The following is a 114,962-nucleotide window of genomic DNA, read 5'->3' as shown; positions in this document are numbered from 1 at the left end:
CCCTCGGGCGAGGTGGGCACCGAACGGCAGGAGGAGAAGGAGCGCTTCATGGCGGCCTTCCTGCCCTACCTCGTCTCCCTGCGCGAACGCGCCGCCGCCGGTGGCCGCGAGGTCCTGGTCTGCGGCGACTGGAACATCGCCCACCAAGAGGCGGACCTGAAGAACTGGCGGGCCAACCGGAAGAACTCCGGCTTCCTGCCCGAGGAGCGCGCCTGGCTCGGCCGCGTCTTCGACGAGGCGGGCTACGCCGACGTCGTCCGCCGTCTCCACCCGGACCGGGAGGGGCCGTACAGCTGGTGGTCCTACCGCGGCCGGGCCTTCGACAACGACGCGGGCTGGCGCATCGACTACCACGTGGCCACCGAACCGCTGGCGGCCCGCGCGGTGAAGGCGTACGTGGAGCGCGCGGCGGACCACGCGGGGCGGTGGAGCGACCACGCGCCCGTCACGGTCGTCTACGGGCCCTGACGCTTCCGGGGCGCGGCCCCGTCCCCGCCCCCGCCCCCGTCCCCCTTTCGCCCGCCGTCGGCGGGCAGGAGGGAGTTCGTGAGGCGGCGCGCCTCGGCCAGGAGCGTGCCGAACACCGCCACGCGCCCCGGATCGGCGCCGGCGTGCCGGGGGAGTTCGGCGCGGAGCCGGTCCTGCGTGGCGCGGGCCGCGTCGACGGCCTCGCGCAGCTCCCTCCGGGCCGCCTCGGGGGCGCCGTCGGCGACCACGCGGCCGTAGGCGTCCAGAGCGTCGGCGACCTGGCGGAGGAAGCCGGCGTAGGGGCGGGTGACGGCGTGGCTGGGGCGGGGGGTCTCGTCGTCGTCGGCGGCGGCCTCCACCAGGGTGCGGGTCAGTCCGATGAGGCGGTTGGAGATGTTCTCCAGGGTGGACAGGGTCTCGGCGTACGCCGCGTCCATCCGCGCCAACTCGGCACGGCGCCGGCGGTCGGGGTTGAGCCGCAGGCTCTCGCGGCTCCAGCCGAGCGCCGAGTGCACGCCGCGGATCAGCCTCGGGAGGCGGTAGGCCCGCTCGTACCAGCCGCGGACGCGGTCGTACTCCCAGGGCTCGTCCAGGCCGTCGGCGATCTCCGCCACGACCTCCCGGGCCTCGCGGACCACGCCGTCCACCGCCTCGTGGGTGCTGCGCAGGTAGACGGGCGGCAGGATCAGCGCGTTGACGGCGATGCCGACGGCCGTGCCCAGCAGCGCCGCCAGGACGCGGGAGACGGCGGAGTCGAGCGTCGTCTCGCCCGGGACCAGGGTGAACAGGGCGGCCGTGGAGGCGTAGACGCCCTGGTCGCCGAAGCGCGGCCAGTTGCTCATCAGGGTGGCGAGGGGCAGGACGACGGCCATCATCAGCACGGGGTGGCCGAAGGGGATGACCAGGGCCGCGGCGAGCGCGGTGCCCGCGGTGATCGCCAGCGTCTGGTGGAGCCCCTGCCGCACCGAGCGGTAGACGGTCGCCTGCACCAGGACCACGGCCACCCACGGCGCCATCAGGGCGAACGCGTCGGGCAGCAGCCAGGAGGCGGCGAGCCAGGCGAGGAGGGCGGCGAGCGCGGCCTTGCCGGACTGGAGGGCCAGGTCGCGCTCGCGGCCCGGCTCCCGCCAGGCGCGGCGCGCGGACCGGGCGATCCAGGACGCCTCCGCCCGCACGGCCTGCCACGGCGAGGCGATCCGGGCACGCGAGGGCACGGAACGTATGTGGAGCATGGAGGTACCCCTGCCACGTGGGCGGCCGGACATGCGTGGCGGACGGGCCCCGTACGGGGCGCCTCGCCCCGGGCGGCGCGGGCTCAGGCGTCGGCGGACGCCGCGTCGGTGCCCGTCCCGGATTCTGTCCCGGACTCCGCCCCGGACGCCTCGGGTGCCGTGCCGGCCCCCCGCCCGGAGTCCCGCTCGGTCTCGGAGTCGACGTGCGCGCGCGGCCACGACTCCAGCTCGGCGCGCAGCCGGCGGTCCATGGCCAGGGCCAGTTCGGCGTCGACGACCTGCTTGGCCGGAGAGCGCAGCCGGTCCATGATCTCGGTGAGGCGCCGGAGGTCGGCGGGGGACAGCTCGTCGACGCCGGCGAACAGCCGGTCGCGGACGAGACGGGTGAACAGGTCGGCGACGGCGTCGGCGTGTTCGCGCACCACGCGCCCGGCCTCCAGCACCGCCGCGAGCGGTATGCCCTCGCGCACCAGCGCGGTGGACGCGTCGAGCAGGCGGCGGCTGACGTGGACCACCTCGTCGCCGTCGACGGCGATGTAGCCCAGGTCCAGGGCGGTGGCGAGGTTGTCGGAGGTGACCTCGTCGGGGAAGTGCGCGGCCAGGTCCTCGGGGGTGAGGCGGACGGGGGTCTCCTCCGACCAGGGGGAGGCCAACGTGCTCTCCAGGCCGAGGAGTTCGGCGGCGCTCCCGCTGTCCCGGCCCTTCTCGAAGGCGTCGATCAGGTCGGCGATGCCGCCGAGGGTGTGGCCGCGGGCCAGCAGCACGGAGATCGTCCGCAGCCGGGCGAGGTGGTGCTCGTTGTACCAGGCGACCCGGCCCTCGCGGCGCGGCGGCGGAAGGAGCTTGCGCTCGCGGTAGAAGCGCAGGGTGCGCACGGTGATGCCCGCCGCCTCGGCCAGTTCGGCCGTGCGGTACTCGACGGGAGCGGGCTCTCCGTCGTGGTGTGCCGTGCCGTCCGCCGGCCGCGCGTCCGGTTCCGGAGCGCGTCCGGGGTCTCGTGCTGCGTCTCGTCCTGGGTCCGCCACATTCGGAAGCCTATGCGGGACGAGTGGGTCGCCGGGCCGCCGGAGCGGGGTGCAACCGTCGGTAACTTTCCTCGTCCCGACCCCTACCGATCAGTACGCTCCTGCCTTACCCTCCCACCATGCCAGTGATTACTGGCATGTTCCGTGAGTGCGACGCAGGAAGTCGGGAGGCGGCATGGCCGAGCACGAGCATGTACGGGTGGCGGTGATCGGATCGGGGTTCGGCGGCCTGGGCGCCGCCGTACGACTGCGCCGCGCGGGCATCACGGACTTCGTGGTGCTGGAGCGCCGCGACTCCGTGGGCGGCACCTGGCGCGACAACAGCTACCCGGGGTGCGCCTGCGACGTGCCCTCCCACCTCTACTCGTTCTCCTTCGCGCCCAACCCCGACTGGCCGCGGAACTTCTCCGGGCAGGAGCACATCCGCGCCTACCTGGAGCGGGTCGCCGACACGTTCGGGCTGCGCCCCCACATCCGGTTCGACTCCGAGGTGCTCCAAGCCCGTTGGGACGCCGAGGAGCTGCGCTGGGAGGTCGAGACCCGCTCGGGCACCCTCACCGCCGACATGCTCGTCTCGGCCACCGGCCCGCTCTCCGACCCCATGATCCCCGACATCCCCGGCCTGGACGGCTTCACCGGAAAGGTCTTCCACTCCGCGCAGTGGGACCACGACTACGACCTGCGCGGCAAGCGCGTCGCCGTGATCGGCACCGGAGCCTCCGCCATCCAGATCATCCCGGAGATCCAGCCGGTCGTCGGGAAGCTCACCGTCTTCCAGCGCACCCCGGCGTGGGTCATGCCGCGCATGGACCGGGAGATCAGCCGGTTCGAGCGCCGACTGCACGCCGCGGTGCCCCCCACGCGCGCCCTGCGCCGTCAACTGCTCTGGATCATCCGCGAGTTCCAGGTCGGCGCCTTCACCAAGCACCCCGCCCAGCTGGGCCTGGTGGAGAAGCTCGCCAAGCACCACATGACCAAGGTCGTCAAGGACCCGGTGCTGCGCGCCAAACTCACCCCGGACTACCGCATCGGCTGCAAGCGCATCCTGCTGTCCAACACCTACTATCCGGCCCTGGTCCGGCCCAACGTGGACGTCGTCGCCTCCGGTCTGAAGGAGGTCCGCGGCAACACCCTGGTGGCCGCCGACGGCACCGAGGCCGAGGTGGACGCGGTGATCTTCGGCACCGGCTTCCACGTCACCGACATGCCCATCGCCCAGCGGATCACGGGCGCCGACGGCACGACGCTGGCGGAGGCGTGGAAGGACGGGATGGAGGCCCTGCGCGGCTCCACCGCCGCGGGCTTCCCCAACTTCATGACGGTCATCGGGCCCAACACCGGGCTCGGCAACAGCTCGATGATCCTCATCATCGAGGCCCAGCTCAACTACCTGGTCGACTACCTGAGGCAGCTCGACACGCTCACCACCGCCGGCGCCGGCCGGGCCGCGCTCGACGCCCGTCCCGAGGCCGTCCGCGCCTGGAACGACCGCGTCCAGGAGCGCATGAAGCGCACCGTGTGGACCACCGGCGGCTGCCGGAGCTGGTACCTGGACGCCAACGGCCGCAACACCACCGTCTGGCCGGGCACCACCGGCGAGTTCCGCAGGGTGACCAGACGAGTCGACCTCGCCGAGTACCGGGTGCTGCGCGTACCGGACCGGACGCGGCGGCAGGCCGCGGACACGGCGGGGGCGGCCCGATGAGAACACCCCGGCCCGGACACGTCACCTCGGGGCCGTACGCCCCCTCGCCCGCCCACCGCGAGTTCACCGTGGTCTCCGCCGACGGCTCGGAACTCCACGTCGAGGAGCACGGACGCCAGGACGGCCCCACCGTCGTCCTGGCGCACGGCTGGACCTGCTCGACGGCCTTCTGGGCCCCGGTCGTCCGGCACCTGGCCGACGACCACCGGGTGATCGTCTACGACCAGCGCGGCCACGGCCGCTCCCCGGCCGTCGGCCCCGGCGGCTACACCACCACCGCCCTCGCCGACGACCTGTGCGCCGTGCTGGAGGCCGCCGGGTCCCGGGCGGTCGTCGCCGGCCACTCCATGGGCGGCATGACCATCATGGCCGCCGCCGGACGCCCGCAGATGCGCGAACGCGCCGCCGCCGCGCTGCTGTGCAACACCGGCAGCTCCCGGCTGCTGCACGAGTCCACGGTCGCGCCGCTGAGGGCCGGGAGACTGCGCTACCGCGTCCAGAAGGCGATCCTCGGCTCCAGCCTGCCGCTGGGCCCCGTGACACCGCTGGGCATGCGCGTCCTGCGGTACGCGACGATGGGGCCCGCCGCCGGCCCGGAGCAGATGGAGGCGTGCGCCCGCATCGTCCACGCCTGCCCGCGCAGGGTCCGGGCCTCCTGGGCGCGGGGCGTCCTGGCGGTGCTGGACCTGGACGCCGACCTCGCCGCCCTGGACGTGCCCACCGCCGTCATCGCCGGCGAGAAGGACCGGCTCACCCCGCCGGTGCACGCCCGCCGCCTGGCCGAGGCGCTGCCGAACTGCACCGGCCTGACCGAGCTGCCGGGCCTCGGGCACATGACCCCCATCGAGGCGCCGAAGACCGTCGCCGACGCCGTGGCCGCGCTGGTGCGCGACCATCTGACGGACCGTCCGGCACCGGACGCGCCCTTGCCCGCCCGCTCAGCCGAGAAGGAGATGTCGTAGATGGGACGCAGGAGCCTCCAGGGCCAGGTCGTGGTGGTGACGGGTGCCGCCCGGGGCGTGGGCGAGCTGCTCGCCCGCAAGCTCGCCGGACAGGGCGCGCGGCTCGCGCTGGTCGGCCTGGAGCCGGAGGAGTTGAAGAAGGTCGCCGCGACGCTGCCGACGGACTCCGCGCACTGGCACGCCGACGTCACCGACCACGCCGCGATGGCGCGGGTCGCGCGGGAGGTGCGGGAGCGCTTCGGATCGGTGGACGTCGTGGTCGCCAACGCCGGGGTGGCCACCGGCGGCCCGTTCACGGACTCCGACGAGGTCTCCTGGCGCCGGGTGATCGAGGTCAACCTGATCGGCAGCGCCACCACCGCCCGCGCCTTCCTGCCCGCCCTGATCGAGTCGCGCGGCTACCTGCTCCAGATCGCCTCGCTCGCGGCGATCACCCCCGCCCCGATGATGAGCGCGTACTGCGCCTCCAAGTCGGGGGTGGAGGCCTTCGCGCACAGCCTGCGCGCGGAGGTCGGCTACCAGGGGGTGCGGGTCGGCGTCGGCTACCTGAGCTGGACCGACACCGACATGGTGCGCGGCGCCGACCGGGACGAGGTGCTGCGCGAGCTGCGCGGGCGGCTGCCCTGGCCGGCCAACAAGACGTATCCGCTGGGCCCGGCCGTGGACCGGATCGTCGCGGGGATCGAGCGCCGCTCGTTCCACGTCTACGGGCAGTGGTGGCTGCGCGGCATGCAGTCGGTCCGCGGCTGCCTGCCCGGGATCATCGGCCGGGTCGGGCAGCGCGAGATGCGGCGCTTCGCGCCCCGCCTGGCCGCCGCGGACGCCGCCCGCCCCGGACTGGTGGGCGCGGGCGGCGCGGCGGACGAGAGGGAGCGCTCCGGGGACTGAGCGCGCCCCCGTACGCCTCGTCGTACGACGACGGGCCGGGCCCGGGGAGCGGATCGCTCCCCGGGCCCGGCCGTTCGTCCGTCAGGCGTCGGGTCGGTCCTCCTCGTCCCACTCCGGGGGACTGTCCTCGCGCGGGTGGATCTTCCAGTCGTCCTGTTCGCGGTCACGGCCGCGCCGCCGGGAGCGGTCGTCGTCCGGCTTGTTCCCGCCGCGCTGGCGCGCGGTGCGGCGCTCCTCGGGGAACTCGTCCGTGTTCCTGTCCCGTGTGCCCATGCGCAACTCCCGGAAGGTGTTCCAGGCGGTTTCTCCCCTTCAGGGTGACACGATCCGACAATCGGCGCACATCGGGCATTTCTCCGTGTCGTCCCCCCCTGTGCCCGGTCCGCTCCCCCCGTGCTCCCGCCGCGCGCGGTCACGGCCGGGGCGGCAGCGGCGGACGGCTGCGGTCGGGGACGTCCTCGTAGCCGGGCGGCGTGGCGGCCGGATGCCGTTCCAGCAGGTCCAAGGCGGTGCGCACGGCCGTCTCCAGCATCGGGTAGCGGTCCTCGGCCCAGTCTCGCGGCGTCCGCAGCACCTCGATGTCGGGCTCCACGCCGTGGTTCTCCACCGACCACTTGTACGCGTCGAACCACGCCGCGTTCATCGGCACCGTGATGACCGTGCCGTCGCCGAGCCGGTGCCGTCCGGTCATCCCGACCACCCCGCCCCAGGTGCGGACGCCGACCACCGGGCCGATCCCCAACAGCCGGAACGCCGCGGTGATCATGTCGCCGTCGGAGGCGGTGGCCTCGTCGGCCAGCGCCACGATGGGGCCGCGCGGCGCGTTGGAGGCGTAGCTGACCGGCTGGGCGTCGCGCACCAGGTCCCAGCCCAGGATCGTGCGGGTCAGCGCCTCGACCACCAGATCGCTGATGTGGCCGCCCGCGTTGCCGCGCACGTCCACGATCAGCGTGGGCCGGGACACCTCCACCCGCAGGTCGCGGTTGAACTGCGCCCAGCCGGAACCGCCCATGTCCGGGATGTGGAGGTAGCCGCACTTGCCGCCGCTCAACTCCCGCACCACCGCCCGGCGTCGGCTCACCCAGTCCTGGTAGCGCAGCGGACGCTCGTCGACGAGCGGCATGACGGCGACGCGGCGGGGACGCTGCGGCGGGGCGTCCTCCCCCTCGCCGCCCGGGCCCTGGAAGGTCAGCTCGACGGTGGTGCCGCCCGCCGCGGCCAGCAGCGGAGACGGTCCGGCGACCGGGTCCACGGGCCGCCCGTCGACGTGGGTGAGCACCGCGCCCTCGCGGATGCCGGAACCGGCCAGCGGCGAACGGGCCCGGGAGTCGGAGGAGTCGCCGGGCAGGATGCGCTCCACCCGCCACCGGCCGTCCTCGGTGCGGGCGAAGTCGGCGCCCAACAGCCCGATGGGCCGCTGGTAGTGGGCCGGCCCCTCGTTCCGCCGGGCGGACGTCACGTACGCGTGGGAGGTGCCGAGCTCGCCCACCGTCTCCCGGAGCAGGTCGGCGAACTCGTCCGGGGAGGCGACCCGTTCGACCAGCGGACGGTACTGGTCGAGGATCGCGTCCCAGTCGACGCCCGACATGCCCGGGTCCCAGAAGTACGACCGCATGATCCGGCCCGCCTCGTCGAACGACTGCCGCCACTCCGCGCAGGGGTCGACGTCGTGGAGGATGCGGCGCAGGTCGAGGTAGGTGGTGGAGTCGCCGTCGGCGGTCTCGGTGGCCGGGACCGCCCGCAGCTCGCCGTCGTCGTTGACCACCAGCCGGGTGCCGTCGCCGCTGACCGCGAACCAGTCGACGCTGCTGGTCAGTTCGGTCCGCTTGGCCTTGGCCAGGTCGAAGTGCTCCAGCGTGGGACGGCCGGAGGTGTCGGCGGGGTTGGCGAAGGTCTCGCCGAGCGCCCCGGAGATCGGCCAGCGCAGCCAGACCAGCCCGCCGCCGCCGACCGGATGGAGGGAGGAGTACTTCGAGGCCGACACCGGGAACGGCGTGACCCGGCTGGCCAGCCCCTCGGCCTCCACCAGCACCGTGCCCTCCTCGCCGGTCACCTCGCCGAGGGCGTCCGGGTCCAGCCCCCCGGCCGCCGGGCGGCCCTCGGGGGAGAGCGCGAAGGGCGAGGGCGTCGCCGAGGAGAGCGGCACCAGGTACGGGCGGCAGCCCAGCGGGAAGGACAGGTCCCCGGTGTGGACGTCGTAGACGGGGTCGAAGCCGCGCCAGGAGAGGAAGGCCAGGTAGCGGCCGTCGCGGGTGAAGACGGGCTCCTCGTCCTCGAAGCGGCCCTCGGTGACGTCCAGGATCGTCCGGTCGCTCAGGCGGGCGATCCGGATGCGGGTGAGCGCGCCGCCCGTGCCGGGGTGGGCCCAGGCCAGCCACTGGGAGTCCGGGGAGAAGGCGAGGTCGCGCACCGGCCCGTTGACGGACCGGACCAGCTCGACCACCTCTCCCTCCTCCTCGGCGACCTCTTCCTCGCCGGCGGCCCCGGCGGTCCCGGTCTCCGCGGTTCCGCCGCCCGTCTCCCCGGCGTCCTTCCCGGCCGACCCGCCGCCCTCGGCCTCCTCGGCGCCGGTGCGGACCAGCAGCAGCCGGCCGTCGTGGGAGGCGACGGCGAGCGTGGCGCCGTCCGGGGAGGAGATCAGCTCGTGCACCCGCCCCAGCCTGCCCGCGGCCAGCCGCCGCGGATCGCGTCCGCCGCTGACCCGCGGCAGGTGGGCGATCTCCACGGCGTCCTCGCCCTCGGCGTCGGTGACGTAGGCGATCTGCCCGGTGGAGCCGAGCATCTCCGGCAGCCGGACCCGCACGCCCGGGGTGTCGGCGATGACCCGCGCCGGGCCGTCGCGGTGGGTGAGCCAGTACAGGCTGCCGCGCACCCCCACCGCGCTGGCCCGCCCGGTGGTGTCCACGGCCAGGGAGTTGACGTGGCCGGCGGCCGACACCTGGTAGGAGCGCCGCCCGGCGCGCGGCCCGCCCAGCCGTACGGGCAGGCGGCGCGGTCGGGCGTGCGGGGAGAAGTCGTCCACCAGCCACAGCTCGCCCGCGCACTGGTAGACCACGCGTTCGCCGTCGGTGGAGGCGTGGCGGGCGTAGAAGTCGGCGTGGTCGGTGTGGCGGCGCAGGTCGCTGCCGTCGGGCAGGCAGGAGTAGAGGTTGCCGACGCCCTCGTGGTCGGAGAGGAACGCGATGCGGCCGGCGACGAACATCGGGCAGTCCAGGTGCCCGTACAGCTCGGGCATCAGGCGCTCGGAGTCCAGCCACAGCCGTCCCATCGCGCCGCCGCGGTAGCGCTTCCAGGCGGCGGGCTCGTGGAACGGTTTGCCGGTCAGCAGCAGCGTCCGCCGCTCGCCGTCCAGGTCGGCGACGTCGATGTGCGACACCGGCCCCCAGGGCAGCCGCTCGCCGGGGCTGCCGTCGGTGGGCAGCCGGTAGGCCCAGGTGAGGTGCGACAGCGGCTGGCCGTGCGAGGCCACGGCCAGGATCTCCCCGTCGGGGGTCCAGCCGCAGACCTGGGTGTCGACGGCGCCCCAGTACGTCAGCCGCCGCGCCGGGCCGCCCTCTATCGGGGCGAGGTGGACCTCGGGGTCCAGGCTGCGCCAGTTCGTGTACGCGATGTGCCGGCCGTCGGGGGAGAAGCGGGGGTGCCCGGTCCGGGTGCGGTCCACGGTCAGCCGCCAGGCACGCGGGGGCTCCGCGCCCTCGGGGGCGATCGGGGCGATCCACAGGTCGTCCTCGGCGACGAAGCAGATCAGTTCGCCGTGGATGTGGGGGAACCTGAGGTAGGCGCCCGGGGAGGGCGGTACGGACGGGCCCGAAGGGCCGGAGGAAACGGTCACCCCTCCCATGGTCGCCGGCCGGCCGGCTCGCGGCAACTCCTGCGCGGTGCGGGGCCGGAGAGTGACGTGGTCCTCACGTCCCGAGTGCGTTCGTCCGTCGAGCGGGAGACGGCGTTCCGACGCGGACCGTCACCGGAGTTCCGCTCCCTCGTTCCTTCCGCGCCCGCACGTCGGCCGCCGCGTCCGCGGGGCCGATCCGGAGACCGGGGTGCCGGTGGAGGTCGTCCGCGACCGGGCGGAGCGGTCCGTCGACGGGGCCGGGCCGCCGGCCTCCGCCGGGGCGGTGCGGTCCCCGGCGCGTCCGCGCGCCCGCGTGCGCGTCGGGGTGTCACACACCCCGGAGGAGGGCGGTCAGGGCGCGGTCGAGGTCCATCTCCAGGTGCTCCGTCCCGCTGCGCACCAGCTTGTACGTGCCGCGCAGGAAGTTCCGCAGCCCGGCGGTGTCGAACTCGATCACCGCCACCCCCTCCGGGGCGCGCAGCTCGACGACGGTCCGCGTCTCGCCGTTCGGCCGGACGCGCACGTCCCCCCGGCCCACCGAGGCGCGCAGCCCCTCCTCCAGCAGCTCGCGGGAGAAGACCCAGGCGACCTCCTGTCCGTCGAGGGAGACATCGGGCGGAAAGACGATCCGCACGGCGAAGGGATCGTGGCGGTCGTATCGGAGCGCGACGGTGACGTCCCGGGTGGCCGAGGGGACGGTGACCAGGCGGGCCTGGACGGTGTGGTCGATGACGGTGGGCATGGCGGCTGCTCCTTGGCTCGGGCGTTCGAGGGGGCCTGTTTCTCCTTCGACCCCGTCAGGGCGTTTTCATGACGGAATACCGCGAGTAATTTCTGTGACCTCTGCAACAGTTCTGTGAAGGTCCGGCATAAAAGTCGAGTGCCCTGTATCGGTCGAATTCCTTCATCCCATCGAGAAGCGGACCAAAGGAAAAGCTTTCGGTGGCCGATCCGTCGCGCACGGTCGCCCGCGACGCGAGCGCTCTTGCGAAAGCCTTGCAACAAGGTCCTACCATCGGAGGAGGAGCCGACCTCGCGCCGCCGTGGCGACCGGAGAAGGCCGGGGAAGACCGGTGAAGGCCGGAGAAGCCCCGGAGAAGCGGAGCCCCGCCATGCACGTCCCCGACGGATTCCTCGACGCCCCGGTGTCGGTGGCCGGCGGCGTCGTCGCCGCGGCCGCCGTCGCGGCCGGTCTGCGCGGCGCCCGCCGCGAGGCGGCCGGCGCCCCCGGCGACCTCGGCGGAGACCGCGCGGCTCCGCTGGCCGGTCTGGTGGCGGCGTTCGTCTTCGCCGTCCAGATGCTCAACTTCCCCGTCGGAGCCGGAACCAGCGGCCACCTGATGGGCGGGGCGCTCGCGGCGATACTCGTCGGCCCCCACACGGGCGTGCTCTGCCTGTCCGTGGTCCTGCTGCTCCAGGCCCTCCTCTTCGCCGACGGCGGCCTCACCGCGCTGGGCACCAACATCACGCTGATCGGCGTGGTCACCGTCGTGACGGCCTACCTCGTCTTCCGCGGCCTGGTGCGGGTCCTGCCGCGCGGGCGGAGCGCGATCACCGTCGCCGGCTTCGTGGCGTCGCTGGTCTCCGTGCCGGCCGCCGCCGCCGTCTTCACCGGCCTGTACGCGCTCGGGGGCACCGCGGAGGTCCCCCTCGGCGCGGTCCTCGCCGCGATGCTCGGCGTCCACACGCTGATCGGCGTCGGCGAGGCGATCGTCACCACCGCCGCCGTCGGCGCGGTCCTCGCCGTCCGCCCCGACCTGGTGTACGCGGCCCGCGACCTCGCCGGGCCCCTCGTCCTGCGCACCGCACCGGGCGGGGCCGGCGCCGCGCCGGAGCCCGCCCCCGAGCCGGTCGCCCCCGCCGCGCGCACCGCCCCCTCCGCCCGGAAGGTCTGGGCGGGCGGACTGGCCGCGACCCTGCTGTGCGCCGGGGTCGTCGGCTTCTACGCCTCCTCCGCCCCCGACGGCCTGGAGAAGGTCGCCGGCGAGTACGGCATCTCCGCCCGGGAGGAGGAGCACGGCCTCGCCGGCTCCCCGCTCGCCGACTACGGCGTGGCGTCCATTACGAACGAGCGGCTGTCCGTCGGCGTCGCCGGCGTCATCGGGGTCGGGGCGACGCTGGCCGTCGGCTCCGGGGTGTTCGTGGTCGTGCGCCGGCGCCGGGCCGCCGGAGCCGCGGACGGAACCCGGGCCGCCGAGGCGTCCGAGGGCCGCACGGACGCGGACGCCCCGACCGGGAAGTCCACCTGAGATGGGCGCCGGGCACGCCCACCGGCTCCACCACCACGGCCACTCGCCCGTACACCGGCTCCCCGCGCACTGCAAGATCGTGGCCGTCCTGGCCTTCGTCCTGATCGTGGTCTCCACCCCGCGCGAGGCGGTGTGGGCCTTCGGGCTCTACGCGCTGCTGCTCGCCGCCGTCGCCGGCGCGGCCCGCGTACCGCCCCGCCATCTGCTCACCCGCATGTCGATCGAGGTCCCGTTCGTCGCCTTCGCGGTCCTGATGCCCTTCGTCGCGGCGGGACCGCGCGTGGACGTGCTGGGCGTGGAGCTCGCCGAGGCCGGCCTGTGGGGCGCCTGGAACGTCCTGGCCAAGGGCACCCTCGGGGTCGCCGCCTCCGTCCTGCTGGCCGCCACCACCGAGCTGCGCGACCTCCTCCTCGGGCTCCAGCGGCTGCGGCTGCCGCCACTGCTGGTGCAGATCGCGTCCTTCATGCTCCGCTACGGCGACGTGATCGCCGACGAGATGCGCCGCATGCGCGTCGCCCGCGCCTCGCGGGGCTTCACCGCGCGCGGGCCGCGCCAGTGGAGCGTCCTGGCCAAGTCCGCCGGGGCGCTGTTCATCCGCTCCTACGAGCGCGGCGAACGCGTCCACCTGGCCATGGTCAGCCGCGGCTACGACGGTTCGATGCCCGTCGTCGAGGAGGCGACCGCCACCCGCGCCCAGTGGTCGTCCGCCGCCGCCCTCCCGCTCGCCGCGCTCGTCGTCCGGCTGCTGGGATGGGCCCTGTGACATCCGCCGACCCCGCGTCCGACGCCGCCACCGCGCCTCCCTCCCTGGAGGTCCGCGGCCTCGCCCACGCCTACCCCGACGGCCACCAGGCCCTGTTCGGCGTGGACCTCACCGTGGCGCGCGGCGAGCGGGTCGCGCTGCTCGGGCCCAACGGCGCGGGCAAGACGACCCTCGTCCTCCACCTCAACGGCATCCTCGCCGCCGGGGCGGGCAGCGTCACCGTGGCCGGGCTGCCGGTGGACAAGGCCAACCTCGCCGAGATCCGCCGCCGCGTCGGCATCGTCTTCCAGAACCCCGACGACCAGCTCTTCATGCCCACCGTCCGCGAGGACGTCGCCTTCGGCCCCGCCTCCGCCGGACTGCGCGGCGCCGAGCTGGAGGAGCGGGTGCGCGAGGCCCTGACCCGGGTCGGGATGGAGGAGTACGCCGACCGCCCGCCGCACCACCTCTCCTTCGGGCAGCGGCGCCGCGTCGCGGTGGCGACCGTCCTGGCCATGCGCCCGGAGATCCTCGTCCTGGACGAGCCGTCCTCCAACCTCGACCCCGCCGCCCGTCGCGAACTCGCCGACATCCTGCGGTCGTTGGACGTCACCGTGCTGATGGTCACCCACGACCTGCCCTACGCCCTGGAGCTGTGCCCCCGCTCGGTCGTCCTCGACGACGGGGTGATCGTCGCCGACGGCACCACCCAGGACCTGCTGAGCGACACGGAACTGATGCGCGCCCACCGTCTGGAACCGCCCTTCGGATTCGACCCCCGGTCCGTGACGCCGCCACGCGCGTAGGACCATGGACGCTGCACGCATCGACCGACGAACGGCAGGAGCACAACCACAGTGGCGGACGTCCAGGGAACGGTGGCGGACGGCTGGGAGCCGGTCCGTGACGCCTTCCGCGCCAACCTCACCGAGCGCGGCGACCGCGGCGCGGCCGTGGCCGTCTACCGGGACGGACACAAGGTCGTCGACCTGTGGGGCGGCCTCGCCGACCCCCACGGGGACGCGCCCTGGAGGGAGGACACCGCCCAGGTCGTGCGGTCCGTGACCAAGGGCCCGGCCGCCGCCGTCCTCCACCTGCTGCACCAGCGCGGCCGGCTGGACCTGGACGCCCCCGTGGGCACGTACTGGCCGGAGTTCAAGGCGGCGGGCAAGGAGCGCGTACCGGTGCGCCACCTGCTCACCCACCGCGCGGGCCTGCCCGTGCTCGACACCCCCCTCACCCCGGAGCAGGCCGTCGACGGCGTCTCCGGGCCGCGCGCGATCGCCGCGCAGGCGCCCGCGTGGGAGCCGGGCACCGCGCACGGCTACCACGCGCAGACCTACGGCTGGCTGCTGGGCGAGCTGGTGCTGAGGGTCACCGGACGCACCCTGGGCCGCTGGTTCGCCGACGAGGTGGCCGGCCCGTACGGCCTCGACATCTGGCTCGGGCTCCCCGCCGAACAGGCCCACCGGGTGGGCCGGATCGCCGAGGTCCCCACCCCGCCCGTACCGCTCTCCCGCGGCCTGCGGGTCCGCCCCAAGCGCGAGGTCGCCGAGGCGTGGGCCGACCCCGACTCCCTCACCCGCCGCGCCTTCGGCGCCATCACCCCGCCGCCCGACGAGAACGCCCCGGCCTACCTGGCCGCCGGACTCGCCGGCTCCGGGGGCGTGGCCACCGCCCGCTCCCTGGCCCGCTTCTACGCGGCCCTGCTGGGCGACCTCGACGACGGCACCCGCCGCCTGTACGCCCCGGCCACCCTCACCCAGGCCCGCACCGAGGAGTCGGTCGGTCCGGACCGCGTCCTGGTGGTGGGCACCCGCTTCGGGCTGGGCTACATGCTCCACGGACCGTCCTGCCCGATGCTCGGGCCGGGCTCCTTCGGCCACCCCGGCCGCGGCGGCTCCCTCGCCTTCGCCGACCCGGAGACGGGCGTGGCCTTCGCCTACGTCACCAACTCCCTCCAGAGATCGGTCACGTCCGACCCCCGTGCCCAGGCCCTCGTACGCGCCCTGCGCCACGTGGCGACAGGACCCCGGCCGGCACCCTAGCCTGGGCCGATGCGGCGATCCGAAGAGGGCTTCGAGACACACCGGTTCGAGGGGTACGCGGTCTGGGTCACCGGCGCCGGGCGCGGCATCGGCGCGGCGATCTGCCGGCGGCTGGCCGCCGAGGGCGCGCGGGTGCTCGTCACCGACGTCGACGGCGAGCGGGCACGGCGGACGGCGGCGTCCGTGCGGGAGGCGGGCGGGCGGGCCGAGGCCGCCGTCTGCGACGTGGGGTCCAGGGCCTCGGTGGAGGCGGCCGCGGCCCGCGCGGTGGACCTCTTCGGCGGCCTGGACGTCCTGGTCGCCAACGCCCACTCCTGCCGTCCGGACGCCCCGCTCTTCGAGGACTCCTCGGACGAGGACTGGGAGCGCGACCTGGACACCACCCTCACCGGCGCCTTCCGCTGCGCCCGCGCCGCCCTGCCCCACCTCGCCGCCGCCCCGGACCGGCGCGGCTCGATCGTCGCCATCGGCTCGGTCAACGGCGAACGGGACTTCGGCAACCACGCCTACAGCGCCGCCAAGGCGGGCCTGGCCTCCCTCACCCGCACCCTGGCCGGGCACGCGGCACCCCGGGGGGTGCGGGTCAACCTGGTCGAGCCGGGCACGGTGGCCACGCCCGTCTGGGAGGGCAGGGAGGACGCCCTGGAGCGCGCGGCCCGCGAGTACCCCCTGGGGCGGGTGGGCCGTCCCGAGGACATCGCCGCGGCCGTCGCCTTCCTCGCCTCCGCCGACGCCGCCTGGATCACCGGCGTCACCCTGCCCGTCGACGGCGGCCTGCTGGCGAGCAACCTCGGCCTGTTCCGCGCCCTGAGGGGCGACGCCTGACGGACGGCGGGGGCCGGTCGGGCGTGGGGAGTCGGCCACGCCGAAGGCCGGGATTTCGGTTTCCGAAGGTTTCGGTTCCGTGTCGGCGGGTAAAGCAGACGTGACATGGGAGCGCTCCCATGATCCGGAGACCCCCACAGCCGGAAAACGGAGATCGCGCAATGCACTGTCATGAACATGTCGAAACCCCCCGCAGGGTCTTACGCGCCGTCGTCGCGCTCTTCGCGGGACTGCTCGCCCTGATCCCCTGGACCGCCGACACCGCCTCCGCGCACGGGGGGATCGTCAGTCCCGCCTTCCGCGCCTACGGCTGCTGGGAGCGGTGGGGCAGCGACCACCTGAACCCCGCCATGCAGCAGCAGGACCCGATGTGCTGGCAGGCGTGGCAGGCCAACCCCAACGCCATGTGGAACTGGAACGGCCTGTACAAGAACGGGGTCGGCGGCAACTTCCAGGCCGCTCTCCCCGACGGGAGGCTGTGCAGCGGCGGCGGCGCCGAGGGCGGACGCTACAACGCCCTGGACGCCGTGGGCCCGTGGAAGACGACCGACGTGAGCACCAACTTCACGATGCGGCTGTACGACCAGGCCAGCCACGGTGCCGACTTCTTCCGCGTCTACGTCACCAAGCAGGGCTTCGACGCCACCCGCCAGGCCCTGCGCTGGAGCGACCTGGAGCTGGTGAAGACCACCGGTCGCTACGCCCCCGCCCAGAACATCTCGTTCGACGTCAGCGCCCCCGGCCGCAGCGGACGCCACATCGTCTTCACGATCTGGCAGGCCTCCCACATGGACCAGGCCTACTTCCTGTGCAGCGACGTGAACTTCCGCTGACCCCGATCCGCCGGACGCATCCTCGGCGACATCGGTGGTGGTACGGCCCCGTCGGACGCGCCCGCGCCCGGCGGGGCCTTTCCGTTCCCGCCCACCGCCGCCGCCGCGACGGCCCGCCCCCGGCTCGCCGTCGCCGCCCGGCGGGCCCGCGTCACCCCGTCCGACGACCGGACCGCTCCACCAGCAGCCACCCCACCGCCGCCATGCCCACCGCCACCGGAGCGGTGACGCGGACGGCGATCAGCAGCGCGCTGTGCCCCTCCAACAGCCCGCCGAAGCCGACCGCCGACAGGCCCAGCACCCCCAGCAGGCACAGCGCGACGCCGAACGCGGCGGCCGGGGCGGCGGCGCGGTGCGCGCCGGCCGACGGAGTGGCCGACGGGGCGAACCCCGCGGCGGGCGCCGGGCGTTCGCACCGGCGGAAGACGGCCACCAGCAGCGCGGTCAGGACGGCCGCGGCGGCGACGCGCACGGGCGCCTGGAGCCACCACGCCGCACTCGCCGGAGCGGGCAGGGGGACGTCGAGGGCGAGCAGCAGCCCGTAGACCCCGAGCATCGCGGTGAGGTGCCACAGGAACGCCGTCATGGCCACACCGTTCGCGGCGACCACGGCACGCCACACCCGGGGCCGCTCCAGCAGCCGCGCCGCGGGCCCGCGCAGCAGCTCCACCGCGCCGACCAGCCACACGCCGTGGCAGAGCAGGGCCAGCGTGGGCGGGGCCATGTTGCTGATCGGCTCGCCCGGTATCCCCACCATCGACAGCGGGTACGGACCCAGCGCCACCAGCGCGGCGGCCGACGCCGACCCGGTCACGGCCAGGACCGCCGGGATGCGCGGCCCCTCCCGGAGCCGGCCGTCGGCGCGCAGGAAGCCCAACTGGTGGACGGCCGACCAGACGAAGGCGAAGGCCAGGAACTCCACGTAGGGCACACCGGCCGCGAACCGCAGCAGGTCCACCATCGCGGCGGACCAGGCGAGCGCGGCGAACACCCCCCACCCGTACCGCTCGTGGAGGCGCAGCAGCGGCGGGGTGAGGGCCACCATCGCCAGGTAGATCCCGACGAACCACAGCGGCTGGGTCGCCAGCCGGGCCGCCGTGTCCGCCAACGGGCCGCCGACGCCGGCGAGTTGCAGGACCGTCGCGCCCGTGCCCCACACCGCGACGAAGGCCATGGTCGGGCGCAGCAGCCGCTGGAGACGGGCGCGCAGGAACGCCGGGTAGGGCGACGCGCCGGCGGGCGTGCGGCGGCGCAGCGAGCGGTAGGACAGCGCGTGCGAGAAGCCGCCGACGAAGAAGAACACCGGCATGATCTGCAACAGCCAGGTGGCGGGCTGCAGGGCGGGCACGACGGCGAGCAGGTTGCCCACCTCCACGCCGCCGTCCGGGTCGACCGCGACGGCGGCCATCAGCCAGTGGCCGAGCACCACCGTGCCGAGCGAGACGACGCGCAGCAGGTCGACGAAACGGTCGCGCGTGGCGGGCGTGGCCGCGGCGAGCGCGCGGACACCGACGTCCCCGGTTCTCGTGACTCCCCTGGTCTCCATGGGAGGAGACTGGCGTGCGCGGTCGTCCACCCGGCACGGCGTTCGTACTCAAAGCACGCCGGCGCGGCCTGAGTCGGGGTACTCAGGCCGCGGTCCGGAATCCCGTCAGACCGCGGCCCGGAGCACCGTCGCGCCCGGAGCCGGGCTCGTCGCCGTGCGGGCGTCGCGGCAGACGTCCGCGTCGCGCAGGGCCACGGCGATGTCCGACGCCGACGCGGGGTCCTCGGCCAGGAAGGCGCAGGTCGGCCCGGACCCGGAGACCAGCGCGGCCAGCGCGCCCGCCTCCCTGCCCACCGCCAGGGTCTCGTCCAGGGACGGGAGCAGCGAGACGGCCGCGGGCTGGAGGTCGTTGGACAGGTTCGCGGCCAGCAGGCGGGCGTCCCCGGAGCGCAGCGCGGCGAGCAGCACGGGGGACGCCTCCGGCGCGGGCACGTCGTCGACGCCCGAGCCCGTTCCCCGCCGCTCGCGCAGCCGGTCGCACTCGCGGTAGACGGCCGGGGTGGACAGCCCGCCGTCGGCGACGGCGAACACCCAGTGGAAGGTGCCGCCCACCTCCAGCGGCGTCAGCACCTCGCCGCGGCCCCGTCCCAGCGCCGCGCCTCCGACCAGGGAGAACGGCACGTCCGAACCCAACTCGGCGCAGATGTCCAGCAGTTCCTCGCGCGGGGTCCGGGTTCCCCAGAGCGTGTCGCAGGCCAGCAGCGCGCCCGCCGCGTCCGCGCTGCCGCCCGCCATGCCGCCCGCGACGGGGATGTCCTTGTCGATGTGGACGTGGACGTCCGGCGAGATGCCGTGCCGGAGCGCGAGCGCGTCCACGGCGCGCAGGGCCAGGTTGGAGCGGTCCAGCGGCACGTGGTGGGTGTCGGGGCCCGAGCAGGTGACGCGTGGGCCCTCGGTCGGGGCCGTCGGCGTGACGGTGATCTCGTCGTACAGGCCCACGGCGAGGAAGACGTTCGCCAGGTCGTGGAAGCCGTCCGGCCGCAGCCCGCCCACCGCGAGCTGCACGTTGACCTTGGCGGGGACGCGCACGGTGACCGACATCGGGACGTTCCCGCCACCGTCCTCCGGGCGTCGGCGGGCGCCGGTGTCGTCGGTGCCGGGGGCGTCCGTGCCGTCCGTGCCGTCCATGCCGAAGAAGAGGTCCGTGTCGGGGGCACTCATGCGGTGGTGTCCTTCCGCTCCGCGATGGCCGCGAAGTCCTCGATCGTCAACGACTCCCCCCGGGACCGGGGCGAGACGCCGGCGGCCTCCAGGACCGCCTCGGCCGCCGCGGCCGAACCGGCCCAGCCGGCCAGCGCGGCGCGCAGCGTCTTGCGGCGCTGGGCGAACGCGGCGTCCACCACCGCGAAGACCTCCTCCCGGGTGGCCTTCGTGCGCGGCGGCTCCCGCCGTACCCATGACACCAGCCCGGAGTCCACGTTGGGAGCGGGCCAGAACACGTTCCGCCCGATCGCGCCGGCCCGTTTCACCTCCGCGTACCAGGCGGCCTTCACCGAGGGCACCCCGTACACCTTCGAGCCGGGCTCGGCCGAGAGCCGGTCGGCGACCTCGGACTGGACCATCACCAGGCCGTGCTCGATGCTCGGGAAGCCGGCCAGCATGTGCAGCAGCACGGGCACGGCCACGTTGTAGGGGAGGTTGGCGACCAGCGCGGTGGGCGTCGGGCCCGGCAGCTCGGTGACGCGCAGCGCGTCCGCGTGGACGAGCGCGAAGCGGTCGACGCGCTCCGGCAGCCGCGCGGAGACCGTCGCGGGCAGCGCCGCCGCCAGCACGTCGTCGATCTCCACCGCCGTCACCCACGCGGCCTCCTGGAGCAGCCCCAGCGTCAGCGACCCCAGGCCCGGCCCGATCTCCACCACCACGTCGTCGGGACGCACCCGGGCGGTCCGCACGATCCGGCGGACGGTGTTGGCGTCGATGACGAAGTTCTGGCCGCGCTGCTTGGTGGGGCGGACACCCAGCGCGGCGGCCAGCTCACGGACGTCTGCGGGGCCCAGCAGGGGGTCGGGGGCCGGTGCGGGGGCTGAACTCACCTGTGCAGTTTACGGCCGCACACCGGCCAGGGACTCGCCCCCTTCTGCACGTACAGCTTCTTCGCGCGGTAGGTCTGCTCGGCCGGAGGGGCGTCCTGCGGGCGGCCCCGGCCGCCCAGGTCCCGCCAGGTGCGGGCGTCGAACTGGTACAGCCCGCCGTGCGTCCCGGTGGGGTCCACCGCGTCGGGCCGGCCGCCGGACTCGCAGCGGGCCAGGGCGTCCCAGTCCAGGTGGTCGGCGCCGCGCACCGAGGACGGCACCTCCCGGGTGCCCACCCGGACGATCTGCGGCCTGGGCTCGCGCACCACCACGGTCTCCACGTGCCGGGGCCTGAGCCGCACGCCGTTGACGGTGCGCAGCTCGTGGGTGATCCGCCGCAGTCCGGGCCGGCCCGTCTGGGCCACCACCTCCGTCCCCTTGGGCAGGGTCGGGTCCTCGCGCCGCACGGTGGTGAACGCGATCGACTCCTCGCGGACCTGCTCGGTGTCGGTGATGCGCAGCACCGTGACCGTCTGGCCGTCGCGCGGGAAGGAGTCCAGGGAGACGGAGGCGGTGTCCTGGCCGCGCAGCCCGATGCCCGCCTCCGCCAGGGCCTGGCGCACGGTCGCGGCGTTGGTGCGGACGGTGTGCTCGCGCCCGTCGGCCAGGAAGGTCACGCTCCGCTCGGTGCGCACCGTCATCGCCAGGCCGTCGCGGTCGATCCGCCGGTCGCGCGGCACCGACAGGTACGCCCCCTCCGGACGCACCCCGAGCCGGCGCAGCGCCTCCTCCACGGTGGACGCGGTGGTCCACACGCGCTGCCGGCGGCCGTCCAGGGTGAGGGTCAGGGGGCGGCCGAAGCGCACGGCGACCCGGTCGCCGTGGGAGAGCGGCGTGCCGGGGGCGGGGGAGACCGCGTCGTGCTCGCCGACGGTCACGCCCTCGTCGGCCAGCAGCTCGGCGACGTCGTCCGCGAAGGTGTGGAGGGTGCGCTGCCGGCCCTCCACGGTCAGCCGCACGGCCTTGTCGCTGGCGACGAAGGCGGAGGTGCCGCCCGCGAGGAAGGCGACGACGAGCGCCTGGGGCAGCAGCCTGCGCAGGGTCTCGGGACGCCGGTCGGTCCGGCGGGCGCGCGCCGCCCGCCGCGCGGCGGCCCGGCCTCCGGTGGACTGCCGGGGGATCAAGGGGGAGGGCGCCTCGGACGTCTCGTCCGCCGCGCCGGGAGTCCGTGGCGCGAGCGGTGCCCGCGGTTCGGGCGGGGCGACCGGCGCGGCGGCGGGCTCGACGGGCGCGGCCGGCGGCCCGGCCGGCTCGGGGGGCCCGAACCGGCCGAGCGGCTCGCCGAGCGGCTCGGTCGGCGGGTCCTGTGGCGCGCCGTACGGCGCGTGGGGCGGGTACGGCTCGTAGGGGGCGTGGACCCCGGGCGCGTCCCAGACGCGGTACACCCCGTACGCGTCCCAGGCGCCGTAGGCACCGCCGTACCCGCCGTGTCCGCCGTGGGCCTCCCGGGCCGCGTACGCGCCGTACGGGGAGTGCGTCTCGTGTGCCTCGTACGCCTGGTACGCCGCGGAGGCCCCGTACCACTCGTACGAGGGGCGGTAGGTGTCCTCAGGGTCCCGGTCGCGGCGCTCCCACGGGCGGGGCGACTGCGCGGAGGGGTACCCGTAACCGTGCGGCTGGCTTCCCTGCGGATGGCTCACGACGTACTCCCAAGCGGTCCGGGTGGCGGGGCGGGACCCTAGCGGAGTGGACGTCGCTCTCCCAAGTCGTACGACTACTCACAGTTGCCGATGATCCGCCCGCACACCTCCCGTGGGAGGGGGCGCGTCACCGTGGGTAGCCGAAGGCGCGGGCGGTGTTGGCCGCTATGTGCTCCGCGAGCGCGTCCTCGGTCATCCCCTTGACCTCGGCCATGACGCGCAGCGTGTACGGGATCAGGTACGGGGCGTTGGGACGGCCGCGGTACGGCGCCGGGGTCAGGAAGGGCGCGTCGGTCTCCACCAGCAGCAGCTCGGGCGGCGCCGCGGCCAGGGCGTCGCGCAGCGGCCGGGCGTTCTTGAAGGTGACGTTCCCGGCGAACGACATGAACCAGCCCTTGGCGGCGCACACCTCGGCCATCGCGGCGTCGCCGGAGAAGCAGTGGAAGACGGTCCGCTCGGGCGCGCCCTCCTCCTCCAGGATGCGCAGCACGTCCTCGTGCGCCTCGCGGTCGTGGATCACCAGCGCCTTGTCCAGCCGCTTGGCCAGCTCGATGTGGCGGCGGAAGGAGTACTGCTGGGCCTCCCGGCCCTCCGGTCCGGTCCGGTAGTGGTCCAGCCCGGTCTCGCCGACGCCCAGCACCTCCGGTCGGGCGGCCAGTTCGGCGATGCCCTCCAGCGCGGCGTCCAGGGCCTTCCACCCGCCCTCGCCGAGGGCCAGCCGCGGCGCCTCGTTGGGGTGGAGGGCGACCGCGGCCCACACGGCGTCGTGCTCGGCGGCGGCCCGCGCGGACCAGCGCGACCGCTCCAGGTCGCAGCCGACCTGGATCAGGGTCGTCACACCGACCTCGGCGGCGGCCGCGAGCGTCTCCTCGACGCCGGCGTCCTGCATGTCGATGTGCGTGTGCGAGTCGGCGACCGGCACGTTCAGCGGTACCGGCGGCGGCGCGGGCGTCACGGCCTTCGCGGACTTCTCCATGCGGGCGATCCTAGAACGCCCCGCCCCGCCGCCCGCCGGTCACCCGGGCGGGAACGGGCGCCCACGGGGCTCACTCGTGCGACCGGGCGTGCTCGGCCGTGGCCACCCGTCCGGGCCGCATGATCCGCACCACGTGCGTGTCGCAGTTCGGACACACCGGACGCGTCAGCGGCGACGGGACGCGCCGGCCGCTCACCGGGTCGTGGTAGGTGACGAAGGGCCGGCCGTCGAGGTCGACGTGGTGCCGGATGTCGTACGCCTGTTCCCAACCGTGGCCGCAGTGCATGCAGGCGAAGGAGTACTCCTCGTGGACGGTCGTCGCCTGGGGGCGCGCGGAGTCCTTGGGATCCTTCATGGGAACCTCCTCCCGCTTTCCTCCCAGTGGACCCCATGTGTCCCGGAAATGCACGAGTCCTCCGGCGTCTTTTTCGGCCCGGCCTCCGGTCCGTGCCGCCCCGGCCTCAGCCGGCGGAGGAGTTCTTCGCGGCGACCACGGCGTCGAACACCTCCCGCTTGGGCAGCCCCGCCTCGCGCGCCACCGCCGCGATGGCGTCCTTGCGGCGCTCCCCGGCCTCCTCCCGCGCGGCGACCCGGCGCACCAGCTCGGCGGCGTCCACCTCGCCCGGCGCCGCGTCGGGCGCGCCCTCCACGACGATCGTGATCTCCCCCCGCACGCCCTCCTCGGCCCAGGCGGCCAGCTCCGCCAGCGCGCCGCGCCGGACCTCCTCGTAGGTCTTGGTCAGCTCCCGGCAGACCGCGGCCCGACGCCCGGCGCCGAAGACCTCCGCCATGGCGGCGAGCGTGGCGGCCAGGCGGTGCGGCGCCTCGAAGTACACGAGGGTGCGGCGCTCCTCGGCCACCTCGCGCAGCCGTGCCAGCCGCTCGCCCGCCTTGCGCGGCGGGAAGCCCTCGAAGCAGAAGCGGTCCACCGGCAGCCCCGACAGGGCCAGCGCGGTCAGCACCGCGGACGGCCCGGGCACGGCCGTGACCCTGATCCCGCGTTCCACGGCGGCGGCGACGAGCCGGTAGCCGGGGTCGGACACCGACGGCATCCCCGCGTCCGTCACCAGCAGCACCCGGGCGCCGCCCGCGAGCGCGTCGACCAGCTCGGGCGTGCGCGCGGCCTCGTTGCCCTCGAAGTACGACACCACCCGGCCGGAGACCCGCACCTCCAGGGCCTGGGCGAGCCGCCGCAGCCGCCGGGTGTCCTCGGCGGCGACGACGTCGGCCTCCGCCAGCTCGGCCGCGAGCCGCGGCGGCGCGTCGGCGATGTCGCCGATGGGGGTTCCTGCCAGTACGAGTGTTCCGCTCACCCCGCCATCCTCCCAGCTCCGGGCCGCTCCCGGCCGCCCGCGCGCCCCCGCGCGGAACGGACCGGGCGGCGGGAGGCGGCGTGCCCGCCGCGGGCGGTTCCCTACGATGGCCCGCGTGACCAGTGACACCGCGACTCAGGCCCGGCACGGGGAGCCCGTCGGGGAGCAGACCCCGTCATGGCGGGAGCGACTGCGGCGCTACGGATACGCGGCGCCCCGGCGGGCCGACGTGCGGGAACGGCTCGTACCGCCCTTCCCCCCGCCCGGCGGCAGCCGGGTGTGGGGCGTGTTCGGGCTGGATTCGGGCGACGCGCACCTGTTGGGACGCCGGGTCGGATGGGGCGGCCCGATCCTCGTCGCGCTCCTCGCCGGGCTCCTGCGGTTCTGGAACCTCGGCTCGCCGCACGCGGTGATATTCGACGAGACGTACTACGCCAAGGACGCCTGGTCGCTGTACAAGCTCGGCTACGAGGGCACCTGGCCGGACGGCGCCAACGAGACCATCCTCGACAACCCCGCCGCCGCCCCGCTCGGCGACGCCGCCTCCTACGTGGTCCACCCGCCCGCCGGGAAGTGGATCATCGCCCTGGGCGAGGCGATGTTCGGCCTGACGCCCTTCGGCTGGCGGTTCATGGTCGCCGTGCTCGGCACGCTGTCGGTGCTGATGGTCTGCCGGATCGGCCGCCGGCTGTTCCGCTCCACCGCCCTGGGCTGCCTGGCGGGCGCCCTGCTGGCCGTGGACGGGCTGCACCTGGTGATGAGCCGCACCGCGCTGCTCGACATGGTGCTGATGTTCTTCGTGCTGGCCGCCTTCGGCTGTCTGCTGGTCGACCGGGACCGGGCCCGCGCCCGCCTCGCCGCCGCCCTGCCCGACGGGCGGCCCGACGCGGGCGTCGCCGAACGGCTGGGCCCGGGCCCGCGGCCCTGGCGGCTCGCCGCCGGGGTCTGCCTGGGGCTGGCCTGCGCCACCAAGTGGAACGGCCTGTACGTCCTGGCGGCCTTCGGCGTCCTCACCGTCCTGTGGGACGCCGCGTCCCGCCGCGCCGCCGGGGCGCGGCACCCCTACCGGTCGATGCTGCGGCGCGACGCCGCACCCGCGTTCCTCTCCCTGGTGCCGGTCGCCGGCGTCGTCTACCTCGCCTCCTGGGCCGGCTGGTTCGCGAGCCGGGACGGCTACTTCCGCACCTGGGCGGAGGGCCGGCGGGGCCTGTCGCCGGACCTGTCGATCCCCCTGCCCCTCACCGAGCTGCGGATCCCGCTGCCGCGGTTCGACATGACCTGGGTGCCGGAGGCGCTGCGCAGCCTGTGGCACTACGAGGCCGAGGTCTACAGGTTCCACGTCGGGCTGACCTCCGAGCACACCTACCAGTCCCACCCCTGGAGCTGGCCGGTGGCCGCCCGTCCGGTGTCGTACTTCTACGAGTCCGCCGAGCGGGGCGAGAACGGCTGCACGGCCGAGGGCGGCTGCGCCCGCGAGGTGCTCGCGCTGGGCACCCCGCTGCTGTGGTGGGCCGCCTGCTTCGCGCTGCTGTACTGCCTCTACCGCTGGGGGCTGCGGCGCGACTGGCGCGCGGGCGCGATCCTGTGCGGGGTGGCGGCCGGCTGGCTGCCGTGGTTCCTGTACCAGGAGCGGACGATCTTCTACTTCTACGCGGTCGTCTTCGTGCCGTTCCTGTGCCTGGCGGTGGCGATGGCGATCGGCGCGATCCTCGGTCCGCCCGGCTCCCCGGAGCGGCGGCGGGTGGTGGGCGTCGTGGCCGCCGGCGTCCTGGTGCTGCTGATCGTCTGGAACTTCGTCTACTTTTACCCGATCTACACCGGGGGCCAGATCCCCAAGGACGCCTGGCAGGACCGCATGTGGCTGGACACCTGGATCTGAGGTCCCGAGCAACCCCCCGTACGACCGACGCCGCCCGCCGGGAAACCCGGCGGGCGGCGTCATGTGGAGGGTCTAATGGAGGGTCACAAGGGGCGACGCGCGAGTGCCGGCGCGTCGGCGTCAGTCCTTCTTGTCGTAGTCCTTGTCGTCCTTGTCGTCCTTCTTGTCGTGGTCCCGGTCGTACTCCCGCTCGTCGTGCTTCTGACCCTGCTTGGCCTTGGCGTCCTGCTCCTGGCCCTGGGCCTGGCCCTGGAGCTGCGCGAACTTCGGAGCGAAGGAGAACTTCTCGTCCTTCTCGATCTTGGTCACCTTCTTGACCTCGATCTCCTCCTTGTAGTTGCGGGAGCAGTCGAGGTTGTTGATGTCACCCGAGAGGATCGGGATGTTGACGACCTCCAGGTTGGGGCAGGGCAGGATCTGGTTGTTGTTCTCGAACTTCGCCTCGCCGGCGTGGGCGCTGGCCGCCCCGCCCGCGAGAGCCATGGCGGCGGCGAACGAAACGAAGAGCGTCTTCTTCAGCTTCATGCGGTCTTGTCTCCTTGACGAGAGAAGGAAAGATGATCCCCGGCCGCCGCCGAGCGGCCGAAGAATCGGTTTCCGGAGTACAGTCACCATGCGGCCGGTCCACCGGAAGGGCGGGAGTTACCCCCACGTCGGCGACATTAACGGACCAAATCCGCGATTGCGCGCTTTTGCGTTTCTGCGTGTCTCGTGGAAAGCCCGTCTCCGACATTGCCCACCGGGGGACGACCTGCGGCTCCACGGTGTTGTTACGCCATGCGGGTGTTGTTGCTTCGGCGGTATTCCGCGGGCGGGGCCGGAAAAGGCGAAAGGCCGCCTTCCGGCGAACCGGAAGGCGGCCTTTCGAGGTGCCGCGAGGATCGGGTGCTCAGCGCCCGTACCCGTGGTCCCTGTCGTCCTTCTTGTCGTGGTCCTCGTCGTGGTCCCGGTCGTCCTTCTTGTCGTGGTTCCGGCCGTGGTCCTCGTCGTGGTCCCGGTCGTTCTTCCTGTCGTGGTCCCGGCCGTGGTCCCGGCCGTGGTCCTCGTCGTGGTCCCGGTCGTTCTTCCTGTCGTGGTCCCGGCCGTGGTCCCGGCCGTGGTCCCGGTCGTAGTCCCGGTCGTAATCCCTGTCGCGGTCCCGGTCGTAGTCCCTGTCGCGGTCCCTGTCGTGGTCCTTCTCCTGCTTCCAGGACTTGTAGGACGAGTAGTGGTACTCCTCCTTGTAGTTCCCCGAGCAGTCGAGGTTGTTGGTGTCGGCGGCCAGCAGGAGGATCTGAATGAGCTCCAGGTTGGCGCACGGCAGGATCTGGTTGTTGTTGTAGAACTTGGGGCCGTCACCGGCGTGGGAGACGCCGGCGCCACCGAGCACCAGCGCGGCAGTGGAAAGCGCGACGGCGGCGGTGCGCTTCAGGTTCATGGACGTTTACCTCCAATGTACGAAGCCGCTTCGAGGGCTTGCGTTGTGTAATGTTAGGACCTTTTCGCAGAATGCTCGGGAGGCGTTGCCGCGCGCCGTCGTATTACATCTGCTCCATACGTGTAACGGGCCCGCTCCGCGGCCGGTGGTGCGGGCCCGTCCGGTTGTCCACGCAAGGAGGATCGGCCTTCTGCTGTTCGTGGGAACGAGCGGTGCGGAGAGGCGATCGTACTGCCGTGGGAGTGAAATTCCGGCGTGTCACCCGGGTGGCCCGGGGCCGGGACTTTCCCTGTTCGTTCCGCGTGGAAAAAACGACCGATCGTCCCCGTGGCGACAGGAAGCGCGGGAAACCCGCCGGCCCCCGTCGCGCCGTGCCGTGCCGTCGTGAGCCGCAGGCGGTGAAAAACCGCTCCTCGGGCGGTGAGGCGTCGAGTTCCCGGCCTCCTCCGGTGCCCTGCTCGGATGTCGCGGGACGGTTTCCCGGGAGCGGGGTCGAGGGCGGCGTGTTCGGCCGCCGGCCCGTGTGCGCCGCGCACCGCGAGGCGTTCCGCGCCGTCTGCGTCGTCGGACCGGTGGAGTTCGGGCGTCCTTTCCCGAACCCGATGTCGAGGAATCCGTGAATCGCGGGCGCGACGGGCGTCGCAAAGGCCGCCCCCGGTGCAGTCGGGGGCGGCCTCTGCGGTGACAGGTCGGTTCCGGAGGTCGGTTTTAGAGGAGGCCTCCCAGCCGCGCCTCGAGGACCTTCGCGAACCGGCTCTCGTTCTGGGAGCAGTCGAGGTTGTTGGTGTCGGCCGAGAGGATCGGGACGTTCACGACCTCGGCGTTCGGGCACGGCAGGATCTGGTTGTTGTTCTTGAACTTGGGGCCGTCACCGGCGTGGGAGGCGCCGGCGCCACCGAGCACCAGTGCGGCGGTGGAGAGCGCGATGGCGGCGGTGCGCTTCAGGCTCATGGGTGTGTACCTCCAATGTACGAAGCCGCTTCACAGGCTGGCGTTGTGCAATGCTAGGTCCCTTGGTTCGAATATTCGGGAGGCGTTGCCGCGCGCCGCGGAATTGTTTCTGCTCCATACGTGTAACGGGCCCGCGCCACAGGCTGTGGCACGGGCCCGCACGGTTATTGCCGAAGGAGGATCGGCCTTCTGCTCTCCGTGGTAACGAGCGACACGCGGTGGGGTTGCGCTGCCGTAAGGGTGACGTCCGGGTGCGTCAACCGGGTGCCCCGCGGGCGGGAGGGATTTCTCCGCTCGCTTTTCTTCGGAAAAAATGACCAATCATTCTCGTGGCGGAAAGAGGCGGGAACCCCGTTTTCCCCGCTGCCCGGCGGGTGGACGCCGCGTGCCGCGCCGGTCGTGGCGGAGACGCGTTTCCCCCGTTCGGCTCCGAAGCGTTCGGGCGACCTCCTGTCACGGACACCTGGGTCCGACTCCCGTCACCCGAGTGCTCTAGGGTTCCTCGCACGGGTCCTCGGCGGTGACGGGCCGGGGCAGGGGCGGAGGTTCGGACACTCATGCGCGACGGGCGAAAGGTGGCGGTGATCGGAGCGGTCTTCGCCGCGATGGTCGGAGCCGCCGGATTCGGGGCGTACACCCTGATCGGCGACGGCGGCACGTCCTCCGACGGAGGCGGACAGGACGTGACCGTCGCGGAGGGGTCGGCGGACGCGGCGGTCGAGACCGGCCCGCCGTCGGCCGAGGAGGTCCGGGCGACCGCCGAGAGGTTCCTCGCCGCCTGGCAGGCCGGGAAGGTCGAGGAGGCCGCCGCGCTGACGGACGACGAGGCCGCCGCGGCCGAGGCGCTGACCGGTTACCGCAAGGACGCCCGCGTGGCGCGGGCCTCCTTCGAGCAGGGCACCGCCACGGGCGCCGACGTCCCGTTCACGGTGACCGCCCAGGTGGCGTACGACAAGGGGCGGCGCGCCGGCTGGACCTACGAGTCGGAGCTGACGGTCGTGCGGGACACCGAGACGGGCGAGGCCGTCGTCGACTGGGAGCCGTCCGTGCTCCACCCCGCCCTCGAGGACGGCCAGACGCTGGAGACCGCCGAGGCCGGGGCCCCGCCGATCAAGGCCCTCGACCGCAACGGCACCGAGCTGACCGCCGAGGAGTACCCCGAGCTGGCCGGGATCCTGGCCGACCTGCGCAAGCGGTACGGCGACAAGACCGACGGCAGGCCCGGCGTCGAGGCCCGGATCGTCGACGCCGAGGGCAAGGAGGTCAAGAAGCTCAAGGAGTTCAGCAAGGGCACCCCCGGCGAGCTGCGGACCACCCTGGACGCGAAGGTGCAGAAGGCCGCCGTCCGGGCCATCTCGGGCAAGGGCAGGGCGTCGGTCGTGGCGCTGAAGGCCGGCACCGGTGAGATCCTGGCGGTCGCCAACACCCCGGCCGACGGCTTCAACACCGCCCTCAAGGGCTCCCTCGCACCGGGCTCCACGATGAAGATCGTGACCGCGTCGATGCTCATCGAGAAGGGTCTGGCGTCCAGCTCCGAGCAGCACCCCTGCCCGAAGTACTTCACCCACGGAGGGTGGCGGTTCCAGAACCTCGACAAGTTCGAGATCAAGGGCGGCACCTTCGCCCAGTCCTTCGCCGCCTCCTGCAACACCGCCTTCATCAGCCAGGCCGGGAAGCTGAAGGACGACGACCTCACCCGGCAGGCCCGCGACGTCTTCGGCATCGGGCTCAACTGGCAGGTCGGCACGGCCACCTTCGACGGCTCGGTGCCCGTGCAGTCCGACGCCCAGATGGCCGCCTCGCTGATCGGACAGGGCGGGGTCCGGGCGAACCCGCTGGTCATGGCCTCGGTGTCGGCGACCGTGAAGAGCGGCGTCTTCAAGCAGCCGTACATCGTCTCGCCCGAGGTGGACGGCCGCACCCTGGCCCGGGCCCCGCGCGCCCTCCCGGCGTCCGTCGCCCAGGAGTTGCGCTCCCTGATGCGGCTGACCGCCACCAGCGGCTCGGCGGCCGAGGCGATGGCCGGCACGAGCGGCGACTTCGGCGCGAAGACCGGCTCGGCCGAGGTGGACGGCCAGAAGAAGCCCAACGCCTGGTTCACCGCCTACCGCAACGACATGGCCGTCGCGGCGGTCGTCCCGGCCTCCGGCCACGGCGGCAAGAACGCGGGTCCGGTCGTCCGCGCCGTCCTGAACTCCGCGGGCTGACCCGCCCGACCGGACGCCCACCCCGGACGGCCCGCGCGGAACCCCTTCGCGCGGGCCGTCCGCGTTCCGCTAACGTCCCCCGCATGACGACCCGACCTGCCACGCCCTCCGCCGCAGCCCATCCCCGTTTCGTCGCCGCCCTCGCCGAGCTGGGCCTGGCCGGCGTCGAGGTCCGCGCCTTCCCCGAGGCCACGCGGACCGCGGCCCAGGCGGCCGAGGCGGTCGGCTGCGAACTCGCCGAGATCGTCAAGTCGCTGGTCTTCGAAGCGGACGGCGAGCCGGTGATGGTGCTGATGGACGGCGCGTCCCGGGTCGACGTGGAGCGCGTACGGCGGGAGCTGGGCGCGGGGAAGGTCAAGCGCGCCGACGCCGACACCGTGCGCGCCGCCACCGGCTACGCCATCGGCGGCGTACCGCCCTTCGGACACGTCACCAGGCTGCGCGTACTGGCCGACCGGGGACTGCTCGCCCACGACACCGTCTGGGCCGCCGCCGGCACCCCGCACACCGTCTTCCCCTTGGACCCGAAGTCCCTGATCGCCCACGCGGGCGCCACCGTCGCGGACGTCCGCGAGGAGACCGCCGGCGGCCCGACGGCGTGACGGCCGCACGGTCCGTGACCGCCGGGCACCGCGCGCCCGGAACGGATCGTGGCGGGTCGTGCGGAGGGTGCGGGGAGACCCCGCGGGCCGAAACCGGGCGGCGCGGGGCCGGTGCGGGGCCGGTACAGGGCCGGTACAGGGGCAGGACAGGGCCAGGACAGGGCGGCACGGAGGGGCGACCGGTCGGAGACGCCCTGCTCGCCGGGGATCATCGGAAGCTTTCCGGGCGCATGGGGGGAGATTTCCGGTAGGAGCCACGGCGCGTGAACTCTCCGTGACGAACATCTCCCCGAACCCGTCGCGGAGCGATACGGTACCGCCCCGAAACGTAAGGCCGATGCCGCGGGAGAAGGCGGCTTCGGAAGAAGGGGGACCGTTCCGTGCCCACTGACTACGCGTGCCAGGCGGCTGCCGAGCAGGCTGCCCGCGGTGTCGCGCCCGTGAGGGCGCTCCTGGTGCCCGCCCAACGCCCCGCCCCACCGCAGCAGGAGGAGGTCTCGGTCGTCATCCGCTCCTTCCTGGGGTCGGACGGGCCCGCCAGGCCGCCCGCGCCCGACAACGCCCCCCCGCGGATCGAACCCGTCGGCGCGCCCGTGGGCGCGGCCGTGCTGCTGAGCTTCCTCGACGGGCTCCGGGCCGACCTCGGCGGCGCGCTGGTCGACTGGTACTCCACGATCCCCACCCAGCTCCCCCTGACGCTCGGCGCGCCGGGCGCCGAGCCCGGACAGTCGGCCGCCCGCCTGCCGAACGGCTGGCAGACCCTGAACGACCTCCAGGCCAACGCCCAGGACGTGCTGACCGTCCTGGCGAGCCGCCCCCGCGGCCAGGTCGGTCCCGCCGAGCTGAACTGGCGGCTGGCGCTGCTGGAGGACGTCTTCGCCGGAGCCCTGCGCCGGATGGGCATCCCGGACGACACGTCGGTGGAGTGCGCCGCGGAGCTGACGAGCGCCACCGGTTCGCTGTTCGGCCTCAACCGGCCCACACCGCGTTCGGCCCCCGCCCGGCAGGGCCGGACGTACTGATCCGCGGGCCCGCCCGGGCACGGCCGGGACGGGTGTGGGACGGGCGGGCCGTGCCCGCCGGGCGGCGACTAGGCTGAGAGGCCGACCAGCCCATTCGAGACCACACCAGCCCGGCGTGCCGGGCAGCGGGAGCCCCATGGCCACGAACCTCGTCAATCTGGAAGCCGTCGGCAAGGTGTACGGCACGCGTACGCTGCTCGACGGCGTCTCCCTCGGGGTCGGCGAGGGAGACCGGATCGGCGTCGTCGGGCGCAACGGCGACGGCAAGACCACCCTCGTCCGCATCCTGTCCAAGCTGGAGCCCGCCGACGAAGGACGGGTCACCCACGTGGGCGGGCTGCGGCTGGGCGTGCTCACCCAGCACGACTCCCTCGACCCGGCCGCCACCGTCCGGCACGAGGTCATCGGCGACATGGCCGACCACGAGTGGGCGGGGAACGCCCGCATCCGCGACATCCTCACCGGGCTGTTCGGCGGACTGGACCTGCCCGGCTTCCCGCAGGGCCTGGACACCGTCATCGGGCCGCTCTCCGGCGGCGAGCGGCGGCGCATCGCGCTGGCCAAGCTGCTCATCGCCGAACAGGACCTGATCGTCCTGGACGAGCCCACCAACCACCTCGACGTCGAGGGCATCGCCTGGCTGGCCGGGCACCTGCGCTCGCGCCGCTCGGCGCTGGTGTGCGTCACCCACGACCGCTGGTTCCTGGACCAGGTGTGCACGCGGATGTGGGACGTGCAGCGCGGCACGGTGTACGAGTACGAGGGCGGCTACAGCGACTACGTCTTCGCCCGCGCCGAGCGCGAGCGCATCGCCGCCACCGAGGAGGCCAAGCGGCAGAACCTGGTCCGCAAGGAGCTGGCCTGGCTGCGGCGCGGCGCCCCCGCCCGCACCAGCAAGCCGCGCTTCCGCGTCGAGGCGGCCAACGCGCTGATCGCCGACGTGCCGCCGCCGCGCGACAGCGCCGAGCTGATGAGGTTCGCCAACTCGCGCCTGGGCAAGACCGTCTTCGACCTGGAGGACGTGACGATCCAGGCCGGGCCCAAGGTGCTGCTCAAGCACCTGACCTGGCAGCTCGGCCCCGGCGACCGGATCGGCCTGGTCGGCGTCAACGGCGCGGGCAAGACCTCGCTGCTGCGGGCGCTGGCCGCGGCGGCCGACACCGGCGGGGAGGAGCAGCCCGCGGGCGGCCGGATCAGGGTCGGCAGGACGGTGCGGTTGGCCTACCTCTCCCAGGAGGTCGCCGAACTCGACCCGACCTGGCGGGTGTTGGAGGCCGTGGAGGGGGTCCGCGCCCGCGTCGACCTGGGCAAGGGGCGCGAGATGAGCGCCTCGCAGCTGTGCGAGCGCTTCGGCTTCGGCAAGGAGAAGCAGTGGACGCCGGTCGGCGACCTCTCCGGCGGCGAGCGGCGGCGGCTCCAGCTCCTGCGGCTGCTGATGGACGAGCCGAACGTGCTGTTCCTGGACGAGCCGACCAACGACCTGGACATCGAGACCCTGACCCAGATGGAGGACCTGCTCGACGGCTGGCCCGGCTCGCTGGTCGTCATCTCCCACGACCGCTACTTCGTCGAGCGCACCACGGACCGGGTGTACGCGCTGCTGGGCGACGGCACGCTGCGGATGCTGCCGCGCGGCCTGGACGAGTACCTGGAGCGCCGCGAGCGGATGCGGCAGGCCGGCACCGCCCCCGGGGCCCCGATCTCCGGGACGGCCACCGCGGCGGCCAAGGCGGCGGCCGGGTCGGAGCGGTCCGCCAAGCCCGCCGGGTCCGCGGGCCTGTCCCGGGCGGCCCAGAAGGAGTTGCAGCGCATCGAGCGCAGGCTGGAGCGGATCGGGGAGAGGGAGGCGGCGCTGCACGCCGAGATGGCCGAGCACGCCACCGACTTCGAGAGGATCGCCGGACTGGACGCCGAGCTGCGGGAGTTGGCGGGGGAGCGGGACGAACTGGAGACGCGCTGGCTGGAGTTGGCCGAGGAGGGGTGACGGGCGGCTTCGCGCCCGGCCGCCGGAGGGCCGGCGCGGATAACGGCGCGGTCGCGGACCGGTCTCACCTCGCCGACCGGACGGGAACCGGCAACGGGCCCGTCGGTGTCCGGTGATAGAAAGAGCATCGTTCCAACCGTCGGTGTCCACGTCGGTGTCCATACGTCGAGAACAGTCGAGAAGTGGCGGGCCAGTGTCCGATGCGCTCTGCCCTACGGGGGGCTGAAGGGCTGGGCAGTCGGTCCGCGCGTGAATGAGGAAACCCATGTCGCAGCCGCCTCCGCCGCCCAACCAGCCGCCCTCCGGCGGTTTCGGGCCGCCGCAGGAACCGTCGTCCGCGTACGGCTATCCGCAGCAGCCGTCGGGACAGCCCGGTGAGCAGCCGCAGCAGCCGCAGCAGCCGGACCCGCTGTCCAAGAACCCGCCGTCGTCCGCCCAGCCGCCCCAGGCGCCGCAGCCGGGGTACGGCTACCCGCAGCAGCCCGCGCCCGGTGCCGGCGCGCAGCCGCCGTACCCTCCGCAGGCCCCGCCGTCCTACGGCTACCCGCAGCAGGGCCCGCCGCCGTACGGACAGCCGCCCGCGTACGGTCAGCCGCCGTACGGTCAGCCGCCGTACGGACCGTACGGGCAGTACCCGACGCAGCCCATGGCCAACGCCGGGCAGTCGGGGTCGGGCAACGGGAGCGGCAAGATCCTGGCCATCGTCGCCGCGGTGGTCGCGGTCCTGCTGATAGCCGGGGGCGGCATCTGGTTCCTGGCCGGCGGTGACGACGACACCGAGGCGAAGGGCGACACCAAGGGCACCAGCGAGGGCGGCACCAACGGCGGCACCGAGGGCGAGACCGGCGTGATCAAGGCCGAGTTCGCCTGGAAGACCGACCCGCCCAAGGTGGACAAGGAGGACATCCTCACGGACGTGCCCGGCACCTGGTTCGTCGGCAAGAACATCGTCAAGACCACGACGTCCTCCACCACCGCCTACGACATGGACACCGGCAAGGAGGCGTGGAGCATCAAGATGCCGCGCCCGAAGAGCTGCGCCGCGGCCCACGGGATGTCGGGGAACAAGACCGTGGTCCAGTACGGCGGTCGGTGCGAGTTCGTCATGGCCGTCGACCTGGCCACGGGCAAGCAGCTGTGGAAGAAGGAGCTGCCGTCGGAGCGCGCGACCCCGACGGAGTTCAGCTACACGGAAATCGCGGTCAGCGGCAACGTGGCCGCCGTGTCCTGGATCGGCAACGCGGTCGGCTACGACCTGACGACCGGCAAGCAGCTGTGGCAGCAGGAGGAGAACTCCGAGTGCCAGGACCGCGGTTACTCGGGCGGCAGCCAGCTCGTCGCCAAGGTGGAGTGCGGTTTCGGCGGCCCGCAGAAGGTCCAGGGGGTGGGCCAGAAGGGCGAGAAGAAGTGGGAGTGGAGTGCTCCCAGCGGCGTCGACGTCCTCAAGGTCCTGTCCACCGACCCCGTGGTGCTCGGTGTCAACGCGGGCGGTGAGTCCAGCATCGACATCACGGACCTGATGGTCCTCTCGGACAAGGGCAAGCTCCAGCACAAGATCTCCATCTCCAAGGACCGGCACAACATGGGCTGCCGTGGCATCTCGCTGAGCGACTGCTCCGGCGCGGTGGTGGACGGCGACACCCTCTACATCTCCTCCCAGCCCCACCAGGGCGACGCCGATTACGGCCGGACCAGCGAGATCATCGCCTTCGACCTGACCACCGGTAAGTCGAAGTGGCTGGGAGAGCCGACCGAGGAGGGGCAGATCGTCCCGGTCACCGTGGAGAACGGTTCGCTGATCGCCTACGAGATACCCGGCTACGACAGGCCCGGCAAGGTGGTCAGGGTCGACCCCGAGACCGGCAAGGCGTCCCCGCGGATGGAGATGCCGAGCGCCGACGTGAAGCGGGAGTACGACATGGCCTCCGGCTCGGACGTGCGTCCGTACTGGAAGGACGGTCACTTCTTCCTGGTGAACAACAAGTTCTACGCCAGCGCCGGCCTGAGCGACCTGGCCATCGTGGCCTACCACTGACCCCTGTCCGACCGCCCGGCCCGCCGGGGCACCGGCGGCCCGGGCGGACAGGGCCGCTCCCGGCGGAGCGGGCGACCACGGTGCGGAAGCGCCCGACACCACCGGAACCCGTCCGGTGGAGGCTTCCCCGAGGGGCCGGCCGTGCGACGCGCGGCCGGCCCCTCGGCGTCGGCGTCGTCCTCCTTCCCCTCCGCCGCCGTGGCGCGCCCGCCGGCCGGGCCGGACGAGCGCGCGGTTCCGGGCGGCGAGGACCGACAACCGCCGTGTACGCGACCGGTGGTAGAAAGAAGTTCGCTCCAACCGTCGGTGCCCATACGTCGAGAAGTGGCGGACCAGTGTCCGATGGGCCGGGCAGTCGGTCCGCGCGTGAACGGGGAACCCCATGTCGCAGCCGCCTCCGCCGCCCGGCAGGCCGCCCTCGGGCGGTTTCGGGCCGCCACCGCAGTACCCGCCGTCCGCGTACGGCCCCCCGCGGCAGCCGCCGTCCGCGTACGGCCCCCCGCGGCAGCCGCCGTCCGCGTACGGGCGGTACGACCTCCATCCGACGCAGCCCGCGTTCGGCGGGGGCGCGCCGCCGACGGGCGGTGGCGGGAGGAGGAAGGTCCCGGCGATCGTCGCCGCGGTGGTCGCGGTCCTGCTGGTCGTCGGCGGCGGGGTGTGGTTCCTGACCGAGGACGACGCCGGCGCGGAGGCCGGCCGGAACGGGAACGGAGTGGAGAAGGAGCACGACGGCCGGTTCGAGGCGATCTGGAAGACCGGCTCGCCGGACACCTCGGCGCTCCCCGACAAGAGCGGCTTCGCCTACGGCACCTGGTTCGTCGGCGGAAACCTCGTCCGGGCGCTGTTCGACTCGGTCGTCGCGTACGACCTGGACACCGGCGAGGAGGTCTGGTCGCTGGACGTGACGCGCGGCGCCTCCTGCGCCGCGGCTCCCGGGACGTCGGACGGCAGGACCGTGCTCCAGTGGGGCGCCAGGTGCGAGAAGGTCATGGGGATCGACCTCGCCGAGGGCGAGGAGCTGTGGCGCGACGACCTGCCGTCCGAGGGGGGAGGCGAGTTCGAGTTCGACTTCACCCAGATGGCGGTCGGTGGCGACACCGCGACCGTGGCGTGGGGCGACAAGGCGTTCGCCTACGACCTGGCGACCGGCAGGCCCTTGTGGAGCACGGCCGAGGACGCGGAGTGCCGCGACTTGGGCCATGTCGGCGGCAAGCGGCTCGTCGCGCACGTCGACTGCGGGTACGGCGAGAGCCAGGAGATCCACTCCCTCAAGCCCGACGGCAGGAAGAACTGGAAGTGGAAGGCCCCCGAGGGGGTCGAGATCAACCGGATCTTCTCGGTCGACCCGGTGGTGGTCGGGGTGACCGCCGGAGGCGAGACCGAGATGACCGACATCGTGGTCCTCGACGACGAGGGGAAGGTCCGGTCGAAGATCGGCCTGGGCAGTGACCGGTACTGGTTCTCCTGTTGGCCCAGCCACGAACTGGCCGGGTGCCGCAACGTCGTCGTGGACAAGGCGAACGACGCGCTCTACCTCCAGTCCAACAGGCGCATGGACGACGAGGACGGCCTCCTCGTCAGCGAGGTCGTCGCGTTCGACCTGTCCACGGGCACGTCGAAGTGGCTCTCCGAGCCGACCAGGAAGGGCCAGGCCGCCCCGCTGGCGATGGACGGCGGCAAGCTGATCGGATACGAGCCGCCGACGCCCGACGAGGCGGGCCGGATCACCTCCATCGATCCCGCGACCGGCGAGACGACCCTGTACGCGGAACTGCCGGACAACACCTGGAAGGCAGAGTTCCGCATGAACGCGGGCATGGGCCGCCCGTACTGGCACGACGGCGGGTTCTTCCTGGTGGCGCACGAGTTCGTCGCGGAGAACGGCACCGACCTGGAAGGTCTGATGGCGTTCGGCTGACGTCCCGAGGACCGGCCCGGACCCTCCCGGCGCGAGCGGCCCCGCACCCCCTGGTGAAGGAGCGCGGGGCCGCTCGCGCCGTTCTTGTCGGAAGGGGAGCGCACCGCCGGGTGAGCGTGTAGCTTCCGGGGGCAAGACGGCGCCGGGCGGGTCGGGGCGGCGCCCGGGTACCGGAGCCGGCGCGGACGGAACGACAGGGGTGTGGATGACCGTGCGACTCGTGGTGGTCGACGACCACCGTCTGCACGCCGAGGCGCTCGCCTCGGCGCTGAGGTTGCGCGGGCACCGCGTGCTCGCCGCCGCCGCACCGGCCGCGGGGGCGGCGGAGCTGGTGGTCAGCCGGGTGCCGGAGGTCTGCCTGTGGGGGACGGCGGCGCCCGCGGAGCCCGGGGCGTTCGACCCGGTGGCGCGGATCAAGCGGGAGAAGCCGCGGATAGCGGTGGTGGTGCTGGGCCCGGTGCCCAGCCCGAAGGGGATAGCGGCGGCCTTCGCGGCGGGGGCGTCGGGGTACGTGCGGCACGACGAGCGGATCGAGGGCGTCGAGCGCGGAATGCTCAGGGCGCGCGCGGGAGAGGCGGCGGTGACGCCGCAACTGCTCCAGGGCGCGTTCGCGGAACTGCTCAACCCCACGGCCGAACCGGACGACGAGGGCGCCCGGCTGCTGAAGATGCTCACGCCCCGGGAGGTCGAGGTGCTGGTGCGGGTGGCCGAGGGGGAGGACACCCGGCGGATCGCGGTGGGCATGGGGATAGCGCCCAGCACGGCCCGTACGCACGTGCAGCGGGTGCTGATGAAGCTCGGGGTCGGCTCGCGGCTGGAGGCGGCCGCGCTCGCGGCCCGGACCGGGCTGCTGGACCGGGTGACCGGGCCGGGGACGGGCTGAGACCGACGCCGCGCCCCCGGCCGGGTCGGAGGGTCACTCGCCGAAGGTCGGACGCTCCCGGGGAGCGGACCTGCGCTCGCGCTCCTCCGCCGACGGCGGCGGGACCGTCGGGCTCAGCCGCAGCCAGAGCAGGAAGAGCAGCCCCAGGGCGAGCATCGCCAGCCCGGTCCACAGGTTGATGTTGACGTCCTGCGCCTTCCGCAGGTTCTCGTCGGAGACGAAGATCCCGGCGAGGGTCACCAGGACGCCGTAGACCACGAAGAGGAAGCCGATGACCCGACGGACGTCGAACAGCCGGGCGGCGCTGGCCGAGCGTTCCTCCAGTTCCTTCTCTTCCTCCTGCCACTCCGGAGGGGTGAACTCGGAGGAGCCGTGGGGACCGTTCACGCCGTTCGTCACGGTGGATCACATCCTTCGCTGTGCGGTGCGCGGGGCGCTCAGAAGGAGAACGGGACGTAGCAGAGGGCGGCGAGGATGATCGCGCCCCAGCCCAGCAGCGCGGGCTTGCGGTACCAGACCTCGTCCCCCGGCTCCGGGAGTTCCTCCAGTCCGGGGGAGCGGGTGCCGTACACCAGGCCGGCGAGCTGCTCGACGGGCCTGGGCCTGGTGAGGGGGGTGACGATGACGACGACGAGCGCGCCGACGACGAAGGCGATGATGGCCGAGACGAAGTTGGCGCCCTGGTCGGAGGGGATGTCGACGACCCCGCCCCGGTAGAACCAGAAGTAGTTGATCATCGCCGCGACCGTGCCCGCCAGCAGCCCCCAGAAACCGGCGGCGGGCGTCATCCGCTTCCAGAACATGCCGATGATGAACACGGTGAACAGCGGCACGTTGAAGAAGGAGAACAGCGTCTGGAGGTAGTTCATGATGTTGCTGAACGTCGCCGCGATGAACGCCGTCCCCATGCCCAGCACCACGCCGACCGCGGTGACCACCCGCGCGGTGACCACGTAGTAGCCGTCCGGGCGGTCCTTCACCAGGTAGCCCCGCCAGATGTCGTGGGTGAACACCGTGTTGAAGGAGGAGACGTTGGCCGCCATGCCCGCCATGAAGGCGGCGAGCAGACCGGTCACCGCCACGCCCAGCACGCCGTTGGGCAGCAGGTCCCGCATCAGCAACGGGATCGCGTCGTTGTACTGCAGCCCGTCGCCCCGCCCGATGTTCGGCTCCACCACCAGCGCGATCAGACCGGGGAGGACGACGATCGCCGGGATGAAGATCTTGGGGAAGGCGGCGATCAGCGGGGTGCGCTGGCCGGCGGAGAGGTTCTTGGCCGACAGGGCGCGCTGCACCTCGGCGAAGTTGGTCGTCCAGTAGCCGAAGCTCAGGGCGAAGCCGAGGCCGAGCACGATGGTGAGCCAGTTGGCGCCGAGCGGGTTGTCCGAGCCGATGCCCGTGCCGCCCCAGGCGGTCATGAAGTTCTCGCCCTTGGCGCCGGTGAGCGAGTCGTACAGCCCGTCCCAGCCGCCGACCCGCTTCAGGCCGATGACGGTCAGCGGGATCAGTCCGGCCAGGATCACGAAGAACTGCACGACCTCGTTGTAGATGGCCGAGGACAGGCCGCCCAGGGTGATGTAGAGCAGCACGAACAGGCCGGCGATGACGATGGACACCCACTGCGGCCAGCCGAGCAGCGCCTCCAGGACGATGGCGAGCGCGTAGAGGTTGACGCCGGCGATCAGCACGGAGGCGGCCGAGAAGAGGATCGCGCTCAGCAGGTGGGAGGACGGCCCGAAGCGGTGCAGCAGGAACTCGGGGACCGACCGCACGCGCGACCCGTAGTAGAAGGGCATCATCACCAGGCCGAGGAAGACCATCGCCGGGATGGCGCCCACCCAGTACCAGTGCACGGTGTAGACGCCGTACTGCGCGCCGTTGGCGGCCATGCCCAGGATCTCCAGGGCGCCGAGGTTGGCCGCGACGAAGGCCAGACCGGTGACCCAGGCGGGGAGCGAGCGGCCGGAGAGAAAGAAGTCGAGGCTGGTCTTGACGCTGCGCCGGGCCGCGAACCCGACCCCCAGGACGACGAGGAAGTAGATGGCCAGGATCGCGTAGTCCAGGGCGTTCGTGGGGAGCCGGAGATCCTGGGCCAGCTGGTACGGCATGAGCTTGTCGCCTCCGTGGCGTGACGGGGCCGGTGCGTGGGGGCGGCCCCTTGACGTCAATGTTCACTCATGGTTTTTTGTGTTCGATTATGTTTGGATCGCAGTATAAGGAGACCCGAATTGAAAAAGACCTCGACTCGCCTCGCGGACGGCCGTGAGCTCATCTACTACGACACCCACGACTCCCCGGGACGCGACGCGGTGGACCGGCGTCCCCTCGATACCGTCGCCACCTCCTCGGAGATCCGCCACGACCCGCTGCTGGACGAGTGGATCGCCGTCACGGCACACCGCCAGGCCCGGACGTACCACCCGCCACCGGACGAGTGCCCACTCTGCCCGTCCAGGAACGGACGCCTGACGGAGATTCCGGCGGAGGACTACGAGGTGGCGGTCTTCGAGAACCGCTTCCCCTCCCTCGCGGGCCCGCCGGGGCCGGCGACGGCGGAGGACGCCGGCGGCCTCTTCCTGCGCGCCCCGGGCGCCGGACGCTGCGAGGTGGTGTGCTTCACCTCCGACCACGACGCGTCCTTCGCCGACCTCGACGAGGACCGGGCGGCCCTGGTCCTGGCCGCCTGGACCGACCGCACCGCCGAACTCTCCGCGCTGCCCGGCGTCCGGCAGGTCTTCTGCTTCGAGAACCGCGGCAGGGAGATCGGCGTCACCCTCGGCCACCCCCACGGCCAGATCTACGCCTACCCCTTCGTCACCCCGCGCACCGAGCGGATGCTGCGCTCGGTCGCCGCCCACCAGAAGCGCACGGGCGGCAACCTGTTCGACGACATCGTGGCCGCCGAGCGCGCCGACGGACGACGCGTCGTCCTCGACGCGGAGCACTGGATCGCCTTCGTCCCGCACGCCGCGCACTGGCCGTACGAGGTGCACCTGTACCCTCGGCGGCGTGTGCCGGACCTGACGGCGCTGGACGACGCCGCCCGCGCGGAGTTCCCCGCGGTCTACCTGGAACTGCTGCGGCGCTTCGACCGGATCTTCGGCCCCGACGAGCCTCCCACGCCCTACATCGCGGGCTGGCACCAGGCGCCCACCGGTCCGGAGGACGGGAAGGACTGGGCCGGGCGGGCGGATTTCGCCCTGCACCTGGAACTCTTCACCATCCGGCGCACATCGGGGAAGTTGAAGTACCTGGCGGGTTCCGAGTCGGGCATGGGCGTCTTCGTCAACGACGTGCCGCCGGAGGCCGCCGCCGAACGACTGCGAGAGGTGGCAAGCAAGTGAGCGGCACGTATCTGGTGACCGGCGGTGCCGGTTACGTCGGGAGCGTCGTCGCGGCGCACCTGCTGGAGGCAGGGCACCGGGTGACCGTACTGGACGACCTGTCCACCGGCTTCCGGGAGGGCGTGCCCGAGGGTGCGGAGTTCGTCGAGGGGAGGATCCAGGACGCCGCGCGCGTGCTGGACTCCTCCTACGACGCGGTGCTGCACTTCGCCGCCAGCTCCCAGGTGGGCGAGTCCGTGGCGCACCCCGAGAAGTACTGGAGGAACAACGTCGGCGGCACGATGGCGCTGCTGGACGCGATGCGCGAGGCGGACGTCCGCACGCTCGTGTTCTCCTCCACGGCCGCCACCTACGGCGAGCCCGAGTCCATCCCGATCTCCGAGGACGCCCCCACCGCGCCCACCAGCCCCTACGGCGCCTCGAAGCTCGCCGTGGACCACATGATCGCGAGCGAGTGCACGGCCCACGGGCTGGCCGCCGTCTCGCTGCGCTACTTCAACGTGGCGGGCGCGTACCGCGGCAAGTACGGCGTCCTGGGCGAGCGGCACCAGCCCGAGTCGCACCTCATCCCGCTGGTGCTCCAGGTCGCCCTGGGGCAGCGGGAGGCCATCGCGGTCTTCGGCGACGACTACCCGACGCCCGACGGCACCTGCGTGCGCGACTACATCCACGTCGCCGACCTGGCCGAGGCGCACCTGCTGGCGCTGGAGGCGGCCAAGCCCGGCGAGCACCTGGTGTGCAACCTCGGCAACGGCAACGGCTTCTCGGTCCGCGAGGTGATCCGGACGGTCCGCGAGGTCACCGGCCACCCCGTGCCCGAGGTCGTCGCGCCGCGCCGCGGCGGCGACCCGGCGTTCCTGGTCGCCTCGGCGGACCGGGCCAGGGAGCGGCTGGGCTGGCGGCCGTCCCGCACCGATCTGAAGGACATCGTCGCCGACGCCTGGGCCTTCGCCCGGGGGAAGGCGCTGGAGAACGCCGGGGAGCACGAGGCGAAGGCGGGGAGCGGCGGATGAGCGGGACGGGGACGGCGGAGGCGGCCGTACGGGCGGCGGTCGACGGGTTCCGCGCGGTCCACGGCGGTGAGCCCGCCGGGGTGTGGGCGGCGCCGGGCCGGGTCAACCTGATCGGCGAGCACACCGACTACAACGACGGCTTCGTGATGCCGCTCGCCCTGCCGCACACCACCCGGGTGGCGGCGGCCCGGCGCGACGACGGGGTGCTGAACGTGCACTCGGCCGACGTGGCGGGCGGCACGGTCCGGCTGCACGTGGGCAAGGCGGCCCCGGGCGGCGGCGCCGGCGGGGCGGACGGCTGGGCCGCGTACCCGGCCGGCGTGGTGTGGGCGCTGCGCGAGGCGGGACTGCTCTCCGGGGACTCCGGGCGGACGGCCGGGGGCGCCGACCTGTACGTCCACAGCGACGTGCCGACCGGCGCGGGTCTGTCCTCCTCGGCCGCGCTGGAGGTCTCCGTGGCCGTCGCGCTGAACGACCTGTACGACCTGGGCCTGGACGCCGAACGGATCGCCCTGCTCTGCCGCCGCGCCGAGAACGCCTTCGTCGGCGTCCCCAGCGGGATCATGGACCAGATGGCGTCGGCCTGCTGCACGGCCGGGCACGTGCTCCACCTGGACACCCGCGACCTGTCCCGCCGCCAGGTCCCGTTCGACCCGGCGGCCGAGGGGCTGCGGCTGCTGGTGGTGGACACCCGGGTCCAGCACGCGCTGGGCGACGGCGAGTACGCCCGGCGCCGGGCGGGGTGCGAGGCGGCGGCCGAGGCCCTGGGCGTGCGCACCCTGCGCGACGTGCCCCACGAGGAGCTGGACGCGGCGCTGGCCCGACTGGCCGACCCGGACCTGCGGCCCTTGGCGCGTCACGTGGTCACCGAGAACCAGCGGGTGCGGGAGGTCATGGCGCGCCTCGACGCGGGCGAGACCCGTGCCATCGGCCCGATCCTGACCGCCGGGCACGCCTCGCTGCGCGACGACTTCGCCGTCTCCTGCCCCGAGCTGGACCTGGTGGTGGAGACGGCCGTCGCCGCGGGGGCCCTGGGCGCCCGGATGACGGGCGGCGGCTTCGGCGGCTCGGCGATCGTCCTGGTGGAGGAGACCGGGGCGGAGGAGATCGGGAAGGCCGTCGTCGACGCCTTCGCCGCGGCCGGCCACCGGGCCCCGCGCCTGTTCGAGGCGGTGCCCTCGCAGGGGGCGCGGCGGCTGGACGGCTGAGGAGGGGGACGCGGACGCGCGGGCGACGGACCGCCGGAAGGTCGATCGGATGATCACATCCCGGCCGAAACGGTCGCTCCGCGCACCGTGGAGCGCCGTGAACAGCGCTCGTGACGCTGGAAAAGACCACGGAGTCGGTCAGTTTCCTCCAACCCACTTCCCTTGTCGGACCCCCGCCGTACGCTGATGAACGGCGTCGGTGGGGGCCGACGCCGCATCAGGGGGCGAGAGCGCGCCGGATGCGACGCCCGGCGCGGGGTACCAGTGGGACATGGCGGCGGCCGTGCGACCGCGGGGGTTCCGCACCGGGCGCCGCGTCCGGTACGGGTGGGTCCTTTCCGGCGACAGGGGGTGTGCGTGCAACGTATTCGGGTTCTCGTGGTGGACGACCACCGCATATTCGCCGAGTCGCTCGCCGCTGCGCTGGCGGTGGAGCAGGACGTGGACGTGGCCGCCGCGGGCAGCAGCCCCGCGGCGCTGCGCGCGGTCGAGCGGGCCGTGTCCGACGGCCGCCGTTTCGACGTGCTGCTGATCGACGCCGACCTGGGCGGGGCGCCGGCGGAGGGAGTGGAGGTGTCCCCTCCGGAGTCGGGGGAGGCATCGGCCGCGATCGGCGGGCTGGCCCTGGTCTCGCGGATCCACACCGCCCATCCCGACACCCGTACGGTCGTGCTCGCCGAGCGCGACGATCCGCGCCGCGCGGCGGCGGCGCTCCAGGCGGGGGCGTCGGGCTGGGTCGCCAAGGACTCTTCGCTCTCCCGGCTGCTCCAGGTGGTCCGGGGCGTGCTGCGGGGGGAGACGCACCTGCCGCCCGCCCTGCTGACCGGGGTGCTGCGCGAGCTGACGGCGAACCGCAGACACCGCACCGAGAGCGAACGGCTGGTGGAGTCGCTGACGCCGCGCGAGCACGAGGTGCTGCGCTGCATGGTGGCCGGGCTGGGCCGCAAGGCGGTCGCCGAACGGCTGTACCTGTCCCCGCACACCGTCCGCACCCACATGCAGAACGTGCTGGGCAAGCTCGGCGTGCACTCCACCCTGGCCGCCGTGGCGCTGGCCCGACGGGCGGGGGTCGGTCCGGTGGACCTGGAGCACGTCGCCACCTAGCCCGCGGTGTCAGGGGCATGCCATGCCCGTGCCCCCGTCGCGGCGCGGGCGCGGAGGGCTAGTCGTGCTCCGCGGAGACGTTGTCGAAGGGGGCGGTGAGCTGCCGCAGCAGTCCGGCCAGCTCGCCGCGCTGGAGCGGCGAGAGTCTCGCGAGGATGGCCCGCTCCTGCTCCAGCAGCCCGGCCAGGGACCGGTCGGCCCGGTCGCGTCCGGCGTCCGTCAGCCGGACCAGGACGCCGCGCCGGTCGCTGGGGTCGGGCAGGCGCTCCACGAGGCCCTTCTTGGCCAGCCGGTCGATGCGGTTGGTCATGGTGCCGGAGGTGACCAGGGTCTGGGTCAGCAACTGGCCGGGGGAGAGCTGGTAGGGGGCGCCCGCGCGGCGCAGCGCGGTCAGCACGTCGAACTCCCACGGCTCCAGCCCGTGCTCGGTGAAGGCGATGCGACGGGCCCGGTCGAGGTGGCGGGCGAGCCGGCTGACGCGGCTGAGCACCTCCAAGGGCTCCACGTCGAGATCCGGGCGCTCGCGACGCCACGCTGCCACCAGTCGATCGACCTCGTCCTGCATGGGATCAGTGTAGTAGTTCTGTCGACATGAAGTCTCTTGACATCAAGATATCTGGTGGGGAAGGGTTCCTCCCATGAGCGCTTCATCGGACACCGGCACCCCCGCCTGGGACCCCGAGCAGTACCGCTACCACGCCGGCCCCCGCCTGCGACCGCTGTACGACCTGCTGGCCCGGATCCCCGACCTCCCCTCGCCCCGGCCGCGCATCGCCGATCTGGGCTGCGGCCCCGGCGGCCCCACCCTCCTGCTCGCCGAGCGGTGGCCGAGCGCGGTGATCACCGGCTACGACGTCTCCGAGGCCATGCTCGCCGAGGCCCGCGCCTACGCCGGACCCACCACGGGCGGCGGACACCTGGACTTCGTCCACGCCGACATCGCCACCTGGCGCCCCGAGCACGCGTACGACCTGATCGTGTCCAACGCGGCCCTTCACTGGGTTCTCCCTGCCGGAGGCAAGGGACGGGTTCTCCCTGCCGAAGGCCGGGGAAGGGGAGAGGGGCACACCGAGCGCTTCCCGGTGTGGGTCGACGCCCTCCGGCCCGGCGGCGTCCTCGCCTTCCAGGTCCCCGGCAACTTCGACGCGCCCAGCCACACCCTCCTCGCCGAACTGCGCACCTCCCCGCGCTGGCGCGACCGCCTGGGCGAGGGCGCCGACCGCGCCCCCGTGGCCGAGCCGGTCGAGTACGCGCGCGTGCTGGCGGACCTCGGCTGCGAGGTCGACGTCTGGGAGACCACGTACGTGCACGTCCTCACCGGCGAGGACCCGGTGCTGGAGTGGACCAAGGGCACCGCCCTGCGCCCGGTGTTCACCGCGCTCGACGGCGACCCCGCCACCCGCGACGCGTTCCTCGCCGAGTACCGCGACCTGCTGCGCGCGGCCTACCCCCGAGGTCCGCACGGCACCCTCTTCCCGTTCCGCCGGATCTTCGCGGTCGCCCGCAAGCCCCTCTGAGCCCCTGGGGGCCCGTCCGGGTCCGTTCGCGCCCGTCCGGGGACGGCGGGGGAGGGGCGACGGTCGTCGAAGGGGCGGAGCCCCGCCCTCTCGCCGCGGGCGCGTGGCCCGGGAGAGGGCGGGGCTCCGCCCGGACGGCGCGGTCAGCTGCGTCGGTGGCCTATCAGGCGCGGCTTCTGCTCCAGCCCGTCCAGCCCGTGCCAGGCCAGGTTCACCAGATGGGCGGCCACCTCGGACTTGTTCGGCTTGCGCGCGTTCAGCCACCACTGCCCCGTCAGCGCCACCATGCCGACCAGGGCCTGGGCGTACAGGGGCGCCAGCTTCGGGTCGAAGCCGCGCGCCTTGAACTCCAGACCCAGGATGTCCTCGACCTGGGTGGCGATGTCGCTGATCAGCGAGGCGAAGGTGCCCGTCGACTGGGCGACGGGCGAGTCGCGCACCAGGATCCGGAAGCCGTCGGTGTAGTACTCGATGTAGTCCAGCAGCGCGAAGGCCGCCTGCTCCAGCAGTTCGCGCGGATGGCCGCCGGTCAGCGCGCCCGTCACCATGTCCAGCAGCCGGCGCATCTCCCGGTCGACCACGACCGCGTACAGGCCCTCCTTGCCGCCGAAGTGCTCGTACACCACCGGTTTGGAGACCCCGGCCTTGGCCGCGATCTCCTCCACCGACGTGCCCTCGAAGCCCCGCTCGGCGAAGAGCGCGCGACCGATGTCCAGCAGTTGCTCGCGGCGCTCCTTCCCCGTCATCCGGCGGCGCCCCCGCCGGTTGGAGTTCGAGCTCCTGTCCTGGGTCCTGCTGTCGTCGGTCGCCACACCTCCATCATGCCGCCTCGGCGGCCTCCCGCTGCCGGCGGGAGTTGATCCGCTTGTCGGAGGGCCAGCGCACGTCGTACGCCCAACCCGCCTTCTCGAACCAGCGGATCAGCCGCGCGCTGGAGTCGAGCTGCCCCTTGAGCACGCCGTGCCGGGCGCAGGTCGGGTCGGCGTGGTGGAGGTTGTGCCAGGACTCCCCGCAGGAGAGCACCGCCAGCCACCACACGTTGCCGGAGCGGTCGCGCGACTTGAACGGCCGCTTGCCGACCGCGTGGCAGATGGAGTTGATCGACCAGGTGACGTGGTGCAGCAGCGCCACCCGGACCAGCGAGCCCCAGAAGAAGGCGCTCAGCGCGCCCTGCCAGGACATCGTGACCAGCCCGCCCACCAGCGGCGGGAAGAGCAGCGAGACGGTCGTCCACAGCACGAACTGGCGGGAGATCCGACGGATCACCGGGTCCTTGATCAGATCCGGCGCGTACTTGTGCTGCGGCGTCTGCTCCTCGTCGAACATCCAGCCGACATGGGCCCACCACAGGCCCTTGAGGAGGGCGGGAACGGTCTCGCCGTAGCGCCAGGGGGAGTGGGGGTCGCCCTCGGCGTCGGAGAACTTGTGGTGCTTGCGGTGGTCGGCGACCCACCGCACCAGCGGGCCCTCCACGGCCAGCGAGCCGGCGATGGCCAGGGCGACCCGCAGCGGCTTCTTGGCCTTGAAGGAACCGTGCGTGAAGTAGCGGTGGAAGCCGATGGTGATGCCGTGGCACCCCAGGAAGTACATGCCGACCAGGAGGCCGAGGTCCAGCCAGCTCACTCCCCAGCCCCAGGCCAGCGGAATCGCGGCCACCAGGGCGATGAAGGGGACGGTGATGAACAGCAGCAGGGTGATCTGTTCGATGGAACGGCGCTGTTCACCGCCGAGCGTGGCGGAGGGGACGGGGTTCTCCCCGGGCGCCGCGGAGGAGTTCGGAGGAGCTTTCGGAGCGGTTGTCACTACGTCCGGACCAGTGGTCATGCGTAACTCTCGTTTGAAGCTTGGGGACGGGGTCGCCATACTTACGGTGCCGTAACCTACGGCATCGTAAGTATGGCAGTCCTGGGCGAGCGGACAAGAGGGCCGCATCGTGGACGGGATGATCCATGGCGGCGGGACGCGGCCTATCCTGGTGGCCGTCGGACAGCGCGGTCCGTGACCTGCCAGAAGCATCGCCGCAAGGAGCCGCACCTGTGAGCAGTGCCGACACCTCCCCGAACACCGGTGGAACGAGTCCTGTCCCCGGCGGGGGGGTCCCCACACCGGGCCTTCCGAGTACCCCGGACGGCCCGACGGAATCCGGCAACCCCGAACCCACCCCCGAAACGAGCAGTGCCCTGCGGGCCGACATCCGCCGCCTGGGCGATCTCCTCGGCGAGACCCTGGTCCGTCAGGAGGGCACCGAACTGCTGGAGCTCGTCGAACGCGTACGCGCCCTGACCAGGACCGACGGCGAGGCCGCGGCGGCCCTGCTGCGGCGGACCGACCTCGCGACGGCGACCAAGCTCGTCCGGGCCTTCTCCACCTACTTCCACCTGGCCAACATCACCGAGCAGGTCCACCGCGGACGCGAACTGCGCGCCCGCCGGGCCGCCGAGGGCGGAAACCTCGCCCGCACGGCGGACATGCTCAAGGAGGCCGACCCCGCCCACCTGCGGGAGACCGTCGGGAACCTGAACGTGCGCCCCGTCTTCACCGCGCACCCCACCGAGGCCGCCCGCCGCTCCGTGCTCACCAAGCTCCGCAGGATCGCCGAGCTGCTGGAGAACACCGACCCCAACGAGCGGCGCCGCACCGACCTGCGGCTCGCCGAGAACATCGACCTCATCTGGCAGACGGACGAGCTGCGCGTGGCCCGTCCCGAGCCCGCCGACGAGGCCCGCAACGCCATCTACTACCTCGACGAGCTCCACCGCGGCGCCGTCGGCGACGTCCTGGAGGACCTCTCCGCCGAGCTGGAGCGCGCCGGAGCCCCGCTGCCGCCCACCACCCGCCCGCTGACCTTCGGCACCTGGATCGGCGGCGACCGCGACGGCAACCCCAACGTCACCCCCGCCGTGACCTGGGAGGTGCTGCTGCTCCAGCACGAGCACGGCATCAACGACGCCCTGGCGCACATCGACGACCTGCGCGCCTCCCTGTCCAACTCCATCCGCAACAGCGGCGCCACGCGGGAACTGCTGGACTCCCTCCAGCGCGACCTCGAACTCCTCCCCGAGATCAGCCCCCGCTACAAGCGGCTCAACGCCGAGGAGCCCTACCGGCTCAAGGTCACCTGCATCCGGCAGAAGCTCCTCAACACCCGCAAGCGGCTGGCCGAGGACACCCCGCACGTCCCCGGGCGCGACTACCTGGGCACCGGCGAGCTGATCGAGGACCTCACCCTCGTCCAGACGTCCCTGCGCGAGCACCGCGGCTCCCTGGTCGCCGACGGCCACCTGAACCGGGCGCTGCGCACCCTGGCCGCCTTCGGCCTCCAGCTCGCCACCATGGACGTGCGCGAGCACGCCGACGCCCACCACCACGCCCTCGGGCAGCTCTTCGACCGGCTCGGCGAGGAGTCCTGGCGGTACGCCGACATGCCGCGCGACTACCGGCAGCGCCTGCTGGCCAAGGAGCTGCGCTCCCGCCGCCCGCTGGCCCCCACCCCGCCGCCGCTGGACGCCGCCGGCGCGAAGACCTTCGGCGTCTTCCAGACCATCCGCAAGGCGCTGGACACCTTCGGCCCCGAGGTCATCGAGTCGTACATCATCTCCATGTGCCAGGGCGCCGACGACGTGTTCGCCGTGGCCGTGCTGGCGCGCGAGGCCGGCCTGATCGACCTCCACGCCGGCTGGGCCCGCATCGGCATCGTGCCGCTGCTGGAGACCACCGACGAGCTGCGCATCGCCGACGAACTCCTCGACGCGATGCTCTCGGACCCCTCCTACCGGCGGCTGGTCGCCCTGCGCGGCGACGTCCAGGAGGTCATGCTCGGCTACTCCGACTCCTCGAAGTTCGGCGGCATCACCACCTCCCAGTGGGAGATCCACCGCGCCCAGCGGCGACTGCGCGACGTGGCCCACCGGCACGGGGTGCGGCTGCGGCTCTTCCACGGCCGCGGCGGCACCGTCGGCCGCGGCGGCGGCCCCACCCACGACGCGATCCTCGCCCAGCCCTGGGGCACCCTGGAGGGCGAGATCAAGGTCACCGAGCAGGGCGAGGTCATCTCCGACAAGTACCTCGTCCCCTCCCTCGCCCGGGAGAACCTGGAGCAGACCGTCGCCGCCACCCTCCAGGCGTCCGCCCTCCACACCGCCCCGCGCCAGTCGGAGGAGGCGCTGGCCCGCTGGGACGCGGCGATGGACACCGTCTCCGAGGCCGCCCACAGCGCGTACCGGAGGCTGGTGGAGAACCCGGACCTGCCCGCCTACTTCTTCGCCTCCACCCCCGTGGACCAGCTCGCCGACCTCCACCTGGGCTCCCGCCCGTCGCGCCGCCCGGACTCCGGCGCCGGCCTGGAGGGGCTGCGGGCGATCCCGTGGGTCTTCGGCTGGACCCAGTCGCGGCAGATCGTGCCCGGCTGGTTCGGCGTCGGCACGGGCCTGAGGGCGGCGCGCGAGGCCGGACTCGACAGCGTCCTGGAAGAGGCGTACGAGCGCTGGCACTTCTTCCGCAACTTCCTGTCCAACGTCGAGATGACGCTGGCCAAGACGGACCTGCGGATCGCCCGGCACTACGTGGAGACGCTGGTGCCCGACGAGCTGCGGCACATCTTCGCCGACATCGAGGCCGAGTACGAGCTGACGGTGCGGGAGGTGCTGCGGATCACCGGCGAGAGGGAACTGCTGGACGCCAACCCGGTGCTGAAGCAGACCTTCGCCATCCGCGACGCCTACCTGGACCCGATCTCCTACCTCCAGGTCACGCTCCTGGCCCGGCAGCGCGAGGCCGCGCGCCGCGGGGAGGAACCCGACCCGCTGCTGTCGCGCGCCCTGCTGCTGACGGTCAACGGCGTCGCGGCGGGTCTGCGCAACACCGGCTGACGTCCGGCACCCGCACGAGAACGCCCGAGGGCCCCTCTCCGGTGGGAGAGGGGCCCTCGGCGCGTTTCCGCGCGGTCGGGGCGCGGTGCCCCGCGGTCGCGGGTCAGCCCTGGGCGTCCCTGCGGCGACGCACGATCAGGTACGAGCCCGCGCCCAGCAGCGCCGCGGCGGCCGCGGCCAGCGCGGCGACCGGGGCCGAGGAACCGGTCTCGGCCAGGTTGCCGCCGCCGTTGGGCGTGTCGGCCGGGTCGGCCGGGTCGGACGGGGCCGGGGACGCCGGGGCCTCGGAGGAGGACCCGGAGGACGGCTCGCCCGGGGTGCTCGCCGAGGGCTCACCGGAGGGCTCGCCCGTCGGCGCGGTGCTCGGCCCTCCCGACGGGGCGGGGGAGTCCGTTCCGGTCGGGGCGGGGGAGGCCGTCCCGTCCTCGCAGTCGACCTTGAAGACCTTCTGCTTGGCCCGGCCCTTCTCGCCCTCGAACTTCCACGACAGCTTGTAGTGGCCGTCGTCCAGGGTGATGTTCTCGGTGCGGCCGTGGCCGTCGAGGTCCAGGACCAGGGCGCCCTTCTGGACGACCGTTCCCTTGTTCTCGGCCGACTTGTCGACGATCTTCCAGGTGATCTTCTGCCGGGCGTCGAATCCGGAACCGACCAGGTAGAACTCGCAGACCTTCGGGTTGTTCCTGCGGTCGTACTCCTGGTCGGTCACGGCATCGTGAACCTTCACGGTGCCGTTGTCGCCCGGGGTGGCGGGCGAGATGGCGTACGCGGTGGGCGCGGACAGCAGGCAGAGCGCTGCGGCGGCCGTCACCACGGATGCCGAAGAGAGGGTGCGCATGATCTACCACCTTCGGTGGCGGGAAACGTCACGGACGTGCGGGGGGTGGGGGTGGCGGTAGCCTCCACCGCCCCACCGGACCGGTCAAGCGCGATGTGCCCCATCTGTTCGGTTCTGCCACACCCGTCCCGGAAGGCATGGGGTAACGATCGGGTTAAACCCGCAGATCCTGTGCACGAAACGGCAGGGTCGCCGAAAACCACAGGTCAGAGCAGTACGAACGCCGCCACCATCAGGGCCGCGCCCAGCAGGGCGGTGACCCCGGCCGTACGCCGCATCCGCAGACCCCCCGCGATCACCGGCGCGGCCAGCACCAGCGCGCCCGCGAACGGCAGCCACGCCCACAGGACGCCGGCGACACCGGTGCGCAGCGCCTCGTCGGCGCCCGGCCACACCACGACCGGAAGCTCCTCGCCGGCGTCGTGGGAGACCGGCGCCTCCAGCGCCACCTCGGCGGGCGCGTCGCCGGCCCCGCCGCCCTCGGGGGCGAACGCGCCCCGGCACGTCCACCCGTCGCACTCCTCGACCGTCAGCGTGCCGCGCACGCCGCCCCGGTCCGCCGTCACGTGCCGCACGGCGTCCAGGGAGGCCCACGCCCCGGCCATCAGCAGGACCGTCGCCACCGCGCCCATCAGCGCGGCCCTGGCGAGCAGCAGCAGGCCGTACGTGCTCTCACCGGCGCGGCGCACCGGACCGCGCCGGGCCGTGGTACCGGAGGACCCAGGAGACATGGCCGCGATCCTTGGCCATGAGAGAGCGGACGGTCAACCTCCGCGGACGCCCTCGCGCCGCGCCTCAGGAGTTGTAGGTGTTCTGCGCCCGCTCCAGACCGTCCAGGACCAGGCACTCCACGGCATCGGCGGCCCGGTCCACGAAGTAGTCCAGTTCCTTGCGCTCCACCGAGGAGAAGTCCTTCAACACGAAGTCGGCCACCGGCATCCGGCCCGGCGGACGGCCGATGCCGAACCGGACCCGGTGGTAGTCGGGACCGAGCGCCTTGGTGATGGACTTCAGCCCGTTGTGGCCGTTGTCCCCGCCGCCCCGCTTCAACCGCAGCGCGCCGTAGTCGATGTCCAACTCGTCGTGGACGACGACCAGATGCGCCCGGGGCACCTTGTAGAAGTCGCGCAGCGCCGCGACCGGCCCGCCGGAGAGGTTCATGTACGACATCGGCTTCGCCAGCACCACCCGGCGACCGCCGGCGCCCGGCGCGCCCAGCCGCCCCTCCAGCACCTGGGCCCGCGACCGGTGCGTCCTGAACTTCCCCCCGATCCGCCCGGCGAGCAGGTCGGCGACCATGAACCCCACGTTGTGCCGGTTCGCCGCGTAGTCCGGGCCGGGGTTGCCCAGGCCCACGACCAGCCAAGGGGCGTCGGCGTCGCTCATCGTCGTCCTCTCCTGCCACAGGCCGCCGGGGGCTCCGGGGGCGTCGGTGCGCGGAACGGGAAAAACACGGACCCGCGGCGTCTCCGCGGGGACCCGGAGGCCGCCGCCCCGCGCCCACGGCACGGAACGGCGGCCGGAAGAACCGGAGGGACCGGGGTCACTCCCCGGCGGTCTCGCCCTCGCCCCCGGCCTCGCCCTCGGTGGGCTCGGCCTGACCGGCCAGGACCTGCAGGACGATCTCCTCGTCCTCCAGCGTCAGGGTGGCGCCCTGAGGCATGACGATGTCCTTGGCCTGCACGGAGTCGCCCGCGGACAGACCCTCGATGGAGACGGCGATCGACTCCGGGATGTTGGTGGCCTCGGCCTCGACCGGCAGGGTGTTGTACATGTACTCCAGGACGTTCTGGCCCGGGGCCAGCTCGCCCTCGGTGTGGAACGGGACGTCGACGGTGACCTTCTCGCCCCGCTTGACGACCAGCAGGTCCACGTGGATCAGGAAGCCGCGGATGGCCTCGCGCTGGACGGCCTTGGGGATGACCAGCTCCTGCTTGCCGTCCACGTCGAGCGTGATCAGCACGTTCGGGGTCTTCAGGGCCATCATCAGGTCGTAGCCCGGAAGGGCCACGTGCACCGGCTCGGCGCCGTGGCCGTAGACCACGCCCGGAACCTTGTCGGCACGGCGGAGCCGGCGGGCGGCACCCTTGCCGAACTCCTTGCGAACCTCGGCGGAGATCTTCACGTCGCTCATGACGCACTCCTCGTCTCTCAAGTCGGATTCTGTGGCGGTTGCCAGAGCTACTCGGCCACGACTGACCTGCTGCGAAGAGCGCGTCGATAACGGATGACCGTGCCACTTGGAGACACGGCTCCCTCGCCGAGCAACTCCACGATTCTACCGCCCCGGACACACCGGGTCGGAACACGCCCGGGGCGCCGCACCGGACACACCCGGCACGGCGCCCCGGCGAAGCGTTACGCCTGCTCCTCGAAGAGGCTGGTGACCGAGCCGTCCTCGAACACCTCGCGCACCGCGCGGGCGATCGTGGGAGCCATCGACAGCACCGTGATCTTGTCGACGTCCACCTCGCTGGGCGTCGGCAGGGTGTTGGTGAAGATGAACTCGCTCACCGCGGAGTTCTTCAGCCGGTCCGCCGCCGGGCCGGACAGCACCCCGTGCGTCGCCGCCACGATGACGTCCTCGGCACCGTTGGCGAACAGCGCGTCCGCCGCCGCGCAGATCGTGCCGCCGGTGTCGACCATGTCGTCCACCAGCACGCACACCCGGCCGCGGACGTCGCCGACCACCTCGTGGACGGTCACCTGGTTCGCCACGTCCGGGTCGCGGCGCTTGTGCACGATCGCCAGCGGCGCGCCCAGCCGGTCGCACCAGCGGTCGGCGACCCGCACCCGGCCCGCGTCCGGCGAGACCACCGTCAGCTTCGAGCGGTCCACCTTGCCGCCGACGTACTCCGTCAGCACCGGCAGGGCGAACAGGTGGTCCACGGGACCGTCGAAGAAGCCCTGGATCTGGTCGGTGTGGAGGTCCACCGTCAGGATCCGGTCCGCGCCGGCCGTGCGCAGCAGGTCGGCGATCAGCCGCGCCGAGATCGGCTCACGGCCGCGGTGCTTCTTGTCCTGACGCGCATAGCCGTAGAACGGCATGATCACGGTGATGCTCCGGGCCGAGGCCCGCTTGAGAGCGTCGACCATGATCAACTGCTCCATGATCCACTTGTTGATCGGAGCGGTGTGGCTCTGCATCAGGAAACAGTCCGCGCCACGGGCCGACTCCTGGAAGCGGACGTAGATCTCGCCGTTGGCGAAGTCGAACGCCTTGGTCGGGACCACACCGACACCGAGATGCCCCGCGACCTCCTCCGCCAGCTTGGGGTGGGCGCGGCCGGAGAAGAACATCATTTTCTTCTGGCCGGTCGTCTTGATCCCGGTCACAACAACAATCTCCTTGCCAGCATCGATCTGTCGGGGTGCACCAGGGCGTGCGCTTCTCACGGTACGCCCTGCCCGGGACGCACTCCCCGGGTCACCCCCCGGTAACCGGGCCGTTCCCCTCGCGTTCCTCGGCGACCTGGGCCGCCCGCGCGGCGGCGCTCCCGGGCCGCTTGCGGGCCACCCAACCAGGGATGTTGCGCTGCTGGCCGCGTGCGACGGCCAACGCGCCGGGCGGCACGTCCTTGGTGATCACCGACCCGGCGGCGGTGTAGGCGCCGTCCCCGACCGTGACAGGAGCCACAAACATGTTGTCCGAGCCCGTCTTGCAGTGCGAGCCGATCGTGGTGTGGTGCTTGTTCACCCCGTCGTAGTTCACGAACACGCTGGCGGCGCCGATGTTGGTGTACTCGCCGATCGTCGCGTCCCCCACGTACGACAGGTGCGGCACCTTCGTGCCCTCGCCGATCTCGGCGTTCTTCATCTCCACGAACGTGCCGGCCTTCGACGTCGGCCCCAGCCTCGTCCCCGGCCGCAGGTACGCGTACGGGCCCACCGACGCGCCCGGACCGATCTCCGCGGAGTCCGCGACCGCGTTGACCACCACCGCGCCCGCGCCGACCCGGGTGTCCGTCAGCCGGCAGTTCGGCCCGACCTCGCACCCCGCGCCCAGGTGCGTCGACCCCAGCAACTGCGTCCCCGGGTGCACCACGGCGTCCGGCTCGTACGTCACCGTCGCGTCCAGCCACGTCGAGGCCGGATCCACCACCGTCACCCCGTCCAGCATCGCCCGCTCCAGCAGCCGGTCGTTCAGCAGCCTGCGCGCCTCGGCGAGCTGCACCCGGTTGTTGATCCCGACGATCTCCCGGTGGTCCTCCGCCACGCACGCCCCGACCCGGTGCCCGTCCGCGCGGAGGATCCCCAGCACGTCGGTCAGGTACTCCTCGCCCTGGCTGTTGTCGGTGCTCAGCCGGCCCAGGGCCTCGGCCAGCAGGTGCCCGTCGAACGCGAACACCCCCGAGTTGATCTCGCGGAGCGCCCGCTGCTCCTCGGTGGCGTCCTTGTGCTCCACGATGGCCGTCACCGAACCGTCCTCGCCCCGCACGATCCGCCCGTAACCGGTGGCGTCCGGCACCTCGGCCGACAGCACCGTCACCGCGTTGCCCTCACCCGCGTGGGTCGCGGCCAACCGGGCCAACGTCCCACCCGTCAGCAGCGGAGTGTCACCACAGGTGACCACCACCGTCCCCGCCGGCTTCACGCCCTCGGCCGCCAGCGCCTCCAGCGCCGTGCGCACCGCGTGCCCCGTGCCCCGCTGCTCGTGCTGCACCGCCGTGCGCACCTCCGCGTCCAGCGCGGCCAGATGCTCGACGACCCGCTCACGACCGTGCCCGACCACCACCACCAGATGCTCCGGAGCCAGCTCGCGGGAGGCCGCGACCACATGGCCCACGAGCGACCGCCCGCAGATGTCGTGCAGGACCTTGGGCCTGGCGGACTTCATGCGGGTGCCCTCACCCGCTGCGAGAACGACGACGGCTGCCGGGCGGATGGCGCTCACGGGTGTGCCCTTCGGCTTCGGGACGGATCAACGGACCACGCGCGGGGACGGACCCCGGACGGACACCTGACCCGCCCGGAGCACAGCCCCCGCACCCCCTGGCGGACACCGCCGGTTCACGGAGAAGAGGACCGCGGTGGAACCGCGCGGGAAGAGTGGTGTCCCCCGCAGGATACCGGTGACACCTTCATTCCGCCGGTGACCCCTGACCCGGCACCGTCCCGGTCTCCGCCCCCGGCGCCCCCTCCGACTCCTCGGCACCACCGCCCCCCAGCACCGCCGAGCCCCCCTCCGAACCCCGTCCGGTGAGCGCCGCCAGACTGGCGCGCACGTGCGCCATGTGCTGGCGCACCGCCTCCCGCCGCTGCTCGTGCGCGCGCACCACCCGTTCCGTCTCGCGCTCGATGCGCTCCTGACGCAGCCGCGCCTGCGCCAGCAACTCGGCCGCCCGCGCCTCGGCCTCCCCCTGGAGCCGCCGCGCCTCCTCCTCGGCCCCGGCGTGCTCCCGCCGGGCCCGCTCCAGCAGCGCCTCGCCCCGCTCCGTCAACGCCGACACCCGCGCCGACACCGCCGTGTCCCGCGCCGCCAGCACCCGGCCCAGCTCCTCGGCCTCCTCCGCGTGCTTCCGCTCCTGGGCCAGCAGCAGCGCCTCGCACCGCTCGGCCGTCTCCCGCGCCTCGCGCTCCGCCGCCTCGCGCACCTTCCGCGCCTCGGCCTGCGCGGCCCCGCGCACCTCCTCCGCGCGCTCCCGCGCCGCGGCGAGCACCCCCTCCGCCGCCTCCTCGCCCGCGGCCCGCACCCGCGCGGCCTCACCGCGCGCCGCCTCCCGCAGCGCCCGGCCCTCCTCCTCCGCCCGAGCCCGCACCCGCTGCGCCTCGGCCTCGGCCCGGGCCCGCACCTCCCCCGCCTCGGCCTCCGCCTCCGACAGGATCAGCGTGGCCCGCTCGCCCAACCCCTCGTACGTCTGGGGCGGCAACGTGGCCACCACGGACCGCAACCGGTCCGCCTCCTCCTCCAACTCCCCGGCGAGCACACCCAGTCGCGCCAGACGCTCCCGCGCGCCGTCGAGATCCTCGTACAGCCTGTCGGTGAAGCGATCGACCTGATCGGGCCGGTAGCCACGGCCCCGTACGACGGTGAAGCCATGAGGTGACCTGGACGCTGACATGGCGAACCCTTACCTCCACGCAATCCGGCGGACATCCCACCCAGCATGCGCCATGAGGTGCGGCAGCCCGCAATCGACACAAACCGCACGAACACGTGCGGAAGCACGCCGAACCTCAACGCGCCCCCGGCGGAACCATCCCCGAACGGACGCCCCCTCACCCGGCGAGAACAGGACATGTGAGCGACACAACAGCCGAACGCCCGCCCCGGAAACGCCACCGCGCCCGGCACCCGCCACACGGGCACCGGACGCGGCACGGACGGAACCGACCAACAGCGGCCACAACGACTACAGCAGACCGTCCCACATCTGTTCGAGCAGCACCGCCCACCAGTTCTCCGGATCGGCCAGCGCCGCCGGATCCAGACAGGCCAGCATCCCCTGGAAGTCCACCGTCCAGCGCCCCGCCTGATCCGGCGTCAGCCCGTACCGCAGCCGCCACATCCGGCCCAGCAGCGCCAGACACCGCACGAACTCCGGCAGACCGCTGTTGACGAACTGCGGCACCGCCGGACGCCCGCTCGGATCGCCCTCCAACGGCACCGCCACGATGTGCGCCGTGCCGTACTGCACACACAGCTGACGGCCGTAGTCGTTCCCCATCACCAGGTACGACGCCGCGTCCGGACCCGGCAGCACCCCGCGCTCCTGCGCCAGCTCCGCCAACGTCGGCACCGGACGCCCCGGCTGGGCCTGCGCCCAGAAGAACGGGCCGAACTCCACCGGCAGCCCCGCCCACACCAGCGTCTGCGCCACCACCTCGGGCACACCCTGCCGGGAGACCGCCCGCTGGTCGAAACGGAAGATCGCCTGCGGACCGAACGCCTCCGCCAACTCGTGCGCCAACCCCTGCGGCGGCACCGGCGGCACCGGCTGGACCTGGTGCGGCGGCGGCAGCGGCACCCGCACCGGAGCCGGCCGCGCCGGACCGTCCGCCACCTGGTGCAACTCGCCCTGATGCTCGATCAGATGACGCACGCCCTGCTGACGCGACGCCACGTCACGGCCGTACGGAGCGGTGTGGCTGATCCGCACCTGCGGCCAACTCTCCCGCACCATCCGGGCGCAGTACCCCCCGGGCACGTCACAGCACTCCAACTCCGTGTGCAGCTCCAGCACCTGCTGCGGCGGGACGTTCATCGCCCGCAACTCGTGCAGGATCTGCCACTCCGGATGCGGCAGGCCCGGCGCCGAACGCCGGATCACCTGCTGCTCCGAACCGTCCGGCGCCCGGTAGCGCAGCACCGCCATGTACCCCGGACCCACCATCGGCTGCCCACCGGGCGGCTGCGGATAGCCGTACGCGGGAGCCCCCGGCGCACCCATCGGCACACCGGGCGGAGGACCGGGCGGACCGGGCGGGCCCGGCGGCTGCGGCGCGCTCGGCGGCGGAGGGGTGCCCGGACCTCCGGGCCCCGCCAGCATCGTCGCCGCGTGGTGCACACCACCACCGGACGAGCCGCCGTCCCCGGCACCGGGCGCCCCCGGAGCACCGGGCGGACCGGGCGGACCGGGCGGGCCTGGAGGGCCGGGAGGACCCGGCGGCTGCGGCACCCCGGCCCCCTGGGAGGCCACGTCGTCCGCCGACACCACCTGCGTCGGCGCGTACGCACCGGGAGCACCACCCGACGACCCGGGCCCCGAACCCCCCGGACGGGCCCCCGGCGCACCCGGAACACCGGGCGGCGGCGGCACGGACGGACCACCCCCGCGCGGCGACCGCGCGGCACGACCGGTCGCGGCAGCGGCATCGGGAGGGCCGGGCGGACCGGGCGGGCCCGGCGGCTGCGGCGCGCTCGGCGGCGGCGTCCCCGGAGCGTCGACCGCCGGAGCCACCGTCGTCCTCGGCAGGACGCTGCCCTCCGGCATCAGCGCCGTCTCCGCCTCCGGACTCACCCGCGGCGGAGGCGCCTGGTCCGCCTCGTCGTCACTGCCGCTGATCGGCGGCGCGAACACCGTCATGGGCGGCGGCACCGACGCGCCGCCCCCACTGCCACTGGTGTCCGCGGCGTCCCACGGCGACGCACCCGAAGGAGAGGACGGGGCGGACGGGGGAGAGGAGGGCGGCGGAGGCGTCGCGGACGACGGAGCCGGCGGAGGCGTGGCCGACGCCGACGGCACGGACGGCGCGGACGTCGGCTCCGACGGCGCGGACCCGCCCGCCGACCCGTCCGAACCCGCCCCGGACCCACGACGATCCGGAATGCCCATCCGATCCGCCGCCTCCTGCAACCACTCCGGCGGCGTCAACAGGAACGACGTGGCCTCCAGATCCACCCGCTTCGGCGGAGCCGCCGGCGCCGGCTCCGCGACCGGCGCACCGTACTCCTCCTGGTACCGCCGGATCACCTCGCCCACCGGCAGACCCGGCCACAGCGTCGAATCACCACTGTCCCGCGCGATCACCAACCGCTGCCGACCGCCCACCGACGACGGACCGTCCGGACGGTCCTCCGCCCACGCCACGAAACCCAGATCGAACTCCCGCACCCGCACCTCACGGTGCTGGTACGCCGGCACACCGCCGTTGATCCAGCGCTCCGCACGCTCCTGCGCCTGCGCGAACGTCACCATCGAGCCTCACCCCTCCACCGGGACGGCACGCGCGAACCCACCGTCCACCATCAGGTTGGCCACGGTCTCCAACTCCGGCGGACTGCCCGCCAGCCGCAGCAGAAACTCGTCGAAGTCCGCACCACACGGCAGCAGCAGCGACTCCACCCGCTCCTGCACCGTCAACCCGTCCCGATCCCGCGCGTCGTCGTACGCGCAGAACCACACCGAGCCCACGCCCGCACCGCGCACCTTCACCGCGACGATCCCACCCTGCACGAACCCCACACCCAGGTAGTCCTTCGTCAGGTGGTCCCGCAGACACTTGTTCACGTACACCAGGTCGTTGACCGCCGCCTCCTCACGCACCGTGAAGAACGGCTGGTCCACCAACAACCCCAACTCCGCGTCCAGCGCCACACCCACCGGAGCACACCCGCCGGCCGCCTTCAGGAACGTCCGGTACGCCTCCGGCAACCGGTACCCCAGCGTCTCCTCCACGTCCAGCACCTGCTCCTCGGACACCGCCACCCCGTGCGGCACCTCGAAGTGCACCGGACGCGTCTCCTGCAACGGCCGCGTCCCCCGCTTCCCGTGGTCCACCACCGCCGTCGCCAACCCACCGTGGTGCCGCAACAACGCCTTCACCTCGACCGGCACCAACTCCAGCCGACGACTGTGCGCCACGTGATGCCACGTCCAACCGTGCGGCGTCGCCACCGGCGACAGATCCGCCCACAACTCGTGACCCGCCGCGTGCAGAGCCGCGTTCGCCGACACGTGGTCCGTCAACCGCAACTCGTCCGCGCCGAAACCCTCCGGCGGCTCCGCGATCTCCGCGGCGGCCCGCGCGTACGGCGAGAAATCCGGAAAACCCCGCTCGTCCACACGCACCCCCGCCGGATAGCGGGCAGCCCGTACCGGATCCGGAAAGTGCACGACCTGTCCGGCATAGGCCGTGTTCGGCGGCGCGGACTCCCCTCCGAACCGGGAATCGGGAGAAACCCCCACCCCAGGCCTACCTGTCGTCATGGCGGTGCCCCTCTGCTGGCAATGGCTACACGGGCGCTGATGGGCGCTGACCGACACAGCCTAAGCGCAACACCCACCACCGGTCCCGCCCCGCCCCCGACCGCCCCACCACACCGGGACACGCGCCGGAACCGACCCGGCTTCCCCAACGTCCCGCCCATTTGGCACCCTGAACCAACGCCATCGGGGGGATGCGCGGGAGGAAACACGAGCATGCACGCCACACGACAGCACACACCCAACCGGCCCGGAGACCCCCGCATCGGCTGGGGAGCACCCGACGACACCGCCCCCACCCTGCTCCACCGCCGCGACGGCATCATGCCCACCGTCGCCGCGGCCCTCTCCGTCCGCGGTCAGACCCTCACCTGCACCGCGAGCAAGGCCGACCAACCCCCCACCCTCCACCCCCTCGTCCAGGACTACCTCGACACCCTCACCACCGACCGACGCGAACGCCACACCGGACGCTGCCCCGAGGCCGTCCTCCTCTCCCGCCACCTCGCCTCCGCCGAGGCGGCCCGCGGCAAACGCGCCGCCCGCAAACCCCTCACCACCTCGGAAGCGCGCCGCGCCCTCAAAGGCGCCAAGATCACCGCCCGCCGCATCCGCGAGGACGGCGACCCCCGACACGGCAGCTACGCGCCGCCCTGCCGCTCCTGCACCGCCCTCCTCGCCCACTTCGGCGTCCGCGCAGTCGACCCCACAGGAGAACGGTGACCATCCCCCACCCCGCCCGCACCGGCACCACCCGCTTCCCCGTGCCCGTCGACGCCGCCCTCCGCGCCGCCGGCTGGCACCCCGGACGCCGCGACATCGAACAAGCCGAGATCTGGGCCGACACCCTCCGCGACCACCGCTCGCCGGCCGGACACCGCCACGCGATCTTCCCCGCCGCCGTCGAAACCTGGGCCGAATTCGGCAACCTCCACATCGTCGGCACCGAACCCGGCCGCCACATCGCCCCCACCGGGGTCCACATCGACCCCCTCCGCGGACTCCACTGGCCCCGCACCCTCACCGACCTCGGCCGCGCCCTCAACACCTCCGTCGCACCCCTCGGCGAAGAGGACAACGGCAACGCCCTCCTCGCCATCGACGCCCACGGCCGCGTCTACAGCATCGACCACACCGGGGACTGGTACCTCGGCCCCACCTTCGACGACGCCCTCACCACCCTCGTCACCGGCCGCACCCCCAGACGCCTCGGCCGCGAACCGAACTGACCCCGAGGCCGGGCCCACCCGGACCCGGCCTCACTCCCGGTCCGGAATCACCGCCGACACCCGGAACCCCCCACCGTCCGTCGGCCCCGACACGAACCCCCCGCCCAACGCCGTCACCCGCTCGCGCATCCCCACCAGACCGTTGCCACCGCTCGGCAACCCCGCGTCCCGCACACCCTCCGCCGGCGCGTCGTTCTCCACCAGCACCGCCACCTCCCCCTCACGGTGCGCCAACCGCACCCGCGTCCGCGCGCCCCCCGCGTGCTTGTGCACGTTCGTCAACGCCTCCTGCACCACCCGGTACGCCGTCTGCTCCACCCGCCCCGCGTACGACCGGACCTCGCCCTCCACCGAGAACTCCACCGACATCCCCGCCGCACGCGACTGCCCCACCAGAGCCTCCAACTCCCCCAGACACGGGCCCGACTCCTCCCGCTCCCCCGAGCCGGCCCCGGCCACCCGAGCCGACTCGCGCCCCGCGGCCGCCTCCGCGGCCTCCGCCACCCTCGCCAACGGCCGCTCCGCCCCGTCCGCGCCCCCGGCCACCACGGACACCGGCTGCTTCGACTCGTGCGCCCGCAACACCCCCAGCATCGTCCGCAGCTCCGTCAGCGCCTGGCGCCCCATGTCCCCGATCAACGCCGCGTTCCTCGACGCCTTCTCCGGGTCCTTCAACGCCACCGCCTGCAACGCCGCCGCGTGCACCACCATCAGACTCACCCGGTGCGCCACCACGTCGTGCATCTCCCGCGCGATCCGCGTCCGCTCCTCGTTGCGCGCCCACTCCGCACGCTCCTCCGCGCGCTCCGCCAGCAGCGACAACTCCCGCTCCAGACCGTCCGCGCGCTCCCGCAGGCTCTCCACCAGCCGCCGCCGCGCCCCCACGTACAGCCCCAACAGCACCGGCGGCGCCGTCAAACCCACCACCAGCACCAGCGACACCACCGGGACGAACCACCGCAACGGCCCATGGCCGTACTCCTCCGGCGCCATGTCCCGCCGCATCGACACGAGGGTGATGATCAGCGTCCCCAACGCCTGCATGCCCGACAGCAGCGCGATGATCCGCCGCGGCACCTCCGACGCCGCCAGCGTGTACAGCGCCACCGTCCCCAGCACGAAACCCATCTCGGCCGGCGTCACCGCGATCGACACCAGCACCACCGCGATCGGCCACCGCCGCCGCAGCACCAGCGTCAACCCGGCCAGCACCCCCAGGCCGACCGACAACCCCACCGGAACATCGGCCTCGTGCGCGAACGCGACCCCCTGCACAGCGCACTCGACACCGGACGCCAGTGCGAGCACCACGTCCAACACCGCACTCCGACGCCGCTCCCACCACAGCGGCCCCCGAGGTGCGCAGCCCTGGTCCCGGGCGTCGACGCTTTCCCCCGTCTCGGTCATACCGCCCAGCCTACGACCGCCCGCCACCGGGTTTTTGGGTGGCATCACCACCCAAAAGCACTGTGGTCCCCTCGTGACCGAAGGGAAAACAGCGGCATTTCACTCGAACTGTTGAATCGTCCTGATATTCGACCCGCGCACGTCTCCCCGAGACCAGGCTGACCCCCATGGTGCGAGCCAAGACGGAACTGAGGGAACGCGCCCGCGAGCTCCGCCGCGCGGGCAGGACGTACGACGAGATCACGGCCGAACTGGGGGTGTCCAAGAGTTCGGTGTCGCTGTGGGTGCGGGATCTGCCGAAGCCGCCGACCCCGCCCGAGCGGCTGCACCGGATGCGGGAGGCGCGCTGGGCACCGCACCGGCGTGAGCAGGCGGTCATGCGCCGGCGGACGAAGCAGGTCGCGGCCGACGAGATCGGCCGCATGTCCGACCGGGAGCTGTTCCTGGTGGGGGTGGGCCTCTACTGGGCGGAGGGATCGAAGAGCAAGCCGCACAGACTGAGGGAGGAGGTGGTCTTCGTCAACAGTGACCCCGGAATGATCCAGGTGTACCTGTCCTGGCTCTCCCTGCTCGGGGTCGAGAAGGAGCGGCTGCGGTTCCGGGTGATGATCCACGAGTCGGCGGACGTGGGGGCCGCCGAGCGTTTCTGGGCGGATCTGGTGGGGGTGGAGGTGTCGGCACTCGACAGGACGACGCTGAAGAAACACAATCCCAGGACGACTCGGAAGAACGTGGGAGAGGAGTACCGGGGCTGTCTCTCCGTCCGTGTTCGGCGCGGTGCCGACCTATACCGTCGCATCGAAGGCTGGTGGTACGGCATAGTAGTGGGTGCCGACCGGAACCCTGAGCGAATGTCCGGTTCGGCATAAATTGCCATCCCCTGTGGTGTAATTGGTAGCACAATGGTTTTTGGTGCCATTTGTCCAGGTTCGAGTCCTGGCGGGGGAGCTTGAAATTCGCGTGCAGGGGCCTCGACCTCCCGGGTCGGGGCCCCTTGTCGTGCTCGCGGCCCGGGCGGATCCGCGCCGGTTTGAGGTTGACGTAGGGGGAGGGTGCACCCTGGGGGCCGATTCCCCTAGGGGGCGGTACCCCTTTCCTCCTACCCGGGTGTCGTTCTGTGGCAGGACGAGGAGCGGGCGGTCCGCTCCCTAGGCTGGGTACGGGTCGCCGCACCGGTGGGGTGGGGACAGCCCCCGCGTGGATACGGCGCCGGGCACCATCGTGGCACCCCTTCTCCGTGCAGCAGGCTCTGTGCGCACCCGGAAGCGTTCGACGACTTCTCGGGCCTCTGATTCATCGACATAGGAGACATACCGTGACAACGGCTGTAGCGGATCCCAGGACCGGGGGCAGTGGAGGGCGTACGGCCATGGCCGCGCGGGCGCGGCAGGTCGTCAAGGCGTATGGCTCCGGGGAGACGAGGGTCGTCGCGCTGGACCGGGTGGACGTGGACATCGCGCGGGGGGCGTTCACCGCGATCATGGGCCCGTCGGGTTCGGGCAAGTCCACGCTGATGCACTGCCTGGCGGGGCTGGACTCGGTGACGTCCGGGCAGATCTGGGTGGGGGAGACCGAGATCACCGAGCTGAAGGAGAAGAAGCTCACCCGGCTGCGCCGGGACAAGATCGGCTTCATCTTCCAGGCGTTCAACCTGCTGCCGACGCTGAACGCGCTGGAGAACATCACGCTGCCGATGGACATCGCCGGTCGCAAGCCCGACCGGGAGTGGCTGGAGAGGGTGGTGGAGACCGTCGGCCTGTCCGGGCGGTTGAAGCACCGGCCGAACCAGCTCTCGGGCGGTCAGCAGCAGCGGGTGGCGGTCGCGCGTGCGCTGGCGGCGCGGCCGGAGATCATCTTCGGTGACGAGCCGACGGGCAACCTGGACTCGCGGGCGGGCGCGGAGGTGCTGGGCTTCCTGCGGCGTTCGGTGGACGAGCTGGGTCAGACGATCGTGATGGTGACGCACGACCCGGTGGCGGCGGCGTACGCGGACCGGGTGCTGTACCTGGCGGACGGGCGGATCGTGGACGAGATGCGGCAGCCGACGGCGGAGGCCGTGCTGGACCGGATGAAGGCGTTCGACACGTTCGGGCGGGTGTCATGACCGTGCTGAGAACCTCCCTGCGGAACTTCGTCGCGCACAAGGGGCGGATGCTGCTGAGCGGCGTCGCGGTGGTGCTGTCGGTGGCGTTCGTGTGCGGGACGCTGGTCTTCACGGACACGATGAACACGACGTTCGACCGCTTGTTCACGGAGACGGCGGCGGACGTGACGGTCTCCTCCAAGGACGCGGAGAGCGACGAGGCGCCGGACACGGGGAAGCCGGCGACGGTGCCGGCGTCGCTGCTGGAGGAGCTGGAGGGTGTCGAGGGGGTGTCCTCGGTCTCCGGCGGCGCGTACAGCATGGGCGTGACGGTGGTGAACGAGGACAACGAGAACGTGGGGTCCACCACCGGTGCTCCGACGATCGCGAGCAACTGGAGCGAGGTCGACGAGCGGTCGATGGAGATCGCCTCGGGTCGGTTGCCGCGGGGCGAGGGCGAGGTGATGGTCGACGCGGACACGGCGAAGAAGCACGGTCTGGGGTTGGGCGACGAGTTGCGCACGATCGCGGCGTCGGGCGACTTCCGGGCCGAGGTCGTGGGGGTGGCGGCGTTCCGGTCGACCAATCCGGGTGCGACGGTGGTGTACTTCGACACCGAGACGGTGCAGAAGAGGCTGCTGGGCGACTCGGACGCGTACACGTCGGTGGCGGTGACGGCGGCCGAGGGCGTGGGTGACGAGGAGCTGAAGCGGAACGTCGTCGCGGCGTTGGGTGCGGGCGAGTACAAGGTCCAGACGCGGGAGGAGTACGCGGCGGAGAGCCAGGACGACCTGGGGGCGTTCCTGGACGTCATCAAGTACGCGCTGCTGGGTTTCGCCGGTATCGCGCTGTTGGTGGGCGTGTTCCTGATCGTCAACACGTTCTCGATGCTGGTGGCGCAGCGGACGCGTGAGATCGGTCTGATGCGGGCGATCGGTTCGAGTCGTCGGCAGGTGAACCGGTCGGTGCTGGTCGAGGCGCTGTTGTTGGGCGTGCTGGGGTCGGTGCTGGGTGTCGGTGCCGGTGTGGGGCTGGCCGTCGGGCTGATGGAGTTGATGGGCCTGGCGGGGATGAATCTGAGCACGGACGATCTGACGGTGGCGTGGACCACGCCGGTGGTGGGTGTGGTGCTGGGCGTCGTGGTGACGGTGTTGGCGGCGTACCTTCCGGCGCGGCGTGCGGGGCGGATCTCGCCGATGGCGGCGCTGCGGGACGACGGTCTGCCGGCGGCGGGGAGCCGGGTGGGCCGGGTCCGTTCGGGTGTGGGTCTGGTGTTGACGCCGGCCGGCGCGGGTGCGCTGGTGGTGGCGGCGGGGTCGGACGAGGCGTCCGGTGGGTCGCTGTTCCTGGCGCTGGGTGTGCTGCTGACGCTGGTGGGCTTCGTGCTGATCGGTCCGCTGTTGGCGGGGTTCGTGGTGCGGGTGCTGGGCGCGGTGCTGCTGCGGGTGTTCGGTCCGGTGGGGCGGATGGCGGAGCGGAACGCGTTGCGCAATCCGCGTCGTACGGGTGCCACGGGTGCGGCGCTGATGATCGGTCTGGCGTTGGTGGCGTCGTTGTCGGTGGTGGGCGCGTCGTTGGTGGCGTCGGCGAGTGACGAGTTGGACCGGTCGGTGGGTGCGGACTTCATCGTGCAGTCGGACGCGTACCAGCCGATCGTGCCGGAGGTGGCGGAGCGGCTGCGTTCGGTGGAGGGCATCGAGCACGTCACGGAGTACCGGGTGCTGGATGTGGTGCTGAGGGTGCCGGGCGGGGAGCCGGTGAAGGACGCGGTGACGGCGGCGTCTCCGACGTATGCGCAGGATCTGCGGGTGGAGACGGTCTCGGGCGAGTTGGCCGACGCGTACGAGCGGGATGCGATGTCGGTGCCGGAGGACTTCGCGGAGAAGCACGGTGTGGGGGTCGGTGACCGTGTGGAGGTGGACTTCGAGCGTGGCGGGACGGCGACGCTGACGGTCCGGGCGGTCACGGCCGCGGACACGAGTGTGGACCAGGGCGTGATGTACGTGAGCACCGCGACGGCCGAGCGGTACGTGGCCGAGGATCGGATGCCGCTGAACATGATCATGTTCGCGAAGGCGGAGGACGGTCGGGAGGACGCGGCGTACGCGGCGTTGAAGTCGGAGCTGGAGTCGTTCCCGCAGTACACGGTCCGTAATCAGGCGGATTACAAGGAGTTGCTGGAGGACCAGGTGGGGCAGTTGCTCAACATGGTCTACGGGCTGTTGGCGCTGGCGATCCTGGTGGCGGTGCTGGGTGTGGTGAACACGTTGGCGCTGTCGGTGGTGGAGCGGACGCGTGAGATCGGGCTGATGCGGGCGATCGGTCTGTCGCGGCGGCAGTTGCGGCGGATGATCCGGCTGGAGTCGGTGGTGATCGCCTTGTTCGGTGCTCTGCTGGGTCTGGGGTTGGGCCTGGGCTGGGGTGTGGCGGCGCAGCGGCTGCTGGCTCTGGAGGGGCTGAAGGTCCTGGAGGTTCCGTGGCCGACGATCGCGACGGTGTTCGTGGGGGCCGCGGTGGTGGGGCTGGTGGCGGCTCTGGTGCCGGCGTTCCGGGCGGGTCGGATGAACGTGTTGAGCGCGATCGCGACGGAGTAGCGGCGGGGTCGTGGGGCGGCCCGGTTCCGGTGGGTGGTGTGGGTGCCGCCGGGGCCGGGCCGTCGGCGTGCGCGGTGCGGCCGTCGTAGGCTGGGATCCCCGGCCCGCTCGGCGTGTCGGGTTGTTCGTGTTGTCCGGGGCAGTTTTGCCCTTGTTGTCCAGCCCCTGGGATGGAACGCCTCCATGAGTCTCACCGGTCTTCTTGATGCGGTCGTACGGGATCCCGCTCTGGCGGAGGCGGTGCGGGCCGCCGCGGACGGCAGTCGGCACGAGGTGGATCTGGTCGGGCCGCCGGCGGCGCGTCCTTTCGTGGTGGCGGCGCTGGCGCGGTCGGCGGGGCGTCCGGTGTTGGCGGTGACGGCGACGGGGCGTGAGGCGGAGGATCTGGCGTCGGCGCTGCGGTCGCTGCTGCCGCCGGACGGGGTGGTGGAGTACCCGTCGTGGGAGACGCTGCCGCACGAGCGGCTGTCGCCGCGTTCGGACACGGTGGGGCGTCGGTTGGCGGTGTTGCGGCGGTTGGCGCATCCGCGTGCGGACGATCCGTCGGCGGGGCCGGTGAGCGTGGTGGTGGCTCCGGTGCGGTCGGTGTTGCAGCCGCAGGTGAAGGGGTTGGGGGACCTGGAGCCGGTGAGTCTGCGCTCGGGGCAGCAGGCGGAGATGGACCGGGTGGTGGAGGCGCTGGCGGCGGCCGCGTACGCGCGGGTGGAGCTGGTGGAGAAGCGGGGGGAGTTCGCCGTGCGCGGCGGGATCCTGGACGTCTTCCCGCCGACGGAGGAGCATCCGCTGCGGGTGGAGTTCTGGGGCGACGAGGTGGAGGAGATCCGCTACTTCAAGGTCGCCGACCAGCGGTCCCTGGAGGTGGCGGAGCACGGTCTGTGGGCGCCGCCGTGCCGTGAGCTGCTGCTGACGGACGAGGTGCGGGCGCGTGCGGCGCGGTTGGCCGAGGAGCATCCGGAGCTGGGCGAGCTGCTGGGGAAGATCGCCGAGGGGATCGCCGTGGAGGGCATGGAGTCTCTGGCTCCGGTCCTGGTGGACGAGATGGAGCTGCTGCTGGACGTGCTTCCGGAGGGGAGCATGGCGGTGGTGTGCGATCCGGAGCGGGTGCGGACGCGGGCGGCGGATCTGGTGGCGACCTCGCAGGAGTTCCTGGAGGCGTCGTGGGCGGCGTCGGCCGGTGGGGGAGAGGCGCCGATCGACGTGGGCGCGGCGTCGCTGTGGTCCTTGGCGGACGTCCGGGAGCGGGCGCGCGAGCTGGGGACGATGTGGTGGTCGGTGAGCCCGTTCGCGGTGGACGAGGAGCTGGACGGGGATTCGCTGACGTTGGGGATGCGGGCTCCGGAGAGCTACCGGGGGGACACGGCGCGTGCGCTGGCGGACACCAAGGGGTGGCTGGCGGACGGTTGGCGGTGCGTGTACCTGACCGAGGGGCACGGTCCGGCGTCGCGGACGGTGGAGGTGCTGGGCGGTGAGGGGATCGCCGCGCGCCTGGAGCCGGAGCTGACGGAGATCGTCCCGTCGGTGGTGCACGTGTCGTGCGGGACGATCGAGAGCGGGTTCGTCGATCCGGGGCTGAGGCTCGCGGTGCTGACGGAGACGGACCTGACGGGGCAGCGGGCGGCGAGCCGGGATCTGGGCCGGATGCCGGTGCGGCGCCGCAAGACGATCGATCCGCTGACGTTGCAGTCGGGCGACTACATCGTGCACGAGCAGCACGGTGTGGGCCGCTACATCGAGATGGTGCAGCGGACGGTGCAGGGGGCGACGCGCGAGTACCTGGTGGTGGAGTACGCGCCGGCGAAGCGGGGGCAGCCGGGTGACCGGCTGTTCGTGCCGACGGACCAGTTGGAGCTGATCACCAAGTACGTGGGGGGTGAGCAGCCGACGCTGCACCGGTTGGGCGGCGCGGACTGGACGAAGACGAAGGCGCGGGCGCGGAAGGCGGTCAAGGAGATCGCCGCGGACCTGATCAAGCTGTACTCGGCGCGGATGGCGGCGCCCGGTCACGCCTTCGGTCCGGACACGCCGTGGCAGCGGGAGCTGGAGGACGCGTTCCCGTACGTGGAGACGCCGGACCAGCTCACCACGATCGCCGAGGTCAAGGCGGACATGGAGAAGCCGACTCCGATGGACCGGCTGATCTGCGGCGACGTGGGCTACGGCAAGACGGAGATCGCGGTGCGGGCGGCGTTCAAGGCGGTGCAGGACGGCAAGCAGGTGGCCGTGCTGGTGCCGACGACGCTGCTGGTGCAGCAGCACTTCGGGACGTTCTCGGAGCGGTACGCGCAGTTCCCGGTGAACGTGCGGGCGCTGTCGCGGTTCCAGACGGACACCGAGGCGAAGGCGGTGCTGGAGGGGCTGCGGGACGGCTCGGTGGACGTGGTGATCGGCACGCACCGGTTGTTCTCGTCCGAGACGAAGTTCAAGGACCTCGGTCTGGTGATCGTGGACGAGGAGCAGCGTTTCGGTGTGGAGCACAAGGAGCAGCTGAAGAAGCTGCGGGCGAACGTGGACGTGCTGACGATGTCGGCGACGCCGATCCCGCGGACGCTGGAGATGGCGGTGACCGGCATCCGGGAGATGTCGACGATCACCACGCCGCCGGAGGAGCGGCATCCGGTGCTGACGTTCGTCGGGCCGTACGAGGAGCGGCAGATCGGTGCGGCGATCCGTCGCGAGCTGCTGCGCGAGGGGCAGGTCTTCTACATCCACAACCGGGTGGAGACGATCGACAAGGCGGCGGCGCGGCTGCGGAACATCGTGCCGGAGGCGCGGATCGCCACCGCCCACGGCCAGATGTCGGAGACGGCGCTGGAGCGGGTGGTGGTGGACTTCTGGGAGAAGAAGTTCGACGTGCTGGTGTCGACGACGATCGTGGAGTCGGGCATCGACATCTCCAACGCCAACACCCTCATCGTGGAGCGGGCGGACACCTTCGGCCTGTCGCAGCTCCACCAGTTGCGGGGCCGGGTGGGCCGGGGCCGTGAGCGGGGGTACGCGTACTTCCTGTATCCGCCGGAGCGGCCGCTGACGGAGACGGCGCACGAGCGGCTGGCGACGATCGCCCAGCACACGGAGATGGGCGCCGGCATGTACGTGGCGATGAAGGACCTGGAGATCCGCGGGGCGGGCAATCTGCTGGGCGGGGAGCAGTCCGGTCACATCGCGGGCGTGGGGTTCGACCTGTACGTGCGGATGGTCGGCGAGGCGGTGGCGGACTACCGTGCCGCGCTGGAGAAGGGCGGCGAGGCGGTGGAGGAGCCGCCGCTGGAGGTGAGGATCGAGCTTCCGGTGGACGCCCACGTGCCGCACGACTACGCGCCGGGCGAGCGGCTGCGGTTGCAGGCGTACCGGGCGATCGCCGAGGCGAACTCGGAGGAGGACATCGCGGCGGTCCGCGAGGAGCTGACCGACCGCTACGGTCCGTTGCCGGAGCCGGTGGAGAACCTGCTGTTGGTGGCGGGGCTGCGGATGCTGGCGCGGTCGTTCGGGGTCACGGACATCACGGTGCAGGGGTCGAACGTGCGGTTCGCCCCGGTGGAGCTGCGGGAGTCGCAGGAGCTGCGGCTGAAGCGGCTGTACCCGCGGTCGGTGATCAAGGCGGCGGCGCGTCAGGTGCTGGTGCCGCGTCCGACGACGGCGCGGATCGGCGGGAAGCCGGTGGTGGGACGTGAACTCCTGGCGTGGGTGGGGGAGTTCCTCACCACGGTGCTGGGCTGAGCCCGCCCGCCGGGCGTGGGAGCGTTCCCGTAGGCGGTGAGCAGGGAGGACCGGCCCGGGGTTCCGGGCCGGTCGGGCCGTAGGATCGCCGTCATGGAGCAGCGAGTACTGGGCAGGACGGGCCGTGCGGTGTCCGTCGTCGGACTGGGCACGTGGCAGCTGGGCGCCGACTGGGGGCAGGTGCGCGAGGAGGACGCCCTGGCGGTGCTGGAGGCGGCCGTGGAGAGCGGTGTGACGTTCTTCGACACCGCGGACGTGTACGGGGACGGTCGCAGCGAGCAGATCATCGGCCGGTTCCTGCGGGAGCGCCCGGACGCCGGGGTGTTCGTGGCGACGAAGATGGGGCGCCGGGTGGACCAGGTGCCGGAGAACTACGTCCTGGACAACTTCCGGGCCTGGACGGACCGGTCCCGCGCCAACCTGGGCGTGGACACCCTGGACCTGGTGCAGCTCCACTGTCCGCCGACGCCGGTGTACTCCTCGGACGAGGTGTTCGACGCGCTGGACACGCTGGTGGCGGAGAAGCGGATCGCGGCGTACGCGGTGAGCGTGGAGACCTGCGCGGAGGCGTTGACGGCGATCGCGCGGCCGGGTGTGGCGAGCGTGCAGATCATCCTGAACCCGTTCCGGCTCAAGCCGCTCCAGGAGGTGCTTCCGGCGGCGGTCGAGGCGGGCGTGGGCATCATCGCCCGGGTGCCGCTGGCCTCGGGGCTGCTGTCGGGCCGGTACACGCGCGAGACGGTGTTCTCCGCGGACGACCACCGGTCGTTCAACCGGCACGGCGAGGCGTTCGACCAGGGCGAGACGTTCTCGGGCGTGGACTACGAGACGGGCCTGGAGGCGGCGGCGGAGTTCGCGGAGCTGGCCCCGGAGGGGGCCACCCCGGCGCAGACGGCGCTGCGGTGGATCGTTCAGCAGCCGGGTGTGAGCTCGGTGATCCCGGGGGCGCGCACCCCCGAGCAGGCGCGGGCGAACGCCGAGGCCGCGGCGCTGCCGCCGCTGTCGGAGGAGACGCTGGCCGCGATCGCGGACCTGTACGACCGGCGGATCCGGGCGCAGGTGCACCACCGCTGGTGACGGATGCCGGTGCGGGGTGCCGGTGACGGATGGGGCGTGCGGGGCCGGTCGGCGTGGTGCCGACCGGCCCTCGCCGTCTCCGCGCCGCCTCCGAGTCGTCTCCTCGCCATCTCCCCGTCGCCTTCACGCCCGTTCACACCTGTTCACACCTGCTCACGCCTTTCTTTCCGCATGTCCCTGTTGACCCCGTGTGAGGGAATGGTCGCCAAGGGAGTCGGGTAGCCGGAAGGACTCGTGATCCAACGGCACGAGGAGGCGACGGATGGACCGGACGAACGTGTTCGTCATCGGACTGGACGAGGAGAACCTGCGGACCCTGAACGAGGTGCCGCACGCGGAGGACCACCGGTTCCACCCGCTGCTGAGCGTCGAGGAACTCCAGCACGGCGAGATCGCCGTGGCGGACCTGCTGGCCAAGGCCGAGAAGGAGCTGGACGCCTTCGACGGCACCATCGACGCCATCGTCGGCTACTGGGACTTCCCGGTCAGCACCCTGGTGCCGATCCTGGCCGAGCGGTACGGGACGCGCGCCACCAGCCTGGAGTCGGTGGTCAAGTGCGAGCACAAGTACTGGAGCCGGCTGGAGCAGCGGAAGGTGATCGACGAGCACCCCCGCTTCGCGCTGGTGGACCTGGAGGGCGATCCGAGGCCGCCGGAGGGGCTGCGGTTCCCGATGTGGCTCAAGCCGGTCAAGTCCTACTCCTCGGAGCTGGCCTTCGGAGTGAAGGACGAGGAGGAGTTCCGGCGGGCCGTGGCCGAGATACGGCAGGGCGTCACCCGCATCGGCAGGCCGTTCGAGTTCGTGCTGGACCGGCTCGACCTGCCGCCGGAGATCGCCGAGGCGGGCGGGCAGGCGTGCCTGGCCGAGGAGTCCCTGTCGGGGGTGCAGGCCGCCGTCGAGGGCTATGTGTACGACGGCGAGGTGACCGTCTACGGGGTGCTGGACTCGATCAACTATCCCGACACCCCCTGCTTCATGCGCCACCAGTACCCCTCCGCGCTGCCCGAGCCGGTGGTGCTGCGGCTGAAGGACGTCTCCCGGCGCGTGATCGAGCAGGTCGGCCTGGACTGGGCGACGTTCAGCATCGAGTACTTCTACGACGCCGCCAACGACGAGATCAACCTGCTGGAGATCAACCCGCGGCACTCGCAGTCGCACGCCGAGCTGTTCGAGTTCGTCGACGGCGTCCCCAACCACCACTGCATGCTCAGCCTGGCGCTGGGCCGCGACCCGCGGCTGCCGTACCGGAAGGGCCCCTACGAGGTGGCCGCCAAGTGGTACCACCGGCAGTTCACCGACGGCGTGGTGCGGCGGGCGCCCACGCGCGAGGAGATCGAGCGCGTGGAGCGCGAGATCCCCGGGGTGCGGGTGACGGTGAAGGTGCGGGAGGGGCAGCGGCTGTCGGAGCTGCCGGGCCAGGACAGCTACAGCTACGAGGTGACGCACGTCTTCGTCGGCGCCGGCAGCGAGGAGGAGCTGCGCGAGAAGTACGACCGCTGCCTGGCGATGCTGCCGTACGAGTTCGGAGAGGAGTAGGTCCGCCCGTGCGCTACGTGACCAGCCTGCCGTACGAGACGAAGGTGGAGGAGCACGTCCGGATCCCGGTCTCCGACGGGACCCGGCTGTCGGCCCGGATCTGGCGGCCGGTCTCCTCCGACGCCGAGCCGGTGCCCGCGGTGCTGGAGTACATCCCCTACCGCAAGCGCGATCTGACCTCGGTGCGCGACTCGATCCACCACCCCTACATCGCGGGCCACGGCTACGCCTGCGTTCGGGTCGACATCCGCGGCACCGGCGAGTCCGAGGGGGTGCTGCGCGACGAGTACCTGGAGGTGGAGCAGACCGACGCCGAGGACGTGCTCGCCTGGCTCGCCGAGCAGCCGTGGTGCGACGGCAACACCGGGATGATGGGCATCTCCTGGGGCGCCTTCGCCGCGCTCCAGGTGGCCGCCCGGCGCCCGCCGAGCCTCAAGGCGATCGTCGTCTCCTCCTTCACCGACGACCGTTACGCCGACGACATGCACTTCATGGGCGGCTGCCTGCTGTCGGACAACCTGGCCGAGGCGGGCACGATGTTCGCCTACGCCACCTGCCCGCCGGATCCGGCGCTGGTGGGGGAGCGGTGGCGCGAGATGTGGTACGAGCGGCTGGAGAGCACCCGGCCGTGGGCGCTGGAGTGGCTGGGCCACCAGCGGCGCGACGACCACTGGCGGCACGCGTCGGTCTGCGAGGACTACGCGGCGGTGCGGGTGCCGGTGCTGGCGTCCAGCGGCTGGGCGGACGGCTACTCCAACGCCGTCACCCGCCTGCTGGAGCACCTGGACGTGCCCCGCAGGGGGCTGATCGGCCCGTGGTCGCACAAGTACCCGCACCTGGGGCAGCCGGGTCCGGCGATCGGCTACCTCCAGGAGGTGGTGCGCTGGTGGGACCATTGGCTCAAGGGCGTGGACAACGGGGTGACGGACGGTCCGATGCTGCACGCCTGGATGCAGGAGAGCGTTCCGCCGTCCACGTCTTACGAGGAGCGGCCCGGCCGCTGGGTGGGCGAGCCCGCCTGGCCGTCCCCGAACATCGTCCCGGTGGCGCACCCGCTGGGCCGGCACCGGATCGCCGCGCCGGGCGAGAGCGTGGAGGAGACGGAGCTGACGGTGCAGTCGCCGCTGTCGGTCGGCCAGTTCGCCGGGAAGTGGGCCTCCTACAACGCGCCGCCGGACCTGCCGTACGACCAGCGCGAGGAGGACGGCGGGTCGATGGTGTTCGACAGCGAGCCGCTGACGGAGCGGGTGGAGATCCTGGGCGCGCCGAGCGTGGAGCTGGAGCTGTCGGTGAACCAGCCGGTGGCGATGGTGGCCGCCCGGCTGTCGGACGTGGCCCCGGACGGCCGCGCCACCCGCGTCACCTACGGACTGCTCAACCTCACCCGCGCGGAGGGGGACGAGCCCGTTCCGCTGGTGCCGGGCCGCCGGTACCGGGTGCGGGTGCAGCTCAACGGCGTGGCGCAGGCGTTCCCGCTCGGTCACCGCATCCGGCTGTCGCTGTCGACGTCGTACTGGCCGCTGGCCTGGCCGCCGCCGAGGCCGGTGCTGCTGACCGTGTACACGTCCGCCAGCACCCTGACGCTGCCGGTGCGTCCGAACGACGCGCCCGACGGGGTCGAGGGGCGGCCGTTCGGGGAGCCCGAGGGCGCCGAACCGATCCCCACCACCCGGGTGACCCCGTCCGAGCAGCGCTGGCGGGTCTCCCGCGACCTGGTGGACTACGAGTCGGCGCTGGAGATCGTCAAGGACGGCGGCACGATCCGCTTCGACGACATCGACCTTCTGGCGCACCGCCGCGCCTACGAGCGCTACGGCTCGGTCGCCGACGACTTCACCTCCGTGCGGGGCGAGTCGGAGTGGACGATGGCGTTCTCCCGCGGCGACTGGAGCGTGCGCACGGTGACCCGCCAGGTGCTGCGCTGCACCGAGACGGAGCTGCTGCTGCACGCGACGCTCGACGGCTACGAGGGCGAGGACCGGGTGTTCTCCCGCACCTGGAACCGGTCCCTGCCCCGCGACCACCTCTGAGCGACCACCCCGGCACCCGTGTGGAGGAGTCGTCCTCCGACGGGCCGGAAGCGGGAGCGGGACGTGCCGGCGTCGGTCGCGCACCCGGTGGTGTGCGCCGACGAGGGCCCGTTCCGGGTGCCGGACGACGGCCGGGCGCGGCGCTCGGCCCGTCCGTCCCGCCGGCGCCGGGCGCGGGGCGCCGCCGGTGCCGGCGGACCCGCCGGGGTGACGGACCCGGCGCGCGGCTCAGAGGGTCAGGCCCCACTGGGCGGCCTCGGAGGTGAAGTCCAGCGGGTCGACCTCGACGTCGAGGTTCTTCGCGCTCGCCGGGGCGTCGAAGGCGTACTCGGCGGTGGCCTTCTTGCCCGGCAGCAGGTTGCCGTCGAATCCCTCGCCGACCTTGTCGTCGAAGATCTGCTCGGCCTCCACGCCCTCCTCGCCGGCGCGGGCGGAGAGCGTGATCAGGGTGGTGTCCACCTTCTCGTCGCCGGAGTTCTCCAGGGTGACGGTGAGCTTGTAGGCCTTGTTGCCCTCGGTGTGGCCCATCGAGAACTCGCCGGGGGTGTAGGGGGTGGCCTCGGAGACGGTGATCCGCAGGCCGTTGCCGTAGTTCGCGGTGTCGCCGGCGGCGAGGGGGCCGTCCGTCCGCTCCGTCGTCTCCTTCTCCTGCCCGCCCTTGGCGTCCTCGCCGCTCTTCTCGGCGTCGGAGGCCGGGGCCTTGGTGACGGTGGGCTCCTCCAGGCCGCAGGCGGTGAGGCCGCCCAGGGCGAGGACGGCGGTGGCCGCGGCGGCGATCAGGCGCTTGCGGGCGGTGTGGGACTGCTGAGCGGGCATGTGCGGGCTCCTTCCGGGCTGAGTCGAACCTGTGAACCGGTGGGTCGACTACAGCAGACCTTGTGAACGAAGTCAACACGCATCTAGTTTGTTGTTCTGTTAACCTCCAGAACCGTTGAAAATCTTGACCACGGTTGCGTTCCAGGTCACAGTGCGGGGAAGGGAGGTGCGGAATGGGAGGCGGCCGGATGCCGGACGACACGACGGAGGTGACCGCGACCGGCATCGCCCGGCTCGCCGGGGTGGGCCGCGCGGCCGTCGGCAACTGGCGGCGGCGCCACCCGGACTTCCCCCGGCCCGTCGGCGGCACGGACACCGGCCCCACCTTCTCCCTCGCCGAGGTCGAGGACTGGCTGCGCTCCCAGGGCAAGCTCACCCGCGTACCGCCGCGTGAGAAGGCGTGGCAGCGGATCGAGAGCGGCCCCGACGGGGTGCGGGCCGCCCTCGTCCGCGCCGGCGAGGCGCTGCTGCGGCACGCGGAGGACCCCGTGCCGGGCCCCCTCGGCGAACTCGCGGGCGAGGTGGGCCCGTTCGGGGCGTACTCCTTCCTCCTCGGCCGCCACCTCGCCGCCCGCCCCCGACGGTTCCGCACCGTCCCGCCCGAGACCGCCGCGCTGATGGCCGCCGTCGCCGGACCCGCCGCCCGGGTGCTCGACCCCGCCTGCGGACCCGGCGGGCTGCTCACCGCGGCCGAGGGCCCCGACGGCAGACCCTGGCCACGGGAGATCCACGGGTGGGAGACCGACCCGACCCTCGCCCGGCTCGCCGCCCTCGGTCTCGCCCTCCGCGGGAACGCCGCCGTCCACGTGCGCGCCGGAAACGCCCTGCGCGACGTCGACACCGCGCGGGACGTCCTCGACGTCGACGTCGTGCTGTGCCACCCGCCGTTCAACGAACGCGACTGGGGCCGCGACGAGTTGGCGTACGACCCCCGATGGGAGTACGGGCTGCCCGCGCGCACCGAGTCCGAACTGGCCTGGGTGCAGCACGCCCTGTCCCGACTGCGGCCCGGCGGCACCGCCGTCCTGCTGATGCCGCCCGCCGCCGCCTCCCGACGCACCGGCCGCCGCATCCGTGCCGCCCTGCTGCGTCGGGGCGCGCTGCGGGCCGTCATCGCGCTGCCCGCGGGCGCCGCGCCCCCGCACCACCTGCCGCTGCACCTGTGGGTGCTGCGCAAGCCGGACGGCGGACCGGCACCCGAGCCCCGCCTCCTGGTCGTCGACGCGAGCACCCGGCACCGGGCCGCGGACGGTCGACGGCGACCGCTCTGGGACGAGTTGCGGCGGACCGTGCTGGACGCCTGGCGGACCTTCGACCGCGACGGCACGGTCCCCGGGGAGCCCGGCGTCAGCGCCGCCCTCGCCGTGATCGACCTGCTCGACGAGGACGTGGACCTCGCCCCCGCCCGGTGCCTGCCGCCCGCCGACCGGGTCGGCGCCGAAGCCCTCACCCGGGTGCGCGCCGACCTCGACCGCACCTTGCGCCACACCCTTCACCTCGTCCCGACCTCCGTCACGTCCGCACCGTCCGGGGAGCCCCCCGCCGACGGAACCGGTCGGGGCGGGACGCGCCGGGCCGGCACCACCGTCGGCGAACTCGCCCGCGACGGCGCCCTGCGCCTGCGTCCCGGCGGCAACGGCACCGAACCGGCCGTGACCCGCCCCGGCGACGTGGTGATCCCCGTCCTCGGTCCCGGCGGCGCCCGCGTGGTGGGACCCGACGACGCGGGGGAGACGCTCGACCACCGGCACTGGCTGCTGCGCCCCGACCCGCAGGTGCTCGACCCGTGGTTCGTGGCCGGTTTCCTGCGTGGCACCGCCAACACCCGCCGGGCCGCCGGCCACGCCTCCACCGCGGCCCGTCCGGACGTGCGGCGGCTGCGGCTGCCCCGGTTGCCCCTGGACGAACAGCGGCGCTACGGACGGCGGTTCAGGGAGCTGGCCGCCTTCGAGACCGCCCTGCGGCGGGCGGCGGAACTGGGCGAGGAATGGGTGCGGGGCACCCGCGACGCGATCGTCGACGGCACCGTGGGCCCGGACTGAGCCCGGCCCGGAACCGGGCCGGCCCCGACGCGGTGGGCACGGGCGGGCATCGGATCGGTATCGGCACACCACGGAGGGGCCCGCGCCGTCGGTGGCGATGTATACCCTCACATCGAACGATGTCGGAAAGGGAGTCCGAGCGCTGATGTACGGTCCGGCCGCCACCCCGCCCCCCGCCCCGTCCCGTCCCGGACCGGGGGTCGGGGGCATGGTGATGCGGCTGTTCTTCGCCTCGTTCCCGGTGTGGTCGCTCGGGCTGCTGGCCTGGGTGCCGTCCCTGCGCTTCGCGATCCTCCGCAGGCGCCCGGTGGACTGGCTCGTCTTCGGCGTCGCCGTCGCCCTGACCGCGGTCTACGTGGTGCTGCTGGCCACCGTCCCCACGAGCGACGACGCCCCGGAGAGCATGGGCCCGTTCTGGGCGGGCCTGTACATCCTCCTGCTGATCGCCGGCTCCGTGGTGCACGCCGTCCTCGGCGACCGCTTCCTCCGCGATCCCGCGGCGTACCGGGCCGCCCGCCCCGCGCCGTACCCCACGCCCCACCCCACGGCCCACCCCGCCCCTCCCGTCGCCCCCCACGCGGCCGACATCGCGAACGCGCCCACGGCGTACGGCTATCCGCGACCCGCCGCGCCCGTGCCGCCCGCGCCCGTGCCGCCCGCCGCGCCCGTGCCGCCTCCGCCGGGTCCGCGGACCCCGCCGCCCGCCGGACCGCAGTCGCCGCGCATGCGCCAGGTCGCCTCGGAACTGGACGAGCTGGACGCGCTGCTGCGCGGGCGGGACGGGCGGGAGAACCGGTGAACGGACGGCTGATCGCGGGCCGGTACCAACTCGTCGAGCCCCTGGGCAGGGGCGCCATGGGCCAGGTGTGGGGCGGTCACGACCTCGGGCTCGGCGGACGCCGGATCGCCGTGAAACTGATGCACTCCGGCCAGGTCGCCTCGCTGTCGGGCAGCGCCGACCCCGAGGAGCTGCGGGAGCGGTTCGAGCGCGAGTGCCGCGTCACCGCGCAGCTCGACCACCCCGGCCTGGTCGCCGTCCACGACGCCGGCCGGGACGGCGACGAGCTGTACCTGGTGATGCAGCGCATCGAGGGCAGCGACCTGCGCGACCACCTCGCCGAGCAGGAGCCCTACCCCTGGCGGTGGGCCGTGGCCGTCGCCGCCCAGATGTGCTCGGCGCTGGTGGCCGTGCACGCCGTCGGCATCGTCCACCGCGACCTCAAGCCGGGCAACGTCATCGTGCGGCCCGACGGGCGCGTGGTCATCCTCGACCTGGGCATCGCGGCCGTGAAGTCCACCGGCGACACCACCCGGCTGACCCGCACCGGCGCCCTCGTCGGCACCCCCGTCTACATGGCCCCCGAGCAGGCCGTGGGCGGCACCCCCGTCGGGGCCCGCGCCGACCTGTACGCGCTGGGCGTGGTGCTGTACGAACTCCTCACCGGCAGGGTCCCCTTCGAGGCGCCGGAGGCGGCCGGGCTGCTGTACAAGAAGCTCCACCACAAACCCGTTCCCGTGCGGGAGGTGCGCCCGGAGGTGCCCGAGTCGCTGGACGCCCTGGTGTGGCGGCTGTTGGACAAGGAGCCGGAGGCCCGTCCCGCCGACGCCCACGAGGTCCACGCGGCCCTCGCCCCGCTGCTGCCCCGGCCCGGGGAGGGCGGCCCGGTCCTGCCGCTGGACCCGACGCGCCCGTTCCGCGAGCCCATGGCCCCCTGGCCGCCGCGCCGACCCGCCGCTCCCGTGCCCACGGTGGTGGTGCCGCCGTCCGCCGCGCCCCCGCCCGCGTACGGCACCCCCCTGCCGCCGTCCGTCCCGGCGTTCCCGGCCTCCGCGGCGTCCTCCGGTTTCCCCGCCCCCGCCGGCTCCCTCCCCGGCTTCGGGCCGCCGCCGCGGACCACCGATCTGACGGCCGTGCTGGAGGAGGTCCGGTCCCTGCTGGCCGCCGGCCACTACACGCGCGTCGCCGAACTGCTCGGCGAGGCCCTCCCGACCGCCGTCGCCGAGCACGGCGCGGACTCCGCCGTCGTCCGCTCCCTGCGCAAGCAGTACGCGGCGGTGCTGCTGGACACCGGCCAGTACGCCCGCGCGCTGCCCGAGATCACCCGGCTCGCCCAGGAGTACACCGCCGAACGCGGCCCGCACGACCCGGTGGTGGTCCAGCTCCGCCAGGACGAGGCGCTGTGCCTGTCCCGGCTCGGCCGCTGACGGCACCCGCCGCCCCGCGCCGGAGTCCGCCGGGCTCCACCGACCGTACGTCCAGAGTTCACCCGGCCGTCTCCTGACGGGCATCCGACGCGCACGACGCGTGACTACCCTCCACCTGCGGGCCGGGAGTGTGGCCAGTCGGCGCCCGGCCCCGCCGTCCTGCCCGCAGCGTCTGGAAACCACGTGCCGAAGCTCTCAGTCATCGTTCCCTTCCACAACGTTCAGGAGTACGCGCAGGACACCCTGCGCAGCCTCGCGAACAACGCACGGCCGGGAACGGAGTTCATCCTGGTCGACGACTGCTCGACGGACGCCACCGCGGAGATCCTCGATCGGGCGGTGCGCGAACTGCCGCGCGCCAGACTGCTGCGGCACGAGGAGAACCAGGGCATCGCCCAGGCCCGCAACACCGGCATCGAGGCCGCCGAGGGCGACTACCTCACCTTCCTCGACGGCGACGACTGGTACGCGCCCGGCCACCTGGACCGACTGGTGCGCTCCATCGAGGAGTTGGGCTGCGACTTCGTCCGCACCGACCACGTGCGGTCCACGGGCCGCGAACGCGTCGTCAAACGGGCCCCCGCCCGCAAGCGGGACGCGGTGCTCGACCCCCGGGACGCCATCGCGCCGCCCGACATGGAGACGATGGTCGACTACCCCTTCGTCTGGGCCGGCATCTACCGGCGCGGCCTGTTCGACCCCGACGGCGCCGGCCTGCGGTTCGCCACGCACCTGCGCACCGCCGAGGACCGCGTGTTCACCTGGCAGCTCCACCTGCGGGCGAAGAGCTTCGCCACCGTCGGCCTGCTGGGCGTCTTCTACCGGCGCGGGATCACCACCTCCCTGACCCAGATCCGCGACGCCCGGCAGCTGGACTTCATCCCGGCCCACGACCTGATCCTGGCCGAGGTCGGCGCCGACCGCGAGGCCGAGCGCTTCCTGCCCAAGATCGTGCGGACCTACTGCGCCATGATCGCCTTCCACGCGGCCGGGGCACAGCGCTACGAGCCCTCCGCCGCGCGGCGGCTCAAGCACGAGTCGGCCGCGGCGCTGCGGCGGATGCCGCGCGAGGTGCTGGAGCGGACCCTGAAGTCCATGGACCACGAGCGCGCCAGGACGCTGCGGCGACTGCTGGGCGGCACGGCACGGAAGGCGGCCTGACATGACGGAGACGACGCCCCCCTTCGGCCTCGACGCCTTCGACACGGCGACCGACGCGCCCGGCGCCGGCGGGCGCACCCGCGTCCAGCTCTTCGAGGTCTCCACCCTCTACGGCGCCGCCACCCTGGCCGCCGCCCTGGACGCGGGCCTGTTCGGGCCGCGGCACCGGGTCCTGCGCGTCCTGCTGGTCTCCAACAACGCCGAGGTCCCCGAGACCGCCTCCCGACTGGACGGGATGCAGGGCTGGCACCGGCTCGCCGCCCGCTTCGACCGGGTGGTGGACTGGAACGACACCATCCGCCCGCACCACCCCAGCACCTGGACGCCGGCGGCCAACGACGCCCCGCTGTGGGAGCGGATGTTCCGCGCGAGCTGGGACCTGGGCGACGGGCCGATCGACCTCGTCGTGGAGTCCGTCCACGTCAGCCCGGCCAAGGCGCTGGCCACGATCTTCGCGGACGCCTCCGTGCACGTGTACGCCGACGGCCTGATGAGCTACGGCCCCACCCGCGAGAAGCTGCCGCAGGCCACCGCCTGCCGCATCCAGCGCCTGCTCCACCTCGACCTCGTGCCCGGGCTGACGCCGCTGCTGCTCACCGAGTACGGGGTGCCGTCCGAGCTGGTGCCGAGCGACACCTTCCGGGCGGTCCTGGACGAGCTCGACGACGCGGACGCCGACGGTGCGGCCGACGCGGACGGCGGGGTCGATCCGGACGCCGCCGGCGCCCCCACCGCCGTCCTGCTGGGCCAGTACCTGGCGGCGCTGGGCATCCTCACCGTCGACGAGGAGGAGGCCCTCCACGAGCGGATGCTGCGCGGCGCCGCCGCGGCCGGGCACCGCTCGGTCCTCTTCAAGCCCCACCCCACCGCGCCCGCCCGCTACTCCAAGGTGCTGGACAAGGCCGCCGCGGACACGGGCATACGGCTGGAGGTCCTCGACCGTCCGATGCTGGCCGAGACGGTGTTCCGACGCTACCGCCCCCGCCTGGTGGTGGGCTGCTTCTCCACGGCGATGCTCACCGCCTCCGCCCTGTACGGGGTGCCCATCGCCCGGGTGGGCACCGGGCCGCTGCTGGACCGGCTGACCCCGTACCAGAACAGCAACCGGATACCGCTGACCATCGTCGACGCCCTCGTGCCCGACCTGGAGGCTCCGGAGGCGGCCGAGCGCGGGGGCGGCGAGGTCGTCACCGAGGCCGAGGACGCGGGGCGGCGGATCGAGCCGCTGGTGCGGGCGGTCGGGTACTGCATGCAGGCCGACCGGTACCCCGACCTGCGCGCCGAGGCCGAGGCGTGGCTGTCCGCGCGCCTCGCCGAGGGCGGCGACACCGTGCCCCGCTACTTCAAGCGGCGCCGGCTGACCGCCCTCGGCCTGCCCGGCGGGCTCGCGCCCAAGCTGGTGCGCCGCCTGCCCGGCGGCGACACCGCGCTGCGCGCCGCCCGCCGCGTGAAGCGGGCCGCCGCCCGCGGTCGCTGACGGCCCCGCACCCGCACGCGCGCCGCGCGCGCCGGCACCGGACGACACGGGGGCCGGGACCTTTCCGGTCCCGGCCCCCGCGCGGCGTCCGGGCGTCAGCCCAGGTACGTGCGGAGCCCCAACCGACCCCACAGCAGGCTGGCGCCGAACGACACCACGACCGTCGCGGCGAGGAGGACGACGAACAGCGGGCCCGCCACCGCCCCGGACAGGTCGGGGGAGACCATCGGCTCCACGATCGCCGAGATCACCATGACGTGCACCATGTAGGCGCCCAGCGACGCCCCCGCCAGCCTCGACAGCAGCGGACGCCACCGCTCCGGGACCCGCACCCGGGTGACCATGACCAGCAGGCAGCCGGTCATCACGGCGACGAGGACGTGCGCGTTGGGGATCACGTAGTGGACCTGGGTGTGGTACCAGAGCACCCCGGCCATCGTCAGCGCCATCGGCACCGCCCACGGCCACCGCCGTCGGCCCAGCGCGCCGGCCGGGAGGGCGAACAGGAACGCGCCGGCCACCGCGTACATCACCTGGTAGACGCCGAAGCCCCAGCCGAAGCGCGGCAGGTCCCAGCCGGTCCACCGCTCCAGGTCGCCCATCAGGCTCGGCGCGGCGGCCAGCACCAGCAGCACGGCCCCCAGCCCCCACGGCCGCTTCCCGGCCCGCACGAGCACCACGAAGGCCAGCGCGACGACCAGGGGTATGTAGGCGTACATGAACCACAGGTGGTACGCGGGCCGGACCGAGCCGAAGACGGCGTCCAGCGCCAGCCGCGAGACGGGCCCGTCGTTGGTGCCCCAGAGCCGTCCCCAGGCCAGGTAGAGCGCGGACCAGACGAACAGCGGCACGGTGTTCCGCACGATCCGCCGCCACATCCGGCGGCTGTCGCTCGGCGGCGCGCCCACCAGCACGGCCCAGCCGGCGATGGCGAAGTACATCGGCACCGCGAAGGGGTTGAGCGCCTCCACGATGTGCCCGGTCCAGTAGACGCCGGGGCCGTTGGCCTCCTCGCGCTCGACCGCGGCGATGAACACGCCGCCGATGTGCCCGAGCATCACCGAGACCGAGCAGATCAGCCGCATCAGGTCGATGTCGTGCCGGTGCTCGCGCGGCGGGGGACCGGAGGCGGAGCCGGCCGCCCGGGGGGCCGGGACGGACGGGGCGGCCCCGGCCGTCGGGGGAGGGGACGCCGTCGGCGCGTCGACGGGGGACTGCGGGGGAACGCTGCTCCCGGAGCCCGGAGCGGGGCCGCGCTCCGGGAGTTGCACGGCTGTTTCGTTGGACACGGGCCAACTCTTGGGCATCCGGGTGTACGGAACGGGAACGACGGGCGAACACTGCGCCGGGCGGGGCGCATCCCCACCGCCGCCCGCTCGTTGGCCGAGACGTCGGCCGAGACGTCGGTGGAAACGTTGGCCGGAACGGTGTCGAAACAGTGGTGGGAGTCACGCGGACTGCCTAGCATCGATCATCGCCGGGACGGCATTGCACACAGGTGTTTCCCCGCACCGTCCGTACCATCCGTTCCACAGCCGCTACAGGAGGCTCAATGTTCCGCCGCAGGACCTCGCTCTCCCTCTCCGCCGCGGCAGCGGTGCTCGTCGCGGCCCCGCTGCTGACCGCTTGCGGCAGTGCGGCCCACCCCGGCGCGGCGGCCGTCGTCGACGGCGAGCGGATCACCGTGTCGCAGGTCCAGGCGAAGGTGCGGGCCGTGCGGGAGGCCCAGCGGGAGACGGGGCAGGGCGCCCAGCTCATCAGGAACACCGAGCAGCTCACCCGCGGCACCCTCCACGGCATGGTCTTCGGGCGGGTGCTGGAGCGGGCCGCCGAGGACGCCGGGGTGAGCGTGACCCGCCGGGAGATCCAGCAGGCCCGCGAGACCGCCGAGCGCCAGATGGGCGGCCCCGAACAGCTGGAGGCGATGATGCTCCAGCAGCGGGCCGCCGCCCCGCGGGAGATCGACGAGATGGTCCGCGTCCAGCTCCTGCTCCAGAAGCTGGGCGAGCGGCTGGGCGCCGACCAGCGGACCCCCCAGGGCCAGGAGAAGCTGAGGGGGGCGCTGGAGAAGGCGTCCAAGGACATGGACGTGTCCGTCAACCCGCGCTACGGCACCTGGGACGACGAGCAGATCACCCTGGCCGACCTCAGGCAGCCGTGGATCAAGGAGGTCGGCAACCCCGAGCCGAGGCAGCCCGCCTGACGGACGGCGGGAGGCTCCGGGTCCCTGCCCGCCCCTGCCCGTGGGGGCCCGGGCCCCCACGGGCAGGGGCGGGCATCGGTTACGTTCGGAGGGTGAACGCTTCCCCCGCCGCTCCGACCCCCGCCACCGGCCGCGCCGTCCTGCTCACCACCAGCCACCGCGTCGCCCCCGGACTGCTGTCCTGGCCCGCCTGGCAGGCCCTGCGCGCCGCCGACCGCGTCCTGTGCGCGGACCCCGACCACCCGCAGCTCCCGTACGTCCGCGAGGCGGGCGTCACGGTGGAGATCGCCCGCCCCACGGCCCGCGAGCTGGTGGACGCCTGCGCGGGCGGGGACGGCGACACGGGCCGCACCGTCGTCGTCATCGCCGGCGCCGAGGGCGAACCGGAGCTGACCGACGGGCTCGCCCGGCTGGCCGGCACGGGCCGCGAGCCGATGCCGGAGCTGGAGCTGCTCCCCGGCTCCTACGACCTGCCCGGCGCCCGCCTGCTCGATCTGGTGCAGGTCATGGACCGCATCCGCCGCGAGTGCCCGTGGAGCGAGGCGCGCACCCACGAGGAGCTGGCCAAGTACGGCCTGGAGGAGGCGTACGAGCTGGTCGAGGCCATCGAGGAGGGCGACCGCGAGGCCCTGCGCGAGGAACTGGGCGACGTGCTGCTCCAGGTGGTCTTCCACGCCCGCATCGCCCAGGACGACCCGGACGAGCCGTTCTCGATCGACGACGTGGCCGGCACGATCGTCGAGAAGCTGATCCACCGCCACCCCCACGTCTTCGGCGAGGAGATCGCGGAGACCCCGGAGGACGTCAAGGCCCACTGGCTGCGCACCAAGGCGATCGAGAAGCGGCGCACGTCCGTCACCGAGGGCATCCCGATGGGCCAGCCCGCCCTGGCCCTGGCCGCGAAGCTGGCGGGCCGGGCCCGCACGGCGGGCATCGACGCCCTCCCCGCGGGCGAGGGCGTCGGCTACGCGCTGCTGGCCCTGGCCGCCCGCGCCGAGGCCGAGGGCACCGACCCGGAGACGGCCCTGCGGGCGGCGGCCCGCACCTACCGGGACGCCATCCTGGCGGCGGAGGCCCGCAGGGCGGGGTGACGGGCGGGATGGCGGGCGGGGCGGCCGGGAAGGAGAACGGCGGACCGGGCCCCGCTGGGCCGGGCGAGTGACTCGACCGGCAGGGGGTACTCGCTGGGTATGAACGGCACATACGCATACGTAGCGGACCACACACCCCTGGCGGCCTCCGACCTGGTGATCGGCATCGGCCCGTTCCTGGCCGGAATCGTGGTCGCGACCGTGCTCATCCTGGCCGTGCTGTTCGGGCTGCGCCTGCTCAACCGGGAGGACGAACACATCTCCAAGCCCAACCCCCGCCCCGAACATCCACGCGGCTACGAGGAGGGCATCCGCGACGACGACCCGATCCCCGTCGACGGCAGGCGTCGGTACCCGCACGAACTCCAGGAACACGAGGACACCCATCCCGTCGGCCCCAACGACCGGCGCAAGTGGAGCCCGGGCAGCAGCGGCGGCTTCGGCTCCGGCGGCCCCGGCCACACCTGACCGGCACCTCCCGGAGTCCGTCCGCGCCGTCGAAGCCCGGTGAGGGGACCTTCGGACCGCCCGAGGCCCGCGCCGCCGCGAGCAGGACGACGCCCCCGCCCCCGCGGGCCAGGCCACGGACCTGGCCCGCGCCGGTGTCGGGGACGCCGTCCTGCTCGCGGACGAGCACGAGTCCGCCTTCGCGCCGGACACGGCCGCCTTCCCGGGCGCCGGGCGAGCCGCCCGGCCACGGACCGGCCCTGACGGCCGTGCCGCCCCGAGCGTCCACGTCCGGTACGACTATTACGGTGCGTGCCCTTCCCGTCACTCTCCGCCCCTAGTGTGGTCGTCGCACCAGACGCACCGGCCGCACCGGCCACACCGGGAAGGGGAGGGTGTCCGTGGGCAAGGAGAACGGCACCGGGGGCATGAACCAGCCGAAGCTGGGCTGGGAGTTCTTCGGCGCGGAGCTGAGGCGCCACCGCGAGGCGGCGGGCCTCACCCAGCAGGAACTGGGGGAGCGGGTCTTCGTCTCGGGCACGTACATCGGCCAGTTCGAGACGGCCGTCCGCAAGCCGCAACTCGACGTGGCCCAGCGGATCGACGTGGAGCTGCGGACGGACGGGTTCTTCGAGCGCGTCTGCCGGGAGCTGGTCAACAGGTCGCCGTACGCGCGGTACTTCGCCGCCGTCGCCGAGCTGGAGACGTCGGCGACGAGCGTCTACGAGTACGACCCGCTGTTCGTCCCCGGTCTGCTCCAGACGGAGGCGTACGCGCGGGCGGTCTTCCTGGCCAACCAGCCGCTGGCGCCCGAGGGGGAGATCGCCGAGAACGTCCGGATGCGCCTGGAGCGGGCGAGGATCCTCCACGGGGCGAAGAAGCCCTTCGTCTGGGCGGTGCTGGACGAGGCCGCGATCCGGCGGCGCGTCGGCGGCGCGGAGACCATGGCCGAACAGCTCCGCCACATCCTGGAGTTGGCGACCGACCGCCATGTCGTGGCCCAGGTCCTCCCGTTCTCGGCGGGCGCCCCCGCGCTCCAGGGCATGACCAAGTTCATGGCCTTCACGGACGCCCCGCCCGTGGCGTACGTCGAGGGCCCCGGCACGGGCAACCTGTTGGACGATCCGGCCACGGTCGCCCAGTGCGAACTGGCCTACGATCTGGTGAGGGCTGCCGCGCTGTCCCCCGAGGCGTCCCTGGCCCTGATCGAGTCGGTGGCGGAGGAGCACGCGAATGAGCAGACGGCTTGAACCGGACGTCGCGACATGGCGGAAGTCCTCGTACAGCGGCGGCGAGGGCGGCAACTGCGTGGAGGTGGCCGACGGGGTGCCCGGCGTCGTCCCCGTCCGCGACGGCAAGGTGGCGGACGGCCCGGTGCTGGTCTTCGGGGCGTCCGCCTGGTCCTCGTTCGTCGCGGCCGTCCGGGGCGGGACGTCCGAGGCCGCCTGACGCCTCGGCCGCGCGTCGGCCGCGCGTCCGACGCGGGGTCAGGAGGGCTCGGGCGACAGGGCCCGTTCCCGTTCGGTGCGGAACGCGCGGGCCCGCCGCACGAACAGCCGGTGCAGGTCGCGGGCGGCCCGGGGAAAGCCGGTCCGCTCCCCGACGGCGGTCCGTGCGCCGGTCCGTGCGCCGTCCCGCGCGCCGGGGCCGAGGGGCGGAGGGACGCCCCCGCGCGGTGGGTGAAAGGGGAGCCCTGTCACGGCCTCAGAAATGCCGACTCACCTCTCCTCGTCCATTCCGGCTATTCCGGGAAACGGCCGAGCGGCTATGCGGCGATCGGCGCTCAGGTCCGGGATGTGAGATCGCGTCCCGGCCTTCTTGACCGACTGGGCCTTCTCCTGGTTGGATCGGTGACATGAAGCGACAGGACCTCACGCGGCGGCGCCACGTCGACTTCGCGCGTGTCTCCAGCGCCTTCTGTCGCCAGTGCGCCTGAGCGGACTCCGAGGAAGTCTCCTCCGTCTTCTCCGCTCCCTTCTCCCCCTTGTTTCCACGGCTCTGCCGCGGTGTCGACCGTGCGGGGAACCCCTGTCGCGTCCGTCCCCGAATATCGGACGCACGTGTTCCGCGTCGTGATTCCCCGACCCCCGGCGGCTCCGTCCTTTTCCCCGCCTGACATTCCCTGACCGAATTCCGGTCGATCGGCCGCCCGGCCGTCGCGCGATCGTTTCCGATCGTGCGCGAACGCCGGGTGCCGAATTTCCCGTGCCTTTTTCCCTTCCTTCCCCCCGCCCTTTCCCGCCGTTCTTTCCGCACTCCGTTCCCTGCTCTCCCCTGCCCTCTCCGCAGTCCCCCAGTCGAATTCGTTCCGTCCTCACGCCGGGAGTCTCCGTGTCCGTGCCCGCCGAACCCGTCCGCTTCGCCTCCCGGGTGCCGAACGTCAGCGGTGGCCTGGTCACCGGCACCATCGAGCAGCGCACCGACTGGGGCTACGACTACAACCGCGACCCGGCCGTGCTCGCCGAGAACAACGGCTTCGAGTACGCGCTCGGCCAGGTGCGCTACATGGCCGGCTACGGTGCCGAGTACCAGCACGAGTCGACGAGCTTCAGCCTCGCCCTGCTGCTGGCCACCCGACGCCTGAAGGTCATCGCGGCCGTCCACCCCGGACTGTGGCACCCGGGGGTGCTCGCCAAGCTGGGGGCCACCGCCGACCACCTGTCCGGGGGGAGGTTCGCGGTCAACGTGGTCAGCGGCTGGTTCAAGGGCGAGTTCACCGCGCTCGGCGAGCCCTGGCTGGAGCACGACGAACGCTACCGCCGCGCCGAGGAGTTCATCCGGGCCCTGCGCGTGATCTGGACCGAGGACCACGCGGAGCTGGCCGGGGACTTCTACCGGGTCCGCGACTTCACCCTCAAGCCCAAGCCCGTGGACGTCCCCGGACGCCCGCACCCGGAGATCTTCCAGGGCGGCAACTCCACCGCCGCCCGCGCCAAGGCCGGCGCCACCCCGTACACCGAGGTCGACCTGTTGAAGGACGCCGGGCCGGTCACCCTGCTCGGCCCCGTCGAGCACGGCGGCGGCGGACAGAACCGGATCACCGCCTACCGCGTCGTCCGCGAGGTGTCCAAGGCCGACGGTTCCATCGGCCGGCTGCTCGGCCACCACCACCTGTGGAACTGGGCCGCCCGCCTGGTCGGCACCCGCGAGCAGTGGGAGCACGTGGAGGCCGAGGCCGCCCGGAACCGCTGGTTCTTCGGCGGCGCCGTCAACCCCCGCGACAACGACGTGGTGGTGCGCGACGAGGGCGGCACCCTCGTCCTCACCGGCCGCAAGACCTTCTCCACCGGCTCGAAGGTCTCCGACGTCACCGTCCTCGAAGGCGTCCTGGAGGGCACCATCCAGCTCGTCTTCGTCGACTTCCACCTGGGCATCGCCGCGAGTGCCCTGGAGACCGCCGCCGCCTACACCCGCACCAGGACCCGCCCCTGGCTGCACGGCGGCCACGAGAAGGCCGTGGACGAGCCCTACGTCGTCGACGTCTACGGCGACCTCACCGCCAGGCTGTGGGCCGTCGAGGCGCTGGCCGACGCGGTGGCCGCCGAGGGCCTGGACCGCTTCTGGCGCAACGTGCGCACCCACATCCTCCACGTCCCGGTCGCCTACGAGCGCCGCGAGGTCGGCCGCCACGTCCTCATCGGCGAACTGCCCCGGCCCACCTGGTACTCCTGACCGCCCTCCGCCCCCGCGCGTCTCCTCCCCTCCGGAAGGCCGGAAGCCTCCGGAACGTCAGAAAGGTCCTCCCCGCCATGGCCACCGTGCTGTCCGTCTCCGGAAGCCCGTCCGCCACCTCCCGCACCGCCCGGCTGCTGCGCCGGCTGGACGCCCGGCTCACCGCCCAGGGCCACGACGTGATCCCGCTGGACGTCCGCACCGTCCCCGCCGCGGCGCTGCTCGGCGCCGACGTCGAGCACCCGGCGATCGTCGAGGTCGGGGAGCTGTTCGCGCGCGCCGAGGGCGTCGTCGTCGGCACCCCCGTCTACAAGGCCGCCTACTCCGGGCTGTTGAAGTCCCTGCTGGACCTGCTCCCGCAGTACGCCCTGGCCGGCAAGACCGTGCTGCCGTTGGCCACCGGCGGCACCACCGCCCACGTCCTGGCCATCGACTACGCCCTGCGCCCGGTGCTCACCTCCATGGGCGCCGCGCACGTCGTCCAGGGCTGGTTCACCCTCGACAAGGACATCACGGTCGGCGAGGACGGCGCCCTGACCGTCGCCCTCCACGCCGCGGAGGCCCTGGAGCAGGTCGTCGACCGGTTCTCCGCCACCCTGGACCGCACCGCCCTGTTGGCGGCCGCCGGATGAGCGCCGCGCACGTGATCGCCGACGACGTCGAGGCCCTCGCCGTCGCCGCCGACCCGGCCGCCGAGGCGTCGATCGCCGTGGCGGCGGCGACGGTGACGGCGGCGCAGGCGGCGGTCGAGCCGGGCGGCGCCCTCTTCGGGGTGTCGGGCACCCGCTCGGCACTGGCCGCCCTCGACCTCGACCGCCACTGGCGGGACGCCCGCACCCACACCCTCCACGACCCGGTCCGCTGGAAGGTCCAGCACACCGGCCGCCACGTCCTCAACGGCACCAGGCCGCCCCGTCACGGCCTGCTCTGACCCCGCCGCGGCCCCGCCCGGAGCCGACCGCACGCCACCAGATACGGAGTCCACACCGTGAGCCTCACCTTCCACTGGTTCCTGCCCACCAACGGCGACAGCCGCCACGTCGTCGGCGGCGGCCACGGCACCCCGGTCACCGCCGCCGGCGGCGACCGTCCGCCGACCGTCGGCTACCTCGCCCAGATCGCCCGCGCCGCCGAGGACCTGGGCTTCGTCGGGGCCCTGACGCCGACCGGGGCGTGGTGCGAGGACGCCTGGCTCACCACGGCCATGCTCAGCCGGCACACCGAGCGGCTGAAGTTCCTGGTCGCCTTCCGCCCCGGCTCCGTCTCGCCCACCCTCGCCGCGCAGATGGCCTCCACCTACCAGAGGCTCACCGGCGGACGGCTGCTGCTCAACATCGTCACCGGCGGCGAGAGCCACGAGCAGCGCGCCTACGGCGACTTCCTCGACAAGGACGCCCGCTACGTCCGCACCGGCGAGTTCCTGCGGATCGTCAGGGAGCTGTGGGACGGCGGGACCGTGGACCTGGAGGGCGAGCACCTGAGGGTCGAGGGCGCGCGGCTGGCCCGGTTGCCGGAGCGGGCGCCGGAGATCTACTTCGGCGGTTCCTCGCCGATCGCCGGGGAGATCGCCGCCCGCCACACGGACGTCTACCTCACCTGGGGCGAGCCGCCCGCCCAGGTCGCCGAGAAGATCGAGTGGGTCCGCGCCCTCGCGGAGAAGGAGGGCCGCACCGTCCGCTTCGGCATCCGTCTGCACGTCATCACCCGCGACACCTCCGAACAGGCGTGGGCCGAGGCCCGACGGCTGCTGGACGGCTTCGACCCCGAGACCGTGCGCGCCGTGCAGAACGGCCTGGCCCGCAGCGAGTCCGAGGGGCAGCGGCGGATGCTCGCCCTGCACGGCGGCGACCGCGACGGCCTGGAGGTCTCCCCCAACCTGTGGGCCGGCATCGGTCTGGTCCGCGGCGGCGCCGGGACGGCCCTGGTGGGCAGTCACGCCGAGGTGGCCGAGCGGATCGTGGAGTACCACCGGCTCGGCATCGACGAGTTCGTCCTGTCCGGATATCCGCACCTGGAGGAGGCGTACTGGTTCGGGGAGGGGGTGCTGCCGCTGCTCCGCCGGCGGGGCCTGTGGAGCCACCCCGTCCGGACCGCCGACCCGGAGCCCGTCGCCCGGGTGCCCTTCGCGTCCGCCGGGAGGCCGTGACGGCCCGCCCCGGCCGGCTCCGGAGCGCCGGCCGGTAGAGTCACCGGCCGTCACCGACGCGTCGCCGCCTCACGGAACACCGGGTGCCCCATGGGAGAACTGCTCGTCCGGCCCGTCACGGCCGCCGACCGCGCCACGGTCGCCGGCCTCCTCGCCGCCTCCTGGGGCGGCACGACGGTGGTGGGCCACGGCACGGTCCACGACGCCTCCGCCCTCCCGGCCCTCCTGGCCGAGCGGGACGGCGAGCCGGCGGGCCTGCTCACCTACACCGTCACGGGCGAGGGCGCGGATCGTGCCCTGGAGATCGTCACGTTGGACGCGGTGGTGCGGCACACCGGCGTGGGCAGCGCCCTGCTCGCCGCCGCCGTCGACGTCGCGCGTAAGGCCGGCGCGCGGCGGGTGTGGCTGATCACGACCAACGACAACCTCGACGCGCTCCGCTTCTACCAGCGTCGGGGCATGCGGATCGTCGGCGTCTCGCCCGGCGCGGTGGACGAGGCCCGGGCCCTCAAGCCGTCCATCCCCCTGATCGGCGACCACGGCATCGAGCTGCACGACGAACTCGTCCTGGAACTGCGCCCGTGACGCGGTCGGGCCCGGTCGCACCGCGCGGTGCGACCGGGCCCGGACGTGTGCGCCGGAGTCGGGGAGCCGGCTCAGCCCCGCTCGACGTCGTTGCGGAAGTCCTGCTCGCACTGCCGCTCCTCGGCGGCGCTGTCCGCGTTCCGCAGGCAGTCCTCCAGGTTTCCGAACTCCTCGGAGTTGAGGAAGGACACGCCCGCGGCGATGACGGCGACCGAGGCGGCCAGGGCGAGACCGCCCGCGATCGCCCCGATGAGCGCCATCGCGCCGTTGGTCGCCTCGCCCCGCTTCACGCGGCGGTGGCCGACGATGCCGAGCACGAGCGCCACCAGGCCCAGCACCACGCCGCCGAACACGGTCCAGAACGACACCAGGGCGATCAGTCCGAGGACGAGGGCGGCGATCCCCAGGCCGTTGCGGGGCGGCCGTGCGGCGGTGGCGGTGGTCCCCTGGGTGCCGGGGTCCCATCCCTGTCGGGGCGAGGAGTGCGACGACACTGCGGTGTCCTTTCGGTCTGGGGTGGAGGGGAGGGAAGCGGACGTGCCGTTCCCGCCCTACGGTCTGCTGTCTCCGTCCGGACGGGGCATCGGTGCGGAACCAGCTCTCTTCCGGATCGTTCGGGTCTTTCGGATGTTCCGACTCCCTTGTGGTGAAAGGGAGTTGTCGGATGGAACGGCTTCCCGGCCCCGGGCGTCCGAAACGGGTCCGCGAGCGGTCCCGGAGTCGGCGTCCGAATCCGGTGACGGCCCGTCAGGTTCCCTCGGTGCCGGCCGTCGCGGCGCGGTCCCGTCCGGCCCGCCGGCGGCGCTGCCACCAGCGGCGGCGGGGCGGGTGGACGGCCCGGCCCAGACGGCGGCCGAGCAGCAGGTAGCCCAGGAGCGCGCCGGAGGTGTTGAGGATGACGTCGTCGATGTCGAACGCCCGGCCCGGGACGAGGAAGCCCTGCACCAGCTCCACCATGGCCATCACCAGCGCGGTCAGCGCGACCACCCGCAGCAGTCCGCGGGCGCGGGGCCAGGCGACCGGCAGCAGCACCCCGAAGGGGACGCCCAACAGGATGTTCCCGCCGAGCTGTTTGACGGTGTCGCGGAACGCGGGCTGGTCCAGGTAGGCGCGGATGGAGTCCCCGGGGCGCAGGTTGCTGTGGGTCAGGGCCTCCGAGGCGTACGAGGGGGTCAGGGTCAACCTGGCGAGGACCACGGCGAACAGGACCGTCGCGGCCAGGGCCACCACCATCGCCAGCGCCCGCACCAGGGGAGAGCGGGGCGGCGGCTCGGGCTCCCCGCGCGCCGGCGTTCCCGTGCCGGTGTCCGTGCTCCTCGGCGGGAGAGTGCGCTTCATGGGTCCACCCCCGGGTCGTGGTCGTCGACGGTGTGGCGTGGGTCCGGGACGTGATGCCGGGTACCCCCGGTAAGGGCCCGTATGCGGTGCGGCACGTCGGATGTCGGTCTCCGCCCGGCACCCCGCCCGGACCACCGGCGCCGCCGCGGCACCTTCCGCGGCGGTAAACACCCGGCGCCTCCCGCGCTGTTACCGGTGACGACGACAGTGGAGCGGAGGGTCGGACGATGGTGGAGCAGATCGTGGTGGCGGTCGGGGTCGGGGGCATCGCGGCGGGGGTAAGGGTCCTGTTGCACTGGCTCTCCCTCCGGGAGCGGGAGCGCGTCTTCTCGCGCGCGCTGCGCTCCCGCGACGACGTGGTCGTGGAGTACCGGGGGGCGGACCGGGCCAGGGTGACGGTGCGGCCGTACCGGAAGGGGGAGCGGGGATGAGCGACACCGTGGGGGCCGTGGCGACCGAGGAGTTCGAGGTGTTCTTCGCCCGGTCGTTCCCCGGGATGCTGGCGCGCGCCCTGCTGCTGTGCGGCCACCGGCAGGACGCCGAGGACGCGGTGCAGGAGGCGTACGCGGAGGCGTTCCGGCGCTGGGACCGGATCGCGGGCTACGAGGCGCCGGACGCGTGGGTGTACCGGGTGGTGCGGCAGCGCCTGTGGGCGGCCGGCCGGCGCGGCGCGCGGACCCGCACCGGAGCGCTGGACGACCTGCCGCACCCGGTGGTGGCCGGGGTGGAGCAGACCGCCCACGCACGGGCCGTCCTGGACGCGCTGGCGCTGCTGCCCCGCAGACAGCGCACGGTCCTGGTGCTGCACTGCCTCCACGGCATGTCGCAGGACGCCGTGGCCCAGGAACTCGGACTCAGCCGGGGAGGCGTGGCGGCCAGTCTCTTCAAGGCCCGACGGACGCTGGAGAAGGTGCTGGACATGCGGGGACGGGAGGCGGACCGGCCGTCCGGGAGGGCGGAGGAGCTGGTGTCCCCCGGCGCGGCGCGGAGCCGCGGGCTCGGCGCCCCGCTGCCGCCGGAGCGGCAGGACGGGGACCGGACCGCCCGGGCGCTGCGGGCGGCGGAGGCGTGGCTGCGGGGCGCGGTGGCGGCGGACGCGGAGACCATGGCCCGCGTCCGGGCCGCCGTCACCGCCGTCACCGCCGCGGCGCCCGAGGACGTGCCGGACGGCGGGGACGCGCGGAGATGAGGGCGGCGACGGGAGCGGCCCTGCGGACCGTGCTCGCCTTCGTGCTGGTGGCGGGCTTCCACGTGCTGTCGTCGGCGCTCGTCCTGCTCTACTGCGCCTACACGGCCCTGGTGGGGTGGGTGGTGCTGGTCGACGGCACGCGACTGACCTCGCCGACGCCGCTGTACCCCGTCGCCTTCGGCGCCCCGGCCGTCGCGGCGGTGCTGCGCGGCATGTTCGCGGGCGTGCGGACGCCCGCCCCCGGCCGGGACACGGTGGCGGTCGACCGGAAGCGGGCGCCGGAGCTGTGGCGGACGGTCGCCGAGCTGGCCCGTGCGGTCGGCGCGCCCGAACCCACCGAGATCCGGCTGACCCTGGAGGCCAACGCGTCCGTCAGCGAGGAACGCCGCCGCGGCCTCCCGGGCCGCACGCGCCGGTTGGAGATCGGCGTCCCGCTGCTGGCGGGGCTGCGCGCGGACGAACTGCGGGCCGTGCTCTGTCACGAACTGGGCCACTACGCGCGGCGGCACACCCGGTTCGCGGCGACCGCCCACCGGGGCTCGTACGCCCTGCGCCGGGCGCGGGCGGACATCGCCGAGGCGGCGGTGGGCAACCCGATGGTGGCCGCGTACACCAGACTGCAGTTCCGGCTGCTGGGGGCGTACGCGTGGCTCTACGACGCCGTCACGTTCGGCGTGCGGCGCCGCCAGGAGTTCCAGGCGGACGCCGCCGCGGCGGCCGTCGCGGGACGCGAGGCGACGGCGTCCGCCCTCACCGCCGTCCACGCCGTCGGCGCGGCCTGGGAGGACTTCCGCGCCCGCTTCCTGGACCCCATGGCCGAACACGGCCGGACGCCCGACGACCCCCTGCGGCCCTTCGCGCTCATGCTGACCGACCCCGACTACGCCGAGGCGCTGGAGGAGTGGCGGCGCCGGCCGGAGCCGCCCCGCTCGCGCCTGGACTCCCACCCGCCGCTCGGCCGCCGCCTCGCCGCCCTCGACCGCTGTCCGCGGGCCGCGACGGTCCCGGACCCGCGCCCGGGATGGACCCTGCTGGGCGAGGACGCCTCGCTCCCGGCACAGGTGTGGCACTCCCTGCTGCGCGGGCTCGTCCCCCTCGCCGTCGCCGACCGCAGGGCCGGGCAGCCGTGGGAGGAGTGGCTGGACGACGCCGCCGAGGCGCAGGTCGTCCGGGCCGTCGAGGACCTGCGCGGCCCGCTCGCCCTCCTCGGCGGCCCGCCGGACCCCACGCTGGACGCCCTGCTGGACCTGCTCGCCGCGGAGCGCGGCGCGGAGCTGGCCGGGGCGCTGTACGGCACGGAGTGGGGCGCGGACCGGTGGGGCGACGGCCCCGGGACGCCGGTGCAGGCGCTCGTCACCCTGGTCGGCCAGGGGCTGGTCGTCGCGGGCCGGGCGGGGTGGACCGTGCGCTGGACGGGGCCCGCCGCGCTGATCGTGTACGACGCGGAGGCCCGGGAGGCGATGGAGCTGGCGCGGGCGGCGGTGACCGACCCCGACGTCGCCTCCCGGCTCCGCGCCCAGCTCGTCCTGTGCGGCGTCAACACCGCGATCCCGCTGGACCGCACGGGCCCGCTGTCCCGGTCGGGCGGGCCCCGCCCGACCCGCCCGCCGGGGCCCGCCCGGCGGCGCGCCGGCTGGCCGCTGGTCGCCATGGGGGTGATCGTGGTGGTGTTCGGATGGAGCGTGCTCGGCGGCGGCGACGAACCGGAGCGGTTCCGTCCGGGCATCCCCGTCACCGGGTACACCACCGCCCCACCGGGCCCGACGGGGTTCCCGGACCTCCGGCTCCCCACCGCCGTCCCGTCCGCCCCGCCCGTCCCGGTCCTGCCGAGCGCGACGTGCGGGCCGGGGGAGTCGGCCGTCGGGAACGTGTGCGTGCCCCTCGACGACCTCTTCGCCCCGCCCGACGTCGAACCTCCCCCGCAAAGGTGAGGCGGGCCGGGAGGGGGCTCCCTAGCATGGCGGCATGGTCGAACGCCGGGCGGATGCCGACACCCACGAGACGGGAACGGAGCGGAAGGAGGACGGAGGAGGGGCCGCGAGCCGGTCCGGGCCGCTGTGGGTGGTGGTCCTCGCCGCGTGCGCGGGCCAGTTCCTCGTCGTCCTCGACGTCTCCGTCGTCAACGTCGCGCTGCCCTCCATCCGCGCCGACCTGCGGATGGACGAGGCCGGACTCCAGTGGGTGGTCAACACCTACACCCTGACCTTCGCCGGGTTCATGCTGCTCGGCGGGCGGGCCGGAGACCTCTTCGGACGCGAACGCGTCTTCCTGACCGGGCTCGGCCTGTTCACCGCCGCGAGCCTGGCGGGCGGTCTCGCCCAGGAGCCCTGGCAGCTGCTGGCCGCGCGGGCCGTTCAGGGCGTGGGCGCCGCCGTCCTCGCCCCCTCCACCCTGACCCTGCTCACCACCTCCGTCCCCGAGGGGCCGGCCCGCGCCCGGGCCATCGGCACCTGGACGGCGGTGGGCGCCGGGGGCGGCGCGGCGGGCGGCTTCGTCGGCGGCGTGCTCACCGACGCGCTGTCCTGGCGCTGGGTGCTGCTGGTCAACGTGCCCATCGGCGTGCTCGTCCTCGCCGCGGTGGCGCTCCGGCTGCGGGGCGACCGCACGGAGGAGGGCCGGGGGAGCCTGGACGTGCCCGGCGCGGCGCTCGTCACCGGCGGGCTCGGCGCGGTGGCGTACGGGATCGTGCAGACGGAGGCCGTCGGCTGGCTGGAGCCGGCCACGCTCCTGCCCCTGCTGGGCGGGCTCGCGCTGCTGGGCGTGTTCGTCGTGGTCGAGGCCCGCACCAGGGCGCCGCTGATGCCGTTGCGGCTGTTCCGGCTCCCGACGGTGTCGGGCGCCAACGTCGCGATGTTCGTCTGCGGCGCCGCGCTGGTGTCCTCCTGGTACTTCATGTCCCTGTACATGCAGAACGTGCTGCTGTTCACGCCCCTCCAGGCGGGCCTGGGCTTCCTGCCGCACTCCCTGGCCGTCGTCGCCGGCTCCAAGCTCGCCCCCCGGCTGATGCACCGGGCGGGCGCCCGGAACACCGCGCTGACGGGCGTGGCGCTGTCCTCCTGCGGCTTCCTCTGGTACGGCCTCGTCATGGCGGCCGACGGGAGCTACGCGGCCACGGTCCTGGGGCCCGGGGTCACGGTGATGCTCGGCACCGGCCTGTTGGCGACCCCGCTCGCCTCCCTGGCCACCACCGGCGCCCCCTACCGGGACGCGGGCGTGGTCTCGGCGCTGGTGAACACCTCCCGCACCATGGGCGGCTCCCTGGGCCTGGCGGCCCTGTCCACCGTCGCCGCCTCCCGCATCGCCGACGACACCCCGTCCGCCCTCGCCGCGGGCTACGCCCTGGCGTTCCGCACCGGGTCGGCGATCCTGGCGTGCTCCCTGCTGCTGATCCTGCTCACGCTGCCGGGAGAGGAGCGCCGCGCGGCGCGGGAGCACCTGCCCTGACGCGCGCGGGCGGCCGTGCCGGTCGGGTGCCGGTCGGATGCCGGTCGGGTGCCGGTCACCTGCCGTCATGTGCCGCTCACCAGTACCGGTCGCGGAAGTCCCGCACGCACTGCTCCTGCTCGACGGGGGTGTCGGCGTCGCGCAGGCAGTTCCGGAGGTCGTCGACCGCGTCGGAGCCGAGGAAGGCCAGGGCCGCGGAGATCAGGGCCGCGGAGAGCACCAGCCCGATGAACCCCGTGATCGCCCCGGTGAGGGCCATCCAGCCGTTGGTCGCCTCGCCCCGCTTCGCACGCCGGTGGCCGACGACGCCGAACACGAGCGCCAGCACTCCCGGCACCACGCCCAGGAGGACGGTCCAGAACATCACCAGCGCGATCAGCCCGAGCACGAAGGCGGCGACCCCCATCCCGTCCCGCGGCCGCTCGGCGGGAGCGGGCGGAGGCGGCGGCTCGGGCTCCTGGTACCCCCCGCCCCGCGCGTAGGGGTCCCAGTCCTGCGGAGGAGGGTAGGAGTGCGAAGGCACCGTGACCCCCTTTCCGGGTTTCGGAGGGTTTCTCCGTGTCCGTCCCTCCCGCCGTACCCACCGGGAGGCGGGGCATTCGACCGCTCGTCCGCGATCTCGCCGGGCCGGCGGCCGGCGGTCGCGGAAGCGCGTCCGCCACGGAGGGAGGCGGGTCTCGTTCCCCCTCCCACGGCTCCCCGCCGCCGACCGCGTTAGCGTCGAAGGCGTGCACGACGAGAGAGCCGCCGGCGGGACGCCGCCGATGCCCGCCCTGTTCACCCACGAGTTCGCCACCGACCCGTACCCGGCGTACGCCTGGCTGCGCGAGCACGCGCCGGTGTACAAGACCGTGCTGCCCAGCGGGGTGGAGGCGTGGCTGGTGACGCGGTACGCCGACGCGCGCGAGGCGCTGGCCGACCCGCGGCTGAGCAAGAACCCCGTCCACCACAGCGAGGCCGCGCACGGCAAGGGGAAGGTGGGCATCCCGGGGGAGCGCAGCGCGAACCTGATGACGCACCTGCTCAACATCGACCCGCCCGACCACACCCGGCTGCGGCGGCTGGTGTCCAAGGCGTTCACCCCGCGCCGGGTGGCGGCCTTCGAGCCGCGCGTGCGGGAGCTGGCCGACCGGCTGATCGACGGGTTCGCCGCGCGCGGGCACGCGGACCTCATCCACGAGTTCGCCTTCCCGCTGCCCATCTACGCGATCTGCGACATGCTCGGCGTCCCGGCCGAGGACCAGGACGACTTCCGCGACTGGGCGGGCATGATGATCCGTCACGGCGGCGGTCCGCGCGGCGGGGTGGGCCGGGCGGTGAAGCGGATGCGCGCCTACCTGGCCGAGCTGATCCACCGCAAGCGCGGCGAGTCGGGCGACGACCTGATCTCCGGGCTGATCCGGGCCAGCGACCACGGTGAGCAGCTGACGGAGAACGAGGCCGCGGCGATGGCCTTCATCCTCCTCTTCGCCGGATTCGAGACCACCGTCAACCTCATCGGCAACGGCACGTACGCGCTGCTGAGCCACCCCGACCAGCGGCGGCTGTTCCAGGACGCGCTGGCGGCGGACGACACCGGGCTGCTGCGGACCGCGGTGGAGGAACTGCTGCGCTACGACGGGCCGGTGGAGCTGGCGACCTGGCGGTTCGCCACCGAGCCGATGACGATCGGCGGGCAGCGCGTGGAACCCGGCGACCCGGTGCTGGTGGTGCTGGCCGCCGCCGACCGGGACCCCGCGAGGTTCGACGATCCGGACACGTTGGACCTTACACGCAGTGACAACCAGCACCTCGGCTACGGCCACGGCATCCACTACTGCCTGGGCGCCCCGCTGGCCCGGCTGGAGGGGCACATCGCCCTCGCGACCCTGTTCGGACGCCTCCCCGACCTGCGGCTCGCGGTGGAACCGTCCGAATTGCGCCGGCGCGGCGGCCTCATCATGCGCGGCCTGCGCGAGCTGCCCGTGGAGTTCGAACCGGTACGCGGGTGACGCTCGGTCACTTATGTGACCTACACGTGATCTACGCGACACTGGCTTGTGATGATCGGACCGGGGCGCTACGTTCAGCCGTCAACAAGCGCTGAACCTTTTCCACTCCCCACGCACGAGAGGCCCCACACATGCTTTCCGGGAACGGTAGACACCGCCGCCCCCGCCAGGCTCCCGCCATCTTCGTCACGGCCGGGATGACCGGCGCGGGGATCGCCATGCCCCTCCTCGGCGCGACGGGCGCCCAGGCGGCCGACCTGGACACCTGGGACCGGGTCGCACAGTGCGAGAGCGGCGGGCTGTGGAGCGCCGACACCGGCAACGGCTACTACGGCGGCCTCCAGCTCACCCAGGAGACCTGGGAGGCGTACGGCGGCACGGTCTACGCCGAGCGCCCGGACCTGGCCAGCCGCAGCCAGCAGATCGCGGTGGCCGAGAAGATCCTGGCCGAAGAGGGGCCGGACGCCTGGCCCACCTGCGGCGTCAACGCCGGGCTGCGCTACGACTCCACCGGCGAGGCGCCCGCCATCGACCCGGGCAACATCCTGCCGTCCGAGGAGGAGTCGGCCTCTCCGTCCACCGGACGGGCGGGGGAGAAGGGCGGGGCCGGGAAGTCCACGGCGCCCGAGGGCGGCACCGAGAAGTCCGCCGAGGACACCGGGGAGGGCGAGGACGCCGCGAAGGGCACCGCGAAGGGCGCCGACGCCGGCCGGGAGCAGGCCGAGGAGGAGTCGGCGGACGGCTCGGCGGAGAAGGCCCCCCGGTCCGACGCCGAGGCGCGCGAGGAGGTCGCCGACCCGGGAGCGGGCACCGGCAGGCACCGCGGCGAGCGCGATCCGCGCGAGCTGGAGTCGGAGGGCGCCGAACGGTCGGGCGGTCGGGAGGCCGCGCGGGGCGAGCGGTCCGAGGACGTGGACGACCGCACGGACCGCTCCCTCGAACGCGCGGAGGCCGTGGCCGGGTCGGGCGGCGAGGGTCCCCTCGCCGTGGGCGGGGGCTACCTCGTGCGGCCCGGGGACTCGCTCTCGGCGATCGCCCGGGACCACGAGGTGCGGGGCGGCTGGACGGAGCTGTACGAGGCCAACAGGGACGTCGTGGGCGACGACCCGAACCTGATCCTCCCGGGGCAGGAACTCGCCGTCGGCTGACCGACCCCGGCCGGGAAGGGGGGCCGCGGAATGACCCTCCTGGGCTATTGCGGCGTGTCCTTCCTGTCCGGCCTAACGCCCACTGCTGACCTGCGCGGTTCATCCGTCTCGGCGTCAAGAAGGGTGAATGGTCGGTTTCTGACATGCTTTGAGGTGTATGCCCCGGTGTGCTTACCGTCTTCTCGCTCGCGACCGCGAGTGCCACCGACCGCAGCGCCGAATCCTGCCGGCGGCCGGTGGCTAGTCGTCGCGCCAGCGCCGATGGCAGGAGCGGGGGAACCAGGTAGGCGCCGCCGAGGTCCGCACGGGCCGAGGCGGCTTGGGGTGAAGCCGAGAGGGGACGCCCGTCCCCGCACGGCCGGGCTGCTCACTGCCCGAACCCGACAGCTCACCTCGCAGGCGTCGGTGAGAAGGACGTCCATGCTGTTCACCGGCAAGGGTCACGACAGTCGCACCGCCAAGGCCGTCCGCGCGGCCGCCCTGACCGGCGCCGCGGGGGCGGCCATCGCCGTTCCGCTGTCGGGCGCGCAGGACGCGTCGGCGGCGTCCGTGGACACCTGGGAGCGGGTGGCCCGGTGCGAGTCCGGCGGCGACTGGTCGATCAACACCGGCAACGGCTACTACGGCGGCCTCCAGTTCGCGCAGTCGAGCTGGGTGGCCGCCGGCGGCCTCCAGTACGCCCCGCGCGCCGACCTGGCCACCAGGGAGCAGCAGATCGCCGTCGCCGAGCGCCTGCTGGCCATGCAGGGGCCGGGCGCCTGGGGGTGCGCCGACGAGGGCGGCCTCACCTCCGGCGGGCCGGCGGCGGAGGTGGATCCGGACGGCGGCTCGGACGGCTGGGGCGGGCAGTCCCAGTTCCAGTCGCAGTCGCAGTCCCGGTCGGCGTCCTCGGCCGGCGACGCCGACCACGGCGAGGACCACGAGGACCATGGCGAGGACCACGACGAGGACGAGGCCGGCACCCACACCGTGCGTCCGGGCGACACCCTCCGCGCGATCGCCGCCGAGCACGGCACCACCTGGCAGCGGCTCTACGAGGCGAACAGGGACGTGGTGGGCGACGATCCCAACCTGATCTTCCCGGGCCAGCAGCTCCGCGTCTGACGCGCGCGGTGCCCGCCCGGTCCGCGACCCGGCGGCGCCAACCCGGTGCGGTGTGTCGCCCCTCCGTGCGGAGGGGGCCCCGCACCGGGTTTATTCAATTTGGAAACAAAATGCTCATCCCCCCTCTGAACTGGGCTTTCATCCTCCGTTACGCCGTACGGCACGGGCCGTCGGCCGGGTCGCGCGCACAGTGCGGATAGGCTCAAGGTGCTGAGACCCGACACACATGCCCGACATACACAAAGGAGACCCTCGTGCCGTCCATCGACGTCGTAGTGGCCCGCGAGATCCTCGACTCGCGAGGCAACCCCACGGTCGAGGTCGAGGTCGGCCTCGACGACGGCAGCACCGGCCGTGCGGCCGTCCCGTCCGGCGCCTCGACCGGCGCCTTCGAGGCCCTGGAACTGCGTGACGGAGACAAGGGCCGCTACGGCGGCAAGGGCGTCGAGAAGGCCGTCCTCGCCGTCATCGAGCAGATCGGCCCCGAGCTGGTCGGGTACGACGCCACCGAGCAGCGCCTGATCGACCAGGCGATGTTCGACCTGGACGCCACCCCGGACAAGTCCTCGCTCGGCGCCAACGCCATCCTCGGCGTCTCCCTGGCCGTCGCGCACGCCGCCTCCGAGGCGTCCGACCTGCCGCTCTTCCGCTACCTCGGCGGCCCGAACGCCCACCTGCTGCCGGTGCCGATGATGAACATCCTCAACGGCGGCGCGCACGCGGACTCCAACGTCGACATCCAGGAGTTCATGATCGCCCCCATCGGCGCGGAGTCCTTCTCCGAGGCCCTGCGCTGGGGCGCCGAGGTCTACCACACCCTCAAGAAGGTGCTGAAGGAGCGCGGCCTGTCCACCGGCCTGGGCGACGAGGGCGGCTTCGCCCCGAACCTGGGCTCCAACCGCGAGGCGCTCGACCTCATCATGGAGGCCATCCGGCAGGCCGGCTACACCCCCGGCCAGGACATCGCCCTCGCCCTGGACGTCGCGGCCACCGAGTTCCACAAGGACGGCCGTTACGTCTTCGAGGGCAAGGAGCGCACCGCCGCCGAGATGACCGCGTACTACGCCGAGCTGGTCGACGCGTACCCGCTGGTCTCCATCGAGGACCCGCTGAACGAGGAGGACTGGGACGGCTGGAAGGCCATCACCGCCGAGCTCGGCGACAAGGTCCAGCTCGTCGGCGACGACCTGTTCGTCACCAACCCCGAGCGCCTGGCCCGCGGCATCGAGGAGGGCGCCGGCAACGCCCTGCTGGTCAAGGTCAACCAGATCGGCTCCCTGACCGAGACCCTGGACGCCGTCGAGCTGGCCCAGCGCAACGGCTTCAAGTGCATGATGTCCCACCGCTCCGGCGAGACCGAGGACGTCACCATCGCCGACCTGGCCGTCGCCACCAACTGCGGCCAGATCAAGACCGGTGCCCCGGCCCGCTCCGAGCGCGTCGCCAAGTACAACCAGCTCCTGCGCATCGAGGAGATCCTCGACGACGCCGCCGTGTACGCGGGCCGCTCGGCGTTCCCGCGCTTCCGACCCACGGAGAAGTAAGGGCACGGTCGCCCGGCGGACCGGCGGACCGGCGGCCGGCGCCGCGCCCCCCGTCGTGTCCCCGCCGCCGTCCCGTACGGTGGCGGGGACACGACGGCACACGAGCGCGTACGACGACGCCCACGACGGCGCGTACGGAGACGACAGGGCGACAGGGGAGGCGAGGTGGCCGCGGACCGGGACCGGTTCTCCACCGCGACCAGGCTCAGGGCACTGGGCACACAGGCGGCGGAGCGCGTCTACCGCGCGCAGAACCGCCGGATGCGCAGACCACGCCGCAGCCGGCTCACCGGACGCGCCGCCCTGCTCGTCCTGGTCCTGTGCTCGCTCGTCGTCGCCCTCGCCTACCCGATGCGGCAGTACGTCACGCAGCGCGCGGAGATCGCCGAACAGCGGCGCCTGGTCGAGGAGAAGCGCGACCGCGTCGAGGAACTGCGCGACCGGAAGGCCCGGTGGCAGGACCCGGCCTACGTGGAGCGGATGATCCGCGAGCACCTGCTCTACGTCCGCCCCGGCGAGGTCGGCTACACCCTGCCGGAGGGCACGGTCGACAGAACCGCCGACGGCACCTCCGACGGCGCCTCCCGCTCCCGGCGCCCCGCCGGCCAAGGGCCCGCCGACCGGGCCTGGTACCGGCACCTGTGGGACGGCGTGGACGAGGCGGACCGGCGCCCCTGACACCTGCCCGCCGCCGGCGGCGTCCCCGACGCCCGCCGGCTTCGAGATCACGAGAGACCCATGGACACGCCCCCGCCCCTCACCGAACCCACCGAGCCCACCGACGCGGACGTCGAAGCCTTCCGACGGCAGCTCGGCCGCCCGCCGCGCGGCCTGCGCGCCATCGCGCACCGCTGCCCCTGCGGCCTGCCCGACGTGGTGGAGACGGCGCCGCGGCTGGAGGACGGCACGCCCTTCCCGACGACGTACTACCTCACCTGCCCGCGCGCCGCCTCCGCGATCGGCACGCTGGAGGCCGAGGGCGTGATGAAGGAGATGACCGAGCGGCTGCGGACGGACCCGGAGCTGGCCGCCGCCTACCGCCGGGCGCACGAGGACTACATCGCCCGCCGCGACGCGATCGAGGTGCTGGAGGGCTTCCCCAGCGCGGGCGGCATGCCCGACCGCGTGAAGTGCCTCCACGTGCTGGTGGCCCACTCCCTGGTCGCCGGGCCGGGCGTGAACCCGCTGGGCGACGAGGCGATCGCCATGCTGCCGGAGTGGTGGCGGAAGGGCCCGTGCGTGTGCCCGGACGAGAGGACCGAGGGACGGACCGGGGAACGGGAGGACGCCGAATGACACGGGTCGCCGCCATCGACTGCGGAACGAATTCCATCAGGCTGCTCGTCGCCGACGTCGACCCGGCCACCGGCGAGCCGACCGACCTCGACCGCCGGATGACCATCGTCCGCCTCGGCCAGGGCGTGGACCGCACCGGGCGGCTGGCGCCCGAGGCGCTGGAGCGCACCTTCGCGGCCTGCCGCGAGTACGCCGAGGCGATCCGCGGGCACGGCGTCACCCCCGAGCGCACCCGCTTCGTCGCCACCTCCGCCTCGCGCGACGCCGAGAACCGGGACGTGTTCGTGCGCGGGGTCGTGGACATCCTGGGCGTCGAGCCCGAGGTGATCACCGGAGACCAGGAGGCCGCGTTCTCCTTCACCGGCGCCACCCGGGAGCTGGCCGGGCGCGACCACCTGCCCAGGCCCTATCTGGTGGTGGACATCGGCGGCGGCTCCACGGAGTTCGTGGTCGGCGACGACGCCGTACGGGCCGCCCGCAGCGTGGACATCGGCTGCGTACGGCTGACGGAGCGCCACCTGCTGCGCGACGGGAAGATCGCCGACCCGCCCACCCCCGAGCAGATCGCCGCGATGCGGGCCGACATCGACGCCGCCCTGGACCTCGTGGAGAAGACCGTTCCGCTGGCCGAGGCACGGACGCTGGTGGGGCTGGCGGGCTCGGTCACCACCGTCGCCGGCATCGCGCTGGGACTGCCGGAGTACGACTCGGAGGCCATCCACCACTCCCGGATCACCGTGGAGCAGGTCGCCCGGATCACCGAGCGCCTGCTGACCTCCACCCACGAGGAGCGCGCCGCCATCCCCGTGATGCACCCGGGCCGGGTGGACGTGATCGGCGCGGGCGCCGGGATCCTGCTGTCGATCATGGAGCGGACGGGAGCCGGCGAGGTCGTGGTGAGCGAGCACGACATCCTGGACGGCATCGCCTGGAGCGTGGTCGAGGGCGTGTGACGCGCCGGGGCGGGGGGCCGGACGGAGCCGAGGGGCCGTCACCGCTCCCCGCGGCCACGGCTTCCGGCGGTCACCACTCCTCGCGCGAGGCGGGCCCCTGGACGCGGTTGGCGAGCGCGTAGGCGATCCGCACGTCGTGGTAGTCCACTCCCGTGGCCACCGGAGCGGGGAGGTTCACCCGGTCGTCGGTCGTCGTCGCGCGCCTGCCCGGGGTGCCGTCGAAGCGGACCTCCGTGCGCGGCGCCGCGCGGAAGCGGAGGCGGTCGACCTCCACCGCGGAGGCGAACTCGACGTCCGCGGGATCGTCGCGGGCACCGGAGGCGTCCGCCGGAGGAGTTCAGGGCGGGCGGCCTCCGCGTCGGCGCCCCTGTCCGCGCGTCGGACGGTGGGAGGACGCCGCGCCGGTGTCCCCCCGCTCGGTCCGTTCCGCGCGTTCCCCGCGTTCCGTGCGTTCCCCGCGTTCGCCACGCTCCCGGCGCTCCCCGCGGTCACGGCGGGGCTCCGCGGGGGCTCCGCCCGGCGCCTCGCGCACCGTGTGGCCCGTGGCCTCCCGAGCCGTTCCGGCGGTCTCTCCCGCCGTCTCCCCGACCGTCTCCCCGGCTGTTTCGCCGACCGTCCGGCCGGCCGCCTCGCCGGCGTCTCCGACGGCCTCCCCGGCTTCCCGGACGGCTTCGCCGGCGTGCTCGCCGACCTCCTCGACCGCCGCACCGGCGCCGGAGCCGAGCTCGCCGGCGGCGCGCCCCACGCCGCCTCCCAGGCTCTCCGCCGTGGACCGCAGGCCGGACGCGGCCTCCTCCACGATCCGCGGGTTGCGGTCGATCGTGGTCAGCACCCGGTCGACGATCGCGGCGACGTTGTCGAGCCGCACCTTGAGGACCGCCCGCGCGTCCACGCCCTTGATGTCCAGGTGGACGCCGCCCAGCGACACGTCCGCGCCCACCCCGAGCCCGAGCAGGTCGAGCACCTCCGCGCGCAGGGACACCCGCGCCCGCAGGTCGTCGACGTCCAGGGAGATCTCGTCGACCTTGAGCTCCGGTACGTCGAGGAGGACGTCGGGGGTCGCGACCGTCCGGTCGACCGGCGCGCCGCCGCCCGCCCGGTCGTGCGTCTCGTCGTCGTGTGCCTCGTGGCCGTGTGCCTGGTTCTCGTCCCGCCCCCGAGGGCTCTCGGTGCCGTCCATGCTGCCCCTCGAACGTGTAGACGAAATGCTCTTTTTGTCGCTTTTCACCCTATAGCGGGACCTCCGGGGGAGTCCTGTCGTGAGGTCGCGGCGGCGAGGTGATGGGGGGTCTTCCGGGGTGCGTGCGGCCCCTGCGGAGACCCTGTGAGGGCCCTGTGGGGGGCGCCGTCGGGAGCTCTGCCGAAAAAGTTCGTGAAGTTCTTCACAAGGAAAACCGCGCCGATGGGCCACGTTACTCGTCAGTAAGAGCGCTTCCGGGCCGCCCCGGCCCGGAAGCACTCGTTTCGCGGGTGGTGCGCGGCGGCGGACCGTCGGGGTGGCCGAGAGCCGGGCGGACGGTTTCGCGGAGAGATCCCGCAGTTCACAGGGGGTGGAGAACGCTCTGTGAGGTGTGGTGGTTCCCGTCGCCGGGTGTGGCTCTGGTCACGGGGCGGGGGAGTGTAGCAGAGGTGGCGCGGATGCTTGTGAAGACCCTCACGAGCCACCCCCCGAACGGGGGTGGATACTCGATGGCATGAGCACCACGGAGCGTCCGCGAATCCTCGTAGTGGGTGGCGGGTACGTCGGTATGTACGCAGCGCGCCGCATCCTGAAGAAGATGCGGTACGGCGAGGCGACCGTGACCGTCGTCGACCCGCGCTCGTACATGACGTACCAGCCCTTCCTGCCGGAAGCCGCCGCCGGCTCCATCTCCCCGCGCCACGTCGTCGTTCCGCTGCGGCGTGTGCTGCCCAAGGCGGAGGTTCTCACCGGACGCGTCACGAGCATCGACCAGGACCGCAAGGTCGCCACGGTCTCGCCGCTGGTCGGCGAGTCCTACGAGGTGCCCTTCGACTACCTGGTCATCGCGCTCGGCGCGGTCTCCCGCACCTTCCCGATCCCCGGCCTGGCCGAGAACGGCATCGGGATGAAGACCGTCGAGGAGGCCATCGGACTGCGCAACCACGTCCTGGCGCAGCTCGACAAGGCCGACTCCACCAACGACGAGGAGGTCCGCCGCCGGGCGCTGACCTTCGTCTTCGTCGGCGGTGGCTTCGCCGGCGCCGAGACCATCGGCGAGGTCGAGGACATGGCGCGCGACGCCAGCAAGTACTACGCCAACGTCCGTCGCGAGGACATGCGCTTCATCCTCGTCGACGCCGCGGACAAGATCCTCCCCGAGGTCGGCCCGCAGCTCGGCAAGTGGGGCCTGGAGCACCTTCAGAAGCGCGGCGTCGAGGTCTACCTGTCCACGTCGATGGAGTCCTGCGTCGACGGCCACGTGGTGCTCAAGAACGGCCTCGAGGTGGACTCCGACACCATCGTGTGGACGGCCGGAGTGAAGCCGAACCCGGCACTGGCCCGCTTCGGCCTGCCGCTGGGCCCCCGCGGCCACGTGGACACCGAGCCGACGCTCCAGGTCAAGGGCACCGACTACATCTGGGCCGCGGGCGACAACGCCCAGGTCCCGGACCTCGTCGGCCGCGCCGCCGGCAACGAGAACGCCTGGTGCCCGCCGAACGCCCAGCACGCGCTGCGCCAGGCCAAGGTGCTCGGCGACAACGTGGTCTCGGGCATGCGGGGCTTCCCCCAGACCGAGTACCGCCACGCCAACAAGGGCGCGGTGGCCGGGCTCGGTCTCCACAAGGGCGTGGCGATGATCATGCTCGGCAAGAAGCTCAAGCTGAAGGTGAAGGGCCGCCTGGCCTGGTACATGCACCGCGGCTACCACGGCCTGGCGATGCCCACCTGGAACCGCAAGATCCGCGTCTTCGCCGACTGGACGCTCGCCATGTTCCTCAAGCGCGAGGTCGTCTCCCTCGGCGCGGTGGAGAACCCCCGCGGGGAGTTCTACGAGGCCGCCGCCCCGGTCTCGGCCGCCGCCCAGGAGTCCCGGCCCAAGGCCAAGGCTTCCTGACGCCGCCCGTGACGGTCCCCTGACGGGGCCTCACCACCGAACGCCCAGGCGTTCCGGACGTTCCCGAAGGGGCGTCCGCCCTCCGAACCGAAGGAGGGCGGACGCCCCTTCGCCGTTCCCCCGTCCGTTCCGCCCGAGGGCCGTACGGACCTGTCCCACGCGCCGCGCGGGTGGCCCGATGGCGTGGCGGAGTGGGTGACGGGACGCACAGGGGTAGCTACTGGTGTTGAGGGGAGAAGCGGTCGGCTCGACGGAAGGTGGACGCCATGGCTCATGCCGCCGCACGGCTTGTGGACTCTGCCGAGAAGGTGCTGGGCACCTCCCTGCCCGTACGGGTGCGGGCGTGGGACGGCAGCGAGGCGGGGCCGCCGGGGACGCCCACCCTCGTCGTACGGCACCGGCGCGCGCTGCGGCGGCTGCTGTGGAAGCCGGGCGAGTTGGGGCTCGTCCGCGCCTGGGTGACCGGGGAGATCGACGTCGAGGGCGACCTGTACACGGCCCTGGACCGGCTGGCCGGACTGGTGTGGGAACGGGGCGGGAGCCCCACCCCCTCCCTCGCGGACAGACTCGCGTTCGGTCGCGAACTCCTCGCGCTCGCCGGACCGCTGCCCCCGCCGCCCCCGCCCCGCGAGGAGGCCCGCGGACGTGTCGGACTGCGGCACACCCTCGGCCGCGACCGGCGCGCCATCGGCCACCACTACGACGTCGGCAACGACTTCTACGCCCTGGTGCTCGGGCCGTCCATGGTGTACTCGTGCGCCTACTGGGACGACGCGGAGGGGACCACGCTGGAGGACGCCCAGCGCGCCAAGCTGGACCTCGTCTGCCGCAAGCTGGCCCTGAAACCCGGTCAGCGGCTGTTGGACGTCGGCTGCGGCTGGGGCTCGCTGGTGCTCCACGCGGCCCGCGAGTACGGCGTGCGGGCCGTGGGCGTCACCCTCTCGCGGGAGCAGGCGACCTTCGCCCGCAAGCGCGTCGCCGAGGCCGGGCTCACCGACCGGATCGACATCCGCGTCCAGGACTACCGGCGGGTCGACGACGGCCCGTACGACGCCATCGCCTCGATCGGCATGGCCGAGCACGTCGGCGCGGTGCGCTACCGGCAGTACGCCGACATCCTCCACGGCCTGCTGCGGCCCGGCGGGCGGCTGCTCAACCACCAGATCGCCCGGCGGCCGCTGCCGGACGAGGAGGCGTACCGGGTGGACCCCTTCATCGACGCGTACGTCTTCCCCGACGGCGAACTGGCCCCCGTGGGCCGGACGGTCACGATCCTGGAGGAGGCCGGCTTCGAGGTCCGCGACCTGGAGTCGATCCGGGAGCACTACGCGCTGACCCTGCGCCGGTGGGTGGCCAACCTGGAGTCCGACCTCCCCCGCGCCGCCCGGCTGGCCGGACCGGGCCGGGCACGGGTGTGGCGGCTGTACATGGCGGCCTCCGCGCTCTCCTTCGAACGCAACCGCATCGGCGTCAACCAGGTCCTGGCCGTCCGCACGCCCGACAGCGGGATCTCCGGATTCCCGCTGCGCGCCCGCGACTGGCGGTAGGGGGCCGGAAGCGGCGCGGGGC

99 protein-coding genes, 1 tRNA gene and 1 riboswitch (1 of these 101 cut by a window edge) are annotated in these 114,962 nt (G+C 73.3%); of the genes, 63 read left to right on the top strand and 37 right to left on the bottom strand.

From position 1 onward, the window contains the following. On the top strand, positions 1 to 468 hold the 3' portion of the coding sequence (locus ABD335_RS22755) for an exodeoxyribonuclease III (RefSeq protein WP_344326562.1). It extends 330 nt beyond the left edge of the window; only the last 468 of its 798 coding nucleotides appear in the window; its start codon lies off the left edge, out of view; it ends in the stop codon at positions 466 to 468. Here ABD335_RS22755 and ABD335_RS22750 read toward each other — a convergent pair. Then, the gene (locus ABD335_RS22750; protein ID WP_344326560.1) at positions 456 to 1,700 is read right to left on the bottom strand and encodes an FUSC family protein; all 1,245 of its coding nucleotides are present in this window, start codon (positions 1,698 to 1,700) and stop codon (positions 456 to 458) included. The two genes, ABD335_RS22755 and ABD335_RS22750, sit on opposite strands and share 13 nt — an antisense overlap. Positions 1,701 to 1,783: 83 nt before the next feature. Continuing rightward, entirely contained in the window at positions 1,784 to 2,725 is a 942-nt protein-coding gene (locus tag ABD335_RS22745; protein ID WP_425583714.1) for a MerR family transcriptional regulator, read from the bottom strand. Positions 2,726 to 2,900: 175 nt separating this feature from the next. Here ABD335_RS22745 and ABD335_RS22740 point away from each other — a divergent pair, with 175 nt between their 5' ends. The 3 genes from ABD335_RS22740 to ABD335_RS22730 are packed head-to-tail and all read left to right on the top strand — an operon-like array spanning position 2,901 to position 6,280. Continuing rightward, the gene (locus ABD335_RS22740; protein ID WP_344326557.1) at positions 2,901 to 4,430 is read left to right on the top strand and encodes a flavin-containing monooxygenase; all 1,530 of its coding nucleotides are present in this window, start codon (positions 2,901 to 2,903) and stop codon (positions 4,428 to 4,430) included. Further along, on the top strand, positions 4,427 to 5,392 hold the full coding sequence (locus ABD335_RS22735) for an alpha/beta fold hydrolase (protein ID WP_344326555.1): 966 nt from the start codon (positions 4,427 to 4,429) through the stop codon (positions 5,390 to 5,392). The genes ABD335_RS22740 and ABD335_RS22735 overlap by 4 nt, the downstream gene beginning before the upstream one ends. Beyond that, the gene (locus ABD335_RS22730) at positions 5,393 to 6,280 is read left to right on the top strand and encodes an SDR family oxidoreductase (protein ID WP_344326553.1); all 888 of its coding nucleotides are present in this window, start codon (positions 5,393 to 5,395) and stop codon (positions 6,278 to 6,280) included. A gap of 81 nt (positions 6,281 to 6,361) precedes the next feature. On the opposite strand, the gene ABD335_RS22725 is transcribed toward ABD335_RS22730, so the two are convergent. The 3 genes from ABD335_RS22725 to ABD335_RS22715 all read right to left on the bottom strand — a co-directional run bounded on the left by ABD335_RS22725 (position 6,362) and on the right by ABD335_RS22715 (position 10,854). Continuing rightward, positions 6,362 to 6,553: a hypothetical protein gene (locus ABD335_RS22725; RefSeq protein WP_344326551.1), complete on the bottom strand. Its 192-nt coding sequence runs from the start codon at positions 6,551 to 6,553 to the stop codon at positions 6,362 to 6,364. Positions 6,554 to 6,692: 139 nt separating this feature from the next. Further along, positions 6,693 to 10,112, bottom strand: a complete 3,420-nt coding sequence (locus tag ABD335_RS22720) for a S41 family peptidase (RefSeq protein ID WP_344326549.1) — start codon at positions 10,110 to 10,112, stop codon at positions 6,693 to 6,695. 328 nt (positions 10,113 to 10,440) lie between these two features. Next, the gene (locus ABD335_RS22715) at positions 10,441 to 10,854 is read right to left on the bottom strand and encodes an SsgA family sporulation/cell division regulator (RefSeq protein ID WP_344326547.1); all 414 of its coding nucleotides are present in this window, start codon (positions 10,852 to 10,854) and stop codon (positions 10,441 to 10,443) included. Between the two features lie 370 nt (positions 10,855 to 11,224). Here ABD335_RS22715 and ABD335_RS22710 point away from each other — a divergent pair, with 370 nt between their 5' ends. From ABD335_RS22710 to ABD335_RS22685, 6 genes are all read left to right on the top strand, one after another. Further along, positions 11,225 to 12,361: an energy-coupling factor ABC transporter permease gene (locus ABD335_RS22710; RefSeq protein ID WP_344326544.1), complete on the top strand. Its 1,137-nt coding sequence runs from the start codon at positions 11,225 to 11,227 to the stop codon at positions 12,359 to 12,361. A 1-nt stretch (position 12,362) separates the two neighbouring features. Beyond that, entirely contained in the window at positions 12,363 to 13,124 is a 762-nt protein-coding gene (gene cbiQ / locus ABD335_RS22705) for a cobalt ECF transporter T component CbiQ (protein ID WP_344326542.1), read from the top strand. Continuing rightward, complete coding sequence (locus tag ABD335_RS22700) at positions 13,112 to 13,909, top strand: energy-coupling factor ABC transporter ATP-binding protein (protein WP_344326540.1); 798 nt, start codon at positions 13,112 to 13,114, stop codon at positions 13,907 to 13,909. Before cbiQ ends, ABD335_RS22700 begins: the two co-directional genes overlap by 13 nt. 51 nt (positions 13,910 to 13,960) lie before the next feature. Beyond that, positions 13,961 to 15,151 (top strand): serine hydrolase domain-containing protein, encoded by a 1,191-nt coding sequence (locus tag ABD335_RS22695; protein WP_344326538.1) that lies wholly within the window; start codon positions 13,961 to 13,963, stop codon positions 15,149 to 15,151. A gap of 9 nt (positions 15,152 to 15,160) precedes the next feature. Further along, positions 15,161 to 15,976, top strand: a complete 816-nt coding sequence (locus tag ABD335_RS22690) for an SDR family NAD(P)-dependent oxidoreductase (protein WP_344326536.1) — start codon at positions 15,161 to 15,163, stop codon at positions 15,974 to 15,976. Positions 15,977 to 16,137: 161 nt separating this feature from the next. Next, positions 16,138 to 16,809, top strand: coding sequence for a lytic polysaccharide monooxygenase auxiliary activity family 9 protein (locus ABD335_RS22685; protein ID WP_344326533.1), 672 nt, complete (start codon positions 16,138 to 16,140; stop codon positions 16,807 to 16,809). 151 nt (positions 16,810 to 16,960) lie between these two features. Here the strand turns inward: ABD335_RS22685 and ABD335_RS22680 are convergent, their stop codons facing one another. The 7 genes from ABD335_RS22680 to rsmI all read right to left on the bottom strand — a co-directional run bounded on the left by ABD335_RS22680 (position 16,961) and on the right by rsmI (position 24,356). Further along, complete coding sequence (locus tag ABD335_RS22680; RefSeq protein WP_344326531.1) at positions 16,961 to 18,355, bottom strand: acyltransferase family protein; 1,395 nt, start codon at positions 18,353 to 18,355, stop codon at positions 16,961 to 16,963. Positions 18,356 to 18,460: 105 nt separating this feature from the next. Then, positions 18,461 to 19,396, bottom strand: coding sequence for a 4-(cytidine 5'-diphospho)-2-C-methyl-D-erythritol kinase (locus tag ABD335_RS22675; RefSeq protein ID WP_344326871.1), 936 nt, complete (start codon positions 19,394 to 19,396; stop codon positions 18,461 to 18,463). 116 nt (positions 19,397 to 19,512) lie between these two features. Beyond that, positions 19,513 to 20,388 carry a 16S rRNA (adenine(1518)-N(6)/adenine(1519)-N(6))-dimethyltransferase RsmA gene (rsmA, locus tag ABD335_RS22670; protein ID WP_344326529.1) on the bottom strand — a complete coding sequence of 292 codons (876 nt, stop codon included), beginning with the start codon at positions 20,386 to 20,388 and terminating at the stop codon, positions 19,513 to 19,515. Then, entirely contained in the window at positions 20,385 to 21,812 is a 1,428-nt protein-coding gene (locus ABD335_RS22665; RefSeq protein WP_425583718.1) for a resuscitation-promoting factor, read from the bottom strand. The genes rsmA and ABD335_RS22665 overlap by 4 nt, the downstream gene beginning before the upstream one ends. A 382-nt stretch (positions 21,813 to 22,194) precedes the next feature. Further along, complete coding sequence (locus ABD335_RS22660; RefSeq protein WP_344326525.1) at positions 22,195 to 23,043, bottom strand: TatD family hydrolase; 849 nt, start codon at positions 23,041 to 23,043, stop codon at positions 22,195 to 22,197. 70 nt (positions 23,044 to 23,113) lie between these two features. Next, a complete protein-coding gene (locus ABD335_RS22655) occupies positions 23,114 to 23,398 on the bottom strand; it encodes a hypothetical protein (protein ID WP_425583713.1) in 285 nt (94 codons plus the stop codon). 106 nt (positions 23,399 to 23,504) lie between these two features. After that, complete coding sequence (gene rsmI / locus ABD335_RS22650; protein ID WP_344326523.1) at positions 23,505 to 24,356, bottom strand: 16S rRNA (cytidine(1402)-2'-O)-methyltransferase; 852 nt, start codon at positions 24,354 to 24,356, stop codon at positions 23,505 to 23,507. 106 nt (positions 24,357 to 24,462) lie between these two features. On the opposite strand from rsmI, the gene ABD335_RS22645 reads away from it, so the two are divergent. Further along, positions 24,463 to 26,235 carry a dolichyl-phosphate-mannose--protein mannosyltransferase gene (locus ABD335_RS22645; RefSeq protein WP_344326521.1) on the top strand — a complete coding sequence of 591 codons (1,773 nt, stop codon included), beginning with the start codon at positions 24,463 to 24,465 and terminating at the stop codon, positions 26,233 to 26,235. A gap of 120 nt (positions 26,236 to 26,355) precedes the next feature. Here the strand turns inward: ABD335_RS22645 and ABD335_RS22640 are convergent, their stop codons facing one another. The 3 genes from ABD335_RS22640 to ABD335_RS22630 form a co-directional block, all read right to left on the bottom strand. Continuing rightward, entirely contained in the window at positions 26,356 to 26,760 is a 405-nt protein-coding gene (locus tag ABD335_RS22640) for a hypothetical protein (protein ID WP_344326519.1), read from the bottom strand. A 364-nt stretch (positions 26,761 to 27,124) separates the two neighbouring features. Next, the gene (locus ABD335_RS22635) at positions 27,125 to 27,652 is read right to left on the bottom strand and encodes a hypothetical protein (RefSeq protein WP_344326517.1); all 528 of its coding nucleotides are present in this window, start codon (positions 27,650 to 27,652) and stop codon (positions 27,125 to 27,127) included. A gap of 708 nt (positions 27,653 to 28,360) precedes the next feature. Then, entirely contained in the window at positions 28,361 to 28,603 is a 243-nt protein-coding gene (locus tag ABD335_RS22630) for a hypothetical protein (RefSeq protein ID WP_344326515.1), read from the bottom strand. A 557-nt stretch (positions 28,604 to 29,160) separates the two neighbouring features. Here ABD335_RS22630 and ABD335_RS22625 point away from each other — a divergent pair. From ABD335_RS22625 to ABD335_RS22595, 7 genes are all read left to right on the top strand, one after another. Beyond that, positions 29,161 to 30,810 (top strand): penicillin-binding transpeptidase domain-containing protein, encoded by a 1,650-nt coding sequence (locus ABD335_RS22625; protein WP_344326514.1) that lies wholly within the window; start codon positions 29,161 to 29,163, stop codon positions 30,808 to 30,810. An 83-nt stretch (positions 30,811 to 30,893) separates the two neighbouring features. Next, positions 30,894 to 31,412: a YbaK/EbsC family protein gene (locus ABD335_RS22620; protein ID WP_344326512.1), complete on the top strand. Its 519-nt coding sequence runs from the start codon at positions 30,894 to 30,896 to the stop codon at positions 31,410 to 31,412. 380 nt (positions 31,413 to 31,792) lie between these two features. Then, a complete protein-coding gene (locus tag ABD335_RS22615) occupies positions 31,793 to 32,434 on the top strand; it encodes a hypothetical protein (RefSeq protein ID WP_344326510.1) in 642 nt (213 codons plus the stop codon). 136 nt (positions 32,435 to 32,570) lie between these two features. Further along, on the top strand, positions 32,571 to 34,418 hold the full coding sequence (locus ABD335_RS22610) for an ABC-F family ATP-binding cassette domain-containing protein (RefSeq protein ID WP_344326508.1): 1,848 nt from the start codon (positions 32,571 to 32,573) through the stop codon (positions 34,416 to 34,418). 265 nt (positions 34,419 to 34,683) lie between these two features. Then, positions 34,684 to 36,453: an outer membrane protein assembly factor BamB family protein gene (locus tag ABD335_RS22605; RefSeq protein WP_344326506.1), complete on the top strand. Its 1,770-nt coding sequence runs from the start codon at positions 34,684 to 34,686 to the stop codon at positions 36,451 to 36,453. A 382-nt stretch (positions 36,454 to 36,835) separates the two neighbouring features. Continuing rightward, a complete protein-coding gene (locus ABD335_RS22600; RefSeq protein WP_344326504.1) occupies positions 36,836 to 38,371 on the top strand; it encodes an outer membrane protein assembly factor BamB family protein in 1,536 nt (511 codons plus the stop codon). Between the two features lie 205 nt (positions 38,372 to 38,576). Beyond that, on the top strand, positions 38,577 to 39,254 hold the full coding sequence (locus tag ABD335_RS22595; protein WP_344326501.1) for a response regulator transcription factor: 678 nt from the start codon (positions 38,577 to 38,579) through the stop codon (positions 39,252 to 39,254). A gap of 33 nt (positions 39,255 to 39,287) precedes the next feature. On the opposite strand, the gene ABD335_RS22590 is transcribed toward ABD335_RS22595, so the two are convergent. Then, positions 39,288 to 39,653, bottom strand: a complete 366-nt coding sequence (locus ABD335_RS22590) for a hypothetical protein (protein ID WP_425583712.1) — start codon at positions 39,651 to 39,653, stop codon at positions 39,288 to 39,290. 38 nt (positions 39,654 to 39,691) lie between these two features. Further along, positions 39,692 to 41,362, bottom strand: a complete 1,671-nt coding sequence (locus ABD335_RS22585; RefSeq protein WP_344326499.1) for a sodium:solute symporter family protein — start codon at positions 41,360 to 41,362, stop codon at positions 39,692 to 39,694. 120 nt (positions 41,363 to 41,482) lie between these two features. Here ABD335_RS22585 and galT point away from each other — a divergent pair, with 120 nt between their 5' ends. The 4 genes from galT to ABD335_RS22565 all read left to right on the top strand — a co-directional run bounded on the left by galT (position 41,483) and on the right by ABD335_RS22565 (position 45,923). Further along, positions 41,483 to 42,598 (top strand): galactose-1-phosphate uridylyltransferase, encoded by a 1,116-nt coding sequence (galT, locus tag ABD335_RS22580; RefSeq protein WP_344326497.1) that lies wholly within the window; start codon positions 41,483 to 41,485, stop codon positions 42,596 to 42,598. Continuing rightward, complete coding sequence (gene galE, locus ABD335_RS22575) at positions 42,595 to 43,611, top strand: UDP-glucose 4-epimerase GalE (RefSeq protein WP_344326495.1); 1,017 nt, start codon at positions 42,595 to 42,597, stop codon at positions 43,609 to 43,611. Before galT ends, galE begins: the two co-directional genes overlap by 4 nt. Further along, positions 43,608 to 44,819, top strand: coding sequence for a galactokinase (gene galK, locus ABD335_RS22570; protein ID WP_344326493.1), 1,212 nt, complete (start codon positions 43,608 to 43,610; stop codon positions 44,817 to 44,819). Before galE ends, galK begins: the two co-directional genes overlap by 4 nt. 357 nt (positions 44,820 to 45,176) lie before the next feature. Beyond that, entirely contained in the window at positions 45,177 to 45,923 is a 747-nt protein-coding gene (locus ABD335_RS22565; protein WP_344326491.1) for a LuxR C-terminal-related transcriptional regulator, read from the top strand. A gap of 58 nt (positions 45,924 to 45,981) precedes the next feature. Here the strand turns inward: ABD335_RS22565 and ABD335_RS22560 are convergent, their stop codons facing one another. Continuing rightward, the gene (locus ABD335_RS22560; protein ID WP_344326488.1) at positions 45,982 to 46,488 is read right to left on the bottom strand and encodes a MarR family winged helix-turn-helix transcriptional regulator; all 507 of its coding nucleotides are present in this window, start codon (positions 46,486 to 46,488) and stop codon (positions 45,982 to 45,984) included. Positions 46,489 to 46,561: 73 nt separating this feature from the next. Here ABD335_RS22560 and ABD335_RS22555 point away from each other — a divergent pair, with 73 nt between their 5' ends. Next, positions 46,562 to 47,440 (top strand): methyltransferase domain-containing protein, encoded by an 879-nt coding sequence (locus ABD335_RS22555; protein WP_344326486.1) that lies wholly within the window; start codon positions 46,562 to 46,564, stop codon positions 47,438 to 47,440. Between the two features lie 143 nt (positions 47,441 to 47,583). Here the strand turns inward: ABD335_RS22555 and ABD335_RS22550 are convergent, their stop codons facing one another. Together ABD335_RS22550 and ABD335_RS22545 are read right to left on the bottom strand one after the other, a co-directional pair. Continuing rightward, entirely contained in the window at positions 47,584 to 48,252 is a 669-nt protein-coding gene (locus ABD335_RS22550) for a TetR family transcriptional regulator (RefSeq protein ID WP_344326484.1), read from the bottom strand. 7 nt (positions 48,253 to 48,259) lie between these two features. Beyond that, positions 48,260 to 49,264 carry an acyl-CoA desaturase gene (locus ABD335_RS22545; RefSeq protein WP_344326482.1) on the bottom strand — a complete coding sequence of 335 codons (1,005 nt, stop codon included), beginning with the start codon at positions 49,262 to 49,264 and terminating at the stop codon, positions 48,260 to 48,262. Positions 49,265 to 49,620: 356 nt separating this feature from the next. Between ABD335_RS22545 and ppc the strand changes: the two genes are divergently transcribed. After that, positions 49,621 to 52,308 carry a phosphoenolpyruvate carboxylase gene (gene ppc, locus ABD335_RS22540; RefSeq protein ID WP_344326867.1) on the top strand — a complete coding sequence of 896 codons (2,688 nt, stop codon included), beginning with the start codon at positions 49,621 to 49,623 and terminating at the stop codon, positions 52,306 to 52,308. 103 nt (positions 52,309 to 52,411) lie between these two features. On the opposite strand, the gene ABD335_RS22535 is transcribed toward ppc, so the two are convergent. The 9 genes from ABD335_RS22535 to ABD335_RS22495 form a co-directional block, all read right to left on the bottom strand. After that, entirely contained in the window at positions 52,412 to 53,143 is a 732-nt protein-coding gene (locus ABD335_RS22535; protein WP_344326480.1) for an LPXTG cell wall anchor domain-containing protein, read from the bottom strand. A 206-nt stretch (positions 53,144 to 53,349) separates the two neighbouring features. Then, entirely contained in the window at positions 53,350 to 53,874 is a 525-nt protein-coding gene (locus ABD335_RS22530; RefSeq protein WP_344326478.1) for a hypothetical protein, read from the bottom strand. A gap of 64 nt (positions 53,875 to 53,938) precedes the next feature. Next, entirely contained in the window at positions 53,939 to 54,529 is a 591-nt protein-coding gene (gene pth / locus ABD335_RS22525) for an aminoacyl-tRNA hydrolase (protein WP_344326475.1), read from the bottom strand. Positions 54,530 to 54,686: 157 nt separating this feature from the next. Continuing rightward, positions 54,687 to 55,277 carry a 50S ribosomal protein L25/general stress protein Ctc gene (locus tag ABD335_RS22520; RefSeq protein WP_344326473.1) on the bottom strand — a complete coding sequence of 197 codons (591 nt, stop codon included), beginning with the start codon at positions 55,275 to 55,277 and terminating at the stop codon, positions 54,687 to 54,689. Between the two features lie 224 nt (positions 55,278 to 55,501). Beyond that, positions 55,502 to 56,479: a ribose-phosphate diphosphokinase gene (locus ABD335_RS22515; protein ID WP_344326471.1), complete on the bottom strand. Its 978-nt coding sequence runs from the start codon at positions 56,477 to 56,479 to the stop codon at positions 55,502 to 55,504. A 91-nt stretch (positions 56,480 to 56,570) separates the two neighbouring features. Further along, positions 56,571 to 58,037, bottom strand: coding sequence for a bifunctional UDP-N-acetylglucosamine diphosphorylase/glucosamine-1-phosphate N-acetyltransferase GlmU (gene glmU / locus ABD335_RS22510; protein ID WP_344326468.1), 1,467 nt, complete (start codon positions 58,035 to 58,037; stop codon positions 56,571 to 56,573). A gap of 187 nt (positions 58,038 to 58,224) precedes the next feature. Continuing rightward, on the bottom strand, positions 58,225 to 59,205 hold the full coding sequence (locus ABD335_RS22505; RefSeq protein ID WP_344326466.1) for a coiled-coil domain-containing protein: 981 nt from the start codon (positions 59,203 to 59,205) through the stop codon (positions 58,225 to 58,227). Between the two features lie 291 nt (positions 59,206 to 59,496). After that, positions 59,497 to 61,782 carry an SUKH-4 family immunity protein gene (locus ABD335_RS22500; RefSeq protein WP_344326464.1) on the bottom strand — a complete coding sequence of 762 codons (2,286 nt, stop codon included), beginning with the start codon at positions 61,780 to 61,782 and terminating at the stop codon, positions 59,497 to 59,499. A gap of 6 nt (positions 61,783 to 61,788) precedes the next feature. Beyond that, the gene (locus ABD335_RS22495; protein WP_344326865.1) at positions 61,789 to 62,793 is read right to left on the bottom strand and encodes an SMI1/KNR4 family protein; all 1,005 of its coding nucleotides are present in this window, start codon (positions 62,791 to 62,793) and stop codon (positions 61,789 to 61,791) included. Between the two features lie 213 nt (positions 62,794 to 63,006). On the opposite strand from ABD335_RS22495, the gene ABD335_RS22490 reads away from it, so the two are divergent. Both ABD335_RS22490 and ABD335_RS22485 read left to right on the top strand, forming a co-directional pair. Continuing rightward, on the top strand, positions 63,007 to 63,513 hold the full coding sequence (locus tag ABD335_RS22490; RefSeq protein ID WP_344326462.1) for a YwqJ-related putative deaminase: 507 nt from the start codon (positions 63,007 to 63,009) through the stop codon (positions 63,511 to 63,513). Between the two features lie 2 nt (positions 63,514 to 63,515). After that, positions 63,516 to 64,019, top strand: a complete 504-nt coding sequence (locus tag ABD335_RS22485; RefSeq protein ID WP_344326863.1) for an SUKH-3 domain-containing protein — start codon at positions 63,516 to 63,518, stop codon at positions 64,017 to 64,019. Positions 64,020 to 64,049: 30 nt separating this feature from the next. Here the strand turns inward: ABD335_RS22485 and ABD335_RS22480 are convergent, their stop codons facing one another. Next, positions 64,050 to 65,426, bottom strand: a complete 1,377-nt coding sequence (locus tag ABD335_RS22480; protein WP_344326460.1) for a sensor histidine kinase — start codon at positions 65,424 to 65,426, stop codon at positions 64,050 to 64,052. Between the two features lie 167 nt (positions 65,427 to 65,593). Here ABD335_RS22480 and ABD335_RS22475 point away from each other — a divergent pair, with 167 nt between their 5' ends. The 8 genes from ABD335_RS22475 to ABD335_RS22440 all read left to right on the top strand — a co-directional run bounded on the left by ABD335_RS22475 (position 65,594) and on the right by ABD335_RS22440 (position 78,464). Continuing rightward, positions 65,594 to 66,295 carry a hypothetical protein gene (locus ABD335_RS22475; protein ID WP_344326458.1) on the top strand — a complete coding sequence of 234 codons (702 nt, stop codon included), beginning with the start codon at positions 65,594 to 65,596 and terminating at the stop codon, positions 66,293 to 66,295. A gap of 7 nt (positions 66,296 to 66,302) precedes the next feature. Beyond that, positions 66,303 to 66,374: transfer RNA gene (locus tag ABD335_RS22470), tRNA-Gln, on the top strand. A gap of 421 nt (positions 66,375 to 66,795) precedes the next feature. Continuing rightward, entirely contained in the window at positions 66,796 to 67,530 is a 735-nt protein-coding gene (locus ABD335_RS22465; RefSeq protein WP_425583711.1) for an ABC transporter ATP-binding protein, read from the top strand. Further along, positions 67,527 to 70,103, top strand: coding sequence for an ABC transporter permease (locus ABD335_RS22460; RefSeq protein ID WP_344326453.1), 2,577 nt, complete (start codon positions 67,527 to 67,529; stop codon positions 70,101 to 70,103). Before ABD335_RS22465 ends, ABD335_RS22460 begins: the two co-directional genes overlap by 4 nt. 183 nt (positions 70,104 to 70,286) lie before the next feature. Beyond that, on the top strand, positions 70,287 to 73,820 hold the full coding sequence (mfd, locus tag ABD335_RS22455; RefSeq protein ID WP_344326451.1) for a transcription-repair coupling factor: 3,534 nt from the start codon (positions 70,287 to 70,289) through the stop codon (positions 73,818 to 73,820). A gap of 93 nt (positions 73,821 to 73,913) precedes the next feature. Beyond that, a complete protein-coding gene (locus ABD335_RS22450; protein WP_344326449.1) occupies positions 73,914 to 74,897 on the top strand; it encodes an aldo/keto reductase in 984 nt (327 codons plus the stop codon). 262 nt (positions 74,898 to 75,159) lie between these two features. Next, a complete protein-coding gene (locus tag ABD335_RS22445) occupies positions 75,160 to 76,434 on the top strand; it encodes an ATP-grasp domain-containing protein (protein ID WP_344326447.1) in 1,275 nt (424 codons plus the stop codon). A gap of 8 nt (positions 76,435 to 76,442) precedes the next feature. Beyond that, positions 76,443 to 78,464 carry a CocE/NonD family hydrolase gene (locus ABD335_RS22440; RefSeq protein ID WP_344326444.1) on the top strand — a complete coding sequence of 674 codons (2,022 nt, stop codon included), beginning with the start codon at positions 76,443 to 76,445 and terminating at the stop codon, positions 78,462 to 78,464. A gap of 228 nt (positions 78,465 to 78,692) precedes the next feature. Here the strand turns inward: ABD335_RS22440 and ABD335_RS22435 are convergent, their stop codons facing one another. Then, complete coding sequence (locus ABD335_RS22435) at positions 78,693 to 79,280, bottom strand: DUF4352 domain-containing protein (protein WP_344326442.1); 588 nt, start codon at positions 79,278 to 79,280, stop codon at positions 78,693 to 78,695. A 188-nt stretch (positions 79,281 to 79,468) separates the two neighbouring features. On the opposite strand from ABD335_RS22435, the gene ABD335_RS22430 reads away from it, so the two are divergent. The 5 genes from ABD335_RS22430 (at position 79,469) to ABD335_RS22410 (ending at position 86,165) form a co-directional block, all read left to right on the top strand. Continuing rightward, positions 79,469 to 81,322, top strand: a complete 1,854-nt coding sequence (locus tag ABD335_RS22430; protein ID WP_344326440.1) for an N-6 DNA methylase — start codon at positions 79,469 to 79,471, stop codon at positions 81,320 to 81,322. 145 nt (positions 81,323 to 81,467) lie between these two features. Beyond that, positions 81,468 to 82,121 carry a hypothetical protein gene (locus ABD335_RS22425; RefSeq protein WP_344326438.1) on the top strand — a complete coding sequence of 218 codons (654 nt, stop codon included), beginning with the start codon at positions 81,468 to 81,470 and terminating at the stop codon, positions 82,119 to 82,121. Further along, entirely contained in the window at positions 82,118 to 83,527 is a 1,410-nt protein-coding gene (locus ABD335_RS22420; RefSeq protein ID WP_344326436.1) for a serine/threonine-protein kinase, read from the top strand. Before ABD335_RS22425 ends, ABD335_RS22420 begins: the two co-directional genes overlap by 4 nt. Before the next feature lie 183 nt (positions 83,528 to 83,710). After that, positions 83,711 to 84,688, top strand: coding sequence for a glycosyltransferase family 2 protein (locus ABD335_RS22415; protein WP_344326434.1), 978 nt, complete (start codon positions 83,711 to 83,713; stop codon positions 84,686 to 84,688). A gap of 1 nt (position 84,689) precedes the next feature. Then, a complete protein-coding gene (locus ABD335_RS22410) occupies positions 84,690 to 86,165 on the top strand; it encodes a polysialyltransferase family glycosyltransferase (RefSeq protein WP_344326431.1) in 1,476 nt (491 codons plus the stop codon). 95 nt (positions 86,166 to 86,260) lie between these two features. Here ABD335_RS22410 and ABD335_RS22405 read toward each other — a convergent pair whose 3' ends face one another. Beyond that, complete coding sequence (locus ABD335_RS22405; protein WP_344326429.1) at positions 86,261 to 87,454, bottom strand: acyltransferase; 1,194 nt, start codon at positions 87,452 to 87,454, stop codon at positions 86,261 to 86,263. A gap of 263 nt (positions 87,455 to 87,717) precedes the next feature. Between ABD335_RS22405 and ABD335_RS22400 the strand changes: the two genes are divergently transcribed. The 11 genes from ABD335_RS22400 (at position 87,718) to ABD335_RS22355 (ending at position 96,309) form a co-directional block, all read left to right on the top strand. Next, positions 87,718 to 88,368, top strand: a complete 651-nt coding sequence (locus ABD335_RS22400) for a SurA N-terminal domain-containing protein (RefSeq protein ID WP_344326427.1) — start codon at positions 87,718 to 87,720, stop codon at positions 88,366 to 88,368. A 92-nt stretch (positions 88,369 to 88,460) separates the two neighbouring features. Continuing rightward, on the top strand, positions 88,461 to 89,459 hold the full coding sequence (locus tag ABD335_RS22395; protein WP_344326425.1) for a nucleoside triphosphate pyrophosphohydrolase: 999 nt from the start codon (positions 88,461 to 88,463) through the stop codon (positions 89,457 to 89,459). Between the two features lie 99 nt (positions 89,460 to 89,558). Then, positions 89,559 to 89,927, top strand: coding sequence for a DUF6479 family protein (locus ABD335_RS22390; protein ID WP_344326423.1), 369 nt, complete (start codon positions 89,559 to 89,561; stop codon positions 89,925 to 89,927). A 380-nt stretch (positions 89,928 to 90,307) separates the two neighbouring features. Then, positions 90,308 to 91,156 carry a helix-turn-helix domain-containing protein gene (locus tag ABD335_RS22385; RefSeq protein ID WP_344326421.1) on the top strand — a complete coding sequence of 283 codons (849 nt, stop codon included), beginning with the start codon at positions 90,308 to 90,310 and terminating at the stop codon, positions 91,154 to 91,156. After that, positions 91,140 to 91,355 carry a DUF397 domain-containing protein gene (locus tag ABD335_RS22380; RefSeq protein WP_344326419.1) on the top strand — a complete coding sequence of 72 codons (216 nt, stop codon included), beginning with the start codon at positions 91,140 to 91,142 and terminating at the stop codon, positions 91,353 to 91,355. Before ABD335_RS22385 ends, ABD335_RS22380 begins: the two co-directional genes overlap by 17 nt. A 406-nt stretch (positions 91,356 to 91,761) precedes the next feature. Continuing rightward, entirely contained in the window at positions 91,762 to 91,842 is an 81-nt protein-coding gene (locus ABD335_RS30895) for a putative leader peptide (protein ID WP_425583717.1), read from the top strand. 401 nt (positions 91,843 to 92,243) lie between these two features. Then, positions 92,244 to 93,578, top strand: coding sequence for an LLM class flavin-dependent oxidoreductase (locus tag ABD335_RS22375; RefSeq protein ID WP_344326417.1), 1,335 nt, complete (start codon positions 92,244 to 92,246; stop codon positions 93,576 to 93,578). Between the two features lie 77 nt (positions 93,579 to 93,655). Continuing rightward, entirely contained in the window at positions 93,656 to 94,210 is a 555-nt protein-coding gene (gene ssuE, locus ABD335_RS22370) for an NADPH-dependent FMN reductase (protein WP_344326415.1), read from the top strand. Between the two features lie 11 nt (positions 94,211 to 94,221). After that, positions 94,222 to 94,509 carry a hypothetical protein gene (locus ABD335_RS22365; RefSeq protein ID WP_425583716.1) on the top strand — a complete coding sequence of 96 codons (288 nt, stop codon included), beginning with the start codon at positions 94,222 to 94,224 and terminating at the stop codon, positions 94,507 to 94,509. 57 nt (positions 94,510 to 94,566) lie between these two features. Next, positions 94,567 to 95,724 carry an LLM class flavin-dependent oxidoreductase gene (locus ABD335_RS22360; RefSeq protein ID WP_344326413.1) on the top strand — a complete coding sequence of 386 codons (1,158 nt, stop codon included), beginning with the start codon at positions 94,567 to 94,569 and terminating at the stop codon, positions 95,722 to 95,724. A 90-nt stretch (positions 95,725 to 95,814) separates the two neighbouring features. Further along, positions 95,815 to 96,309, top strand: coding sequence for a GNAT family N-acetyltransferase (locus ABD335_RS22355; protein WP_344326411.1), 495 nt, complete (start codon positions 95,815 to 95,817; stop codon positions 96,307 to 96,309). Between the two features lie 71 nt (positions 96,310 to 96,380). Here the strand turns inward: ABD335_RS22355 and ABD335_RS22350 are convergent, their stop codons facing one another. Further along, a complete protein-coding gene (locus ABD335_RS22350) occupies positions 96,381 to 96,803 on the bottom strand; it encodes a DUF4190 domain-containing protein (RefSeq protein ID WP_344326409.1) in 423 nt (140 codons plus the stop codon). A 253-nt stretch (positions 96,804 to 97,056) separates the two neighbouring features. Then, positions 97,057 to 97,647, bottom strand: coding sequence for a VanZ family protein (locus tag ABD335_RS22345; protein WP_344326407.1), 591 nt, complete (start codon positions 97,645 to 97,647; stop codon positions 97,057 to 97,059). Positions 97,648 to 97,874: 227 nt separating this feature from the next. Between ABD335_RS22345 and ABD335_RS22340 the strand changes: the two genes are divergently transcribed. The 4 genes from ABD335_RS22340 to ABD335_RS22325 are packed head-to-tail and all read left to right on the top strand — an operon-like array spanning position 97,875 to position 102,280. Further along, on the top strand, positions 97,875 to 98,078 hold the full coding sequence (locus tag ABD335_RS22340; protein WP_344326405.1) for a hypothetical protein: 204 nt from the start codon (positions 97,875 to 97,877) through the stop codon (positions 98,076 to 98,078). Next, positions 98,075 to 98,836, top strand: a complete 762-nt coding sequence (locus ABD335_RS22335) for an RNA polymerase sigma factor (protein ID WP_344326403.1) — start codon at positions 98,075 to 98,077, stop codon at positions 98,834 to 98,836. Before ABD335_RS22340 ends, ABD335_RS22335 begins: the two co-directional genes overlap by 4 nt. Beyond that, entirely contained in the window at positions 98,833 to 100,767 is a 1,935-nt protein-coding gene (locus tag ABD335_RS22330) for a M48 family metallopeptidase (RefSeq protein WP_344326401.1), read from the top strand. The genes ABD335_RS22335 and ABD335_RS22330 overlap by 4 nt, the downstream gene beginning before the upstream one ends. Positions 100,768 to 100,801: 34 nt before the next feature. Beyond that, positions 100,802 to 102,280, top strand: a complete 1,479-nt coding sequence (locus ABD335_RS22325; RefSeq protein WP_344326398.1) for an MFS transporter — start codon at positions 100,802 to 100,804, stop codon at positions 102,278 to 102,280. 76 nt (positions 102,281 to 102,356) lie between these two features. On the opposite strand, the gene ABD335_RS22320 is transcribed toward ABD335_RS22325, so the two are convergent. Beyond that, entirely contained in the window at positions 102,357 to 102,803 is a 447-nt protein-coding gene (locus ABD335_RS22320) for a DUF4190 domain-containing protein (RefSeq protein ID WP_344326396.1), read from the bottom strand. Positions 102,804 to 103,044: 241 nt separating this feature from the next. On the opposite strand from ABD335_RS22320, the gene ABD335_RS22315 reads away from it, so the two are divergent. From ABD335_RS22315 to ABD335_RS22285, 7 genes are all read left to right on the top strand, one after another. After that, the gene (locus ABD335_RS22315; protein ID WP_344326862.1) at positions 103,045 to 104,271 is read left to right on the top strand and encodes a cytochrome P450 family protein; all 1,227 of its coding nucleotides are present in this window, start codon (positions 103,045 to 103,047) and stop codon (positions 104,269 to 104,271) included. Between the two features lie 197 nt (positions 104,272 to 104,468). Then, a complete protein-coding gene (locus ABD335_RS22310; protein WP_344326394.1) occupies positions 104,469 to 105,419 on the top strand; it encodes a transglycosylase family protein in 951 nt (316 codons plus the stop codon). Positions 105,420 to 105,659: 240 nt separating this feature from the next. Next, positions 105,660 to 105,836: riboswitch (cyclic di-AMP (ydaO/yuaA leader) on the top strand. Positions 105,837 to 105,839: 3 nt separating this feature from the next. Further along, positions 105,840 to 106,523 carry a LysM peptidoglycan-binding domain-containing protein gene (locus ABD335_RS22305; RefSeq protein WP_344326392.1) on the top strand — a complete coding sequence of 228 codons (684 nt, stop codon included), beginning with the start codon at positions 105,840 to 105,842 and terminating at the stop codon, positions 106,521 to 106,523. A 254-nt stretch (positions 106,524 to 106,777) separates the two neighbouring features. Beyond that, a complete protein-coding gene (gene eno, locus ABD335_RS22300; protein WP_344326390.1) occupies positions 106,778 to 108,067 on the top strand; it encodes a phosphopyruvate hydratase in 1,290 nt (429 codons plus the stop codon). A gap of 165 nt (positions 108,068 to 108,232) precedes the next feature. Further along, complete coding sequence (locus ABD335_RS22295) at positions 108,233 to 108,745, top strand: FtsB family cell division protein (RefSeq protein ID WP_344326388.1); 513 nt, start codon at positions 108,233 to 108,235, stop codon at positions 108,743 to 108,745. Positions 108,746 to 108,805: 60 nt separating this feature from the next. Then, positions 108,806 to 109,363, top strand: a complete 558-nt coding sequence (locus ABD335_RS22290) for a DUF501 domain-containing protein (protein ID WP_344326386.1) — start codon at positions 108,806 to 108,808, stop codon at positions 109,361 to 109,363. After that, entirely contained in the window at positions 109,360 to 110,316 is a 957-nt protein-coding gene (locus ABD335_RS22285; protein WP_344326384.1) for a Ppx/GppA phosphatase family protein, read from the top strand. Before ABD335_RS22290 ends, ABD335_RS22285 begins: the two co-directional genes overlap by 4 nt. Before the next feature lie 70 nt (positions 110,317 to 110,386). Here ABD335_RS22285 and ABD335_RS22280 read toward each other — a convergent pair whose 3' ends face one another. Both ABD335_RS22280 and ABD335_RS22275 read right to left on the bottom strand, forming a co-directional pair. Beyond that, positions 110,387 to 110,590 carry a hypothetical protein gene (locus tag ABD335_RS22280; RefSeq protein WP_344326382.1) on the bottom strand — a complete coding sequence of 68 codons (204 nt, stop codon included), beginning with the start codon at positions 110,588 to 110,590 and terminating at the stop codon, positions 110,387 to 110,389. Between the two features lie 63 nt (positions 110,591 to 110,653). Continuing rightward, entirely contained in the window at positions 110,654 to 111,496 is an 843-nt protein-coding gene (locus ABD335_RS22275; RefSeq protein ID WP_344326380.1) for a hypothetical protein, read from the bottom strand. Between the two features lie 514 nt (positions 111,497 to 112,010). Between ABD335_RS22275 and ABD335_RS22270 the strand changes: the two genes are divergently transcribed. Continuing rightward, on the top strand, positions 112,011 to 113,393 hold the full coding sequence (locus ABD335_RS22270) for an NAD(P)/FAD-dependent oxidoreductase (RefSeq protein WP_344326378.1): 1,383 nt from the start codon (positions 112,011 to 112,013) through the stop codon (positions 113,391 to 113,393). Positions 113,394 to 113,659: 266 nt separating this feature from the next. Beyond that, a complete protein-coding gene (locus ABD335_RS22265) occupies positions 113,660 to 114,940 on the top strand; it encodes a class I SAM-dependent methyltransferase (RefSeq protein WP_344326376.1) in 1,281 nt (426 codons plus the stop codon). The last annotated feature ends 22 nt before the right edge of the window (positions 114,941 to 114,962 follow it).

The sequence above is a fragment of the Streptomyces macrosporus genome, assembly GCF_039533145.1.
Taxonomy (GTDB): domain Bacteria; phylum Actinomycetota; class Actinomycetes; order Streptomycetales; family Streptomycetaceae; genus Streptomyces; species Streptomyces macrosporus.
Note: the sequence above shows the minus strand (reverse complement) of the source record. Positions and strands in the feature narration are given on the sequence as shown.

Excerpts from the sequence above, each read along its gene's own strand:
- ABD335_RS22730 (WP_344326553.1), top strand. The coding sequence starts at position 5,393 with ATGGGACGCAGGAGCCTCCAGGGCCAGGTCGTGGTGGTGACGGGTGCC.
- ABD335_RS22430 (WP_344326440.1), top strand. The coding sequence starts at position 79,469 with ATGCCGGACGACACGACGGAGGTGACCGCGACCGGCATCGCCCGGCTC.
- ABD335_RS22390 (WP_344326423.1), top strand. The coding sequence starts at position 89,559 with ATGAACGGCACATACGCATACGTAGCGGACCACACACCCCTGGCGGCC.
- ABD335_RS22355 (WP_344326411.1), top strand. The coding sequence starts at position 95,815 with ATGGGAGAACTGCTCGTCCGGCCCGTCACGGCCGCCGACCGCGCCACG.
- ABD335_RS22400 (WP_344326427.1), top strand. The coding sequence starts at position 87,718 with ATGTTCCGCCGCAGGACCTCGCTCTCCCTCTCCGCCGCGGCAGCGGTG.
- ABD335_RS22535 (WP_344326480.1), bottom strand. The coding sequence starts at position 53,143 with ATGCGCACCCTCTCTTCGGCATCCGTGGTGACGGCCGCCGCAGCGCTC.
- ABD335_RS22480 (WP_344326460.1), bottom strand. The coding sequence starts at position 65,426 with ATGACCGAGACGGGGGAAAGCGTCGACGCCCGGGACCAGGGCTGCGCA.
- ABD335_RS22655 (WP_425583713.1), bottom strand. The coding sequence starts at position 23,398 with ATGAAGGATCCCAAGGACTCCGCGCGCCCCCAGGCGACGACCGTCCAC.
- ABD335_RS22275 (WP_344326380.1), bottom strand. The coding sequence starts at position 111,496 with ATGGACGGCACCGAGAGCCCTCGGGGGCGGGACGAGAACCAGGCACAC.
- cbiQ (WP_344326542.1), top strand. The coding sequence starts at position 12,363 with ATGGGCGCCGGGCACGCCCACCGGCTCCACCACCACGGCCACTCGCCC.
- ABD335_RS22450 (WP_344326449.1), top strand. The coding sequence starts at position 73,914 with ATGGAGCAGCGAGTACTGGGCAGGACGGGCCGTGCGGTGTCCGTCGTC.
- ABD335_RS22555 (WP_344326486.1), top strand. The coding sequence starts at position 46,562 with ATGAGCGCTTCATCGGACACCGGCACCCCCGCCTGGGACCCCGAGCAG.
- ABD335_RS22585 (WP_344326499.1), bottom strand. The coding sequence starts at position 41,362 with ATGCCGTACCAGCTGGCCCAGGATCTCCGGCTCCCCACGAACGCCCTG.
- ABD335_RS22270 (WP_344326378.1), top strand. The coding sequence starts at position 112,011 with ATGAGCACCACGGAGCGTCCGCGAATCCTCGTAGTGGGTGGCGGGTAC.
- ABD335_RS22315 (WP_344326862.1), top strand. The coding sequence starts at position 103,045 with ATGCCCGCCCTGTTCACCCACGAGTTCGCCACCGACCCGTACCCGGCG.
- ABD335_RS22330 (WP_344326401.1), top strand. The coding sequence starts at position 98,833 with ATGAGGGCGGCGACGGGAGCGGCCCTGCGGACCGTGCTCGCCTTCGTG.
- ABD335_RS22635 (WP_344326517.1), bottom strand. The coding sequence starts at position 27,652 with ATGAACCTGAAGCGCACCGCCGCCGTCGCGCTTTCCACTGCCGCGCTG.
- ABD335_RS22680 (WP_344326531.1), bottom strand. The coding sequence starts at position 18,355 with ATGGAGACCAGGGGAGTCACGAGAACCGGGGACGTCGGTGTCCGCGCG.
- ABD335_RS22625 (WP_344326514.1), top strand. The coding sequence starts at position 29,161 with ATGCGCGACGGGCGAAAGGTGGCGGTGATCGGAGCGGTCTTCGCCGCG.
- ABD335_RS22520 (WP_344326473.1), bottom strand. The coding sequence starts at position 55,277 with ATGAGCGACGTGAAGATCTCCGCCGAGGTTCGCAAGGAGTTCGGCAAG.
- ABD335_RS22475 (WP_344326458.1), top strand. The coding sequence starts at position 65,594 with ATGGTGCGAGCCAAGACGGAACTGAGGGAACGCGCCCGCGAGCTCCGC.
- ABD335_RS22560 (WP_344326488.1), bottom strand. The coding sequence starts at position 46,488 with ATGCAGGACGAGGTCGATCGACTGGTGGCAGCGTGGCGTCGCGAGCGC.
- ABD335_RS22545 (WP_344326482.1), bottom strand. The coding sequence starts at position 49,264 with ATGACCACTGGTCCGGACGTAGTGACAACCGCTCCGAAAGCTCCTCCG.
- ABD335_RS22595 (WP_344326501.1), top strand. The coding sequence starts at position 38,577 with ATGACCGTGCGACTCGTGGTGGTCGACGACCACCGTCTGCACGCCGAG.
- ABD335_RS22425 (WP_344326438.1), top strand. The coding sequence starts at position 81,468 with ATGTACGGTCCGGCCGCCACCCCGCCCCCCGCCCCGTCCCGTCCCGGA.
- ABD335_RS22445 (WP_344326447.1), top strand. The coding sequence starts at position 75,160 with ATGGACCGGACGAACGTGTTCGTCATCGGACTGGACGAGGAGAACCTG.
- ABD335_RS22620 (WP_344326512.1), top strand. The coding sequence starts at position 30,894 with ATGACGACCCGACCTGCCACGCCCTCCGCCGCAGCCCATCCCCGTTTC.
- ABD335_RS22380 (WP_344326419.1), top strand. The coding sequence starts at position 91,140 with ATGAGCAGACGGCTTGAACCGGACGTCGCGACATGGCGGAAGTCCTCG.
- galK (WP_344326493.1), top strand. The coding sequence starts at position 43,608 with ATGAGCGGGACGGGGACGGCGGAGGCGGCCGTACGGGCGGCGGTCGAC.
- mfd (WP_344326451.1), top strand. The coding sequence starts at position 70,287 with ATGAGTCTCACCGGTCTTCTTGATGCGGTCGTACGGGATCCCGCTCTG.
- ABD335_RS22335 (WP_344326403.1), top strand. The coding sequence starts at position 98,075 with ATGAGCGACACCGTGGGGGCCGTGGCGACCGAGGAGTTCGAGGTGTTC.
- ABD335_RS22605 (WP_344326506.1), top strand. The coding sequence starts at position 34,684 with ATGTCGCAGCCGCCTCCGCCGCCCAACCAGCCGCCCTCCGGCGGTTTC.
- ABD335_RS22500 (WP_344326464.1), bottom strand. The coding sequence starts at position 61,782 with ATGGTGACGTTCGCGCAGGCGCAGGAGCGTGCGGAGCGCTGGATCAAC.
- ABD335_RS22290 (WP_344326386.1), top strand. The coding sequence starts at position 108,806 with ATGGACACGCCCCCGCCCCTCACCGAACCCACCGAGCCCACCGACGCG.
- ABD335_RS22715 (WP_344326547.1), bottom strand. The coding sequence starts at position 10,854 with ATGCCCACCGTCATCGACCACACCGTCCAGGCCCGCCTGGTCACCGTC.
- ABD335_RS22340 (WP_344326405.1), top strand. The coding sequence starts at position 97,875 with ATGGTGGAGCAGATCGTGGTGGCGGTCGGGGTCGGGGGCATCGCGGCG.
- ABD335_RS22345 (WP_344326407.1), bottom strand. The coding sequence starts at position 97,647 with ATGAAGCGCACTCTCCCGCCGAGGAGCACGGACACCGGCACGGGAACG.
- ABD335_RS22640 (WP_344326519.1), bottom strand. The coding sequence starts at position 26,760 with ATGAAGCTGAAGAAGACGCTCTTCGTTTCGTTCGCCGCCGCCATGGCT.
- ABD335_RS22675 (WP_344326871.1), bottom strand. The coding sequence starts at position 19,396 with ATGTCGGTCACCGTGCGCGTCCCCGCCAAGGTCAACGTGCAGCTCGCG.
- ABD335_RS22530 (WP_344326478.1), bottom strand. The coding sequence starts at position 53,874 with ATGTCTCCTGGGTCCTCCGGTACCACGGCCCGGCGCGGTCCGGTGCGC.
- ABD335_RS22505 (WP_344326466.1), bottom strand. The coding sequence starts at position 59,205 with ATGTCAGCGTCCAGGTCACCTCATGGCTTCACCGTCGTACGGGGCCGT.
- ABD335_RS22725 (WP_344326551.1), bottom strand. The coding sequence starts at position 6,553 with ATGGGCACACGGGACAGGAACACGGACGAGTTCCCCGAGGAGCGCCGC.
- ABD335_RS22495 (WP_344326865.1), bottom strand. The coding sequence starts at position 62,793 with ATGACGACAGGTAGGCCTGGGGTGGGGGTTTCTCCCGATTCCCGGTTC.
- ABD335_RS22685 (WP_344326533.1), top strand. The coding sequence starts at position 16,138 with ATGCACTGTCATGAACATGTCGAAACCCCCCGCAGGGTCTTACGCGCC.
- ABD335_RS30895 (WP_425583717.1), top strand. The coding sequence starts at position 91,762 with ATGAAGCGACAGGACCTCACGCGGCGGCGCCACGTCGACTTCGCGCGT.
- ABD335_RS22310 (WP_344326394.1), top strand. The coding sequence starts at position 104,469 with ATGACCGGCGCGGGGATCGCCATGCCCCTCCTCGGCGCGACGGGCGCC.
- ABD335_RS22610 (WP_344326508.1), top strand. The coding sequence starts at position 32,571 with ATGGCCACGAACCTCGTCAATCTGGAAGCCGTCGGCAAGGTGTACGGC.
- ABD335_RS22600 (WP_344326504.1), top strand. The coding sequence starts at position 36,836 with ATGTCGCAGCCGCCTCCGCCGCCCGGCAGGCCGCCCTCGGGCGGTTTC.
- ABD335_RS22660 (WP_344326525.1), bottom strand. The coding sequence starts at position 23,043 with ATGGAGAAGTCCGCGAAGGCCGTGACGCCCGCGCCGCCGCCGGTACCG.
- ABD335_RS22490 (WP_344326462.1), top strand. The coding sequence starts at position 63,007 with ATGCACGCCACACGACAGCACACACCCAACCGGCCCGGAGACCCCCGC.
- ABD335_RS22460 (WP_344326453.1), top strand. The coding sequence starts at position 67,527 with ATGACCGTGCTGAGAACCTCCCTGCGGAACTTCGTCGCGCACAAGGGG.
- ABD335_RS22265 (WP_344326376.1), top strand. The coding sequence starts at position 113,660 with ATGGCTCATGCCGCCGCACGGCTTGTGGACTCTGCCGAGAAGGTGCTG.
- pth (WP_344326475.1), bottom strand. The coding sequence starts at position 54,529 with ATGAGCGACGCCGACGCCCCTTGGCTGGTCGTGGGCCTGGGCAACCCC.
- ABD335_RS22285 (WP_344326384.1), top strand. The coding sequence starts at position 109,360 with ATGACACGGGTCGCCGCCATCGACTGCGGAACGAATTCCATCAGGCTG.
- ABD335_RS22305 (WP_344326392.1), top strand. The coding sequence starts at position 105,840 with ATGCTGTTCACCGGCAAGGGTCACGACAGTCGCACCGCCAAGGCCGTC.
- ABD335_RS22325 (WP_344326398.1), top strand. The coding sequence starts at position 100,802 with ATGGTCGAACGCCGGGCGGATGCCGACACCCACGAGACGGGAACGGAG.
- ABD335_RS22630 (WP_344326515.1), bottom strand. The coding sequence starts at position 28,603 with ATGAGCCTGAAGCGCACCGCCGCCATCGCGCTCTCCACCGCCGCACTG.
- ABD335_RS22465 (WP_425583711.1), top strand. The coding sequence starts at position 66,796 with ATGGCCGCGCGGGCGCGGCAGGTCGTCAAGGCGTATGGCTCCGGGGAG.
- ABD335_RS22435 (WP_344326442.1), bottom strand. The coding sequence starts at position 79,280 with ATGCCCGCTCAGCAGTCCCACACCGCCCGCAAGCGCCTGATCGCCGCC.
- ABD335_RS22735 (WP_344326555.1), top strand. The coding sequence starts at position 4,427 with ATGAGAACACCCCGGCCCGGACACGTCACCTCGGGGCCGTACGCCCCC.
- ABD335_RS22750 (WP_344326560.1), bottom strand. The coding sequence starts at position 1,700 with ATGCTCCACATACGTTCCGTGCCCTCGCGTGCCCGGATCGCCTCGCCG.
- ABD335_RS22700 (WP_344326540.1), top strand. The coding sequence starts at position 13,112 with ATGGGCCCTGTGACATCCGCCGACCCCGCGTCCGACGCCGCCACCGCG.
- ABD335_RS22410 (WP_344326431.1), top strand. The coding sequence starts at position 84,690 with ATGACGGAGACGACGCCCCCCTTCGGCCTCGACGCCTTCGACACGGCG.
- ABD335_RS22740 (WP_344326557.1), top strand. The coding sequence starts at position 2,901 with ATGGCCGAGCACGAGCATGTACGGGTGGCGGTGATCGGATCGGGGTTC.
- ABD335_RS22710 (WP_344326544.1), top strand. The coding sequence starts at position 11,225 with ATGCACGTCCCCGACGGATTCCTCGACGCCCCGGTGTCGGTGGCCGGC.
- ABD335_RS22645 (WP_344326521.1), top strand. The coding sequence starts at position 24,463 with ATGGCCCGCGTGACCAGTGACACCGCGACTCAGGCCCGGCACGGGGAG.
- ssuE (WP_344326415.1), top strand. The coding sequence starts at position 93,656 with ATGGCCACCGTGCTGTCCGTCTCCGGAAGCCCGTCCGCCACCTCCCGC.
- ABD335_RS22690 (WP_344326536.1), top strand. The coding sequence starts at position 15,161 with ATGCGGCGATCCGAAGAGGGCTTCGAGACACACCGGTTCGAGGGGTAC.